Origin of the sequence: Nocardioides sp. GCM10023255, assembly GCF_042653125.1 — a bacterium.
In the GTDB taxonomy this organism is placed as follows: Bacteria; Actinomycetota; Actinomycetes; order Propionibacteriales; family Nocardioidaceae; genus Nocardioides.
Window position 1 is genome coordinate 1 of record NZ_JBHSHU010000004.1, and the last position, 115343, is coordinate 115343.

Annotated in this window: 91 protein-coding genes and 3 tRNA genes (1 of these 94 running past the window's edge); 41 read left to right on the forward strand and 53 right to left on the reverse strand. The window is 72.9% G+C overall.

Going from position 1 to position 115343, the window contains the following annotated elements; genetic code table 11:
• Positions 1-1005: 1005 nt before the first annotated feature.
• The 3 genes from ACFO9I_RS07590 to ACFO9I_RS07600 all read right to left on the reverse strand — a co-directional run bounded on the left by ACFO9I_RS07590 (position 1006) and on the right by ACFO9I_RS07600 (position 5871).
• Positions 1006-2178 carry a TIGR03032 family protein gene (locus ACFO9I_RS07590; RefSeq protein WP_379179412.1) on the reverse strand — a complete coding sequence of 391 codons (1173 nt, stop codon included), beginning with the start codon at positions 2176-2178 and terminating at the stop codon, positions 1006-1008.
• A 145-nt stretch (positions 2179-2323) separates the two neighbouring features.
• Positions 2324-3793, reverse strand: coding sequence for an ELWxxDGT repeat protein (locus ACFO9I_RS07595; RefSeq protein ID WP_379179413.1), 1470 nt, complete (start codon positions 3791-3793; stop codon positions 2324-2326).
• A gap of 548 nt (positions 3794-4341) precedes the next feature.
• On the reverse strand, positions 4342-5871 hold the full coding sequence (locus tag ACFO9I_RS07600) for a hypothetical protein (protein WP_379179415.1): 1530 nt from the start codon (positions 5869-5871) through the stop codon (positions 4342-4344).
• A gap of 282 nt (positions 5872-6153) precedes the next feature.
• On the opposite strand from ACFO9I_RS07600, the gene ACFO9I_RS07605 reads away from it, so the two are divergent.
• From ACFO9I_RS07605 to ACFO9I_RS07645, 9 genes are all read left to right on the forward strand, one after another.
• The gene (locus ACFO9I_RS07605) at positions 6154-7365 is read left to right on the forward strand and encodes an NAD(P)/FAD-dependent oxidoreductase (protein ID WP_379179417.1); all 1212 of its coding nucleotides are present in this window, start codon (positions 6154-6156) and stop codon (positions 7363-7365) included.
• Positions 7366-7378: 13 nt separating this feature from the next.
• Positions 7379-8452, forward strand: a complete 1074-nt coding sequence (locus ACFO9I_RS07610) for a type III polyketide synthase (RefSeq protein ID WP_379179418.1) — start codon at positions 7379-7381, stop codon at positions 8450-8452.
• Positions 8449-8985 carry an isoprenylcysteine carboxyl methyltransferase family protein gene (locus tag ACFO9I_RS07615; protein WP_379179420.1) on the forward strand — a complete coding sequence of 179 codons (537 nt, stop codon included), beginning with the start codon at positions 8449-8451 and terminating at the stop codon, positions 8983-8985. Before ACFO9I_RS07610 ends, ACFO9I_RS07615 begins: the two co-directional genes overlap by 4 nt.
• Positions 8978-10009: an NAD(P)/FAD-dependent oxidoreductase gene (locus tag ACFO9I_RS07620; RefSeq protein ID WP_379179422.1), complete on the forward strand. Its 1032-nt coding sequence runs from the start codon at positions 8978-8980 to the stop codon at positions 10007-10009. Before ACFO9I_RS07615 ends, ACFO9I_RS07620 begins: the two co-directional genes overlap by 8 nt.
• Positions 10006-10596, forward strand: a complete 591-nt coding sequence (gene idi, locus ACFO9I_RS07625) for an isopentenyl-diphosphate Delta-isomerase (RefSeq protein WP_379179424.1) — start codon at positions 10006-10008, stop codon at positions 10594-10596. Before ACFO9I_RS07620 ends, idi begins: the two co-directional genes overlap by 4 nt.
• A complete protein-coding gene (locus tag ACFO9I_RS07630) occupies positions 10593-11381 on the forward strand; it encodes a UbiA family prenyltransferase (protein ID WP_379179426.1) in 789 nt (262 codons plus the stop codon). Before idi ends, ACFO9I_RS07630 begins: the two co-directional genes overlap by 4 nt.
• Positions 11382-11722: 341 nt before the next feature.
• A complete protein-coding gene (locus ACFO9I_RS07635; protein WP_379179428.1) occupies positions 11723-12064 on the forward strand; it encodes a hypothetical protein in 342 nt (113 codons plus the stop codon).
• A 41-nt stretch (positions 12065-12105) separates the two neighbouring features.
• Positions 12106-13122 carry an SHOCT domain-containing protein gene (locus ACFO9I_RS07640; RefSeq protein ID WP_379179430.1) on the forward strand — a complete coding sequence of 339 codons (1017 nt, stop codon included), beginning with the start codon at positions 12106-12108 and terminating at the stop codon, positions 13120-13122.
• 223 nt (positions 13123-13345) lie between these two features.
• Complete coding sequence (locus tag ACFO9I_RS07645) at positions 13346-16063, forward strand: DEAD/DEAH box helicase family protein (protein WP_379179432.1); 2718 nt, start codon at positions 13346-13348, stop codon at positions 16061-16063.
• 75 nt (positions 16064-16138) lie between these two features.
• Here ACFO9I_RS07645 and ACFO9I_RS07650 read toward each other — a convergent pair whose 3' ends face one another.
• From ACFO9I_RS07650 to ACFO9I_RS07660, 3 genes are all read right to left on the reverse strand, one after another.
• On the reverse strand, positions 16139-17239 hold the full coding sequence (locus ACFO9I_RS07650) for a pentapeptide repeat-containing protein (protein ID WP_379179434.1): 1101 nt from the start codon (positions 17237-17239) through the stop codon (positions 16139-16141).
• 134 nt (positions 17240-17373) lie between these two features.
• Positions 17374-19311: a YhgE/Pip family protein gene (locus ACFO9I_RS07655; protein WP_379179436.1), complete on the reverse strand. Its 1938-nt coding sequence runs from the start codon at positions 19309-19311 to the stop codon at positions 17374-17376.
• Positions 19308-19997: a hypothetical protein gene (locus tag ACFO9I_RS07660; RefSeq protein ID WP_379179438.1), complete on the reverse strand. Its 690-nt coding sequence runs from the start codon at positions 19995-19997 to the stop codon at positions 19308-19310. Before ACFO9I_RS07660 ends, ACFO9I_RS07655 begins: the two co-directional genes overlap by 4 nt.
• A gap of 196 nt (positions 19998-20193) precedes the next feature.
• On the opposite strand from ACFO9I_RS07660, the gene ACFO9I_RS07665 reads away from it, so the two are divergent.
• Together ACFO9I_RS07665 and ACFO9I_RS07670 are read left to right on the forward strand one after the other, a co-directional pair.
• Positions 20194-20958: a LamG domain-containing protein gene (locus ACFO9I_RS07665; RefSeq protein WP_379179440.1), complete on the forward strand. Its 765-nt coding sequence runs from the start codon at positions 20194-20196 to the stop codon at positions 20956-20958.
• A gap of 173 nt (positions 20959-21131) precedes the next feature.
• The gene (locus tag ACFO9I_RS07670; protein WP_379179442.1) at positions 21132-22859 is read left to right on the forward strand and encodes an ABC transporter substrate-binding protein; all 1728 of its coding nucleotides are present in this window, start codon (positions 21132-21134) and stop codon (positions 22857-22859) included.
• A gap of 60 nt (positions 22860-22919) precedes the next feature.
• Here ACFO9I_RS07670 and ACFO9I_RS07675 read toward each other — a convergent pair whose 3' ends face one another.
• Both ACFO9I_RS07675 and ACFO9I_RS07680 read right to left on the reverse strand, forming a co-directional pair.
• Positions 22920-23651 (reverse strand): GAF and ANTAR domain-containing protein, encoded by a 732-nt coding sequence (locus tag ACFO9I_RS07675; RefSeq protein WP_379179444.1) that lies wholly within the window; start codon positions 23649-23651, stop codon positions 22920-22922.
• 37 nt (positions 23652-23688) lie between these two features.
• Complete coding sequence (locus ACFO9I_RS07680) at positions 23689-24426, reverse strand: GAF and ANTAR domain-containing protein (protein WP_379179446.1); 738 nt, start codon at positions 24424-24426, stop codon at positions 23689-23691.
• 217 nt (positions 24427-24643) lie between these two features.
• Between ACFO9I_RS07680 and ACFO9I_RS07685 the strand changes: the two genes are divergently transcribed.
• Together ACFO9I_RS07685 and ACFO9I_RS07690 are read left to right on the forward strand one after the other, a co-directional pair.
• The gene (locus ACFO9I_RS07685; RefSeq protein WP_379179448.1) at positions 24644-24931 is read left to right on the forward strand and encodes a DUF4242 domain-containing protein; all 288 of its coding nucleotides are present in this window, start codon (positions 24644-24646) and stop codon (positions 24929-24931) included.
• A gap of 119 nt (positions 24932-25050) precedes the next feature.
• Positions 25051-27621: a helix-turn-helix transcriptional regulator gene (locus tag ACFO9I_RS07690; RefSeq protein ID WP_379179450.1), complete on the forward strand. Its 2571-nt coding sequence runs from the start codon at positions 25051-25053 to the stop codon at positions 27619-27621.
• A gap of 6 nt (positions 27622-27627) precedes the next feature.
• On the opposite strand, the gene ACFO9I_RS07695 is transcribed toward ACFO9I_RS07690, so the two are convergent.
• Entirely contained in the window at positions 27628-28062 is a 435-nt protein-coding gene (locus tag ACFO9I_RS07695) for a MaoC family dehydratase (protein WP_379179452.1), read from the reverse strand.
• Between the two features lie 473 nt (positions 28063-28535).
• On the opposite strand from ACFO9I_RS07695, the gene ACFO9I_RS07700 reads away from it, so the two are divergent.
• From ACFO9I_RS07700 to xdhC, 3 genes are read left to right on the forward strand one after another with little or no spacing between them, the layout of a single operon-like run.
• Positions 28536-29972 (forward strand): xanthine dehydrogenase small subunit, encoded by a 1437-nt coding sequence (locus ACFO9I_RS07700; protein ID WP_379179454.1) that lies wholly within the window; start codon positions 28536-28538, stop codon positions 29970-29972.
• Positions 29969-32308 carry a xanthine dehydrogenase molybdopterin binding subunit gene (locus ACFO9I_RS07705; protein WP_379179455.1) on the forward strand — a complete coding sequence of 780 codons (2340 nt, stop codon included), beginning with the start codon at positions 29969-29971 and terminating at the stop codon, positions 32306-32308. The genes ACFO9I_RS07700 and ACFO9I_RS07705 overlap by 4 nt, the downstream gene beginning before the upstream one ends.
• Position 32309: 1 nt before the next feature.
• Positions 32310-33128, forward strand: coding sequence for a xanthine dehydrogenase accessory protein XdhC (gene xdhC, locus ACFO9I_RS07710; RefSeq protein WP_379179457.1), 819 nt, complete (start codon positions 32310-32312; stop codon positions 33126-33128).
• Between the two features lie 211 nt (positions 33129-33339).
• Here xdhC and alc read toward each other — a convergent pair whose 3' ends face one another.
• The 8 genes from alc to ACFO9I_RS07750 form a co-directional block, all read right to left on the reverse strand.
• The gene (alc, locus tag ACFO9I_RS07715) at positions 33340-34476 is read right to left on the reverse strand and encodes an allantoicase (protein ID WP_379179459.1); all 1137 of its coding nucleotides are present in this window, start codon (positions 34474-34476) and stop codon (positions 33340-33342) included.
• Positions 34466-35824, reverse strand: a complete 1359-nt coding sequence (gene allB, locus ACFO9I_RS07720) for an allantoinase AllB (protein WP_379179461.1) — start codon at positions 35822-35824, stop codon at positions 34466-34468. The genes alc and allB overlap by 11 nt, the downstream gene beginning before the upstream one ends.
• On the reverse strand, positions 35824-36717 hold the full coding sequence (gene pucL, locus ACFO9I_RS07725) for a factor-independent urate hydroxylase (RefSeq protein ID WP_379179463.1): 894 nt from the start codon (positions 36715-36717) through the stop codon (positions 35824-35826). The genes allB and pucL overlap by 1 nt, the downstream gene beginning before the upstream one ends.
• Positions 36717-37028: a hydroxyisourate hydrolase gene (gene uraH / locus ACFO9I_RS07730; protein ID WP_379179465.1), complete on the reverse strand. Its 312-nt coding sequence runs from the start codon at positions 37026-37028 to the stop codon at positions 36717-36719. The genes pucL and uraH overlap by 1 nt, the downstream gene beginning before the upstream one ends.
• Positions 37025-37519, reverse strand: a complete 495-nt coding sequence (uraD, locus tag ACFO9I_RS07735) for a 2-oxo-4-hydroxy-4-carboxy-5-ureidoimidazoline decarboxylase (protein ID WP_379179467.1) — start codon at positions 37517-37519, stop codon at positions 37025-37027. Before uraD ends, uraH begins: the two co-directional genes overlap by 4 nt.
• A 47-nt stretch (positions 37520-37566) precedes the next feature.
• On the reverse strand, positions 37567-38790 hold the full coding sequence (locus tag ACFO9I_RS07740) for a DUF6986 family protein (RefSeq protein WP_379179469.1): 1224 nt from the start codon (positions 38788-38790) through the stop codon (positions 37567-37569).
• Entirely contained in the window at positions 38787-39329 is a 543-nt protein-coding gene (locus ACFO9I_RS07745; RefSeq protein ID WP_379179471.1) for a GNAT family N-acetyltransferase, read from the reverse strand. Before ACFO9I_RS07745 ends, ACFO9I_RS07740 begins: the two co-directional genes overlap by 4 nt.
• An 87-nt stretch (positions 39330-39416) precedes the next feature.
• Complete coding sequence (locus tag ACFO9I_RS07750; protein WP_379179473.1) at positions 39417-40907, reverse strand: NAD(P)/FAD-dependent oxidoreductase; 1491 nt, start codon at positions 40905-40907, stop codon at positions 39417-39419.
• Positions 40908-41226: 319 nt separating this feature from the next.
• Between ACFO9I_RS07750 and ACFO9I_RS07755 the strand changes: the two genes are divergently transcribed.
• From ACFO9I_RS07755 to ACFO9I_RS07765, 3 genes are read left to right on the forward strand one after another with little or no spacing between them, the layout of a single operon-like run.
• On the forward strand, positions 41227-42108 hold the full coding sequence (locus ACFO9I_RS07755) for an ATP-binding protein (RefSeq protein WP_379179475.1): 882 nt from the start codon (positions 41227-41229) through the stop codon (positions 42106-42108).
• Positions 42105-42521, forward strand: a complete 417-nt coding sequence (locus ACFO9I_RS07760) for a fluoride efflux transporter FluC (RefSeq protein ID WP_379179477.1) — start codon at positions 42105-42107, stop codon at positions 42519-42521. The genes ACFO9I_RS07755 and ACFO9I_RS07760 overlap by 4 nt, the downstream gene beginning before the upstream one ends.
• Entirely contained in the window at positions 42518-42841 is a 324-nt protein-coding gene (locus tag ACFO9I_RS07765) for a fluoride efflux transporter FluC (protein ID WP_379179479.1), read from the forward strand. Before ACFO9I_RS07760 ends, ACFO9I_RS07765 begins: the two co-directional genes overlap by 4 nt.
• Positions 42842-42855: 14 nt before the next feature.
• On the opposite strand, the gene ACFO9I_RS07770 is transcribed toward ACFO9I_RS07765, so the two are convergent.
• From ACFO9I_RS07770 to ACFO9I_RS07790, 5 genes are all read right to left on the reverse strand, one after another.
• On the reverse strand, positions 42856-43200 hold the full coding sequence (locus ACFO9I_RS07770; protein ID WP_379179985.1) for a metallopeptidase family protein: 345 nt from the start codon (positions 43198-43200) through the stop codon (positions 42856-42858).
• Positions 43201-43280: 80 nt separating this feature from the next.
• Positions 43281-43354 (reverse strand) — tRNA-Asp (locus ACFO9I_RS07775).
• Between the two features lie 82 nt (positions 43355-43436).
• Positions 43437-43512, reverse strand: a tRNA-Glu gene (locus ACFO9I_RS07780).
• 62 nt (positions 43513-43574) lie between these two features.
• Positions 43575-44441: an alpha/beta hydrolase gene (locus ACFO9I_RS07785; RefSeq protein WP_379179481.1), complete on the reverse strand. Its 867-nt coding sequence runs from the start codon at positions 44439-44441 to the stop codon at positions 43575-43577.
• Entirely contained in the window at positions 44438-44596 is a 159-nt protein-coding gene (locus ACFO9I_RS07790; protein WP_379179483.1) for a hypothetical protein, read from the reverse strand. The genes ACFO9I_RS07785 and ACFO9I_RS07790 overlap by 4 nt, the downstream gene beginning before the upstream one ends.
• A gap of 118 nt (positions 44597-44714) precedes the next feature.
• On the opposite strand from ACFO9I_RS07790, the gene ACFO9I_RS07795 reads away from it, so the two are divergent.
• The gene (locus tag ACFO9I_RS07795; protein WP_379179485.1) at positions 44715-45197 is read left to right on the forward strand and encodes a MarR family winged helix-turn-helix transcriptional regulator; all 483 of its coding nucleotides are present in this window, start codon (positions 44715-44717) and stop codon (positions 45195-45197) included.
• A 53-nt stretch (positions 45198-45250) separates the two neighbouring features.
• Positions 45251-45324: transfer RNA gene (locus ACFO9I_RS07800), tRNA-Phe, on the forward strand.
• Positions 45325-45599: 275 nt separating this feature from the next.
• Here ACFO9I_RS07800 and ACFO9I_RS07805 read toward each other — a convergent pair.
• Entirely contained in the window at positions 45600-45842 is a 243-nt protein-coding gene (locus ACFO9I_RS07805; RefSeq protein WP_379179487.1) for a hypothetical protein, read from the reverse strand.
• Between the two features lie 222 nt (positions 45843-46064).
• Between ACFO9I_RS07805 and ACFO9I_RS07810 the strand changes: the two genes are divergently transcribed.
• Positions 46065-46679 carry a hypothetical protein gene (locus tag ACFO9I_RS07810; protein WP_379179489.1) on the forward strand — a complete coding sequence of 205 codons (615 nt, stop codon included), beginning with the start codon at positions 46065-46067 and terminating at the stop codon, positions 46677-46679.
• Between the two features lie 66 nt (positions 46680-46745).
• Here ACFO9I_RS07810 and ACFO9I_RS07815 read toward each other — a convergent pair whose 3' ends face one another.
• From ACFO9I_RS07815 to ACFO9I_RS07845, 7 genes are all read right to left on the reverse strand, one after another.
• Complete coding sequence (locus ACFO9I_RS07815) at positions 46746-48404, reverse strand: alpha/beta hydrolase (RefSeq protein WP_379179491.1); 1659 nt, start codon at positions 48402-48404, stop codon at positions 46746-46748.
• 144 nt (positions 48405-48548) lie between these two features.
• Positions 48549-50090, reverse strand: a complete 1542-nt coding sequence (locus tag ACFO9I_RS07820; RefSeq protein ID WP_379179492.1) for a xylulokinase — start codon at positions 50088-50090, stop codon at positions 48549-48551.
• On the reverse strand, positions 50090-51490 hold the full coding sequence (locus ACFO9I_RS07825) for a pyridoxal phosphate-dependent decarboxylase family protein (protein WP_379179494.1): 1401 nt from the start codon (positions 51488-51490) through the stop codon (positions 50090-50092). The genes ACFO9I_RS07820 and ACFO9I_RS07825 overlap by 1 nt, the downstream gene beginning before the upstream one ends.
• A 110-nt stretch (positions 51491-51600) precedes the next feature.
• Positions 51601-52215: a hypothetical protein gene (locus tag ACFO9I_RS07830; RefSeq protein ID WP_379179496.1), complete on the reverse strand. Its 615-nt coding sequence runs from the start codon at positions 52213-52215 to the stop codon at positions 51601-51603.
• Positions 52212-53324 (reverse strand): hypothetical protein, encoded by a 1113-nt coding sequence (locus tag ACFO9I_RS07835; protein WP_379179498.1) that lies wholly within the window; start codon positions 53322-53324, stop codon positions 52212-52214. The genes ACFO9I_RS07830 and ACFO9I_RS07835 overlap by 4 nt, the downstream gene beginning before the upstream one ends.
• 18 nt (positions 53325-53342) lie before the next feature.
• Positions 53343-53861: a hypothetical protein gene (locus ACFO9I_RS07840; RefSeq protein WP_379179500.1), complete on the reverse strand. Its 519-nt coding sequence runs from the start codon at positions 53859-53861 to the stop codon at positions 53343-53345.
• Between the two features lie 79 nt (positions 53862-53940).
• Positions 53941-54942, reverse strand: coding sequence for a hypothetical protein (locus ACFO9I_RS07845; RefSeq protein ID WP_379179502.1), 1002 nt, complete (start codon positions 54940-54942; stop codon positions 53941-53943).
• Positions 54943-55127: 185 nt separating this feature from the next.
• Between ACFO9I_RS07845 and ACFO9I_RS07850 the strand changes: the two genes are divergently transcribed.
• A complete protein-coding gene (locus ACFO9I_RS07850) occupies positions 55128-56486 on the forward strand; it encodes a diacylglycerol/lipid kinase family protein (RefSeq protein WP_379179504.1) in 1359 nt (452 codons plus the stop codon).
• Here the strand turns inward: ACFO9I_RS07850 and ACFO9I_RS07855 are convergent.
• Both ACFO9I_RS07855 and ACFO9I_RS07860 read right to left on the reverse strand, forming a co-directional pair.
• Complete coding sequence (locus ACFO9I_RS07855; RefSeq protein WP_379179506.1) at positions 56465-57085, reverse strand: phosphatase PAP2 family protein; 621 nt, start codon at positions 57083-57085, stop codon at positions 56465-56467. The two genes, ACFO9I_RS07850 and ACFO9I_RS07855, sit on opposite strands and share 22 nt — an antisense overlap.
• Positions 57082-58848 carry a SulP family inorganic anion transporter gene (locus tag ACFO9I_RS07860; RefSeq protein WP_379179508.1) on the reverse strand — a complete coding sequence of 589 codons (1767 nt, stop codon included), beginning with the start codon at positions 58846-58848 and terminating at the stop codon, positions 57082-57084. Before ACFO9I_RS07860 ends, ACFO9I_RS07855 begins: the two co-directional genes overlap by 4 nt.
• A gap of 196 nt (positions 58849-59044) precedes the next feature.
• Here ACFO9I_RS07860 and ACFO9I_RS07865 point away from each other — a divergent pair, with 196 nt between their 5' ends.
• A complete protein-coding gene (locus tag ACFO9I_RS07865) occupies positions 59045-62773 on the forward strand; it encodes a SpoIIE family protein phosphatase (protein ID WP_379179510.1) in 3729 nt (1242 codons plus the stop codon).
• 125 nt (positions 62774-62898) lie between these two features.
• On the forward strand, positions 62899-63645 hold the full coding sequence (locus ACFO9I_RS07870) for a laminin G domain-containing protein (protein WP_379179512.1): 747 nt from the start codon (positions 62899-62901) through the stop codon (positions 63643-63645).
• Between the two features lie 20 nt (positions 63646-63665).
• Here the strand turns inward: ACFO9I_RS07870 and ACFO9I_RS07875 are convergent, their stop codons facing one another.
• Entirely contained in the window at positions 63666-64445 is a 780-nt protein-coding gene (locus tag ACFO9I_RS07875) for a hypothetical protein (RefSeq protein WP_379179514.1), read from the reverse strand.
• 203 nt (positions 64446-64648) lie between these two features.
• Here ACFO9I_RS07875 and ACFO9I_RS07880 point away from each other — a divergent pair, with 203 nt between their 5' ends.
• Both ACFO9I_RS07880 and ACFO9I_RS07885 read left to right on the forward strand, forming a co-directional pair.
• Complete coding sequence (locus ACFO9I_RS07880; protein WP_379179516.1) at positions 64649-65476, forward strand: DUF4397 domain-containing protein; 828 nt, start codon at positions 64649-64651, stop codon at positions 65474-65476.
• 7 nt (positions 65477-65483) lie between these two features.
• Entirely contained in the window at positions 65484-66128 is a 645-nt protein-coding gene (locus ACFO9I_RS07885; protein ID WP_379179518.1) for a class F sortase, read from the forward strand.
• 67 nt (positions 66129-66195) lie between these two features.
• Here the strand turns inward: ACFO9I_RS07885 and ACFO9I_RS07890 are convergent, their stop codons facing one another.
• Positions 66196-66420, reverse strand: coding sequence for a hypothetical protein (locus ACFO9I_RS07890; protein ID WP_379179520.1), 225 nt, complete (start codon positions 66418-66420; stop codon positions 66196-66198).
• Between the two features lie 138 nt (positions 66421-66558).
• Between ACFO9I_RS07890 and ACFO9I_RS07895 the strand changes: the two genes are divergently transcribed.
• A complete protein-coding gene (locus tag ACFO9I_RS07895; protein WP_379179522.1) occupies positions 66559-67002 on the forward strand; it encodes an ester cyclase in 444 nt (147 codons plus the stop codon).
• Positions 67003-67073: 71 nt separating this feature from the next.
• On the opposite strand, the gene ACFO9I_RS07900 is transcribed toward ACFO9I_RS07895, so the two are convergent.
• On the reverse strand, positions 67074-69452 hold the full coding sequence (locus ACFO9I_RS07900; RefSeq protein WP_379179524.1) for a malectin domain-containing carbohydrate-binding protein: 2379 nt from the start codon (positions 69450-69452) through the stop codon (positions 67074-67076).
• A 450-nt stretch (positions 69453-69902) separates the two neighbouring features.
• Here ACFO9I_RS07900 and ACFO9I_RS07905 point away from each other — a divergent pair, with 450 nt between their 5' ends.
• Positions 69903-71303, forward strand: coding sequence for an HNH endonuclease signature motif containing protein (locus tag ACFO9I_RS07905; RefSeq protein WP_379179526.1), 1401 nt, complete (start codon positions 69903-69905; stop codon positions 71301-71303).
• 105 nt (positions 71304-71408) lie between these two features.
• Here the strand turns inward: ACFO9I_RS07905 and ACFO9I_RS07910 are convergent, their stop codons facing one another.
• Positions 71409-71894 (reverse strand): GNAT family N-acetyltransferase, encoded by a 486-nt coding sequence (locus ACFO9I_RS07910; RefSeq protein ID WP_379179528.1) that lies wholly within the window; start codon positions 71892-71894, stop codon positions 71409-71411.
• Between the two features lie 244 nt (positions 71895-72138).
• Here ACFO9I_RS07910 and ACFO9I_RS07915 point away from each other — a divergent pair, with 244 nt between their 5' ends.
• On the forward strand, positions 72139-73077 hold the full coding sequence (locus ACFO9I_RS07915) for a PAS domain S-box protein (RefSeq protein WP_379179530.1): 939 nt from the start codon (positions 72139-72141) through the stop codon (positions 73075-73077).
• A gap of 173 nt (positions 73078-73250) precedes the next feature.
• On the forward strand, positions 73251-73982 hold the full coding sequence (locus tag ACFO9I_RS07920) for a GAF and ANTAR domain-containing protein (protein ID WP_379179532.1): 732 nt from the start codon (positions 73251-73253) through the stop codon (positions 73980-73982).
• Here the strand turns inward: ACFO9I_RS07920 and ACFO9I_RS07925 are convergent.
• Together ACFO9I_RS07925 and ACFO9I_RS07930 are read right to left on the reverse strand one after the other, a co-directional pair.
• The gene (locus tag ACFO9I_RS07925) at positions 73974-74921 is read right to left on the reverse strand and encodes a DUF1648 domain-containing protein (protein ID WP_379179534.1); all 948 of its coding nucleotides are present in this window, start codon (positions 74919-74921) and stop codon (positions 73974-73976) included. The genes ACFO9I_RS07920 and ACFO9I_RS07925 overlap by 9 nt on opposite strands.
• Entirely contained in the window at positions 74918-75274 is a 357-nt protein-coding gene (locus ACFO9I_RS07930; RefSeq protein ID WP_379179536.1) for a GntR family transcriptional regulator, read from the reverse strand. Before ACFO9I_RS07930 ends, ACFO9I_RS07925 begins: the two co-directional genes overlap by 4 nt.
• Before the next feature lie 150 nt (positions 75275-75424).
• Here ACFO9I_RS07930 and ACFO9I_RS07935 point away from each other — a divergent pair, with 150 nt between their 5' ends.
• From ACFO9I_RS07935 to ACFO9I_RS07945, 3 genes are all read left to right on the forward strand, one after another.
• Complete coding sequence (locus ACFO9I_RS07935) at positions 75425-78595, forward strand: response regulator (RefSeq protein ID WP_379179538.1); 3171 nt, start codon at positions 75425-75427, stop codon at positions 78593-78595.
• Positions 78596-78641: 46 nt separating this feature from the next.
• Positions 78642-80021, forward strand: coding sequence for a hypothetical protein (locus ACFO9I_RS07940; RefSeq protein WP_379179540.1), 1380 nt, complete (start codon positions 78642-78644; stop codon positions 80019-80021).
• 134 nt (positions 80022-80155) lie between these two features.
• Entirely contained in the window at positions 80156-81241 is a 1086-nt protein-coding gene (locus tag ACFO9I_RS07945) for a Glu/Leu/Phe/Val family dehydrogenase (protein ID WP_379179542.1), read from the forward strand.
• Between the two features lie 152 nt (positions 81242-81393).
• Here ACFO9I_RS07945 and ACFO9I_RS07950 read toward each other — a convergent pair whose 3' ends face one another.
• From ACFO9I_RS07950 to purF, 3 genes are all read right to left on the reverse strand, one after another.
• Entirely contained in the window at positions 81394-81585 is a 192-nt protein-coding gene (locus ACFO9I_RS07950) for a DUF3073 domain-containing protein (protein ID WP_379179544.1), read from the reverse strand.
• A gap of 146 nt (positions 81586-81731) precedes the next feature.
• On the reverse strand, positions 81732-82820 hold the full coding sequence (gene purM, locus ACFO9I_RS07955) for a phosphoribosylformylglycinamidine cyclo-ligase (protein ID WP_379179546.1): 1089 nt from the start codon (positions 82818-82820) through the stop codon (positions 81732-81734).
• Positions 82821-82846: 26 nt separating this feature from the next.
• Positions 82847-84391: an amidophosphoribosyltransferase gene (purF, locus tag ACFO9I_RS07960; RefSeq protein ID WP_379179548.1), complete on the reverse strand. Its 1545-nt coding sequence runs from the start codon at positions 84389-84391 to the stop codon at positions 82847-82849.
• A 122-nt stretch (positions 84392-84513) separates the two neighbouring features.
• On the opposite strand from purF, the gene ACFO9I_RS07965 reads away from it, so the two are divergent.
• Positions 84514-86304, forward strand: coding sequence for an ATP-binding protein (locus ACFO9I_RS07965; RefSeq protein ID WP_379179550.1), 1791 nt, complete (start codon positions 84514-84516; stop codon positions 86302-86304).
• A gap of 12 nt (positions 86305-86316) precedes the next feature.
• Here ACFO9I_RS07965 and ACFO9I_RS07970 read toward each other — a convergent pair whose 3' ends face one another.
• The 6 genes from ACFO9I_RS07970 to ACFO9I_RS07995 all read right to left on the reverse strand — a co-directional run bounded on the left by ACFO9I_RS07970 (position 86317) and on the right by ACFO9I_RS07995 (position 92937).
• Positions 86317-86793, reverse strand: a complete 477-nt coding sequence (locus ACFO9I_RS07970; protein WP_379179552.1) for a (2Fe-2S)-binding protein — start codon at positions 86791-86793, stop codon at positions 86317-86319.
• Between the two features lie 10 nt (positions 86794-86803).
• On the reverse strand, positions 86804-89125 hold the full coding sequence (locus tag ACFO9I_RS07975; RefSeq protein ID WP_379179554.1) for a molybdopterin cofactor-binding domain-containing protein: 2322 nt from the start codon (positions 89123-89125) through the stop codon (positions 86804-86806).
• 144 nt (positions 89126-89269) lie between these two features.
• Positions 89270-90460: a PucR family transcriptional regulator gene (locus ACFO9I_RS07980; protein WP_379179556.1), complete on the reverse strand. Its 1191-nt coding sequence runs from the start codon at positions 90458-90460 to the stop codon at positions 89270-89272.
• A 12-nt stretch (positions 90461-90472) separates the two neighbouring features.
• Positions 90473-91825: a dipeptidase gene (locus ACFO9I_RS07985; protein ID WP_379179558.1), complete on the reverse strand. Its 1353-nt coding sequence runs from the start codon at positions 91823-91825 to the stop codon at positions 90473-90475.
• A gap of 125 nt (positions 91826-91950) precedes the next feature.
• Positions 91951-92310, reverse strand: coding sequence for a sterol carrier family protein (locus ACFO9I_RS07990; RefSeq protein WP_379179560.1), 360 nt, complete (start codon positions 92308-92310; stop codon positions 91951-91953).
• 9 nt (positions 92311-92319) lie between these two features.
• Positions 92320-92937: an ArsR/SmtB family transcription factor gene (locus ACFO9I_RS07995; RefSeq protein ID WP_379179562.1), complete on the reverse strand. Its 618-nt coding sequence runs from the start codon at positions 92935-92937 to the stop codon at positions 92320-92322.
• Between the two features lie 82 nt (positions 92938-93019).
• On the opposite strand from ACFO9I_RS07995, the gene ACFO9I_RS08000 reads away from it, so the two are divergent.
• Positions 93020-94306, forward strand: coding sequence for an MFS transporter (locus ACFO9I_RS08000; protein WP_379179564.1), 1287 nt, complete (start codon positions 93020-93022; stop codon positions 94304-94306).
• A gap of 37 nt (positions 94307-94343) precedes the next feature.
• Entirely contained in the window at positions 94344-95537 is a 1194-nt protein-coding gene (locus ACFO9I_RS08005; protein WP_379179566.1) for an acetate/propionate family kinase, read from the forward strand.
• A gap of 79 nt (positions 95538-95616) precedes the next feature.
• Here the strand turns inward: ACFO9I_RS08005 and ACFO9I_RS08010 are convergent, their stop codons facing one another.
• Entirely contained in the window at positions 95617-98085 is a 2469-nt protein-coding gene (locus ACFO9I_RS08010; protein ID WP_379179568.1) for a phosphoketolase, read from the reverse strand.
• Positions 98086-98190: 105 nt separating this feature from the next.
• Here ACFO9I_RS08010 and lhgO point away from each other — a divergent pair, with 105 nt between their 5' ends.
• Entirely contained in the window at positions 98191-99378 is a 1188-nt protein-coding gene (gene lhgO / locus ACFO9I_RS08015; RefSeq protein ID WP_379179570.1) for an L-2-hydroxyglutarate oxidase, read from the forward strand.
• A gap of 51 nt (positions 99379-99429) precedes the next feature.
• Here lhgO and ACFO9I_RS08020 read toward each other — a convergent pair whose 3' ends face one another.
• Positions 99430-100176 (reverse strand): alpha/beta hydrolase family protein, encoded by a 747-nt coding sequence (locus tag ACFO9I_RS08020; RefSeq protein ID WP_379179572.1) that lies wholly within the window; start codon positions 100174-100176, stop codon positions 99430-99432.
• An 80-nt stretch (positions 100177-100256) separates the two neighbouring features.
• Positions 100257-102527 carry a phosphoribosylformylglycinamidine synthase subunit PurL gene (gene purL / locus ACFO9I_RS08025; RefSeq protein ID WP_379179574.1) on the reverse strand — a complete coding sequence of 757 codons (2271 nt, stop codon included), beginning with the start codon at positions 102525-102527 and terminating at the stop codon, positions 100257-100259.
• Positions 102528-102732: 205 nt separating this feature from the next.
• Here purL and ACFO9I_RS08030 point away from each other — a divergent pair, with 205 nt between their 5' ends.
• A complete protein-coding gene (locus ACFO9I_RS08030) occupies positions 102733-109335 on the forward strand; it encodes a N,N-dimethylformamidase beta subunit family domain-containing protein (protein WP_379179576.1) in 6603 nt (2200 codons plus the stop codon).
• A 9-nt stretch (positions 109336-109344) separates the two neighbouring features.
• Here the strand turns inward: ACFO9I_RS08030 and ACFO9I_RS08035 are convergent, their stop codons facing one another.
• Positions 109345-109893: a TetR/AcrR family transcriptional regulator gene (locus ACFO9I_RS08035; RefSeq protein ID WP_379179578.1), complete on the reverse strand. Its 549-nt coding sequence runs from the start codon at positions 109891-109893 to the stop codon at positions 109345-109347.
• Between the two features lie 111 nt (positions 109894-110004).
• Between ACFO9I_RS08035 and ACFO9I_RS08040 the strand changes: the two genes are divergently transcribed.
• Positions 110005-111525 (forward strand): MFS transporter, encoded by a 1521-nt coding sequence (locus ACFO9I_RS08040; RefSeq protein WP_379179580.1) that lies wholly within the window; start codon positions 110005-110007, stop codon positions 111523-111525.
• Positions 111526-111632: 107 nt separating this feature from the next.
• On the opposite strand, the gene ACFO9I_RS08045 is transcribed toward ACFO9I_RS08040, so the two are convergent.
• The gene (locus ACFO9I_RS08045; RefSeq protein WP_379179582.1) at positions 111633-113927 is read right to left on the reverse strand and encodes an ABC transporter permease; all 2295 of its coding nucleotides are present in this window, start codon (positions 113925-113927) and stop codon (positions 111633-111635) included.
• The gene (locus tag ACFO9I_RS08050) at positions 113924-114691 is read right to left on the reverse strand and encodes an ABC transporter ATP-binding protein (protein ID WP_379179584.1); all 768 of its coding nucleotides are present in this window, start codon (positions 114689-114691) and stop codon (positions 113924-113926) included. Before ACFO9I_RS08050 ends, ACFO9I_RS08045 begins: the two co-directional genes overlap by 4 nt.
• A 229-nt stretch (positions 114692-114920) precedes the next feature.
• Here ACFO9I_RS08050 and ACFO9I_RS08055 point away from each other — a divergent pair, with 229 nt between their 5' ends.
• Positions 114921-115343, forward strand: partial view of a glycoside hydrolase domain-containing protein gene (locus tag ACFO9I_RS08055; RefSeq protein ID WP_379179586.1) — the 5' end (the start) only. It continues 930 nt past the right edge of the window; the window shows 423 of its 1353 coding nt (coding positions 1-423); the start codon lies at positions 114921-114923; its stop codon lies off the right edge, out of view.

A 115343-nucleotide genomic window follows, 5' to 3' on the forward strand; every position in this document is an offset into this window, starting at 1 on the left:
TCCTGGCCCGGGGTCACCGTCTTCGGCCCGACCGCGAACGAGACCAGCGCAGGCGTCGCTGAGTCACCGGATGCTCCCAAGGCAGGGGCGCCGACGCCCAGCGCTAGAACCGCCGAGAGCGTTGCGAAGAAGCAGCGAAGAAAGGCCACAAGATCCCCCGAGACTGGCGGCCCGGACAACCGCTCCGTCCCCGCCCACCGAATTCAGATTGCCGAGGTTGAGACGATCGGCCGGGCGATGCTATCCGAAGCCTTGGGCAGACGTCCCATCTTCTGTGCCGATCGCACCCAGGCGGACAGAGCGTTGCCTGAGTAGGCTCCAGGCGCGTGGTGTCGGGGCCCCACCTTCCTCCCAGACCTGAGAGCGCACCTGACGAGCGCAAGACCAGGTCCCGACACCACCCGTCGGCCCCGACCCGCCGCGACGGACGGATTGGGCCACAGAGCGACGTCGTCGCGACACGTGATGGTGATCCAGTCGGACGACACGAGTGGCGCTCGGACGTTCCGATACTCAGATCGGCGCATTCCGCGGGCAAGACCGCCGGCGGCCGAGAACGCCCCAAACCCACAGGTCACAACTGATCTCCTGACCCCCCAGGGGCCCGGGGGTCAGGAGATCAGTCGGGAGAACGTTCACCAGAACACTCGTGCGGTTCAGTTCACCCAGCCTGAGCCACGAGAACCTTAGCCCGCTGCGCCGGCCCCCGCCGCTGGGGACCCGTCTGTCGCCACTCGAACAGTCCCGGGTCGGGCGGGCCGACGTCAGCCACTCTGGCCGAGCCCGCCACAATGGAAACAATCTGCCGCTGCCGAGGCCGCCGGACCGATGTGTCGTTAGCGCACGGCTCGCAGATCGCGATTACCAAAAACGACGTCGCTGGGGTTCGGGCCTTCCGTGATGAGCTGTTCGCAATGCTTGCACCGCGGGGATGACCTTGCGGTCATAACCGCTGCGGACAGACCAGTCCCGGCGTGCGCACGTTCGCCGCTGCCGGCCACACCCTCAAGCTCGACCCATCGAGTCCGGCTGGTCTGGGAGGAGCCAGATCTCGTCGCGGGTGCCGGGTGAGCCCCCGAACGTCGGGCAACGCACCCCGGGCACGGTCTGCACGTCGAAGATCTCTTCCACGCCGTTGGCGAACTGCAGCGTCGCGACGGTGTTGCCCGTGCTGAGCTCGATGACCCCCACGCCGCACTTGAGCTGCTCGTGGTAAGCCGCGATCGGCGCGCCCCCGAAGGTTGCTGTCTCCCGAATCCTCGACAGTCCGACGAACGCGAGGTCGCCATGGAAGGCCAGTCCCCGGGCATACCCGGGGAAAACTGCGACTGGCTCGCGTTGCCCGGTGGCGACATCGACGCGCTCGAGCCGGCCCAGCCCGGAGTTGAGCACGAACAGGTTGCCGTCATGCCAGCGCGGCGAGTGCGGCATGGCCAGACCAGCGGTCACGACCTCCCCGGTGCCCACGTCCAGGATGGCACCACTGTCGTTGCGCACCGTGCGCCACCCACCCGGATCATCGGTGGTCGCCATCACGGTCACGTAGGCGGGTTGTCCGTCCCGCATGCCCAGACCGTTGAGGTGGCATCGGTCCTGCGGAGCCAGCTGGGAAACGAACCGCGGGCGCCAGCGCGGCACGAAGCTGAAACGAGGATCAAGACCGGCCAGACAGGAGAACAGCGTGTTGACGATCCACAGGTCAGGCTCCCCGCTCGTTCCGGCGCCCCAGGCGATCTCGTGGCACTGGATGGCGCCGGTGACGCTCGAGGACTGTGGCAGCCAGCACCTGTCGTACCGGCCGGCGGGTGAGATGCCGTGGGCGAGCTCGGCGTGCCCACCCAGCGACCAGATCTGCCCTTTGCCCGCCACCGCGATGCGGTCTGCTCCGACGGCGATGCCCATGGCTTGGTCGAACCCGCGGAGGGAGAGACACAACTCCCCCTCAGCCACGCCGGCGGCGACGAGCTGACCGGCTTGGTAGGTCGACACCAGCAGCGCACAGCCGGTTCCCTCGAGCACGTCGGGAAGATGGTCGCTGTAGTGATACCGGACCTCCGTCGCCCGAACACCGTCCGGGGAGACCGGTGGCAGCGGTGCCGTGGATGTCACATCGGCCTGGCTGGCAGTTGACCCGCGCCGCGCACCGACTGGCGTGCTCACGGCCACCTCGGTGAGCACGGGCAGAGCTGACGCTGCTGGAGCCGACTCACCATGCGATGCCCGACCGCGGTCGAGCGCACCAGGCGCCCCGCTGCCAACGGGAAAGCCGCCGCGGGTGTGCCGGTCGTCGACCCGAGGACGATGCCGCCCGCCACGGCCGCTCTCAAGGGGTCGCTCCGGCCATGTCCGTGTTGATGTCCTTGACCATGACGGTCCCCGCCCGCGTGCCATCGGACTTCCACAACTCCCCGCCGTGAGTGCCGTCGTCTGCGGTGAAGAACAACCGGCTCCCCACTCCGGTCAGGGACTCGGGGTCATGTGCGTAACCACCCGTGACACAGGACCGGATGTCCTTGAGCATCACCGTTCCGGCCCTGCTGCCATCCGACTTCCACAGCTCCCGGCCGTGGATGCCGTCATCGGCGGTGAAGAACAGCCTCTCGCCGGCACCGGCCAGGTATTCGGGCCCCGCGTACCGGTCCGCGCCGGGTGCGGTGTCGCGGACCAGGGCTGTGCCCGCCCTGGTGCCGTCGGACTTCCACAACTCTCGGCCGTGCGTGCCGTCGTCTGCGGTGAAGAACAGCCTTCCGCCCGCCACAGTCATCTCGGAGGGCAGTCCACTGCGCGGATAGCCGTGGTCGATGAGCGGGTCGATGTCCTTCACCAGGACCGTGCCAGCCGCGGTACCGTCCGACTTCCACAACTCCCTGCCGTGGAGGCCGTCATCGGCGCCGGCGAACCACGTTCTCCCCCAACCGATCCCCGGATCCGGGGAGCTGCCCGGGTAGCCCTGGGTATTGATGTCCTTGACCTGGACGGTGCCCGCTCGGGTTCCGTCGGTCTTCCAGAGCTCGCGGTCGTGGACGCCGTCGTCGGCAGAGAAGAACAAGGTCCTGCCGACACTCACCAAGGCCGTCGGACCGTAGTAGTTGGAACCCGGGTAGATGTCCCTGACCAGGACCGTGCCCGCCCGGGTGCCGTCCGACTTCCAGAGCTCTCGTCCGTGAACCGTGTCGTCGGCGGTGAAGAACAACGTGCCCCCGACGGCGGTCAGGGAGAACGGCGAGGGGTTGTAGTGGTAGTAAGGTGGCGCGTTCCCGGGGTTGATGTCCTTGACCAGCACCGTGCCTGCCCGCGTGCCGTCCGACTTCCACAGCTCCAGGCCGTGAGTGCCGTCGTCGACAGTGAAGAACAACTGTCCGGCAGCGGCGGTCAGGTTACGAGGGCCGTACGGACTGCTGTCGGTCCGGATGTCCCTGACCAGCACCGTGCCCGCCCGCGTGCCGTCCGATTTCCACAACTCCCCGCCGTGCGTGCCGTCCTCTGCGGTGAAGAACAACGTCCCATTCACGGCCGTCTCGTAGGAGGGGTTGCTGGTGCCGGCGCCGGGATTGATGTCCTTGACCAGCACCGTGCCCGCCCGGGTGCCATCGGTCTTCCACAGCTCGCCGCCATGCGCGCTGTCGTTGGCATCGAAGAACACCGTTCCTCGCACGGCGGTGATGCCGCTGGGATCGGCCGATGCGGTGCGGGGTCCGGGGCACTGATCGAGCGAGACCCCGAGGCGCATGCCTGCCTCCGCGGCCGCCTCAGCCCCCTCGCCTGGCGTCGCGAAGGCCAGGGACGCGCCCATGCCGGCCAACGTGGTCACGGCGGCCGCGGCGGCCCGCGTGGTCCCTGACCTTCGAGCGCGACGCAGCACCTTCGCCCGCGCAACCCGGGTCCTGCTGGCCTTCTTCTTCGCAGATCGCTGTCGACGGCTCATGGCCCGACCCCCGTTGCGCTCAGGACTTGGCGGCTCCCGACTGCTTCAGGACTGCTGTCCTTTGATCCCCTTCAAGGGTGGCTCGACAACGTCACCGGGTCACTAGTTCAGCAGGACCATTTCGGAGAGCTGGTTGATGATCTCCAGACGTTCCCGTCTCCGCGGCCGCCGACCGCATGACCGCACAGCACGGGGGCTGACCCGGCGGGTGCTGACGTCGGACGGCAGCTTTCGACCCGCTGCTGGTCCGTCCCGCGCCAGGAACGGACGCACCACGATAGATGGCCTGCACGCGGCGAGATGGAAACGATCCTCCCTCCGCGACGGGCTCGGGCACAGGAGGTCGACCGGCGGCGACACCCCAACGGTCCGTCGGGACCGGGCACGGGCCCCGGGTCCCGACGGACCGGCGGGCGTCAGAACCGCGAGCGGATCAGGTAGTTGTCCTGCTGCGGGACGGGAACACCTTCTCCGAGCAGCTTGATCGAGCGGTAGTTCGCGTTGAACGCGACCAGCACCCTGTCGGCCCGCGCGGACACCTCGAAGTAGTCACCGATGAAGGCACCCCCGACCACGGGGTCGGCCTCGCTCTCGTTCGAGACGTTCGTCAGCCGCTGGCGATCTGCGACGGTGCCGTCGGGACGCACCGCGGCCAGCTCCACGTCCTGGCGGTTGTGGAACACGGGGTCGAACCGGTTCGTGTACCAGGCGACCGCGAGGTGGCGACCGCCACGGTTGGCCGAGATCGTCGGGAAGTAGTTGTCGCCTCCGGCCGACAGGGCCTTCGTCCGGCTCCAGGTCGCCCCCTTGTCGTCGGAGAAGCGCAGCTTGACCGCCGGCTCCTCGCAGGTGCTGTCGCCCAGCGGCCTGGCTCGGCAGCCCTCCCACACGACGTAGACCCGCGGCTTGCCGTGGACCATCCTGACGTCACTCTTCGGGTACGTCGCGATGCGGAAGTCGTTGGCGTGCAGCGGTGCGAGGCCGGCGTTCCTCGGCTCCTGCGCGACCAGCCGCGGGGGCCCGAACGTCGTGCTCCCCGGCGGAGCCACCCGCAACCAGAACTTCATCCGCTCCGGCGGCTGGAAGTCGGTGGCGAGGTCGTTGTCCTGCTCCCAGGTGACGTAGGTGCTGCCGTCCGGCGCGATCGTCACGTCCCCGAACTGGATGCTGGGCTGGTCGCCGCTGATCAGGATCGGGCTCGAGCAGCTGAACGACAGGTCGCACCGGACCGCCTTGATGCTGTTGGAGGTGTAGTCGCCCGTGCAGCCGACGTCGGGGCAGACGAACTCCGTGTACACCACCCACACCTGGTGGTTGTCGGCGTGGATCCAGGGCTTGTCCAGGAACACGTGCGGGTCGTCGGACTTCACGACGACCTTGCGGTCCGGCCAGCACGACGGGTCCGTGCCGCCACCGCAGGAGGCCAGCGTCGCCGGCGTGCTCTTGTAGAGCCCGATGCCGTTGGGGAAGAACGTCGACGGGTCGTAGTTGAGGTCCCCCGCGAGCAGCGTGCAGTTCGGAGTGGCCACGTCGATCGGGTCGCCCCCGGACGGGACCATGACCCCGCCCCCGAAGTCGATCGCGGGCAGCAGGCCCTCGTTGCGCACGGTGTCCCCGCCGTCGGACGAGAAGTGCCACCCGGTGAAGTTCTCCTGCGGGTCCAGCAGGCCGCGGTAGTCGTTGGTGCCGCTGAGGACGTACCGGGGCTGCTTGGGACAGCTCGTCACCGACTCCTCGTTCTGCGGCAGCCCGGTGACGTCGAGGTTGAAGACCGCGCCCTTCATCGGGCCGGAGCCGCCGAGAGAGGCGCCGGGAGCCGCGGCCGCCTTGCGAGCGCCGAGCAGGTCGTGCAGGTGCTCGAACCCCGGCCGTACCTCCTCGGGCGCCTCCTCGGGATGCGCGATGAGGTAGCGGGTCAGCGGTCCCGACGACAGCTTGCTCGCCATGGTCCCCAGGGAGTCCGCCGACGATGCCGGCGAAGGGGCCGGAGACGCTCCGGCCAGAGGTGCGGCGAGCAGGGCGAGCGCCCCGACCGCGACCACGTTCCTGATCATGCGAACAGATCTCGTGTGTCCCATGAGAACCCCCGTTCCCTCGATGAACAATGGTCCGACGAGCCACGCTAGGTCGGGAGCGCCCGGAACTTCATGGCCTCGATAGGGGAACTCTCGGCCACAACCGCCCGCCGGCCCCGCAGCGAGGTTGACGACGGCCGCTACGTTGACGACATGGCGCGGGCGCTGCCCTCCGACGGGGCGTGGGACCTGGTGGTCGTGGGCGCGGGCCCGGCGGGCGCCGCGGCTGCGCTGGGCGCCCTCGCCGTCGACCCGGACCTGCGGGTGCTGCTGCTGGACCGGTCCGACTTCCCCCGTGACAAGTCCTGCGGCGACGGGATCGCGCCGCACGTGGTCGACGTGCTGGCAGGCGTCGGCGCGGCGGACGTCGTGGACGGCTGGACGCCGATCCGTCGGCTCGAGCTGTCCCGCGGCCCCCACGAGGTCGCCGGACTGATGGCCCGGGCCGTGTGGGTCGTCCCCCGCGCCGTGCTCGACGCCCGGCTGGTCGACCGGGCGGTCGGGGCGGGCGCCGTCCTGCACCGGCACCGCGTCGGAGGCCTCGCGCGGCACCGCGACCGGGTCGTCATCGACGGGACGGTGACGGCGCGGGTGGTGGTCGGCGCCGACGGCGCCCACTCGGCGGTCCGCTCCGGCCTCGGCGCGGACCGCGTCGGCGCTCGGGCGCTGGCCATCCGCGGCTACGCCCCGACGCCGGCCGCCCGGTCCGCCCGGTCCGCCCGCCAGGTGATCCGGTACGGCGAGCGCCGCCAGCCGTCGTACGCGTGGTCCTTCGACCGCGGCGACGGCCTGTCCAACGTCGGGTACGGCGAGCTCATCGGCGGCGAGGACGCGCCACCGACCCGTGCCCTGCTGCTCGAGCAGCTCGAGCTGCTGCTGCCCGGCAGCGTCGCGGAGGGGCGGCAGTGGCGTGGCCACCACCTGCCGCTGTCGGGGTGGCGGTGGCACCAGCCGGACGGCCCGGTGCTCCTCGCCGGCGACGCCGCCGGACTGGTGAACCCCATGACCGGCGAGGGCATCTTCTACGCCGTCGCCACCGGGGTGCTGGCCGGTCGGGCCGCCGCGCACGCCGTCCGGTCCGGCTCGCCCGGCGGCGCCGGCGCGGCGTACCGCACCCACGTCAGGCGGCGGCTCGCCGGGCACCTCAGGCACACCTGGTCGGCAGCACGGCTCTCCCGCCACCGGGCGGTGGTCGTGGCCGGCATCCGGGCGGCCCGCCGGGACCGCGAGGTCTTCGACGACCTCGTCGAGCTCGGCCTCGGCGACGGCCGGATCACACCCCGGCTGGCCTCCGGGCTGGCCTCTGACCTGACCTCCGGACTCGTCTCCCGACTGGTCGCCCCCCTCAGGCATTCCCAGCGGTGAAGGAGTACCCGTCATGCACATCGACTCGGTCCGCGGAGTCCTGCCGCCGCACCAGTACCCGCAGGAGGAGATCACCGACGCGTTCGTCGGGGTGATCGCCGACGGGTCCCTCGACGAGCGCGTGCTGCGGCGCTTCCACCGCAATGCCGGCGTCCGGCAGCGCAACCTCGTGCTGCCGCTGGAACGCTACGGCCGGCTGGACGGGTTCACCGAGGCCAACGACCTGTTCATCGAGCACGCCGTGAGCCTGGGCGCCCGTGCGGTGACCGACGCGCTCAAGGACGCTGGCCTCACCCCGTCCGACGTCGACCTGGTCATGTGCGCCACGGTCACCGGCCTGGCCGTGCCGACGCTCGAGGCCCGCATCGCCTCCCTCATCGGCATGCGTCCCGACGTCAAGCGGGTGCCGCTCGTCGGCCTGGGCTGCGTCGCCGGCGCGGCGGGGCTGGCCCGCCTGCACGACTACCTGGCGGGGCACCCCGACGACGTGGCGGTCCTGGTCACGGTCGAGATCTGCTCGCTCACGGTGCAGCGCGACGACCTGTCGGTCCCCAACCTGGTCGCCAGCGGGCTCTTCGGGGACGGGGCGGCCGCGGTCGTGGCCCGCGGCAGCGGCGTCGGGCGCGCCGGCGTGGAGGTGCTCGACACGAGGAGCAGGCTCTACCCCGACTCCGAGCGGACCATGGGCTTCGACGTGACCAGCGGCGGGCTGCGCATCGTGCTGGACGCGCAGGTCCCGACGGTCGTCAACCACTACATCCGCGACGACGTCGACGCCTTCCTCGACGGCCACGGCCTGACGCGCGCCGACGTCGAGTGGTGGGTGTGCCACCCCGGCGGCCCGAAGGTCATCGAGGCGCTGGAGTCGGCCCTGGAGATCCCCCGCTCCGCCGTGCAGCTGACCTGGGACTCCCTGGCCCGGATCGGCAACCTGTCCTCCGCGTCCGTGCTGCACGTCCTCGAGGACACCCTGCGCGAGCGGCCGCCGCGGCCGGGCTCGTACGGCATCGTGATGGCCATGGGACCTGGCTTCTGCTCGGAGCTGGTGCTGGCCCGCGCCCACGACCCGATGGAGGCGCGCTCGTGACCAGCCTCGTCGCGTTCACCGTCCTGGTCGCGCTGGTCGGGCTGGAGCGGCTCGCCGAGCTCGTCGTGTCCAAGCGCAACGCCGCGTGGAGCTTCCAGCGGGGCGGGCGGGAGAGCGGAGCCGGTCACTACCCGGTGATGGTCGTCCTGCACACCGGCTTCCTCGCGGCGATGCTGGTCGAGGCGTGGGTACGCCGGCCCGACGTGCCACCGGCCCTGGCCTGGTCGATGCTGCTGCTGGTGCTGGCGTCCCAGGCCCTGCGCTGGTGGTGCATCGCGACCCTCGGCCACCGCTGGAACACCCGGGTGATCATCGTCCCGGGGCTGCCGCCGGTGACCGGCGGGCCCTACCGGTTCCTCCGGCACCCCAACTACATCGCGGTCGTGGTCGAGGGAGTCGCCCTCCCGATGGTGCACGCGGCGTGGATCACCGCGGTCGCCTTCACCCTCGCCAACGCGGTGCTGCTCCGCGTACGCATCCGCGTCGAGGACGACGCCCTCGCCACCCTCCCGCGGAGCACCGCCGATGCGTGACCTGCTCGTCGCCGGCGGCGGCCCGATCGGCCTGGCCACCGCCCTCCACGCCACCCGCGCCGGCCTCGACGTCGCCGTGCTCGAGCCCCGGGAAGGCGTGATCGACAAGGCGTGCGGCGAGGGACTGATGCCCGGTGCGGTCGCGGCGCTCGCCGGGCTGGCGGTCCGGCCGGCGGGACACCCCATCACGGGGATCCGGTACGTCGAGGCACGGCTGGACGGCCGGTCGGCCGAGGCGCCGTTCCGGCACGGCACCGGGCTCGGCGTACGCCGCACCGAGCTCCACGCGACCCTGACCGCGGCCGTCGAGCACGCCGGCGTGCCGGTCCGGCACCGGGCCGTGCAGTCGGTGGAGGACCGGGGGGACTACCTCGTCGTCGACGGCGAGCCCACCCGCTTCCTCGTGGCCGCCGACGGGCTCCACTCCCCCCTGCGCCGGATGCTCGGCGTGGACCGCCCCGCGCGGACCCGCCGCCGCTACGGCCAGCGCTGCCACGTCGCGGTCGCGCCCTGGACGTCGTACGTCGAGGTGCACTGGGCGCCCGTGGGCGAGGCCTACGTGACCCCGGTCGGGCCGGACCAGGTCGGCGTCGCGGTGCTCACCGACCAGCGACGACCGTGGGAGGACCTGGTGGCGGACTTCCCCGCCCTCGCCGAGCGGCTGACGGGCCTGGGGGTGTCGCGGGTCCGGGGCGCCGGCCCGCTGCGCCAGCGGGCCCGACGCCGCGCGGTCGGTCGGGTGCTGCTGGTGGGGGATGCGGCGGGGTACGTCGACGCGCTGACCGGCGAGGGCATCGCGCTGGGCCTCGCGCAGTCGCGCGCAGCCGTCACCGCGATCGCCACCGGGCGCCCGCAGGCCTACGAGCTGGCCGCCCGCCGGCTCGGCTGGCGGCACGAGCTGCTGACCCGCGTGCTGCTGACCTCCACGAGACCTCCCGCCCTGCGCGAGCGGATCGTGCCGGCGGCAGCCCGGCTCCCACGGGTGTTCGGCACCGCCGTCGACCAGCTGGCGAGGCCGGCGTGAGGCCCGGCACGACCGGGGAGCTCGTCGTGCTCCTCGACGAGAGTGGTCGGGCGGTCGGGACTGCGCCGAAGGCGACCGTGCACCACGCCGACACCCCGTTGCACCTCGCCTTCTCCTGCTACCTGTTCGACGGCGGCGGCCGACTGCTGCTCACCCGGCGCGCGCTGGACAAGCCCACCTGGCCCGGGGCCTGGACCAACAGCGTCTGTGGCCACCCCGCTCCCGGTGAGGACGTCCGCGACGCCGTGCGCCGTCGGGTGCGCGCCGAGGTCGGGGTGCGGGCCGAAGCGGTACGGCTGATGCTCCCGACCTACCGCTACCGCGCCGTCATGCCGAACGGCACCGTCGAGCACGAGATGTGTCCCGTCCTGGTGGCGACCACGTCCGACCAGCCGGATCCCGACCCCCGGGAGGTCCACGACACCGCGTGGGTCGACTGGGCCGACTTCCGGAGCGAGGTCCTCAGCGGCGCCCGCGAGGTCAGCCCCTGGTGCGCCGAGCAGGTGACGCTGCTGCCCGAGCGACCGCTGACGGCCCCGACGCAGCCGGACGACGCCCTCCCACCCGCGCTCCTGGAACGTTCGTGACCGCACTGCTGCGGGCCGCTCATCTCGGCCCCGCCCTCGCCGTCGTGGTCCTGTCCGCGTTGCTGGGCGCGGCCGCCGGGCTGGGTCCCGCGCGCGTGGCCCTCGTCAGCCTGGCCGTGCTGGCGGGCCAGCTCTCGGTCGGCTGGTCCAACGACCTGGTCGACGAGGCCCGCGACCGCGCCGTGGCCCGCGCGGACAAGCCCCTCGCGGCCGGCGAGGTGGACCGGCGTGTCGTCCGGCTCGCCTGCGGAGCGGCGGTGGTCGCCACGGTGGTGCTGTCGCTGGCGTGCGGCCTCGCCGCCGGTCTGGTGCACCTGCTCTGCGTGGCCTCGGCCTGGGCCTACAACCTGGGCCTGAAGTCGACGCCGTGGTCGTGGGCTCCCTATGCGTTCTCGTTCGGGGGCCTAGTGGTGTTCGTGCCGCTCGCGGGCGACCCGCCGGACCTCCCGCCGTGGTGGGTCCCGGTCGCGGGTGCCCTGCTGGGGGTGGGCGCCCACCTGCTCAACGTGCTGCCGGACCTCTCGGACGACGAGGCCACCGGCGTCCGGGGGCTCCCGCACCGCATCGGCGCCCGTCGCCTCCCGGCGGTCGCCGTCGCCGTCCTCTCCCTGGGCAGCCTCGTGGTGGTCCTCGGGGCAGGCGTCTCCCCCGCCGCCTCGGTCCTCGCCCTCGGGGTGGTCGCCTGCCTCGGCGCCGTCGCGCTCACCCGTCGCGGCCGGCTCCCGTTCGTCGCAGCGGTCGGGATCGCGCTGACGGATGTCCTGCTGCTGCTGGCCGTCGGCTGACGTCGGCCCGACGGCCCGAAAACGGCGGCCGGGGACCGCCGACGGGGTAGCATGCGCGTCCGGTAGCTCGAGTTCCCCCGGAGATCAGAGTGGGACCCGACAGGCATCTCTCACGTGACGGGTCACCCATGAGTCTCACTGACCGCATCGCCGAGCTGCATCGACTGCACTCGTCCGGCTCCCTCACCGATGACGAGTTCGCCGCTGCCAAGCGTGTGGTGCTCGCGGAGTCATCCCAGAGCCGGAGCTCGGCTCGACCCGCTGACGCCGTACCGTCCACGGGAGCAGATGCGACAGGCTCGCGCGCCCGGCGACCGTGGCTGTTCGTCGCGGTGGGCGTCATGGTGCTCTTCGTCGCGCTGGCGAGTGCATGGGTCCTCGGCACGAGTGGTGGCGATGAGACGCTGACGGCTGATCCGAGCGACCGCGATGTCACGCCGAGCGCGGCTCCCACCCCGGCGCCGTCTGGAACGCCCAGCCCCACGCTGGGCGAGGAGCCGCCACCAGCTCCGGCCGCGCCGTCCGAGACCACGCGGACGGACGCGGAGTGCAAGCAGCTGATGGACGACCTGGTGCTCGACCAGGGTCTCCCGTCGGCCGTTGCATACCCCACGCTGCGCCAAGAGGGCTGCGGCGTCTGGCTCGACGAGCAGCTCGCGGCCGCGCAAACAGCCCAACCCTGATCACTCGACAGCGCACCACCTCAACCGAAGGGAAGCCGTCCTTGGACGTCGTCGCCGAACTCGCCCGTCTCGCAGAGCTGCACGAGGCGGGCGCCCTCTCGGACGAGGAGTTCGCCCAGGCCAAGGCTCGCGTGCTGCAATCCACCGGCGCCGTGCCGGGGACCGACGAGTCGCTCCGTGACGTCTCGACGAGTCAGCCGGCCGGGCCAGTCGCTGGGCGCACCCGACCAAGGACCGCGATGGTCCTCGTCGGTGCCGCCGCGGCCGTCGCCCTGCTGACCGGGCTCGGCGGCCTCGCGCTGGCGCTCACTGGCGGCTCGGACGAGAACAGCACGGCTCGCGACAAGGCCGCCGGGCAGGTCTACGACGCCAGTGATGCTGACAACTTCGCCGCCGTCTCACACAGCTGCGACGAGCTCGAGTCCTGGTACGAGCACCTCCCGCGCGACAACAACAAGCGCGTCGCTGAGCAGTACTGGGACGAGTGCGACAAGGTTCCGCCCCCGGTCCGCTCCTTCGACCTCGCCCCGTGGGACAACGACGCCATGTTCGCCTCGCTCCTCGCCGAGATGTACCCGAAGAGCGACGCTTCTCTGGCGGACGACCTGGTCTCCAACGGTCGACTCCTCTGTGAGAGCGCGCAGCTTGGCATGAAGCGGTGGGAGGTCGACAAGCTGGTGACCGACAACGGGGTGTCCGCCGAGGATGCCGCGACCCTTCTCACCGTCTCGGTCACCACCATGTGCCCGGAGTACGAAGCTCTCCTCAACGCCTCGACGGAGGCGCCGGACGTTCCGACGCGCGCAGAGCTCGCAGCCCAGCTCGACCAGGCGTTCGCCGACAGGTACGGGGACAAGTGGAACCGCCCCACCGACCGCGAGGTCATGCAGACTGCCAAGTCCATCTGCTACGCCGTGGAGAACGGCGACCCCACCGCCGGCGTGCTGTGGTCGACCTACATCGACCTGGGCTACGACAACCTGAACGTGTACGGCGAGGCGGCCGGTATCAGCATGTCGATTGTGTGTCCCGACAGCGTCAGCGACGTCGCCGACTGAGACAGGGCCCCTCTGACGCCAGGCCCTCGGCCCGCGAGGCGGGCGCCACGCGAGACGATCGGGTAACGCTCGCGCGCGTTCCCCGATCCGCGCCCGCGGGGTTCGACGAAGATGAAGGTGCGAAGTCGCCGTACAGGGGGTCCAGATTGCGCAGTCTCGAGTGGTTCGGTTGGTCGTCCAGCGGCCCGAGCCTCGGCCTCGTCCACGCCGCTGGAGCCACCGCGTGACCTCGACGACCACGATCGCCCGGGCGTTCACCGGCACCACGTGTCGGGACCGCCTTCGCCAGGTCCTCGCTGCGATCGACGACCTGGGTGGCGTCGGTCCCGAAGTCCTGCCGCGTCTGGTCGAGGACTCGGCGTGCACTGCCGGGCACGACCTGCACTACGCCAGCCTGACCAGTGGCCTGATCCGCGAGGATGCCGCCGGGATGCTGCGGTTGAGCCGCTCGGGTGATGACTGGCTGCTGGACAACGGCAGGCCCAGTCCGAGCTGGAGGCGGTCGATCGCCGGCGGCGCACCGCCGCTGCGCGACTGGCAGGACGAGGCGCTGAGAGCCTGGTGCGCGCACGCTCGGCACGGCGTGATCGAGGCGGTCACCGGCACGGGGAAGTCGCGGGTGGGCGTGGAGGCCACCCGCGAGGCACTGGCCGACGACTACACCGTGGTCGTCGTCGTGCCCACCGTGGACCTGGTCGCCCAGTGGGTCCAGACACTCAGGCAGAACAACGTGCCAGGCGTCGGTGCGGTGGGTGACGGCAGCAAGGCGTCGTTCCGTACGCACCGTGTTCTCGTCGGCACGGTGCAGTCGCTGTACCCGGCTCCGCCGACGCGGCCCGACGGCAAGGTGCTGGTCGTTGCCGACGAGTGCCATCGCTACGGCGCAGGGCAGTGGCGACGCGTGCTGCATCCGTCGTACCGCCGTCGCCTGGGGCTCACGGCGACCTTCGAGCGCAACGACGACGGCATCAAGGATCTGCTGTCCTACTTCGGCGGCGGGCCGGTCTTCACCATCGGGTTCCAGCGAGCCATCGCCGACGGAGTGGTCGCCCCCTACGACGTGAAGCTTCTCGGCGTCCAGCTCACCCATCAGGAGCGAGCCGAGTACGACGAGGCCGACAGGACCCTGCGTGACACCCGTCTCCAGCTCCTGGCCGCGGACTTCCCGCCCGACCCGTTCGGAGCGTTCCTGCACGAGGTCCAGAGGGCGGCCGAGGACGACGCCGACCCCACCATCACCGAGGTCGCACGTCGCTACCTCAAGGCCTTCTCCCGCCGCATCGACGTCACGACCAACGCTGCGGCGAAGCTCGACGTCGCCCGACGCCTTGCACCTGTCGTGAAACGGTCCGCGGGCTGCATCGTCTTCACCCGACGGGTCGACATGGCCGAGGAGATCGCTGCGGCGCTCGTCGAGTCAGATGTCCGGGCCGAGCCCATCCACAGCGAACTCACCCGGACGCAGCGAGACGAGCGACTCGCCGCTCTCAGGGGCGGCCGGATCAAGGCGCTGGTGGCCCCGACCATCCTGGACGAGGGAATCGACGTCCCCGACATCGACCTCGCCGTGGTGATGGGTGGATCTCGCTCCCGGCGCCAGATGATCCAACGCATGGGCCGCGTCCTGCGTCTCAAAGCCGATCGTCGCAAAGCCACGTTCATCGTCGTGTACGCCGAGAACACGGCGGAAGACCTCACCCTGACCGACGGTGCCGAGGGTTGTCTCGACCTGATCGTGGAAAGCGCGGGCAGCGTCGTGCGGATGGACGGGAGAGACGACCTGCGCGTCTCGGCGCTCGACCCGCCCGAACGTGACGCATCCGGCGCCCCCGCGCTCCATGTTGCGAGTTCCCCAGCGCACGTGAGCACCCACGCCGAGAGCACCAAGAAGCCGGCAACAGTCGAGGATGGACAGCGAGCAATCCTCGACATCGATCCCATGACGCTGCCTATGACGCGCAGGACCCTCCGCGGGTTCACTCATGCGCACGGCTCAGAGGACCACGAGGCCGAGATCGCGCTGCGCCGGATGCTCGCCGATTTCCTGGAGTTCGCCACGATGACCGCGTGGCCGCACCAACTTGGCGCATTCGCCTTGTGCCACCAAGGTCTGGAAGTGGTGGTGACGCCCCACCACTTCGTCCAGTACCTCTCGCGGAGAAACGACGCCTCGACCTGGGACGACCTCAGGGACACGGCACTCCCCCGCCCGGTGGCCCATCCCGGGTCCGAGGACAGGACCAAGACCGCCGACACGCGGGTCACGCAGCGTTCTCATCGCAGCGAGCTGCCCACCCGGCGTACCCGACCGCAGGACGGGCAGAGGTCCCGCCCGACGACATCACCAATGGGGTCCGCGGAGATGCTTCGCCAGCACCCCACAATGCTGCTCGATCTGCTGGACGCCAGGTCGATCGCCGTCGACCTGCCCGTGGTGACGCGTGCATGCGCAGCGTTCGGCCTCGGCGACCCGTTCACCGAGGAGGCGCTCGAGCGAACTCGCGAGGTCCTCGCCGAGGACCTGAGCAGCCATCCCGACGTCACCTCCGTCTTCGGTCGCTTCACCGTCCATGGGCGACGCGCGACCTGGACGATCCGAGGAGACGCGCAAACTGTCCTCAAGATGGAGCCCAGGCGCGGCGGACCAGCACGATCATGCGAGGGCGCACCCCCGGTTCTCCGCACTGAGGAGACATGCCAGCCCGACGAGCGACCCGCCGACGTGGAGGGTGCAGTCGACTGGGTTCAGCACGATGCTGAAGTCCGCGCGTCAGTCTCGCTCGGAGTGCCACCTGACCATGCGGCTGACCCTGGTCTCGCTCGGGATCGGGCACCGGCCGAGGACCTCGTCGAGAGGATCGAGCGCTTGGCGGCGCTCAGGGAGCGCGGTTTGCTGACGGATGACGAGTTCACCGCGGCGAAGGCGAAAATCCTGTTCTGACTGTTGACCCTCGATGCTGGGACGGAGTCACGAAGGTGGCCCCGATGGGCTCCGGGTGACGGTCGTGTGGACGGATCAGCTGCGGTGACGATGGTCTTCACGGTGCTGCCTCAGTCGGCAGACGCGGTCCAGGGCGGCGTGTTCCGGCGGCGACAGGCGGACCGGCCACCTGGAGGGCGCGGCCGCCGGACAGGGAAGTCGACTGCTGAACCCGGCTCCGGGCACCAGGTTCGTCATGCGGTCCATCAGGAAGCGGCATGCCGGAGACGCGACGAAGTGCTCACCCCGGGTCCTGACCCCCCAGGCCGGGCCAGGGGGTGGGTCGACCTGCGGTGGCAGTCGCGTCTCCGGACCGGTCAGGACACCGGCCAGCTGATTCGAGGTCAGGTGCTGGACCATCGAGAGGTCAGCGCCCCGCAGGTTCGCCCCGGTGAAGTCGGTGCCGCTCACGTCAGCGGTCCCCAGGTTCGACGTCTGCAGGTCCGCACACGTGAACATCGCGTTGCGCAGGTCCGGTGCCTGCGGTGCGTGCGTGAGGTCCCATCCGGCGACTGCCGCACCGCGGAAGTCGGCCGCGACGGCGCGGAAGCTCCCCTCGGGTCTGAAGTCGCTGATCGCGACACCGTGGAAGTTGCCGCGGCTCACATCCACCGCGATGGCGGGCACCTCGACGTCTCCGTCCTGCTGGCGCCCGGTGAGCTCCATCAGCTGTGTCATCGCCCGGGACACGACCACGGGTTGCGGGTCACGGAAGCTCGTCAGCCCATCGTGTCCCGGGACCGTGCTCTCGTCCTCGATGAAGGCGGTGAGCGTCTGGGCAGCGTTGACCTCCGCCTCCTGCTGCATCCCGGCGCTGTCGAAGTTCTCGGGCTCGTCGACGTAGTGCACGAGCCGACGGATCGAGTTGACCTGCACCCCCACGGAGGTGCTGGCGAGACCATCGACGATGTCGGAGTACTGCTGCTGCCGAACCGTCTGCTCGAACTGGTCCGACGAGCTGCTCACCTGGCGTTGCGCCCCCCACACCGTCGCGCAGACAGCGAGCGCGCCGACGACAACGGTGGCGGGGGTCGCCCACCGCTCCCATGCACCCTTGGGCTTGGCGCGCTCCTCCACGTCCCTCTCGAGCGCAGCCACCAGGCGCTCCAGCAGCGCGCGCTGTTCCTCCCAGCTCATGGACGCATCCCCAAGACCGGCCTAGCGGAACCGATGGGTCATCGGTTCCGGACACCTCGATCGACATCGCTGGTGTCCATCGTGTGCTCGCCCCGGCCCCGGGCCACATCCCCCGCATGAGGGAATCGACCGCCTCAGAGGGCCGCCTCGGGGCGGATCCGCTTGGGCACCCACACCCGCTGCCGCCGCGCGACAATCGAGGTGAGCACCAGGGCGCCGACGAGGTAGGCGAGCAGCACGACGACGTCGTCGGCCACCCGGGCGCTGAGCCCGCCGTACAGCAGCTGGCGGAGCCCGTCGACGCCACGGCTCATCGGCAGCACGTGGTGCAGCCAGGCGATCGGCGGCGGCAGCGTCTGCCACGGGAACGTGCCACCGGCCGTGACCAGCTGCAGGACCATCAGCACCAGCCCCAGGAACTGCCCGGTCGAGCCCAGGGCGGCGTTGAGCAGGTGCAGGATCGCCACGAAGGTGACCGAGAGGAGCAGCAGGAACGCCAGCGTCCCGGGGAAGTCCGCCGGCCGGATGTCGACGCCGAACGCGACGATGCTCAGCACCACCACCATCTGGGTCACCCCGATGAGGGCCGGGGTGAGCCAGCCGCCGACCGCGATCCGCAGCGGCGACTGGTTGGCGGCGAGTGCGCGTCGGGACAGCGGCCGGACCAGCATGAACAGCACGTACCCGCCGATCCAGGCCCCCAGCGAGAGGAAGTACGGCGCGAGGCCGGCGCCGTAGCTGTCCGCCTGCGCCTGCGAGGCGGACCGGAGGTCGACGGGGTCGGCGATGGTGTCGGCGATCCGCTTGCGGGTCCCGGCATCCGCCCGGGGCACCTGGCGGGCGCCGTCCCGGAGCCCGTCGCGCAGCTTCTCGGCCCCGTCCCGGGCCGTGGCGGCGCCGTCGGCGAGGTCGCCGAGGCCGTCGGCAAGGCCCCTGGCACCGGTCGCGAGCCGGTCGGCTCCTCCGGCCAGGCCCTGCGCCCCCGTGCGCGCCCGGTCGATCCCGGACACCAGGGCAGGCACGTTCGCGGCGAGGGCCTCGTTGCCGTCGGCGACCCGGTCGGCGCCGGCCGCGAGCCGGTCCAGCGCGCGGGAGGCGGCCCGCACCTTGTCGTTGCCGTCGACGACGGCGGGCCGGAGGCCGTCGTACACCGCGAGCACCGCCTGGCGCTGCTCGGCGTCCAGCCCCTGCCGGCGCAGCTCGTCGACGAGGTCGCGGCGGGTGCTCGCGTAGCCCTGCACGAGGGTGGACGCCGCGGAGGCTGCGGTGCCGCCGATGTCGGCGATCCGCTGGTCGGCGTCCGCGACCCGGCGCGCGCCGTCGGCGAGCCGGCGGGTCTGGGCCGGGAGGTCGGCCGTGGACGTCGCAAGGGTGCCCAGCCCGGTGGCGAGCTCGTCGCTGCCGTCGCGCAGCCGGCCGGCGCCGGTGGCGAGCCGGTTCGCCCCGGCGCGGGCGGTGCGGGCACCGTCGACGAGCCGGTCGAGCCCGTCGGCGAGGCGGTCCGCGCCCTTCGCGCCGCGCAGCAGCCCGGCGCGCAGGTCGGAGATGCCGAGCAGGAACTGGTCGGCCGCGGTCTCGGAGACCTGCTGGGACAACGAGGTCCGGACCTTGGCCACCACCGTGTTCGCGATGCTCGTCGACAGGTAGGAGTTGGCATCGTTCGTGACCAGCTGCAGGCGCGCACGCTCGGGCTCGTAGCGGCCGCTGCTGGTCAGCGCCGCCGAGAAGTCCTCGGGGACGACCAGCGCGAACTGGTAGTCGCCCTCCCGCACGCCGCGCCGGGCATCGGCGGCGTCGACCTCGTGCCAGTCGAAGGAGCCGTCCTCCACCAGCTGGTCGGCCACCCGGCGGCCGGCGTCGACCCGCTTGCCGTCGGTGTCGGTGGCCCCGGTGTCCTCGACGACGATCGCGGCGGGGACGTACATCAGGTTCCCGTAGGGGTCGTGGTTGGCGTACAGGTAGACGCCGGCGTACAGCGCGGGCACCAGCACCAGCGCGACCACGACGATGCGCGCGGTGCGGGTCGCGGTGATCCGGCGGATCTCGGTCCAGGCCATGCGTAGCGAGGTCACTGCGGGTCCTGCTCTCCGGTCTCGTCGTCGGCGTCGGACGGCGCCGCCTCGGTCGTGCCGATCCGGGCCGTCTCCCCCGCGGCGGCCGCCCGGCTGCCGGTCACCACCACGCCGAGGCCGCGGTCGGCGAACCGTTGCGCCAGGGCGAGGGCCTGGTCCGCGGACAGGCCGTGCCGCTCCGGCCGCACCCACACCAGGAACGCCGTGCCCGGTCGCAGGGCGGCGGTGCTCAGCAGCGCCTCGCCGCGGTCGGCCCCGGGGACGTCCTCGGTGATCACGTCGAGGAGGTGGTCCTCGCCGCGCTGGCCGAGCCAGGCCGCGACCGCGGACCTGCTGCTCCGCTGCCCGGCCATGGCCAGCTCCTCCGACAGCACGACGTGCCACGGCACCAGGTCGTCGAGGTCGTTGACGCCGGGCACGTCGACCAGCGCGACCGCGGCCTGCAGGCGGGCGGCCGAGGGGTCACCGCCGAGCGTGACCGTGCCGGCGTCCAGGGCGAGCCGCCCGGCCAGGGCCAGGGCGAGGGCGGCGTGGGCGGGGCCCGGCGGTCCCACCACCTCGACGACCTGCCCCGGCGCGACGGTGAGATCGGTGGCCGGCAGCAGGGTGCGCCTGCCCTGGCGGACGCAGATGCCGCGCGCGACCAGCGGCGGCGGTGCGGGACGGTCCGGCTCCGGTGCTTCCAACGACTGCCTCCTCCGCCGGTCCATCAGGTCGTGCCAGACGATCGTCCCAGTGCCGGCTCGCGCGCGCTCGCCCCGGCCACCGGTCGGGCGGCCGGTTCGTGACCCAGGTCCCTTCGCGCGGCACCCCACTTCGTCGATTGAGGGGACGACGCATCCCGGGCGCGGACGTACGGTCGAGGTGGAGATCGGAGTCGCCATGCGCACATCCCTCGCGGTCTCGGTGGTCGCTGCGCTCGTGGCCGCCCTCGCGCCGGCCTGCACGTCGTACGCCGCACCGGCCGACGTCGCCGCCGCGCCCACCACGACCGGCCTGGTGCTCAACTACGGCTTCGACGCCGACACCGGCACCGTGGCCCGCGACTCCTCGCCGAACGCGGTCAACGGCACCTACGTCAACACGACCGCGGAGGCCGCGCGGTCCACCGGCGTGCCGGGCCGGTCCTGGGCGATCACGCTCGTCGGGGCGGAGCACCAGTACGTCGCGGTGCCGGAGCGGAACGTGCTCGACGTCAGCCGGTTCACGGTGGCCGCGCTCGTGAACTACACCGGCGTGCAGAACGACCGCACCAACGAGCGGTGGGAGGTCGTCGAGAAGGCCGGCGCGTACTGGATCAACGTCCGCACCGACGGCCACGTCCGTGTCGGAGGGTTCTTCGGCGGTTGCAGCTCCGCCGCGTGGAAGTACCTCGACAGCACCGTGGTCGTCCCCACCGACACCTGGACCCACGTGGCCAGCACCTACAACGGCAGCCGGCTCACCGTCTGGATCAACGGCACGCGGGCGGGCAGCCGGGCGGTGACCGGCACGACCTGCCACAACAACCGGCCGCTGGCCGTCGGCGCCAAGAACTACCCGGCCGCCGGCCCGCCCGAGGCCTTCTGGGACGGCCGGCTCGACGACGTCCGCATCTACGGCCGGGCCCTGTCCGCGACCGAGATCCGGGGCCTGCTCCCGGGGTGAGACCGGCTGACCCCCGACTCGTGACCCGCACCCGCGTGTCGACACCCGATCGTTACGGCATCGGAGCCGCGCTGATGCGGCGGCGTTCCAAGGTGGGAGGGAGGGGACTCGACCTTCGTGACCGACCGTGGCGCCGCTTCCAGCGCGTCACCCAGCACGCAAGGGAGAAGCGCATGTTGAAGCATCCAAGGCGGGGGATCGCCGTCGCGGCCGCGGTCGCGCTGGCGGCAGGTCTCGCCGCCTGTGGTGGTGGCTCGTCCGACAACAGCAGCTCGTCCGGGCCGACCAAGGCCGGCGGCACGCTCTACTACTACATCTTCGCGCCCTACGACTACGTCGACCCGCAGCGGGCCTACACCGGCGTCGAGATGACCAACTGGAGCCGGACGGTCTTCCGGCAGCTGGTCACGTTCCCGACCTCCACGGACCCGAAGAAGGGCTTCACGCCCGTTCCCGACCTGGCGACCGACACCGGCACGTCATCCCAGGGCGGCAAGGTCTGGGAGTTCACGATCAAGGACGGGGTGAAGTGGGAGGACGGGAAGCCGATCACCTGCGAGGACTTCAAGTACGGCGCCTCCCGCTCGTTCGCCACCGACGTCATCACCGGTGGCCCGACCTACCTCCTGAGCTACCTCGACATCCCGACCGACTCCAAGACCGGCCTGCCGGCGTACGACGGTCCCTACAAGGGTGACGGCCAGCAGTACTTCGACAAGGCGATCACCTGCGACGGCAACACGATCACCTACCGCTTCAAGCAGCCGTGGCCGGACTTCCCGCTGGCGATCGCGTCCCTTCACATGATGGATCCCTTCCGCAAGGACAAGGACGAGGGCGCGAAGTCCAACTACATGATCTTCTCCAACGGCCCGTACCGGGTCGAGGGCAACATGTGGGACAAGCAGACGGGTGCCACGTTCATCCGCAACGAGAACTACGACCCGAAGACCGACTCGCCCGAGAACCGCAGGGCGTTGCCGGACAAGATCGTCTTCGACGTGGGGCAGACGGCCGAGACGATCTACGACCGCCTGATCGCCGACAACGGCAACGACCAGTACGCCGTGACCTCCTCGCGCGTACCGCCGTCGTACTACACCCAGATCACCGGGGCGGTCGCGGACCGTTCCGACCTGGTGAAGTCGCCGTACGTCGACTACCTGCAGCCGGTCATCCCCAACATGCCCGACGTCAAGGTCCGTCAGGCCCTCGCAGCCTCGACGAACGCTCAGGCGTGGATCGACGCAGGTGGCGGCGAGAAGGCCTACAGCCCCGCCGAGTCGATCGTGAACCCGAACCTGCCGGGCTACCAGCCGAACCCGGCGTTCGCCGGCCCGAACACCGGCGACGTCGATGCCGCCAAGAAGCTGCTGGCGGAGGCCGGTGTGAAGACCCCGGTGCCGGTCACGTTCACCTACCAGAGCAGCGAGACCTACGACAAGCAGGCAGCAGCGCTGAAGGACACCTGGGACCAGGCCGGGTTCGACGTGACCCTGGACGGGCTGGGTGACACCTACTACGACGTCATCATGAAGCCGAACAAGGAGAGCGACGTGGTGTGGGCCGGCTGGGGCGCCGACTGGCCGTCGGCCATCACGGTGTCCCCGCAGCTGTTCGACAGCCGGATCATGAGCAAGACCTCGACGAACGCGGACTACGGCTCCTACGACAGCTCCGAGTTCAACGGCCTGGTCGACCAGGCCAGGGCCGCCCCGACCCTCGAGGAGCAGACCACGGCGCTGCAGAAGGCCGACGTCGTGCTGGGCAAGGACGTGGCCTACATCCCGCTGGAGATCACCAACTTCTACTGGCTCCACGGGTCCAAGGTCCAGGACTTCACCACCACGCCGTCGTCGAACGGCAACCCGGACCTCGGCACGATCGGGGTGGAGAACTGACCGACCAGCCGGACCGATCCCGGTCGGCCCGGCCGCGTGGAGCGGCCGGGCCGACCGGTGTCACCCGTCCGAGGCGGTCAGCAGCTCCGCGACCCGATCCGGGTCCCTGGTCACGTCACGGGCCACCTCGGTCAGGGGCCGGCCGGTCCGTCGGGTGTAGAGCTTCAGGAGGTCGAAGGCGTCGTCGATGCTGCAGCCGTGGACCTGGGCGAGCGCACCCTTTGCCTGCTCGATCGCGATCCTGCTGTTCAGGGCGCCCTGCAGCTGCTCGGTGAGAACCTCGCCACGGCGGATCGCCCGCTCCTGCAGCAAGGCGATGGTCGCGACGTCCGCGAGCGCCTGCACCACCCGGGCGTCCGCCGGGTCGATCGCCCCCGCCGCGGAGCTGAACAGGTTCAGCGCCCCGATCACGTGCTGGCGCAACCGCAACGGGAAGGCGTGCACGGCGTGGAAACCCAGCTGCACCGCGCGCGGCGCGAACTGCGGCCAGCGGTCCGTCGACAGCCTGAGGTCCGCTCCGACGACGGCACGGCCCTCGCGGAAGCACTCCAGGCACGGTCCCTCACGGGACTGCAGCTGGAAGAGCTCGAGCATCTGGGTGCGCTCGTCGGAGGCCGCCATCAGCTGCAGCCGGCCACTCGGGTCGGCGAACAGCACCCCCGCCGCGTCGACACGAAGCAGGTCGGAGCTGCGCGCGGTGAGCATCTGCAGGAACTCGATCAGGTCGAAGTCGTCGGTGAGGCTGTCGGCCACCTCGACGAAGAGCTGCCCGAGCCTGTCGGCTGCAATCACGGTTGACGACCCTACTCGACGTTCATGAACCGACGGCTCAGCTGTCCGGCTCGAGCTTGAGTCTACGAGCAGCCACGTCGGCGGCCACGTCGCTCAGCGTGCGTCCCGTGGCGTAGGCGTGCGCACGCAGCCGCGCCAGCGCCTCCTCGAGGCTGACCCCCAGCTGCACCTGCACCATCCCCTGTGCCTGGAACACCACGAAACGACCGTCGAGTGCCGTACCGAACGCGGGGACGTCCGGTCCGGTCTGCTCCTGGGCGTCGAGGAGGGTCACCATGGCGGCCTCGGCGAAGGCGACCGCGAGCCGGATCTCCGTCGGGGTCAGGGAGCCGGCACGGTCCCGGTAGACGTCCATCGCCCCGAGCTGGGCGGCGCCCAGCTGCAGGGGGAACGCGAACACCGCGTTGACGCTGTGCTCCTGGACGGCTGGTGCGTAGCCGGGCCAGCGGGTCCGGGCCGCGTCCACCAGGTCGGGCGTGAGCACGGGACGGCCCAGGGTCAGCGAGTCCAGGCACGGGCCCTCGCCCAGGGTGAACTGGAGCTGCTCGAGCGTGTCGACCTCGACGCCGGACGTGGCCAGGACCGCGGGATCGCCCTGGGGCGTCATCACGCTCACCCCCACGCCGGCCGCACCGAGCTCCCGAGCCGCGGCCCGGCACATCCGCGGCATCCAGCCACCCATGTGCCGCGTGTCGTCGTCGAGAGCGCGTTCGTCGCGGACCAGCGCCCACACGTCAGGGTCACCGGACCCCGCAGCGCTCAGGTCGACTTCCACCGCCGCACACACTCTCCAGGAGATCTGCCAGAACGGGCGGTCGAGTCCACTCGTAGGAAGCTCCAGCCTACTCGCCGGCTCCCGGCAGGAAGACGGATCCGGTGCCGGCGCCGCGGCCACAGATGGGGAGCCGCTCCCGATGTCGCCGCCCGTGCGAAGGCCGAGTGTGGGAACACCGCCGGCACCGTGCCGGCGGACGACCACAAGGAGCAGAACCATGCAGCGTTTCCTGATCGAGCGTGAGATCGACGGCGCCGGCGACCTGACGCAGGCCGACCTCGCCCAGATCGCAGCCACCTCCAACGCGGCCGTCGAGTCCCTCGGCGTCCCGTACACCTGGGTCACCAGCTACGTCGCCGGGGACAAGATCTACTGCGTGCACGAGACCGACGAGGTCGAGACGATCCTCGAGCACGCCCGGCGCGGCGGCTTCCCGGCCGACCTGGTGACCGTGGTGGCGAACGAGTTCGGGCCGCACACGGCCGAGCAGGTCGCCGCCGGGTGAGCGGTCGGCCCACCGGCTCCGGGGCGGTGACCGCACCGGTCGGCGCCCGGCCCGCCCCCACAGCCGGGCGCCGGGTCACGCCCTTCCTGGCGCGCGGGGAGCGTCCTAGGGTGGCTCCCGTGAGCCTGTTCGAGCGGGACGCAGAGCTCGCCGCGCTCCACCAGGCTCTCGGGCAGACAGCGGCGGGTCGGGGCTCCGGGGTCGCCGTCAGCGGGGACGCCGGGGCCGGCAAGTCCGCGCTCGTCGCGGCGGCGCTGGCCGACGTACCGGATGTGCGGGTGCTGCGCGGCGCCTGCGACCCCCTGGCCACGCCCCGCCCGCTCGGTCCGTTCCGCGACATAGCCGGGCCGGCCGGCATCACCCCGCTGCTGACCGGCGCGGAGCTGGCCCGGACCGCCGTGTGCGAGGCGGTGTACGCCGCCCTCGGCGCCGAGCGCACCGTCCTGGTCGTCGAGGACCTGCACTGGATCGACGCGGCGTCGGCCGAGGTGCTCCGGTTCCTCGTCCGCCGCATCGACGCCGTGCCCCTCGCGCTCGTGGTGACCTACCGCGACGACGAGGTGGGGCCGCGGCACTCGGCGCGCGCCCTGCTCGGCGACTTCGCGTCGCTGGAGAGCCTCACCACGGTGCAGCTCGGGCCGCTCAGCGAGAGCGGCGTGGCGCGGCTGCTCGACGGCACCGGCCTCGAGCCGGCCCGGGTGCACGCGCTCACCGGCGGCAACCCGTTCTTCGCGGTCGAGGTGGCCAAGGACCCGGAGCGCCCGCTCCCCCGGTCGGTGCGGGACGCCGTCCTCGCCCGCACCGTCGACGTCGGACCCGAGGACTTCGAGGTGCTCCAGCTCGCGGCGGCCGCGACGGACCGGCTCGACGACCGGCTGCTCCCCGGGCTCGGGGTCGACCTGCCCACCCTGCGGCGGCTGCACGCCACCGGCCTGCTGCTGCGCGACGGGCGCGGCCTGGTGTTCTGCCACGAGCTCGCCCGGCTGGCGATCGAGAGCACCATCCCGGCCGGCGGCGGTCCCCGGCTGCACGCCCGGCTCCTCGAGCTCCTCGAGCAGACCGGGCCGCACGACGTGGCCCTCCTCGCCCACCATGCGGTGGCGGCCCACGACGGCGCCCGCGCCGCCCGCTACGCCGAGGCCGCAGCCGTCGAGGCGATGCGCGCCGGCTCGCACACCGAGGCCGTGGCCTTCCTCGAGACCGCCCTGGCCCACCTCGACGACGACCCGGCCCGCCGGGCGACGTTGACGACGCAGCTGGCGAACGAGCAGTACATGACCAACCAGCTCGGCACGGCGCTCGGCACCATCAACGCGTCGCTCCCCTTGTGGAGTCTCGCCGGGGACGCGGCGGGACTGTCCGCGGCGTACGAGTCCTACGCCAAGTTCGAGTACTACAGCGTCCACCGGCGCCAGGCCGAGTCGCACGCGGACCGGGCGGCCGACATCGCCAGGGACGCGGCGGTGATGCAGTACGGCGCGGCCCGCGTCATCCGCAGCTACCTCGCCCTGCAGCGCAGCGACTTCGACCTGGTCCAGCAGTGCCAGGCGGACGCCACCCGGGTCGCCCGCGAGCAGGGCAGCGAGGCGCTGGCCGTGCGCGCCGGGCTGTTCACTGCCGCGAGCGACCTGGCCCGCGGTGACCTCGACGGGCGGGTCGGGCTCGTCGAGATGATCGAGGCGGCCCGGAGGCTGGGCCTCGACGAGCTCGCGTCGACCGGCTACTCCAACCTCGCGAACCTCGACGTGGAGCAGCGCCGGCTGCGGGCCGCGGAGCACGTCCTCGAGGAGTCGTTGCAGTTCGCGCGGGACCGGGACATCCCGATCTGCATGTACTGGCAGACCGGGGTGCGGTCCCGGCTGCACCTGGCGCAGGGCCGGTGGAGCGCCGCGCTGGAGGACTCGACCTGGGTCCTGGAGGGCTCGGACATGCCGCTCGCCGGGCTGTGGCCGCACATCGTCCGTGGCCTGCTCGAGCTGCGTCGCGGCGGCACGGTGGGTGAGCACCTCGACGACGCCTGGCGGCTGGCCGACCAGCTGGACGAGCCGCTGCGCCGGCTGCCGGTGCTCTCGGCCCTGGCCGAGCAGGTGTGGCTGACGGGCACCCACGACACCCGGGTCACGGACGACGCGGTGGCCGCCGTGCGCGACCTGGCCGGCACCCCCGGGTCGATGTGGGGTGTCGGCGACCTGGCGGTCTGGCTGACCAGGCTGGGCCTGCTGCCCGAGCCCCCTCTCCACGCCGTGGCCGAGCCGTTCCGGCTCGCGCTCTCGGGACGGTACGACGACGCCGCGGCCTGGTGGCACCGGGCCGGGGCGGTGTTCGACGAGGCGATGGCGTGGGCGGACTCGCTCGACCCCGGGCACCGCGTCCGGGCGATCGAGCGGCTCGACCTGCTCGACGCCGTCGCCGTGGCCGACCGGCACCGGCTGGCCCTGCGCCGGGAGGGTGTGACGCAGGTGCCGCAGCGGCCGCGGGTCAGCACCCGCGCGAACCCGGCGGGCCTGACCAACCGCCAGCTCGACGTGGCCAAGCTGGTGGCCCGCGGCTTCACCAACGCCGAGATCGCCGGCCGGCTCTACATCTCTCCCAAGACGGCCGACCACCACGTCTCCGCGGTGCTGGCCAAGCTGGGGCTGCCGCACCGGCGGGCCGTGGTGGTGCAGGCCGACGAGCTGGGGCTGTCCTGACGCCCGTCAGTCGAGGGCCATGGTCCAGCAGACCGCGGTGCCCTCGATAGCGACGACCCCGTCACCGCGCACCACGCTGGTGGCCAGCGTCGTGATCGGCTTGTCCTCGCGCACCGCCGTCACCTCGACCTCGCCGGTGATCTCGTCGCCGGGCCGGGTCGGGGCGAGGAACTTCCAGTGCGTCTCGAGGAAGACGGTGCCCGGCCCCGGCAGCTTCTCGGCGACGACCGCGTTGAGGATCGCGGTGGTCACGCCGCCCTGCACGACGATGCCGCCGAGGCGGGTGCGCGCCGCGAGCTCGGCGTCGTAGTGGAGCGGGTTGCGGTCGCCGCTCATCGCGGTGAAGCGCTCGATGTCGGCCGCCTCGACGACGCGGCTCATCGACGCACGGTCGCCGACGGCGGGCGCGCCGTGCGGCCAGGCGGGCAGGATGTCGGTCATCGGGGTCTCCGTTCCGGCCGGGCGACGGTTCGCTCCCGACCCAACCCGACGCGCGCGGGGCTGGCAACCCCGGACAGATCGTGGAGTCCTCGACGCACCTGGCACGTCAGGCCATCCACGATGACCGACGTTCGCGGAAACCTTGCCGCGCGAAACCACGGCGACGTACCGTCGAACTCACCCTTCGACCACCGGGGTCGGACGAGGGCGCTCACGGGAGGCGACGATGGTGCTGCACCCGCACCCCGCTGACGTGCGCCGCCGCGTCCACCAGGACGCCTGGACCCGGGGCAGGGTGGCCCACGGCTGGGAACGCATCTCCTGACCGGGCGGCCGCCACGCGACGACCGCCCGCCGTCGCGACCGCCGGTCGCGACCTGACGTCGCCGTCGGACCGTCGCCCCCGGACCGTCGCCCCCGGACCGTCGCCCCCGAATCGCCCCCCCGGATCGTCGCAGCAGGAAGTGCACCCCATGGAGCCACCCGTCATCACCGTCAACGGCGCGCCCCTGCCCCTGGCAGGCACGCCGCCCCACACCACGGCGCTCACCTGGCTGCGGGCGCGCGGCCTCACCGGCGCCAAGGAGGGCTGCAACGAGGGCGAGTGCGGCGCCTGCTCGATCCTCGTCGCCCGGCCCGGCACCGAGACGCCGACCGAGTGGACCGCGCTCAACGCCTGCCTGCTGCCGGCCGCAGCCCTGGCCGGCCAGGAGGTCGTCACGGTGGAGGGGCTGGGCGACCCGGCCGACCTGCACCCGGTCCAGCGTGAGCTCGCCGAGCGGGGCGGGTCGCAGTGCGGCTACTGCACGCCGGGCTTCGTGTGCAGCATGGCGGCGGAGTACTACCGCCCCGGTCGCGAGCCGCGGGAGGCCGGACCCGAGCACGGGGCCAACGGCTTCGACCTGCACGCGCTGAGCGGCAACCTGTGCCGGTGCACCGGCTACCGGCCGATCCGGGACGCGGCGTACGCGCTCGGGGCGGTCGCGCAGGACGACGCCCTGGCCGCCCGCCGGGACCGGCCGGCGCCTGCGAGTGCTGCCGTCCACCTCGGTGTCGAGGGCGCCGCGTTCGTGCGCCCGGCCGGGCTCGACGAGGCCCTCCGCCTGCTCGCCGAGCATCCCGACGCCACGGTCGTGGCCGGCTCGACCGACTGGGGCGTGGAGGTCAACCTGCGCGGTGCGCGCACCCCGCTGACGCTGGCCGTCGACCGGCTGCCCGAGCTGCGCGAGCTCCGCTTCGAGGAGGGGTACGTCGAGGTCGGTGCCGCGCTCTCGCTGACGGAGGTGGAGCGCCGGCTGGCCGGACGGGTCCCGATCCTCGCCGACCTGTTCCCGCAGTTCGCCTCCCGGCTGATCCGCAACGGCGCCACCCTGGGCGGCAACCTCGCCACCGCCTCCCCCATCGGCGACGCGCCCCCGGCCCTGCTGGCGCTGGACGCGAGCGTCGTCCTCACCTCGCCGGACGGTGACCGGGAGGTGCCGATGGCGGAGCTGTTCACCGGCTACCGCGAGACCGTGCGCCATCATGAGGAGCTGATCCGCTCGGTCCGGATCCCGCTCCCACTGGCCGGCATCCAGGCGTTCCACAAGGTCGCGAAGCGCCGCTTCGACGACATCTCCAGCGTCGCGGTCGGCTTCGCCCTCGACGTCTCCGACGGCGTCGTGCAGCGGGCGCGGATCGGGCTCGGCGGGGTCGCGGCCACGCCGGTGCGGGCGCTGCGCACCGAGCAGGCGCTCACCGGGGCGCCGTGGACCGAGGAGACGGTCCGCGCCGCGGCCGACGTGCTCGGCACCGAGGGCACCCCGATGGACGACCACCGCGCCAGCGCGGCGTACCGCTCCGCGATGCTGCGCCAGTCGCTGCTCAAGCTCTGGGCCACCCGCGCCGACCAGGCCGAGGTGGTCGCATGAGCACCGTCGTCGGGCAGGCGCTCCCCCACGAGAGCGCGACCCTGCACGTCACCGGCGAGGCGCTGTACACCGAGGACCTCGCGCTGCGCGCCCGCGACGTGCTGCACGCCCACCCGGTGCAGGCGCCGCACGCGCACGCGCGGGTCACCGGGCTGCGTCCCGAGGCGGCGTACGACGTCGCCGGCGTCGTACGCGTGCTCACCGCGGCCGACGTCCCCGGCGTCAACGACGCGGGGGTCAAGCACGACGAGCCGCTCTTCCCCGACGAGGTGATGTTCCACGGGCACGCGGTGTGCTGGGTGCTCGCCGAGACCCCCGAGGCCGCACGGCTCGGCGCGGCGGCCGTGCAGGCCGACTACGAGCCGCTGCCCTCGATCCTGACCGTGCGCGAGGCGATCGAGGCGGGCAGCTTCCAGGGCGGCCGGCCGACCCTCGAGCGGGGTGACGTGGCCACCGGCTTCGCGGGGTCGACCCACGTGTACAGCGGTGAGCTCGACCTCGCCGGGCAGGAGCACTTCTACCTCGAGACCCACAGCTCGCTGGCCGTCGTCGACGAGGCCGGGCTGGTGTTCGTCCAGTGCAGCACCCAGCACCCCACCGAGACCCAGGAGATCGTCGCGCACGTGCTGGGCCGCAGCAGCCACGACGTGGTCGTGCAGTGCCTGCGGATGGGGGGCGGCTTCGGCGGCAAGGAGATGCAGCCGCACGGCTTCGCCGCGGTCGCCGCGCTCGGCGCCGTCCTGACCGGGCGGCCGGTGCAGCTGCGGCTCTCCCGCACCCAGGACCTGACCATGACCGGGAAGCGGCACGGCTTCCACGCCCGCTGGCGTGCCGGCTTCGACGACGACGGCCGGCTGCAGGCGCTCGAGGCGACACTGACCTCCGACGGCGGCTGGAGCCTCGACCTCTCCGAGCCGGTGCTGGCCCGGGCGCTGTGCCACGTCGAGAACGCCTACTGGATCCCGCACGTGCTGGTGCACGGCCGGATCGCGCGCACCCACAAGACCTCCCAGACCGCGTTCCGCGGCTTCGGCGGGCCGCAGGGGATGCTGGTGGTCGAGGACGTGCTGGGCCGGTGCGCGCCGCTGCTCGGCCTCGACCCCGCCGAGCTGCGGCACCGCAACCTCTACCGCCCCGGCCAGGCCACGCCGTACGGCCAGCCGGTCCGGCACGCCGAGCGGCTCGACGTCGCGTGGCGGCAGCTGCTCTCGTCGAGCCGGTTCGCCGAGCGCAGCGCCGAGGTGGCGGCGTACAACGCGACCCACCCGCACAGCCGCCGCGGGCTGGCGGTCACGCCGGTGAAGTTCGGGATCTCCTTCAACTTCACCGCGTTCAACCAGGCCGGTGCGCTCGTGCACGTCTACAAGGACGGGTCGGTGCTGATCAACCACGGCGGCACCGAGATGGGCCAGGGGCTGCACACCAAGATGCTGCAGGTCGCGGCCACCGCGCTCGGCGTACCCCTCTCCCGGGTGCGGCTGGCGCCGACGCGCACCGACAAGGTGCCGAACACCTCCGCCACCGCCGCGAGCTCAGGCGCCGACCTCAACGGCGCCGCGGTCAAGGACGCCTGCGAGCAGGTCCTGGCGCGGCTGCGCGAGTTCGCCGGTGACCGCGAGCTGGGCTGGGAGGAGCTGGTGCGCGAGGCCTACCTGGCCCGGGTCCAGCTGTGGGCGGCGGGCTTCTACCGGACCGAGGGTCTGGTGTGGGACTCCGCGGCGATGCGCGGGCAGCCGTTCAAGTACTTCGCGTACGGCGTGGCCGCGACCGAGGTCGAGGTCGACGGCTTCACGGGCGCGTACGCCGTGCACCGGGTCGACATCGTGCACGACGTCGGCGACAGCCTCTCGCCGCTGGTCGACGTGGGCCAGATCGAGGGCGGGTTCGTGCAGGGCGCGGGCTGGCTGACCCTGGAGGACCTGCGCTGGGACGAGTCGTCCGGGCCGGGCCGGGGGCGGCTGCTGACCCAGGCGGCGAGCACCTACAAGCTGCCCAGCTTCTCCGAGATGCCGCCGGACTTCCACGTGTCGCTGCTGGAGGAGGCGACGGAGTCGGGCGTGGTGCACGGGTCGAAGGCGGTCGGGGAGCCGCCGCTGATGCTGGCGTTCTCGGTGCGCGAGGCGCTGCGCCAGGCGGTCGCGTCGTTCGGCCCGCCCGGCACCAGCGTGCACCTGCCCTCACCCGCGATCCCCGAGGCGGTCTACTGGGCGCTGGAGGCGGCCCGGTGCGGCGGCGGACCGCTCCCCGCGGCCGACCCCGGCTCCGTGCTGCCCGAGCTGCCGGACGGTCCGCCGCTGCGCCCCGCGTCGGAGCAGCGCGTCCTGGGAGGTGCCTGAGATGGACTGGGTGCGGGCGGTCGCGCACCTGCGCGAGACCCGGGAGGCCGGCGTCCTGGTGACGGTGGCGACGGTGCGCGGGCACGCGCCCCGCGAGGCCGGGGCCAAGATGCTCGTGTCCGCCGCGTCGACGTGGGGATCGGTGGGCGGCGGCAACCTGGAGGCGGTCGCGATCGAGCGGGCGCGGGCCCTGCTGTCCGCGCCGGCCTCCGCTCCCGAGCTGGTCGAGGTCGCCCTGTCCGACCGCGCGGCGTACCAGCACGGCGTCCAGTGCTGCGGCGGCGAGGTGACCCTGCTGCTCGAGCCGCTGGAGGTGGTGCCCGCGGTGGCGGTCTTCGGGATGGGCCACGTCGGGCTGGAGCTGGCCCGGATCCTGGCCCGCCACGACCTCGACCTGCACCTGGTCGACTCACGGGCCGACCAACTGTCCCCCGAACGGCTGTCGGTGCTCGCCGACGCGCGGGCGCACGTGCACGTCCACCAGGTGCCGGTGCTGCCCGAGCTCGTCATCGCCGACCTCCCGCCCGGCACGCAGGTCCTGGTGATGACCCACGACCACGCCGAGGACGTCGCCCTGTGCGACGCGGCGCTGCGGGCTCCCCACCTCGGGCCGATCGGGCTGATCGGGTCGTCGGCGAAGTGGGCGCGCTTCCGCGGCCGGCTGCTCGAGTCGGGCCTCCCGGCGTCGGTGGTGGACCGGATCCGCACCCCGATCGGGCTGCCCGACCTCGGCGGCAAGGACCCGGCGACGATCGCGGTCAGCGTGGCCGCCGACCTGCTGGGCGAGTTCGAGCGGTCGCGGCGCCCGACCCGGCGGTGACCCAGCCACCGTTCCGGCCGACCGACGTCGTCGACCTCGGGGAGCTCGCGCCGGGCCGTCCGGGTGAGTGGCGGGCTGGAGATCCACAGGTTCCTGTGCTGACCGCCAGCAGACCACCCCTTCCGGTTTGAACGAACGTTCGTTCAAACCGGAAGGGGTATCGCTTGGAACGCGGAACCCACGACTCCTGCACCCAGGGCTGCGTGGCCGTTCACCGCCCGGGCGACTCGGCGTCCCACAGCACCGCGGCCAGGATTGCCGGCGACGGCGGCTCACCGGCCAGCACACGCTCCACGTCCTCGACGGGGACCTCGGCCTCGGCCAGCACCTCCCGGGTGGAGGCCTCGGGCATCAGGGACAGCCACCGCGACACCATGCCGGCCAGTGCTACCGGCGCCACCTCCCCGTGCACCCGCAGCCGGGCCACCCCGCCGTCGGGGTAGACGTTCAGCATCACGCCCGAGACCGGCGCGGGCGCGGCGACCCGGAAGAAGTGCCGGGTGTCGGGCTGCAGCCGGACCCGCGGGACCAGCGGCGCCCACGACTCGTCCCGCAGCAGGCCGGCGACGGCGCACTCCCCCGGTGCGTTGCCCACGAAGTACGACGTGTCCACCTCGATCCGGCGCACGAGACCGGGCGCGGCGAGGGCGACGGTGACGTGGTCGTTGCCGCCGTCGCGGCGTCGCGCGTTCTCCCAGCCCTCCCCCATCTCCCGGGCCCGGTCGGGCAGCAGCAGCTGGCGCGGCGAGGAGTAGAACATGTTGGAGCAGTCGACGACGTCGCCCCCGAGCTCCAGCGCCGCCAGGTCGACGGTCCCGGTCATCAGCCGCGGATCGGGCACCGGCGTGCCGTGCACCCGGAAGCGCGCCACCCCGCCGTCGGGGTGGATCGTCAGCCGCACGTGCGTCCAGCGCACCCCCGAGGCGACCTCGAAGTGGTTCTCCGCATCACCGCGCAGCCGCGACTTCACCACCAGCGTGGTCCACGTGGCCGACTCCAGCTCGGCCGGGGAGGGGTGCCCCAGCAGGGAGGTCGCCTCCACGGAGGCGTACGGCGGGAAGTTGCCGGTGAACCACGACGTGTCGACCACGACCCCCGCCACCACACCCGGCACGCCCAGCCGCACGATCGCCCAGTCCTCGCCGGGCTCGCGGCGGCGGCGGGTCTCCCAGCCGTCGTACACCTTCCCCTTCGGCCCGAACTCCGTCGGGTCGAAGACGGCCGGCCCCGGCTTGACGAGGTTCTCGCGCTCGGCGAACAGCTCGTCGTTGGCGTGCACGACGCTGCCCGCGAGCGACCGGGAGGCCAGGTCCGGCAGGCGGGTGAAGTCGGGGGCGTCATCGGCCACGGGGTGCTCCTGTCAGCAGCCGCCCGCGCGGGGCGGCATCGAGGTGGATCGGTTCGCCGCGCAGCCAGGTGGCGCGGACGGCGCCGGTCAGCGTGCGGCCGTCGTACGGCGTCACGGGGTTGCGGTGGTGCAGCCGGGCCGCCTCGACCCGCCACTCCTCGTCCGGGGCGAAGACGCAGAGGTCGGCGGCCCGGCCCACCTCGATCGCGCCCTTGCCCGGCAGGCCGGCCAGCGCGGCCGGCGCGGCGGACATCCAGCGGGCCACGTCGCCGACCCCGAAGCCGCGGTCCCGGGCCTCGGTCCACACAGCCGCCAGCCCCACCTGCAGCGAGGCGATGCCGCCCCAGGCCGCCCCGAAGTCCCCGGTGTCCAGGCGCTTGAGGTCGGGCGTGGACGGCGAGTGGTCCGAGACCACGAGGTCGATCACGCCGTCGCGCAGCGCCGCCCAGAGCGCCTCGCGGTTGGCACCCTCCCGGATCGGCGGGCAGCACTTGAACTCCGTGCCGCCCTCGCGGATCCGCTCGGCCTCGAACGACAGGTAGTGCGGGCAGGTCTCCGCCGTGATCGGCAGGCCCTCGGCCCGCGCGGCGGCCAGGAGGGGTACGGCGTCGGCGCTGGAGAGGTGCAGGACGTGCACCCGGCAGCCGGTCTCGCGGACCAGCCCGACCAGCGCACCGATCGCGCGGTCCTCCGCGGCACGCGGCCGCGACCCGAGGAAGTCGGCGTACCGGCGGCCGCTGGCCTCCCCCACCAGCTCGGCGTCCTCGGCGTGCACGACCAGCAGCGCGTCGTACGCCGCCAGCTCGCGCATCACCCGCTCCACCTCCACCAGCGGCAGCGGCGGGAACTCGGGCACCCCCGAGTCGACGAGGAAGCACTTGAAGCCGAGCACCCCCGCCTCGTGCAGTGCCCGCAACGACGCGAGGTTGCCGGGCACGGCGCCGCCCCAGAACGCCACGTCCACGTGGCACTTCCCGAGCGCCGCGGCCCGCTTCACCTCCAGGGCGGGGACGTCGACCGTCGGCGGGATCGAGTTCAGCGGCATGTCGACGATCGTGGTGACCCCACCGGCCGCAGCCGCCCGGGTGGCGCTGGCGAACCCCTCCCACTCGGTGCGGCCGGGCTCGTTGACGTGCACGTGGCTGTCGACCAGGCCGGGCAGCAGCACCTCGTCGTCGGCGAGCTCGACGACCCGGTCGCAGGCCAGCTCCCGAGCGACCGCGACGACCACGCCGTCCCGGATCCCCACGTCGGCGCCGACCACGCCGGCCGGCGTCACCACCCGCCGGGCGCGGACGACGAGGTCGAGCGCCAGGTCGGGCTCCTGGTCGGGCTCCCGGTCGGGCATCAGCAGAACCCCGGGATCGCGTGCCACGCCGAGCCCGGGTCGGAGGCGTCGTCGCGCACGACGCTCGCCTCGATCAGCCCGTAGGGCCGGTCGGCGGCGATGAACACCTCCCCGGGGTTCTCCAGCCCGAACGGCGCCAGGTCGACCAGGAAGTGGTGCTTGTTGGGCGCGGAGAACCGGATCTCGGCGACCTCGGGGTGCTGCTCGAGCACGGCCTCCCCCATGCCGTAGAGGGTCTGCTGCAGCGCGTGGCTGTGGATCTCGGCGAAGCGTCGCAGCAGCAGCGCCTTGATCGAGGCGAAGGAGGCGTCCCAGTCGACCTCGGCGGCGTCGTACCGCCACCGGGCGACCAGCGAGGTGGCCAGGATCCGGTCGTCGGCGTCCTGGAGCGTGGTGTAGCGGTCGCGCAGGAAGCCGCGGAACTCCGACCCGGTGGTCTTCATGACCACCAGGTCCGAGATGCCGGAGACGACGTGCGCGCGCCGCTCGGTCCCGCGACCGTCGACGTTGACGACGGTTGAGCGGGTGCCGGTGCCGGCTCTCACGAACGCGTGGTCATGGTCGTCGATCCGCTCCCACGTCTGCTCGGTGACCTCGACCCGGGCGCCGTCGGCCGCCGGCGCGGCGACGAGGAAGTGGTCGGCCAGCGTCAACGCGAAGTCCTCGATCGCGCCGATCCCCTTCTCCTTGGCGAACGCGAAGGCGGTGTTCTTCTGGGTGTCGGTGGGCAGCACGTCCTTCTGGTCGCCGGTCACGTGGGCGTCCTCGAAGCGGCCGCGCAGCGCCGACGACACGGTCAGGTCGCGGACCTGGTGGCGCGGGGTGTCGCGCACCACGCGGACGACCCGGCTCTCGGCCTTGCCGTACTGGTTGGGCCCGAGGCGGATGGCCATCAGCTCCCCCGATAGGTCGAGTAGGCGAACGGGCTCAGCAGCAGCGGCACGTGGTGGTGCCGCTCGTCGGCGACGGTGAAGGCGATCGTCACCTGGGGGAAGAACGCCTCCGCGCCGGCGTACGCCGCGACGTCGAAGACGAGCTCGTAGGTGCCGTGCTCGAGCGCGTCGGGCCCGAGCTCGCCGACCCGGCCGTCGTCGTCGGTGACCGCCTCGGCGAGGACGGTGCCGTCCCGGCGGAGGCTGACGGGTACGCCGGCGGCGGGCCGCCCGCGACCGGTGTCGAGCACGTGCGTGGTCACCAGGCTCATTCGGCGAGCACCTTCCCGAGTCGGAGCAGGGCGATCCTGCGCAGCTCGTCGGCGACCACCGCGGCCTCGGTCGCGTCGTCGTTGCCGAGCCGCTGCCGGGCGGCGGCGAGGATCTCCTCGGCCGACAACCCGGTGGCGCAGATGAGGAACACGTGACCGAACCGCTCCTCATAGTCCCGGTTCGCCCCGACCAGCTCGGCGCGGGTGCGGTCGTCGCGGGAGACGCCGGACTGCTCCTGCCGCGACCAGGCCGCGCCGGTGTCGCTCCCCTCGGCGTGCTCGCCGATCCGCGGGTGCGCGGCCAGCGCCCGGTCGACCTCGTCCGGGGTCAGCGACCGGGCCGCCTTGTCGGCGGTCTCGAGCAGTGCGTCGACGTCGGCGTACGGCCGAGCCTCGACCACCGCCCGCGCCCAGGACGGCACGTCGCAGCAGGCGAGCAGGGTCGCCTGCAGCTGCTCGGCCGGTGCGGCGTTGAGCTCCTCGAGGTTCACGGGTCCCCCTGGTTCATCCGGTCTTCCGGTTCATCGGTCTCGCTCGTTCATCGGTCACCCGCGGGTCGTCGGGCCAGCACCGCGAGCCGGGTGGTGTCGACGTCCGCGAGCTCGGCCACCTCGGTCTCGTCGACGGCCCCGCACTCGAGCCCCCGCAGGACGAACCCCGCCAGCGCGGCCGCGGTGGCCGGCTCGTCGAGGTAGCCCGCGTCACCGCCTCCGACGTACGCGCGGAGCCGGCGGGCGGCGAGCGGCAGACCCTCGCGGAAGAAGGAGTACGTCGCGGCGTACCTGCTCGGCAGCTGGTGCGGGTGCAGGTCCCACCCCTGGTAGAAGCCGCGCTCCAGCGATCGGCGCACCAGCCGGGCGTGCAGCCGCCACGCGTCGGGCGCGCCGTCCCCGACCGGCAGCACGTTGGTGGAGCCGTCGCTGAGGTGGACGCCGGTGCCGGCAGCCGCCACCTGCATGACCGCCTTCGCGTGGTCGGCGGCGGGGTGCTCCATGCTCTGGTGGGCCGCGGCGATGCCGCAGGACGCGGAGTAGTCGTAGGTGCCGTAGTGCAGGCCGGTGCAGCGGCCACCGGCGGCGTGGATCATCGGGGCCACGAGGGCGGTGCCGTCCGGCCCGCACACCGCCTGCGGGGTCTCGACCTGGATCTCGAACCGGAGCCGTCCCGTCGGCAGCCCGTGCGCGGCCTCGAGCTGCTCGCAGAGAAGCACCATCGCCCCCACCTGGTCGACCGAGGTGACCTTGGGGAGCGTGACCACGAAGCCGTCGCCCAGCGCCCCGGCGGCGACCAGCGCGCCGACCACGAGGTCGAGGCTGCGCACGCCCCGTGCCCGGGTCGGGCGCTCGAGGCTCTTGAACCGCACCCCGTGGAACGGTGGGGCGTCGCCGTCGAGCACCGACCGCGCCAGCGCCCGGGCCGCGGCCCGGGCGTCGGCGTCCTCCTGCTCGTCGGGCCGGGTGCCGTAGCCGTCCTCGAGGTCGACGCGCAGGTCCTCGACGGGCTCGCTGGCCAGCTTCCCGCGCACCCGCTCCAGCACTGCCTCGTCGACCGGGCCGAGCGCGGCCGCGCAGTCCGGGAGGACCCGGCTCGCCTGCTCGCCCCACGCGGCGACGGTGCGGGCGTCGTACCGGTCCGCGGGGACGTACGCCGTGTGCACCGGCTGCCGCACGCCCCGCTCACCCGGGTAGCCGGACGCCAGCGCGTCGTCGGCGCGACGGAGCCGCGCGTCGAGCTCCCCGAGCAGCCCTGTGAGGTGGGTCACCCGGCGATCATGCCACCGACACTGTCACGGGCCGTGGAGATCCAGTAGCGCCGTTTGCCGGCGCGCACGTCCTCCAGCTCACCGCCGCCGTTCTCGATGGTGCGCCGCGAGCCGAGGTTGTCGTCGTCGCAGGTGACGAGCACCCGGTCCAGGCCCAGCTCGGCCGCGCGGGACACCGCCAGCGCCAGCGCCCGCGACGCGTGCCCCTCGCGCCGTCGGGCGGGCCGCACGGAGTAGCCGATGTGGCCGCCCTGCTCAAGCAGGTAGTCGTTGAGCCGGTGCCGCAGCGCGAGGAAGCCGATCATCTCGCCGGCGTCGACGATCCAGAAGTAGTCGCAGCTCACCCAGCCGTTGGGCAGCTCGGCGGTCGGGTCGGCGAACAGCAGCTTGTCGGCCACGAACTCCTCGAAGGCCGACCGGTCCAGCGGCTGGCCGTCCGGCGCGCAGCCGGAGCCGTGCGGGTACTCCGCGCCGAAGTCGGTCAGCGTCGCCACCCAGTCGTCGTACCAGCGCAGGTCGGGGGTCACCAGCTCGGTCATGGCGTCATTCCACCAACCCGGCCACACGCAGCGCCACCGGGATTCCCGCCGACACGTCGAGCTGCGCCGGCTCGACCAGGGGGTCGGTCAGCGGCGCTCGGCCAGGTGGACGCCGCGCTCGCCGGCGTCGGTGAGGCGAGCCTCCTCGGCGGCCTGGGCCTCGAGCTCCGCGCGGCGCGTGGTCTCGAGCAGCGCCCGGGCGGCGTCGTACGCGCCCGGCTCGGAGACCAGGTCGGTCGCCCCGCGCTTGAGCCGCGCCAGCGCGCTGCGCGCGAAGATCTGCTGCTCGGTGGTGGTGCGCTCGGAGCGGCCGCGGCCCAGGAACGAGACGAACCAGTGCAGCACCGCGGTGACCCGGTTCTTGAAGCCGGTGATGTAGACGAGGTGCACCGCCAGCCACATCAGCCACGCGATCACGCCGGTGAGCCGGAGCTTGCCGACCATGGCGACCGCGCGGAAGCGGCTGATGATCGCCATCGAGCCCTTGTCGAAGTACTTGAACGGGCCCTGCGACGGCTTGCCCTTGATCCGGTGGTCGATCTCCTTGGCGGCATACTTCGCGCCCTGGATCGCGACCTGCGCGACGCCGGGGAGGTTGTCGAGCGAGATCATGTCGCCGACCACGAACACCTCGGGGTGGCCGGGCAGCGTGAGGTCGGGGTTGACGCTGATGCGGCCGGCGCGGTCCAGCGGCGCGCCGGTCTGCTCCGAGAGCGTCTTGCCGAGCGGGTTGGCCTGGACGCCGGCCGCCCAGATCTTGGTGACCGTGTCGATGCGCTCCACCCGGCCGTCCTTGAACTTCATCTCGATGCCGCGCTCGTCGACGTCGGTCACCATCGCACCGAGGATGACCTCGACGCCGAGCTTCTCCAGCTCGGCCTTGGCCTTGTCACCGAGCTTCTGGCCGAACGGCGGGAGCACCTGAGGCGCGGCGTCGACGAGGACGACGCGGGCGCTGCGGGTGTTGATCGCCCGGAAGTCGCGCTTGAGCGTGCGGTGGGCCAGCTCGGCGATCTGGCCGGCCATCTCCACGCCGGTCGGGCCGGCACCGACGACCACGAAGGTCAGCAGGTGGTCGACACTGTCGCCGCGCACCGCGCCGAGCTCGGCCATCTCGAAGGCGCCGAAGATCCGGCCGCGCAGCTCGAGGGCGTCGTCGATGTTCTTCATGCCGGGGGCGAACTCGGCGAAGTGGTCGTTGCCGAAGTAGGACTGGCCGGCACCGGCGGCGACGATCAGGGAGTCGTACGACGACACCGTCTCGCGCCCGAGCACCTGCGAGGTGACGGTGCGGGCCTCGAGGTCGATGCCGGTGACCTCGCCGAGCAGCACCTGCGCGTTGTTCTGCCCGCTGAGGACCTCGCGCGTCGGCGGCGCGATCTCACCCTCGGAGAGGATGCCGGTCGCCACCTGGTAGAGCAGCGGCTGGAAGAGGTGGTGCGTGGTCTTGGCGACCATCGTCACGTCGACGTCGGCCCGGCGCAGCGCCTTGGTCCCGAACAGCCCACCGAACCCGGACCCGATCACCACCACCTGGTGGCGCTTGCCCGTCCCCTGCTCCGTCTGCGTGCCTGCCATGCCGAACCTTTCCCGCGGCGATGGGCCTCGCCGTGACCGACGGGCCCGCGTGCTCCCCCATTGTCCCGCTGCACGCCACCCCTTGACCAATCGGCCCGGGGGTGAGGCGGGGCACTCCGGACGGCGCCGGTCACCCGGGGGCCTCGCCCCCGTTCTGTGACCGGCCCGACGGTGCCGAAACTTTCAACGACTCACGTTTCGCTGCCGGCCGAGCCGGGTAGACAGACGGACAATGAACTGATCGACCCCCCGTCCCTCCGGAGTGATATCCGTGCCGCTGAACCGGCCAGCCCTCTCACTGGGTTCTGGTCCCCGCGGCGTGCAGAACGCACGTCGCTGGGTGGTCGACACCTGCACGGACATCGATCGTCCAGACCTCATCGAGTGCGCCGAGCTCGGCGTCTCCGAGCTCGTCACGAACGCCCTGCTGCACGCCGACCCGCCCATTCAGGTCCGCGTCCGGGGGACCCGCGAGCACCCGCGCGTCGAGGTGCGGGACGGCTCGCTCGAGCCGCCGCGGCTGCCGGAGACCCACCCCACCGACGAGGACGAGCTGCTGCTGACCTTCGGCCGCGGCCTGGGCATCGTGGCCCGCTGCGCCGACGCGTGGGGCGCCGAGATCGAGGACGACGGCAAGGTCGTGTGGTTCGCCCCGAGCTCTCAGGTCCGCGACGAGCTCGCCGAGGGGATCATCACCGGGGTGGTCGACCCCGCGCCGCGCGAGCCGCGTCCCGACGACGTGGCGGTCAAGGTGGTCGGCGTCCCGCTGCGCACCTACCTGCGCTTCCAGCACCACTACCGCGAGCTGCGTCGCGAGGTGCGGCTGCTCGCGCTCACCCACGAGGCCGACTACCCGCTCGCCAAGGACCTCTCCGACGTCTTCGGATCCCTCGAGCGGCAGCTGCGCGACGGCATGGGCGCCGACCAGATCGACGCCGCGATCCGCGAGGGCCGCGAGCTGACCGACCTCCACGTCACCATGCCCGCCGAGGACGCCGGCAAGATCGGCCACTTCATCGAGCTGCTCGACCTCGCCGACGCCTTCTGCCGCGAGGAGCGGCTCCTCTCCCTGGCCCGCACCCCCGAGCAGCAGCAGTTCCAGCGCTGGTTCCTCGGGGAGTTCGTCCGACAGAGCATCGGGGAGTCCCCGGTGGCGTGGCACGATTCCGGCGTGCCGAGCCCCCGCAGCAGCGTCTCGTGAGACCGCCTCCCCCACCGCGGCTGGTCGCCGCGGTCGCGGTCGGCGGCGCCCTGGGCGCCCTGCTCCGGTGGGGCCTGGGCGAGCTGTTCCCCGACGACCACGGCTTCCCGTGGACGACCTTCGCGATCAACGTGAGCGGATCGTTCCTGCTCGCCACCCTCCCGGCCTTCTACGCCGTACGCCGCAGCCCGGTGCTCGCCGCCGGGCTCGGCACCGGGGTGCTCGGCGGCTACACCACGCTGTCGACCTGCTCCGAGCAGACCCGCCACCTGCTCGACGCCGGTGACACCGGGACCGCCCTCACCTACCTGCTCGGCACCCTGTTCGCGTGCGTGGCCGTCGTGGCCCTGGCGCACCGGCTCTCGAGCCCGCTGGCCCAGCGGGCGTTCGAGGACGAGGAGGGCAACGAGTGACCCCGGTCCTGGTCGCCCTCGGTGCCGCGGTCGGGGCGCCGCTGCGCCTCCTCGCGGGGCACTGGCTCGACCACCGGTTCCCCTGGGGGACGCTGACGGTCAACGTCGTGGGGTCGTTCCTACTGGGCCTGCTGACCGCGGCCGCGCCCGGCGAGCACGCCCTGGCCCTGCTCGGCACCGGCTTCTGCGGCGGGTTCACGACGTACTCCGCGTTCGCGGTGAAGGCGCACGAGCGCGGCCCGGCCGGCGGTACGGCGTACGCCGTCGTCACCCTGGCGCTCGCGCTGCCGGCGTGCGCGCTGGGCTACCTCCTCGGCTGAGCCGCGCGGCCGGGTCAGGCGTAGCCGAGCTCGTGGAGCCGGTCGTCGTCGATCCCGAAGTGGTGCGCGATCTCGTGCACCACGGTGATCCGGACCTCCTCGACGAGTTCCTCCTCGCTCTCGCACATGTCGAGCAGCGGCCCCCGGAAGACGAAGATCCGGTCCGGCAGCTCCACCGGAGGCGTGCCCCACCGCTCGGTCAGCGCAACCCCCTCGTAGAGGCCCAGCAGGTCGTCGGGCTCGTCCTCGGGCGGCTCGTCCTCGACGAGCACCACGACGTTGTGGACCAGGGCCGCGATCTCGTCGGGGATCTCGTCGAGCGCCTGGTCGACGAGGGCGTCGAACCGGTCGGGGTCCATCTGGAGGGGCACGGGTCCATTCTGGGGGTGCCGGCAAATGCAAGAACGCTCCGGATCTGGTGATCCGGAGCGTTCATCTGCGACCCCGACGGGACTCGAACCCGCGGCCTCCGCCGTGACAGGGCGGCGCGCTAACCAACTGCGCTACGGGGCCTTGGTGCCTCACTGGTGAAGCGGGTGGAACTCTAACCCATGGTTGCCGGTGACTCCCAATCGGGACTCTCGCGAGCCTGAGCTGGCACCCCCAACGGGATTCGAACCCGTGCTACCGCCGTGAAAGGGCGACGTCCTAGGCCGCTAGACGATGGGGGCCTGACTGCCCCGACAGCATAGGGGCGGCGCGCGTCGGGCTCCAACCCGACGTGACGCGTGGACTACCGGCCGCGGACCCACGCCAGGACCCGGCCCGAGAGGCCGGTCGGACGTCCGTCGGGCTCCTCGAGCAGCTCGTACCCGTGCCCGGCCTCCTCGAGCGCGAGCTCGCTGCCCCGGGGAGCGCTCGCCGCCGCCTTCCGCATCGCGGCGACCTCGTCCTCGCCCTCGTCCCTGGCGACGGCGAACAGCGTGGGCGCCTCGAGCCCACGGGCCGCGACGTGCACCGCCGGCGCGGCCCACTCGTCGGGGCCGGACAGGTCGACCACGGCGTCCACCCGGTGGTCGCGGGCCGCGGTGAGCACGGCCAGGCTGCCGCCCATCGAGGCGCCGACCAGCACCACCCGCTCGGCGTGCAGCGTCTCGAGGGCGTGGTCCACGGCGAGCCGGACCTGGTCGGTCTGCCGCTCGACGTACCCACCCTCGCAGCGCGCCTCGCCGTAGGTGCACAGGTCGAGCGCGAGGGCCCTCACGCCGGGCACGCCCGCCAGGTGCTGGGCGAAGCTGAGCCAGCCGCACAGGCCGTTGCCGTCGGTCTGGTGGACCAGGATCGCCACCGTCCTGCCGTGCCCGGCCGTCACGGCGGGAAGGACCGCTCCCGCGGGACCGCGCAGCGAGACCAGCTGGTACCGCTGGTCCGCGACCCGCTGGGGCAGCGGACCGCACCGGCCGAGCGGTCCGTCGACGGCCCGCCAGGGCAACGGGTCGTACGCCGGCGAGGGGGTCGACGTCGGGCTGACGGCGCTCCGCTCCGGCGAGGCCGAGGCCCCCTCCTGCCCGTCGGCGGAGCACCCGCCCGTCACGGACCCCAGCCCGAGCAGCAGCGACACGAGCGGACCGAGCGCGCGGCCGGCCGGCACGACGTTCACCGGGTGTGCCGGTAGTCGAGGGTGCGAGCGGTGCTGTCCCAGCGCGCCGTCCGGATCCGGGCACCCGCACCCGCCGGCCGACGCCGCCCCGACCGCAGCCGGCGCCACGCCAGCAGCGCACCGCCACCACCACCCAGCAGCAGAGCCACCAGCACGCCACCCACCCCCGTCTCGATCGGGACCCCTCGTGGCCCCGCACCTCAAACTAGTACGAGTTCGTAATTGTTTCCAGAGGTTCACGCACGGAGGTCGAGGCACCACCACAATGGCCCCATGAGCGAGGAGCACCAGCCCGGGCGCCAGATCGGGGCGGCGGACGGCAACCTCGTCCTCGACCTCTTCGTGCTCCACCAGCGGATCGGCGAGCTGATGGAGGCGACGCTCGGCGGCACCGGCGTGCGCCCGTCCGAGTACGCCGTCCTCAGCCAGCTGGGCATCTCGCCGCTGACCCCGCGCGAGCTGACCGACCGGCTCGGGGTCACCGCCTCGACGCTCACCGGGCACCTGGCCGCGCTGCGCAGGCGCGGGCACACGCGCACCACCGCCAACCCCGCCGACGGCCGCTCGCACCGGGTCGAGCTCACCGAGTCCGGGGCGGGGATCCTGCGGGAGTGCCGGGACCGGTTCCGCCGGATGCTGGCCGACCTCGACCAAGCCCTCGGCCCCGACGGGGGCCGCGCACGCGAGCTGCTGGTCCGGATCGACGACGCCGCCACCGAGGTCACCGAGCTCGTGCACCGGCGCGAGTCATCCTGACCCGGGCCCGTTTTCGCCGGGCGCCCGCCCCTCCGGTATGGTGACGCCTGCTTGGGCAGGTAGCTCAGTTGGTACGAGCGTCCGCCTGAAAAGTGGAAGGTCGGCGGTTCGACCCCGCCCCTGCCCACAAGCACCGAGAGCCGCAGGTCATCGACCTGCGGCTCTCGTCGTCTTCCAGCCGGCTCACACGAGGATTCCCGCGGACCGGTCCCTCAGGTCCCCGCCACGTGCCAGGGGTCGTTGCACCCACACGCGTCACGCAGGTTGTCGGCGGTCCCCACGGGCTCGGGACAGTAGGGCCTCAGCCCCCACAGCCGGTCGACGAACGACCGGCGTTCGGCTTTGGCCGCGTGTCCGCACACGGGGCACCTGTCCACACCACGAGCGTAGTTCGCCGCCGCCTCATCGTGCGGCAGCGTCGAAGGCGATGCGTCCCACGGACCTGATGACCAGGTCGTGGATGACGGGCCCCTGGATCGAGGCGGGCCAGCACGCGTGCTCCAGCGCGGGCCCGGAGGCCTCGGCGAAGCGGCCCGTGCCCCCGGCGAACGTCGCTGCGGTGTCCACGCACAGCCGGTCACCCTCGAGCGTGATGTCACCGGCACTCACGTAGTCCTCGCGCAGGACGTCGCCGTCTGACGCCACAAACTGCAGGCGGCCGCTCGACACGGCCACGTCCGGCGGGTCCAGTGACGTGACCAGGCTGCAGTGGCTCGACGCCCACGTGAAGGAGCCCAGGTGCGTGCCCCGCCCGGCGCCGACGACAGGGGCCAAAGGCCCGCGGCGACCGGTTTGGGTCGGCCCCCCGCAGGGAAGGTGCGGTGGGCGCGTCAACGGGGGCGCGCTCCACCACTCTCGGAGGTCTTCATGCCCCAAGCCCGCACCCGCCGCCTGCTCGCAGCCGGCGCCCTCACGGCCACCGGTCTCACGCCGCTCACCGTCACCGCCTCGCCGGCCGAGGCGACACCTGCTCGCATGTGCGTGCACGACCACGCCTTCGTCAAGAGCACCGAGCGCGGCGCTGCAGTGTGGATGCCGACCAGCAACCACTTCAGCTCGCCCAGCAACCCGAGCGGGTGGCAGCAGGGCGGCCAGCAGGGCTACTCGGAGTCCGACGGAGACCAGACGTCGCGGACGAAGGGCTCGGCCGACACCGCCGAGGCCGGGGGCGGCCTGAACTTCGGCATCGGCAACGTGAGCACGAAGTACAACCACCAGTGGAACCGGAGCACCACGACCGGCAACACCCAGACCAAGACCTGGTCGCAGTTGGTCTCGCTCCCCTCCGGGAAGACCTCCCGGATGCGGATCTACCAAGCAGGGTGGCGGTTCAAGTTCACCTACGTGATCGTCAACGACGGCGGCCCGACCTGCAAGAACCAGACCTACACGCGGACGGCGATCCTGCCGACCGAGAAGAAGGTCACCGCCATGCTCGTCGAGCTCTACAAGAATCGCGGCAAGGCCCGCCCGCGCGGCTGACACGACGACGCACGAGGGCCGCAGCCGGATCACCGGCTGCGGCCCTCGTCGTTTGCCTGCCTGACGTCAGCGCTTGGTGATCGCGTCCGTGATCAGGTCACGCAGGGTGCCGGTGTTCTCGTCCTGCACCGGCGCGCGGAGGCTGCGCGCGGAGGGGGTCGCCGGCGTCGGGTCCGGCGGCGGCACCGGGGCGCACTTCACGTCGGACCGGTTGTCACCGGCCCTCCGCTTCGGCAGCTGACCGGTGAGCAGGTAGTTCGCGATCCGGTTGTCCACGCAGGAGACCCCGGAGAGCGACCCGGCGTGCGTCGTACCGCCCACGCCCTCGATCAGGACCGACTTCGGGAACCGCTGGCGCACCTCGATCGCGCCCGCCCACGGCGTCGCCGCGTCGTTGGTCTCCTCGATCAGCAGGATCGGCTTGACGTGCTGGCCCTTGACGTTGACCGGCTTGCCCGACGGCGCTGCCCAGGTGCGGCAGGGCAGGTTGTACCACGCGTTGTTCCAGGTGAGGAACGGAGCCGTGGCGTACAGCCGCTGGTTGTCGCGCTTCCAGGTGCTCCACCTCGCCGGCCAGGGCGCGTCCGCGCACTGCACCGCGAGGTAGTTGGCGTAGGTGTTGTCGGCACCGGGACCGGTCGGGTCGCCGTAGTACTCCTTGGCCGGGCCGAGGTCGCCCTGGGCGGCGGCCACGAGGATGTGCGCGGTGTCGTCCCACCCATAGACGTAGTAGGCCGCGCCCACGAAGACGTCGTTCCAGTCGGCGGCACCGAAGTCCGGCTCCGGGTTCTTGGTCAGCTTGTCGAGCACGTCGTAGTAGATGGCGCGCACGGCGTCACCGTCGGTGCCGAGCCCGTAGACGTCGTCGTGGCTGGCCACCCAGTCGAAGAAGATGTCGATGTTCTTGTCGAACTGCTTGTCCTGCTCGAGGTTGGCGTCGTACCAGACGTCCTCGGGGTTCACCACGCCGTCGAAGACGAACCGCCGCACCCGGTCGGGGTGCATCGTGGCGTAGACCTGGCCGAGGTAGGTGCCGTAGGAGAACCCGTAGTAGTTGATCTTCTTCGCGTGCAGCGCCTTGCGGATGCTCTCCATGTCCTTGACCCAGGTGCGGGTGTCGGTGTTCTTGAGCAGCCGGAGATTCGTGTCCTTGCAGGCGACGGAGTACCCCACCGCCTTGTCCTGCCAGTAGTCCGTGATCTTCGGGGTGACCGGCACGTAGGTGGGCCGACCGGCGGCGAAGTAGTCGCCGTCGCAGCTCAGGGAGGGCTTGCTGCTGCCGACGCCGCGCGGGTCGAAGCCGATCCAGTCGTACGGGTCACCGCCACCGTTGGGGACGTAGGCGCCGAGCCGGGCCAGGCCGAGCCCGGAGCCGCCGGGGCCGCCGGGGTTGACCAGCATGACGCCCTGGGCGTCCGCCTTGGACGTCTTGTGCTTGATGCGCGAGACCGCCAGCTGGATCTTGCGACCCTGCGGGCGGTCGTAGTTGAGCGGCACCTTGACCATGCCGCACTTCGCGCCCGCGTCCTGCAGGCTCTGGGACGCGCACTCGCCCCACGTGATCGGCGGCGGCTGGTAGCCACGTGCCGCGACGTGCTTGAGCGAGTGTTGGACGGCGCTGCTGGCGACCGGCGCCTGGTGTGCGTTCGCGGCGCCGGTGCCCATGGTGGCGACACCCGCGCCCACCAGGGCCGCAACCGCGGCCGCGCTGACGAGCTTCCTCATCGAGGTTCCTCCCGTTGGTTCTCCTGGGGCCGGGGGTGTGGCCCCCGGACAACCAACCACGGCAGGGCGGGTTCGCGGAAGACCCGCGCCCTGACGACTCGTGCCCGGGAACGCGCCATGACGGGCCCTGCACACGACCCGTGGTCAGGCGCCGAAGATCCGCCGCTGCGCGCGATAGAGGTGGACGAACGCCGCGAACGAGCGGTCGTAGGTCTCCCTGGTGCCGGGGTCGGGGTGGAGCACGGCGTCCACGGGCACCAGGTCCCGCACCTCGGCCCAGCCGATCTCCCCCAGCGCCAGGCCGCTGAGCAGCCCCACGCCCCGGAGCCCGGTCAGCAGCGGCTGCGCGACGCGTTCGACGCGACGGCCGGAGACATCGGCGACGACCTGGCACCACAGCAACGACCGGGCCCCGCCTCCCACCAGGCGCAGCGGCTCGAGCCGTCGGCCGGCCACGTGGTCGGCCGCCTCGAGCAGCCAGCGTGCGTTGAGCGCGACCCCCTCCAGCACCGCGCGGACCAGGTCGGCGCGCGTGCTGGACAGCGACACGTGGTGGAAGCCGCCCCGCGCGGCCCGGTCGTCCACCGGGGAGCGCTCCCCCGCCAGCCAGGGCGTGAAGACGATGCCCCCGGCCCCGGGCGGCGAGGTCGCCGCCAGCGCGAGCAGGTCGTCGTACGCCGGCGGCCCACCGCCGTCGGCCAGCACCCTGGCGAGCCACTCCAGGCAGCGGCCGGCGGTCTCCTGGTTGTTGCCGAGCAGGTAGCGGTCGGGCCGCAGCCCCGGCACGGTCGCCATCTGCCGCAGCAGGTCCGTCTTCTTGTCGGGCAGCGGGCAGCTGACCCAGGCCGTGGTGCCGATCGAGAGGTGCGCCTCGTGGTCGCGCACGCAGCCGGACCCGAGCGCCGCGCCGTGCAGGTCGGGCACGCCGGCCACCACCACGGCCTCCGGCGAGATCCCGAGCTCCGCGGCGACGTCGGCGCGCACCGGAGCCACGACGCTGCCCGTCGCGACCAGCGGGGGCAGCCGACCGGGGTCGACACCGGCCCGGCGGACCAGCACCGGGTCGTAGGCGAGCCGCCCGGGATGCCGGTTGTCGGTGAGCCACGCGGCGGTCATCGAGGCGGGCGTGGCCGCCGCCACCCCGGTGAACCGCATCGCGAGGGCGTCGACCGGCTCGAGGTACCAGCGGGCGGCCGCGGCGACCTCGGGCTCGTCGTGCCCGAGGTGCAGCATGTGCCCGACCGGGTCGGCGCCGGACGTGGAGGGGACGCCGGCGGTACGTCGTACCCACGTCGCGAGGGCGGTCGCCCGGTAGCCCTGGACGTGGCCACCGACGACCGCACGGGACCACGCCGCCCCCTCGGTGTCGCTCCACATCAGGCACGGGCCCACGGGAGACCCTGCGGCGTCGACGGGCACCGTGCTGGCCCACTGCCCGGTGACGCACACGGCGGCGACCCGGCTTCCGTCGACGGCCGCCTCGGCCAGGCAGTGGCGTGCCGACGCCGTGACCACCCGCCACCACTCCGCGGCGTCCTGGGTCACCCGTCCTCCGGGGCCCAGGTCGGTGCACAGCGGCTCGGAGGTCCACGCGACGACCTCGCCGCGCAGCGTCACCAGCCCGACCTTGACGTTGCTCGACCCGAGGTCGACCGCGAGCACCAGGCGACCCCCGGGCGTGGGCATCAGGACCCCGGCGGCACCGAGAGCTCGGTGTCGAGCATGTCGTCCATGACCGCGACGATGAACTCCTCCGCCTCCAGGCTCATGCCGCCGGGCACCCCGCCGTAGATCGCGCCGGAGAAGGCCTGCTGGCCCGCGGCCTCGGCGCGCCGGGCGTACGCCACCCCCTGGTCGAGGTCCTCGGCGAACGTGTCCACCAGGCCGGGCTGGGTCTGCGGCCCGGTCACGGCCATGTGGATCGCGTTGGGGTACTGCTGGCCGTTGAACCGCCAGCCGCGCCCGCGCATGAAGTCGGCGACGTGGTAGATGTCGAAGTCGTCGGAGGTGAAGCTGAAGCAGAACGTCGGGCTCCCCATGATGCGCAGCTCGGGGTGCGAGCGGACCACGTCCTTCATCCGGTCCGCGGTGCGGAAGATCGCGCGCGCGTGCTCGAGGTACCCCTCGCGGCCGAGCTGGACCATGGCCGCCCAGGTCTCGGCCAGCAGCCCGCCCGAGCGGGACCCCTCGATGCCGGGCGACATGTACTTGCCGCCGCTCCAGCCGGGCAGGTGGAAGTACTGCGCGTCGCGCAGCGCCTTGTCCCGGAAGAGGACGGTCGAGGTCCCCTTGAACGCGTAGCCGTACTTGTGGGTGTCGGCCGAGATGCTGGTGACGCCCGGGACCCGGAAGTCGAAGACCGGGATGTCGTAGCCGAGCTCCTGGCCGAACGGGAGGATGAACCCGCCGAGGCAGCCGTCGACGTGCATGCCGACGCCCCGGCTCGCCGCGAGCTCGGCGAGCTCGGCGATCGGGTCGATGGTGCCGTAGCCGTAGTTGCAGGCAGACCCCATGATCGCGACGGTCCGGTCGTCGATCTCCGCGGCCATCCGGTCGGGGTCGACCACGGTCGTCACCGGGTCGACCGGCACCGTCCGCAGCTCGATGCCGAGCAGCCGGCAGGCCTTGTCGAAGGCGGGGTGCCCGGTCTCGGGCTTGACGAAGCGCGGCTCCGTGACACCGCGGGCCGCGGCGTGCTCCCGGTAGGCGAGCACCGCGTGCAGGATGCTGCCGCTCCCGCCGGTGGTCACCAGCCCACCGGGGGTGCCGTCGGTGACGGCCTCGGCGTGCAGCAGGTCGAGCGCCATCGCGATGATCTCGCCCTCGAGCTTCGTCGCGCTCGGGCACATGTCGCGCTGCAGGACGTTGACGTGGGCGAACATGCCGAACGCCTCGGTCAGGAAGCGGTAGTGCTCGTGGTCGCCGGAGTACATCGTCCCGGAGCACTTCCCCGTCTCCCAGAACGCGTCCTCCTCGATGGCCATCGCCCGCAGCTCGGCCAGCACGTCCTCGCGAGGAGTCCCCCGTTCGGGCAGCACCCGATGCACCGGGAACCTGTCGGCGTAGGGGAAGTCGCTCTCCGCCATCGCTCACCTCCGCGGGGTTCGGGATGCCTCCACCCTCCGCGGGCCCTGCGCGCACGGGACAGGGCCAGTGGTCCCGCGCGCCGACCGCCTGACGGCCCTGCGGTGCGACCTCAGGTCTGCGGCACGACGTCCGGGACGGCGTCGAGGATCGCGTCCGCGAGGTCGCGGTCGGCCTCGACGTCGGCGGAGGCCCCACCGGCGCGCTTGTCCGAGACGCGCACGGCGACCACGAGATTGCGGTCGCGGACGGTGAGCCCCACGCTCGCCGAGGCGGGCGCGGTGTCGGAGGTGGTCGCGACGACGCTCACCCCCTCCTGCCACCAGCCCTCCACCGGACTGGGGTCGACCTCGTGGATGGTGCCGTCGAGGCCGACCTGCCCGCCGTCCCGCAGGTCGTACAGCGAGTTCTTCCCGCCGTCGGACCGCGAGGAGAGCTCCACCTGCACCACCAGTCGTCCGCCGTCGGGGGTGTCCGCCCTGGCGAGGCACACCGCACCCCTGCTGCCACCGTCCGAGGTCTCGTCGGCGCTGGCCTCGGCCGCCGGCAGGGACGGGTAGGCGTCGCCGACCAGACCGGTCAGGTCCAGCTCCCCGCAGGTGTCCGTGTCGACGGCCCCCCAGGAGGGGGACTCCTCGCCGCAGCCGCCGAGCAGGCCCGCCAGAGCCACCACCGAGGCCAGCCCGGCCGCCACCCGCACCGTCCGCGGCCCTCCCCTCGGCGTCACTGGTACTGGTTGCTGGAGTTGTGGTGGAACCCGCCGGGACCACCCGGGCCCTGGGCCAGGTCCGGGCTCCTGAGCCACAGCAGCGAGAGCTCCTCCAGTGCGTCGATGTTCTTGTCCACCTTGACCAGGTAGTCGACGTCGAGCTGGTCCCAGGCCTTCGTCAGGTTGTCCCCGATGCTGTCGATCGCCGTGTGGAAGTCGGCCACCACGCCCTCCGGTCGCTGGGAAGCGGCGGTCTGCGGCACCGCCGACTTCTCGGGGATGCTGTCCTCCGCGTAGCCGATCAGCGTCGAGGCCGTGGACCGGGCGTCCCCCGTGACCTCGTCGAACTTCTCGACGTACTGTTGCATCGAGTCGGGGACGGCGATCGGGATGATGTCGATCAGGTCCAGGATCGTGCTGGTGATCGTCAGGAACTCCGTCGGCGAGATGCTGTGCGCGTCCTGCCGGGCACGCAGCGCCTCGTCGGCGCGGGAGACCATGGCGGCCACGGTGTTCATGGCGCTGTTGCGTCCCATGTCGATCACGCTCTTGGCGGCCCCGCAGGCGTTCTGCAGCATCTCCGCCACCCAGGCCTGGTTGTCCACGCACTGCGGCATGAGGTTGTAGAAGTTGTTGAAGAAGTTCGTGGCCGTGAGGCCCTCCCAGTGGCTCTCCGAGTAGTCGAGCTGCGCGAAGTCGTCGGGGACCTGGGTGCCCAGGACGATCCGGATGTCCTCGAACTCCGAGGCGGCGCTCTCGAGGTGGCCCGGCCACGGATCGATGATCGTGTCGAAGCGGGGCTTCAGCTCGGCGACCTTCCCCCGGGCCCAGCCGTCCGCGTACGACGCCCAGCCGCTGCGCTCCTTCTCCCAGTGCGCCCGAGCGGCGTCCTCGCTGCCCGCCTCGAAGTCGTAGAGGGTGAAGGTGAGCGAGAAGGGGTACTTCTCGCCCACCATCACCGACGTGCGGTACTCGACGCCCATCGTCGACTCGTGGTGCCAGTCCTGGTTGGCCTGGTAGGCGTCGAGCGCGAGGGTGATGGTGCCGAAGTCGACCAGCAACGTCTCGAACTCGTCGAACTTGCTCGAGAACTCGCTGTCGCTGAAGGGGACCTGGGGCTCGCTCATGTCGTCACGTCCTCGGGATCAGATCAGGACCTGGCGGCCGCCGGGCTTCGGGATGGTCTCCCTCGGCGGTTCGTAGGGCTCGTCCGGCCGCGGCGGGTCGGGCACCCTCACCGGCGGGTCCGCGTACAGGTTCTGCTCCGAGACCTGGCCGAACATCGCCCGGAAGGCGGTCCGGGCGTCCTCGTCGGTCGCGGCGTAGTCGTCGGCGACCTTGACCAGCACCGGCCCGAGGTCGCGCAGGGCGAGAGTGGTCTTGTAGATCGCGAGGTGCAGTCGCTCGCGCAGCTCCAGGATCTTCGACAGGGCCGCCGGGTTGCCGGCGGCCGCCTGCACCGACGAGACCCCGTGGCCGGCGTACTGGGCGTCGGAGGCCAGGCCGGAGAACCGCTCTGCCTGGGCCGGGAAGTGGAGACGTCCCGCCTTGTAGAGGCTGTACAGGTCAAGGCCGAACTGGTTGCCGTGACCGACGTCGCCCAGGTTGCCCCGCGAGCTCGTCCCGTCGGGACGGTAGCCCGGTTCGTACGGATCGGATCCCATGCGTTTCCCCCTCGGCGATGGTGCGACGAGGGTGTCCTGCCCGACCGGCGCCCCGTCCAAACCCGGCGCCTGTCGGACCTCAGTCGCTGGTCACGATCTCCCGCCACGCGCGCTTCGAGGTGTCGTCGTGGAGTCGGTAGTCGAATCCGACGAAGGAGTCGAAGTACGTCGCGAACACGCCGCCGTTGTCGCGCACGAAGTCGGCCATGCCGCGCAGCCACTCCGCGCGGCCCTGCTCGCCCCCGTCCGTGTCGACCACGGTGGTGCCGAACTCCGCGATCCCCCACGGCTTGCCGTGCTGCTCGGCGACGGCGCGCACGGGCGAGAGGATGCTCGCCGGGTCCCGGTAGACGCCCTTGCGACGGCCGTTGTTGTAGCAGTCGAAGCCCAGCACGTCGATGCTCCCGCCGCCCGGGTAGTAGTCGGCGAAGTCCCGACCGGACTTCGGGCTCAGCGTCCAGCACATCAGGATCAGCGTCGAGCGCAGGTCGGGGTTGGCGGCCTCGTCGGCCAGGTCGTCGAGGTGCTGCCAGGCCAGGCGGTAGGTCGCGAGGTCGACGTCGTCGTTCTCGGGCTCGTGCCAGTACGTCCAGTGCGTGACCCGACCCCGGGGCGCCTCGCCGAACCACTGCCGGAACCGGTCGTCGTACCGGCCCGCGACCACCGCGGCCGGGTCGGCCTTGAAGGAGACCACCACCGGAGTGCCGTGCACCTTCTGGTCGATGCTCGCCCAGGTCGCCGGGAGGCCGGGGAAGAACATCCGGATCGCGTCGAGGCCGCCGTAAGCCGCCTGCACCCGCTGGTAGGCGTGCTCGTAGGTCTCCCCGCCGGCCCGGAAGACGGTGCCGCCCCAGAGCGGTCGGCCCTCCGCCGGGGTCGGGGTGGCGATCGGTTCCGGGCACAGGTGCCGCCGGCACCAGCCCCGGTCGTGCCCGCCGCCGCGCGTCGCCGCGGCCGACTCAGGGACGGTGACGAGCCCGGCCAGCCCCAGGGAGAGCACCAGGGCCAGCACCAGGGCCAGCACCAGGGCCGGCGCCGGGGCGACAGGGCCGGTCCGCGACCGGTGACGTGAGATGCGCATGCGCCTGCGACCCTCCATGAGCTCCGCCCCCGCCCGCTGGTCCGTGTCGCTGTCAGGATGCCGGGATCCGGCCGATCCGTCCCCGAAATGGGGTAATCCGTCGGGTCGGGATGCGGACCGTCGGCGCCCGCGCGGGGGGACCATCGTCTCTGGCCGCCGGCCGCGGCACCGGAGACGCTCACCGCATGGGTACGACGACGACGGCTCCCGCGGTGACGTCCGGCCAGCGATGGCTGGCGAGGCTGGCGTTCGTCGCGGCGGCCGGGGCGGTCCTCGCCCTGCTCGCCGGCGGCCGCAGCAGCATCACCGTGCTGGTCGTGGGCGTGCTGGGGACGGGACTCGCACTGGCCGGCCTCTGGTGGTTCCTCAGCAACCGTGGCGTGCGCCGCTGGGTCGGCGCCGCGGTCGCGGTCGCGGGCCCCCTGGGGGTCGTGGGCTTCTACGTCGCCCGCGGCCACCTGCTCGAGATCGTCGTCGTGCTGCTGCTCGCCGCTGCCGCCCTCGCGGCGGCGCGCGCTGCGACGGAGCGCTCGCGGCCGGTCGAAGGGATGCCCGAGACGCCGGTGCCTCCCCCGTCGCGGCCGTTCCTGATCATGAACCCGCGCTCGGGTGGCGGGAAGGTCGGCCGGTTCGGCCTCGACACGCTGGCCTCGGGCCTCGGCGCCGAGGTGGCGCTGCTCGAGGGCCCGGAGCACGTGGACATCGCCGAGCTCGCCCGCACCGCCGCGGCCCACGGGGCGGACCTCCTCGGTGTGGCCGGCGGCGACGGGACCCAGGCACTGGTCGCCGGGATCGCCGCCGAGCTCGACCTCCCGTTCCTCGTCGTCAGTGCAGGCACCCGCAACCACTTCGCCCTCGACCTCGGGCTGGACCGGGAGCACCCCGACGCCTGCCTGGACGCGCTGAGCGACGCCGTCGAGCTCCGTGTCGACCTGGGCCTGATCGGGGACCGGACGTTCGTCAACAACGTCTCGTTCGGCGCGTACGCCGACATCGTGCAGAGCCCGGCGTACCGCGACGACAAGCGCGGCACCACGCTGCAGCTGCTGCCCGACATCCTGGCCGGGCACCGCGGGCCGCGGCTGGTCGCGCACGTGGACGGCCAGCTGACCGTCGAGGCGCCCCAGGCGCTGCTGGTCAGCAACAACCCCTACGGTCTCGGGGACCTCGCCGGGCTGGGCCGGCGGGCCCGGCTCGACACCGGACGGCTCGGCGTCGTGGCGATCACCGTCGACTCCGCGGCGAGGGCGGCCGGCCTGCTCAACGGCCGGCACGCGCGGGGGCTGAGCACCGCCCTGGCCCACGAGGTCGTCGTGGAGGCGGACGTGCCCGAGATCCCGGTCGGCATCGACGGCGAGGCCGTGCTGATGCCGACGCCCGTGCGCTGCACCATCCTGCCGCTGGCGCTACGGGTGCGCGTCCCGCGGAGCCGGCCGGGCGTGCCCGCGCACCGGCCGCCGCTCGACCTGCGGCTGCTGCGCCACCAGGCGCTCACGCTGCGCCGCCTCGCCGTGCCCGACGATCAGCCGCGCGAGGCTGCGTAGCGGCCGGCCGCCCGGCCGGTCAGCCTCGTCGTCAGCTGGGCGATCACGGTGCCGAGCAGAGACCCCACCAGCACGTCACCGGGGAAGTGCACGCCGGTGTGGACCCGCGAGTACGCGACGACCCCGGCCAGCCCGTGCAGGGGCACGGTGACCACGGGCAACCGGGTGCCGGCCCCGGTGGCGAACGCGAACGCCGATGCGGAGTGCCCCGACGGGAACGACAGCGAGGTCGGCATCGTCACGTGCCGGTCCAGCGGCACCTGCGCACCCTCGCGGTCGGGCCGGGCCCGGCCGCCGAGGCGCTTGACGCCCAGGTTGACGACGGCACTGCTCACCGCGACGCACACCAGGCCCTCTGCGGCCGCGCGCCGGCCGCTGCGGCCGCCCACGACGGCGAGGACCCCCGCGGTGGCCAGCCACAGGCCGGACCGGTCGGCGGCCCGGGACAGGCGGCTCATGCTCCGGTCGAGCGCGGGCGTGGGCGTCCGGGCGACCGCGGTGTAGACGGCCTGGTCGACCCGGCGGGCGTCGGCCAGCCAGCGGTGCGTCGTGCCGGCCCGTCGGCCCGGCCCCGCGGCCTCGTCCTCGGGACGGCTCATCGCTGGTCCTCTCCGTCGGGCTCCGGGTCGGGCTGCGGGTCGAGCGCGGCCTCGGCGGTCACCGCGTCCTCACCGGCGATCGCCTCCAGGGCCGCGTCCATCGAAGGATAGAAGTGGTCCTTGTCCAGGGTCTCCATCAGCCCGTAGCGCAGCAGCAGGACCCGCAGCCGGTCGCGCAGCTCGACGAACGCGAGGTGCACGCCCTGCTCGTTGAGCTGCCGGTCGAGCTGCTCCAGCTTCTCCGCGGCCGTGACGTCGACGTCGGTCACCGCCTCGCACTGCAGCACCACCCAGCGCACCTGCTTCTCGCGGACCAGCGAGCGGAGGTTCTGCCGGAACATGCCCGCGTTGGCGAAGAACAGCGGCGCCTCCCAGCGGTAGACCGCGATGCCGGGCAGCTCCTCGAGGTCGCTGCGCCCGTCGAGCTTGTGCCAGCCCCCGGTCGCGTCCCGGCCGAGCACCACACCGTGCGGCCACCAGCTGCGCCGGAAGAAGAGCAGGATCGACAGCGCGACCGCGACCAGGATGCCCTCCAGCACCCCGAAGAAGACCACCCCGGCGGTGGCCACGAGCGACAGCGTGAAGGCCGTACGCCGTACCCGCCACAGCCGGCGCACCTCCGGCAGGTTCGTGAGTGACAGGGCCGCGGCGATGACGACGGCGGCCAGGGCGGTCTTGGGCAGGTCGGCCAGCAGCGAGTTGAGGAAGAGCAGCATCAGCGCCACCGCGCCCGCGCCGACCAGCCCCGCGACCTGGCTCTTCGCGCCGGACTGCTCCGCCACCGCGGTGCGCGACCCGCTGGTCGAGACCGCGAAGCCCTGGAAGAGCCCGGCGGCGATGTTCGCGCCGCCGAGGCCGATCATCTCCTGGTTGGGCCGGACCTCGTCGCCGCGGCGGGCGGCGAAGCTGGTCGACGTCGCGATCGTGTCGGTCAGCGAGACCAGCGTGATGCCCAGGGCCGCGACCAGCAGCGGCGCCACGTCGCTGAACCCGGTCCACGGCACGCTCGGCCTGGGCAGGCCCTGGGGCAGGGACCCGACCGTCGCGACACCCTCGGCGGACAGGTCGAGCACCGCCGAGACCACCGTGGCACCGACGATGGCCACCAGGATGGCCGGCACCCTCTTGCTCACGCGGGGCAGCACGAGCAGCAGGGCCAGCACGGACAGGCCGACCGCGAGCGTCGTCCCGTCCGTCTGGTCCAGGCCGGCGCCGAAGGCCTGGAGCTCGTCGACGAACCCGTCCGCGTCGGTCGAGAAGCCGAAGAGCTTGGGCAGCTGGCCCACGACGATCGTGATCGCCAGGCCGTTCATGTAGCCGACCTGGACCTCCACCGAGAGCAGGTCGGCGACGAAGCCGAGCTTGGCCACGCCCAGCCCGATCTCGACCGCGCCGACCAGCAGCGCCATCATCCCGGCCAGCACGATCGCGGACCCCGGATCGCCCGAGGCGGCCACGAGGGGGACGATGGCGGCGAAGATGAGCGGGCTGACCGAGGAGTCGGGCCCGAGGACCAGGATGCGCGAGGGCCCCAGGGCCGCGTAGGCCACGAGGCAGGCGACGGTGGTGTAGAGCCCGGTGACCGCGGGCAGGCCCGCGAGCTCGGCGTACGCCATGCCCTGCGGCACCAGGATGGCCGCGAGGACGAGGCCCGCCACGAGGTCGGCGCGGACCCAGCCGCGCTGGTAGCCGCGCACGACGTCCAGGCCGGGCACGTACCTCCGCACGCCGGAGGACCGACCGGTGAGCTCCCCTGCAGTCATCCGCGTGGCACCTCCTCGCGCCGATGATCCCGTGGCGCGAGGGGCGCGGGCATCATCCCTTCCGCATGAGGAGCACCCGCCGCCTCAGGCTGCCCGTTTCGGGTCGGCGAACGGCCACCGGTCCGGGGCCGGGTCGGCCTAGACTCCCAGCTACCGGTGCGCAGCAGCGCGACCGCACCCCCGAGAGGAGACCCGGGTGCGCGATACGTTCCTCGGCGGCGGTGAGGTGGGTCGGGACATGCTCGCGGTCGACTGGGCCGCGACCCCGCTCGGTCCCCCGGAGACGTGGCCGAGCAGCCTGCAGACCGCCGTGCGGATCGTGCTCTCCTCCCGGTTCCCCATGTGGATGGCGTGGGGACCCGAGCTCACGTTCTTCTGCAACGACGCCTACCGGCGCGACACCCTCGGCGCGAAGTACCCCTGGGCGCTCGGCAAGCCCGCGTCGACCGTCTGGTCGGAGGTCTGGCAGGACGTGTCGGGCCGCATCGAGGACGTCATCAGCACCGGGGTGGCCACCTGGGACGAGCGGCTGCTGCTCTTCCTCGAGCGCAGCGGCTACACCGAGGAGACCTACCACACGTTCTCCTACAGCCCGCTGTCCTCCGACGACGGCACCGTGGCCGGGATGCTGTGCGTGGTCAGCGAGGACACCGAGGAGGTGGTCGCCCAGCGACGTATGCAGACCCTGCGCGACCTCGGGCTGCGCACCGCCGGCAGCACCTCGGTCGAGGAGACGGTGGCCCGCGCGTGCGCCGAGCTCGAGCACAGCAGCCTCGACCTGCCGTTCACGCTCGTCTACGTGTACGACGACGAGCAGACCGGGCGCCTGCTCGGGTCGACCGGCTTCGCCACCGACCACCCGGCCGCGCCCCCCGTCCACGACCCCGCCCACCCGGTCTGGGACGTCCCGACCACGCCCACGGTGGCCGCGGTCGACCTCGCGGAGGTGTCCCCACCACTCCCGTCGGGCGGCTGGCAGCGGCCCCCGGCCCGGGCCGCGGTGGTCCCGATCGCTCAGGGCAGCAACCCGGCGTACGGCTTCCTGGTCGCGGGCCTGAACCCGTTCCGTCCGCTCGACGACGGGTACGCCGACTTCCTCGGGCTGGTCGCCGGGCAGCTCGCGTCCGCGGTGACCGACGCGCGGGCCTTCGAGCTCGAGCAGCGCCGCGCCGAGAGCCTGGCGGCGCTCGACCAGGCCAAGACCGACTTCTTCACCAACGTCAGCCACGAGTTCCGCACCCCCCTCACCCTGCTGCTGGGCCCGGCCGAGGACGCGCTGGCCGACACCGAGGCGCCGCTGCCCGCCACCCAGCGCCAGCGGGTGGAGGTCATCCACCGCAACGGGCAGCGGCTGCTCACCATGGTCAACACGCTGCTGGACTTCTCCCGGCTCGACTCCGGCCGGGTCGAGGCGTCGTTCGAGCCGGTCGACCTGGCCCGCTACACCCGCGAGCTGGCCAGCATGTTCGAGACCGCCGCCACCCGCCTGGGCCTGTCGTTCACGGTCGACTGCCCCGAGCTGCCGGAGCCGGTGTACGTCGACCGCGACCTGTGGGGCAAGGTCGTGCTCAACCTGCTCTCGAACGCCCTGAAGTTCACCTACGCGGGCGGCATCACCGTGGCGCTGCACGTCGACGGCGAGATGGTCGTGCTGTCGGTCGCCGACACCGGTGCCGGCATCCCTCTCGACGACCAGGCCCATCTCTTCGAACGGTTCGCGCGGGTCAGGGGCGCCAGGTCGCGCACCCACGAGGGCTCGGGCATCGGCCTGGCGCTGGTGGCGGAGGTCGCGCAGCTCCACGGTGGAGACGTCGACGTCACCAGCCGGCCCGGCGAGGGGAGCACCTTCCGGTTCCGGGTGCCCCTGGGCAGTGCGCACCTGTCACCCGAGCGGATCACCGCGCCGACGTCGACGACGGTCACCCAGCAGGTGATCGACGGCTTCCTCGTCGAGACCAGCCAGATCCTCGGGCCCGTGGTCACGGGTCCCGCGCCCCTGCCCGCCACGCCCCTCGACGCCCGGCCGCGGGTGCTGGTCGTCGACGACAACGCCGATATCCGCACCTACGTCTCGAGCCTGCTCGCCCAGGAGTACGACGTCGGCATTGCCGTCGACGGCCAGGACGGGCTGGAGCAGGCGCTCGCCGACCCTCCCGACCTGGTGCTCACCGACGTGATGATGCCGCGCCTCGACGGGTTCGGCCTGCTCACCGCGTTGCGCGCCGACCCGGCGACCGTCGACATCCCGGTGGTGATGCTGTCCGCCCGGGCCGGGGAGGAGGGCACGCTCGAGGGACTCGAGGCCGGCGCCGACGACTACCTGGTCAAGCCGTTCACCGCCCGGGAGCTGATGGCGCGCGTCCATGCCAACCTCGAGCTCGACCGGGCCCGCCGGAGCCGGGAGCAGCTGGAGCGCAGCCGCGCGCTCCTCGACCAGACCCAGCGCCTCGCCCGGGTCGGCAGCTGGGAGCTCGACCTGCAGAAGGGCAGCCTCCGCACCTCGGAGGAGTACCGCCGGCTGGTCGGGCTCAGCGCCGCCGAGATCACCGAGCTCGGCTTCCGCGGGGTCGTCGAGGCCGTGGTGCACCCGGACGACCTCGCGCGGGTGGTCGGCACCCTCGTCTCCGCCACGCCCGGCGAGGACATCCGGTACGAGACCCGGATCGTCCGCCCGGACGGCGAGGAGGTGCTCGTCGCCGTGCACGCGGAGGTCGTGGACAGCGACGAGTCCGGGCAGGCGACGCTCCTGCGCGGGTCGCTGCAGGACATCACCGAGCGCCGCGCGGCCGAGGAGGCGCTGGCCCGAGCCGCGGCGGACGCCGAGGCGGCTGCGCGGGAGCACGCCATCGCCGACGCGCTCCAGCGCAGCCTGCTGCCCCAGCAGTCCTTCGACCTCGAGCACCTCGAGGTCGCCACCTACTACCGGGCCGGTGTCGAGGGCACCCAGGTCGGCGGTGACTGGTACGACGTGATCGAGCTCGGCGGGGGGCGCACCGCCCTCGTGGTCGGCGACGTCATGGGGCGCGGTGTGCAGGCGGCCGCGGTCATGGGGCAGCTGCGGTCCGCGGTCCGCGCCTACGCGCGGCTCGACCTGCCGCCGGCAGACCTGCTGGAGTTCCTCGACGGCATCGTCCGCGACCTCGGTGCCGACCAGATCGTCACCTGCCTGTACGCCGTCTTCGACCCCGTGGACCGGAGCCTGCGCTTCGCCAACGCCGGTCACCTGCCGCCGATCGTCGTCGACCCGGTCGAGGGCGCGACGGTCCTCCCGTCGACCGACGACCCACCCCTGGGCGTGGGCCTCTACAACCTCCACCAGAGTGACGTCACGCTCGCGCCGGGCGCCACGGTGGTGCTCTACACCGACGGGCTGGTCGAGCGCCGGGGCGACGACCTCGAGTCGGGCATCGAGTCGCTGCGCAGCCTGACGACGGGGCTGGCCGGCCCGCTGTCGGACGCCCCCGAGGCACTGGTGCGCGAGCGGCTGCCCGAGGGGCCCGACGACGACGTCGCCGTGCTGGTCGCCCGCGTCGACACGGCGGCGACCCGGCCGGGGCTCCGGCTGTCGTTCCGCGATCGCGCGATCGACATCTCGCACGCCCGGCGCGCCGTCGCCCGACAGCTGCGCCGCGCCGGGGTTCCCGAGCACGTCGTCGACGACGCGATGCTGGTGACCAGCGAGCTGCTGACCAACGCCGCCCTGCACGCCGTGCCACCGGTCGAGCTGCGGGTCAGCGGCGACGACGCCGAGATCCGCATCGAGGTCCACGACCGCGCCAGCTACGAGCCGCGCAAGCAGCGACCCGGCGTCCAGGACGAGCACGGTCGTGGCCTGCAGATCGTGGCCGCTCTCGCCGACCGCTGGGGCTCCCGGCCCACCGAGGTCGGGAAGACGGTGTGGTGCGTGCTCTCGCTGCTGTCCTGAGGGCGCCGGCGGCCCGGCGCGCCGACCCGGCGTACCCCACACGGGGTACGTCGGGCGCCTCTCGTTGCGCGGGACCCCGCGAGGGAGCAGGTTCTAGCCATCGTCCGCGACATCTGGGGGTTCTCATGCGCGCTCGCCCACCCGGGGTGCTTCTCGCCGTCCTGCTGCTGCTCGCAGGGGGCACGGCCACGGCCAGCTCGCTCGGCTCGGCCCCGACCGCTGCGCAGCCACGGGCCCGCGCCGTCCTGAAGCTCACCTTCAACCACGACACGCTGCGGCCCGGGAGCCGGGTCCACAACGCGGCCGGCCGGTACGACGGGGTCGTCCGCACCGCGGACGGTGGACGCCTGACGCGGGTCCGGGGGGTCAAGAAGGCCGCTGCCCAGTACCCCGGTTCCTGTGCAGGCTGCGGCGCCGCGATCATCGAGGTCGCCGACCGGCGCAGGCTCGACCCGCGGCAGCGCAACATCCGGTTCGGTGCGGACATCCGGATGTCGGCCTCGCAGGAGGCCCACCACTCCAACCTGATCCAGAAGGGCTACTACCGCACCGCCGGAGGGCAGATCAAGCTGCAGGTGGACCTGGGCCGTCCGAGCTGCGTGGTGAGCGGCTTCGACGGTCGCGCGATCGCGCTGTGGGACCACCGCATCACCGACCGGCAGTGGCACCGGGTCGTCTGCAAGCGGAAGGCCACGGGAGTCGTCCTCCGGGTCGACGGGAAGGTCCGGGCCCGGACCCAGGGCGCCACCGGCAGGGTGTCCAACGACCTGCCGGTGCGGATCGGCGGCAAGAAGCTCGGCCCCGGGCGGGTGGACCAGTACCACGGCCGCATGGACAACGTGTTCATCCGGTACGCCCGGCGCCCCGCCTGACCCTGCACCGCTGACCGGGGTCAGGGCACCGCGAGGTTGACCTGCGCGAAGACGTCGGAGGGCTCGCCCCCCTCGCCGCCGCTGGTCTCGACCGTCCACCCTCCCCGGGTGCGGGTGCCGCAGCCGGACAGCTCACCGCGGTGCAGGCAGCCGACGTTGAGCACCTTCACCGACCGCACGTGCACCGTCGACGGCAGCCCGCCCGCCTCGAGCACGACCAGCGGGGTGACGAGGGCCAGGGCCCGTTCCGGGTTGGAGGCGTCACCGGACCGGGCCACGACGCCGCTGGCGTCGTACTCGACGACGACGCGCGTGGCCGGCGCGTCGAGCCGGAGCGTGGTCTGGTCGCCGACGTCGAGCGGCCCGACGTCGCGGAGCGGGCCCGGTGCGCGGAGCACGACCGAGCCGAGCACCGGCCGGAGCTGCTCCCCCACGCCACCCCGGCGCGGCACGGCGAGGTCGAGCCGCGTGCGGGCGCTGGGGAAGGTGAGCGTCTCGACCACGTGCACGGCGCCCGCGTCGTCGATGCTGACCTGGCTGGTCACCCCCACCTGCCCGGCGGTCCCGTCGGCCACGGCGGTGTCGGCCGCGGACGGTGCCGACGGGCCGCCGGGCAGCAGCCGGAGCAGCTGCCACGAAGCCACCGCGAGCACGACCACGACGACGGCCGCGAGCGGGGCCGCCCAGGGCGGTCGCCGGCGCGCCGCGTGGACTCCGACCCGGGCGGCGCGCGAGGAGTGGGAAGGCGCCCGTCGGAGTGTGTCCTGGGAGAGCGGCTCGGGCGCTCCGGCCGTCCTCATCACGCCACCTCCTCGTGCCGGCGCCACCTGGTCCAGCACCCGGTGACAAGGCTCCGGGCGACTCCTACAGTGGTCCCGGGCGAGCGGCCCGCGGGGGGACCGCCGCGGCCAGCCACGCCACGAGCACGGGCCTCGAGGCTCGGGACCCGATCCGTCTCCCCTTCCCGATCCGTCTCGGGCCTTCCCCGGAGCTGTGATCCCGCATGTCCGCATCCACCTCTCACCGGACCTCCCTGCTGATCGGCCTCGCGGCCCTGACGACCGTGGTGGTCGCCGGCACTCCGGCCGGCGCCACCTCCCCCACCTCCGCAGCTGCTGCACCGGCCGCCGGCACCTACGTCGTCCAGGGCGTCCCCGGCGCCTCGGTCGACGTGCTCGTCGACGGCGACGAGATCCGGTCCGGGGTCGCTGCCAAGCAGGTCGTGGGGTCGCTCGACCTCTCGCCCGGCAGCCACCGCTTCACCTTCCGCACCGACGACTGGGAGGTCTCCTCCGCGGTCGACACCTCGGGCAGCCAGGACGTGGTCCTGCACTGGCCCGCCGACGCGGCCGACCGGCCGGTGGTCACGGTCTTCGCCAACGACGTCTCCGCGGTCGGGCCCGGCAAGGGCCGGCTGACGGTCGCGCACACGGCAGTCGTACCTCCCGCCGACATCGTCGCGGACGGCCAGACGCTGTTCACCAACATCGCCAACGGCGAGTTCGTGAGCGCCGTGGTGCCGACGAGCACCTACGAGGTCGCCGTGGTGCCCACCGGCGGCGGGGACCCCCTGCTCGGTCCGCTCGACCTCCCCGTCGCGGCGGGCCAGCTGACCCGCGTGTTCGCGATCGGTGCGCCCCGGGACGGCACCATGGACGCCGTCGTCCAGACCCTGCCGGTGCCCACCACCGGCGAACGACCGGCCGCTGTGGACACCGGCGCGGCCGGGCTGGTCCGGCTGGACGGCTCCGTCGACGGGACCCGCCTGGCGCTGTGGTGGTCGCTGGTCGCGCTGCGCGGAGGGCTGCCCGGCTGGTGGCCGGCCCGCTAGGGGTCCCGTGCCGAACCCGGTCCTTTTCACGATCCTGAGCCTCTCCGTGCTGCTGGGCGGCTGCTCCGCCACGTCGTCGTCCTCGGTGCCGAGCGCCTCTCCGGCCACCGGACCGGCACCTGCCCTCCCGTCGCCCCCCGGGACCGCGGGGACGCCCGGACCTGCTGTCGTCGCGTCCGCCGCGGCCAGCCAGGTCCGGCCCGAGCCGCCGGTCCGGGTCACCCTCCCCAGCGGCCGGGTGCTGCCCGTCGACCCCGCCGGGACCCGGCCCGACGGAGCGCTGGCGGTCCCCGACGACATCCGCAGGGCGGGCTGGTGGACGGGTGGCTCACGTCTCGGGGACCCGTTCGGCAGCATCGTGCTGGCCTCTCACGTCGACTCGTTCACCCAGGGCGTGGGGCCCGCCGCCGAGCTGCTGTCCGCCCGGCCGGGCGACGAGGTCCGCCTGGTCGGGGCCCACCTGGTGCAGCGCTACCGGGTCGCCTCGGTGCGGCTGGTCCCTCGCGCCGACCTGACCCGCCGGTCGGTGGTGTTCTCCGCCGGAGGAGAGGGTCGGCTGGTGCTCATCACCTGCGGCGGCGAGTACGACGCCTCCCGCGGCGGCTACCAGGACAACGTGGTCGTGGTGGCCCGACCCGTCGGTGGGCGCTGAGCCGGCACCCGTGGGCCGGCCTCGACGCCCGGCTCGGCGCCCGGCTCGACGACGCCCGGCTCGTCGGTCAGCTGGCGGTGCGCACCCGGCGGGCCGCGAGCCAGGACTCGAACTGGCCCTCGGCGGTGGTGAGGAAGCGCTGGAACCCGGTCTCGAGGTGCGCGACCTCGTCCCGGAGCAGCTGCATCTGGAACTCGGCCCGCTGCTCGGGGGAGCACGCGTGCTCCCCCGACCTCGAGAGGTCGACCGAGGCGCCGCACTCCGGACAGGGCATGAACCGCGACTTGAACATGGAAGCTCCCATCTCACTTCCCCGCGACAGGGAGGCTTCCCCCTCCCAACAGGGCCCAAACGGCCCATTGCCGCCCAAATCCGGCCGGTCTAGCGTCGATGGAGGGCGGGCAGGCAGGTGTCAGAGCGGAGCCATGAGATGACAGACAACACGAGCCTCGCACGCGAGATCCACGAGGCATGGAACGAGCGGAACTTCGACGAGATCGCGGACGCCACGGCGCCCGGGGGCACGATCACCATCGTCGGCTCGGGCGACACGTTCGAGGGCCCGGAGGGGTCGCGCACGTACAACTCGATGTGGGCGGAGGCCTTCCCCGACGGCCTGGTGACGGTGAACCGGGTGATCGGTGAGGGCGAGCACGTCGTCGTCGAGTTCACCGGCCGCGGCACCCACACCGGGACCCTGCGGACCAGCATGGGCGACTTCCCGGCCACCGGGCGCTCGATGACCCTCGAGCTCTGCGACGTGATGGAGTTCGAGGACGGCAAGATCCGGAGCATGCGGAGCTACTTCGACACCGGATCGATGATGGCGCAGCTCGGGCTCAGCCCCGAGATGAAGGCCATCACCCAGAAGTAATCCCGACAGCAACCGGCACCTGCCCCGGCCGCCCCCACGCTCACCGGTCGTCCGGGCTCAGCCGTTCTTGCTCAGCCGTTCTTGAGGAAGAGCCCCCGGAACTTCCAGGTGCCGTCCGAGCTGAGCACCGTGGGCGTACCGGTCACGCGGCCGCCCGAGAACGGCACCGAGCGGAGCGCACCGTCGCTCGAGCCGTACAGGATCCTGCCGCTCGCCAGCGTCATGCCCGCGACCGCGCTGAAGCTGACGCCGCCCGCGTCCGCGGTGAAGGTCTGCGCACCCACGACCTCGCTCTCCGGGGTGAAGTACCGGTAGAAGAGCCGGGTGTCGCCGGACACCGTGTAGTAGATCCGGTGCAGCGCCGGGTCGTAGAACATGCCCGTCATCGTCGAGATCGCGAACGGGATCCTGGCGCCGTTGTCCGGGTCGTCGTAGAGGTTCACGGCGCTCTGCGAACCGAACGTGCCGGTGGCGGCGTCGAAGCTCCGCTTGTAGAGCGCAGCGTCCGACAGGCCGTAGTAGAGGGTGCCGTTGAGCAGGAACGCACCGCGCACCTTCGACCAGTCCACCGTGGAGTCGACCGTCGTGGCCGCCCCGGTGGGGGCTCCCGACGCGTCGACGCTACGGCGCTGGAGGGTGCCCGGCGAACCGCCCGCGGCGTTGTTGTTGAGGATCTCGACGCCGTTGACCAGGGCGTTGTCGGTGACGTTGCGCAGGTCGATGTCGACGTTGCCGTCGCTGACGATCGAGAACTCCCGCATGGTGCCCGTCTTGTCACCGGCGGCCGCCACGATGTCGAAGTTGGACAGCCGGGCCACGTTGTCGATGAGCACGTTGAAGACCCGCTGGCCCGGCTGCGACGTGCCGGCGTACTGGTTGGCGAAGTAGAGCCGGACCGTGATCGGGGTGCCCGCGGTGACCGGGAGGTTCCAGTCCTGCTGCCCGTAGCGCTCGCTGAGGAAGATCTGCGGCGGGGTCGAGGCCGGGACCGTGCTGTCCAGGGTCACCGGCGTCGTGTACGTCGCGTTGCTGCCGCCGCTGAGCCGGTTGCCGGGAGGGTTGACCCAGCTGGGGCCGCCGTCGGTCGCCGCGACCGTGGAGCCACCGGCGTTGTAGCGGTAGAGGACGTTGGCCGGCGCAGTGCCCTGGCCCATCCCGAACAGGTCGTTCGGCAGGGTGGCCTGGGGCGTGTCGGGGATCGTGCTCCCACCGGCCAGCGGGACGAAGGCGATCCGCCCGCGCCGCTGGTTGTGGAACAGCGTGGTGTCGCTGCCGACCCACAGGCCCTGACCGGTGGCGAAGAGCGCCTGCGCGCCCACACCGCGGTCGCGCCCGGGGTTCCAGGAGAGCGGCAGGCCGTTGACCGGGTCCAGCGCCGCGATGCCCTCGCGCGGGACCGCGCCGGGGCCGGCCTGGTCACCCTGGAAGGGGTTGTTCTCCCAGCGCATGTGGCCACCGACGTACACCGCTGCCCCGGTGACCGCGAGGCCGAACGTCGTGTCGCCGCCGGTGTAGTCGATCCAGGTCGGGTCGTTGCCGGTCTGGTCGGTCTCCCAGCGGGAGCTGGTGTCGCACATCGTGCTCGAGCCCGCACCACCCGCGAACGCGCCGGTCGTGGTCACGACGTAGTAGCTGCCGTCCGGGGAGAAGTCGACGTCACGGGTGAAGGTGTCGAAGACACCGGCGCAGACGCTGTGGCTGCGGTCGAACCGGTTGGTCGACCACGGCATCACCGAGGCCGTGGCACCGCTGGTGTCGAGCATGACGATCTGGTTGTGCGCCGCGCCGTTGACCGTGGCGAAGTTGCCGATCGCGATCAGCCGCGACCCGTCGGCCGTCACGTCGAAGTGCCGGACGTTCGTGGTCCCGGGGTTGCTGGCCGAGGGGTTGTAGACGCCGGCGAAGGTGGCGCTCACGACGTTCGTGGGTGTGCCCCGCTCGGGGTCGAGCGCGGCGAGGTGGGCCACCGGGTAGGTGACCGTGCGCGACTTGATCGAGGTGAAGCCGCCGCCGACGTAGACCCGGCCCCCGCGGACCACGACCTCGTTGGTCGTGGCGCTCGGCACGGCCTTGAAGTTGGTCACCGGCGTACCGGTCAGGTCGAGCTTGACCAGGCGCTTGAAGCCGGTCTTGCCGCCCACGGACTTGAACGACCCCGCCGCGTAGATGGACGTGCCGTCGGTGTCGACCGAGCGGACCTCGCCCCCGATGTTGGGGTTGAAGGCCATGTCGATGGCGCCGGTGGTCGCGTCGAAGGCGAACATCCCGTTGCGGGTGATGTCGTCGCTGGTGTCGGTGTAGGTGTCCGCCGGGCTGACCTTCGTGAAGGTGCCGGCGGCGATGACCCTGTTCCCGACCTGGGTGATGGCCAGCACCGCGCCGTCCATCACGTGCGGGGTGCCCCGCACCGGGTCGACCGAGACGATCCTGTTGCCGTGATCAGCGTTCACGGCCCCGGCAGGACCGGCCTCGAAGCCGAGAACTGCCAGGGCCGATACGGCGAGAAGCGCGGTCGCGCGGCGCAGCAAGCTTGAGTGCATTCGAATCCCCTCACGCGCCCCGTCCTCCAGTGCGGAGATCCCATCGAGGCGCCCACCGTCACCGAAGGTACGGACGCCGGAGACCCCGGGCATCACTGCCTTTGGGTAAGTGCCCCCCATGCGGTCGATCGCGAGCGGGCCGCCCGTGCAGTGGCTTGCGGGTCGCTCCTGGTTGCGGTTCTTGGCAGCTACGGGGAGGGGTACGCCCTGGGCTGCGGTCGCCTCCCGGCTTGCGGGCTGCGGTGGGCGGCTCCCGGCGGGTTTCCGCACCCGAAAGTTTTACCTTCGGATTTCCCCAGCACCCCCGGATCGGGCCCTACTCGGGGGGTGAGTGTCGGTGGTCGATGAGACCATGGACACATGTTCGAAACAGGCGCCAACTGGGACCCGGTCGAGGTCGACGACCTCGACGCGGACGGCGTGCTCGAGCTCCTCGAGATCCGCCGGCAGGGCGCCCGTGCCGAGGAGCGCGGCAAGCTCCGGCTGGCCCTGCAGTGGGCGGTGCTGCACCCCGCCACCGCGGACACGGGGGTCGCGACCTGGGGCGGTCCCAGTGTCCTGCTCACCGACGAGTCCCTGGGCGGGGAGGGGACCCCGACGGTGGCGGCGTTCGCGCCCGAGCCGGTCGCCGCGACCCTGGGGATCTCCACCCAAGCAGGTATGGCGCTGATCGCCGACGCGCTGGACCTGCAGTTCCGGCTGCCCCGGATCTGGCGACTCGTCGAGCAGCTGGCGGTGGAGCCGTACCGGGCCCGGCAGGTCGCCCAGGCCACCCACCGGCTCTCCAAGGCCGGAGCCGCGTACGTCGACGAGCAGCTCGCCCCGCGGTTGTCCTCGTGCGGGTGGAAGGCGGTCGAGACCACCGCGGCGCACGCGATCGCCACGTTCGACCCCGACCTGATCGCCCAGCAGGAGAAGAAAGGCCGCAACGGGTGGCACGTCACCCTGCGCCACGACCACCCCGGCCGGTTCGACGGCACCTCCTACCTCGACGTCGCCGGCGACACCCTCGACCTCACCGCCTTCCACGACCTGGTCTGCGACCAGGCCGCCCAGCTCAAGGCCCTGGGCGACCAGGACGACCTCGAGATCCGCAAGGCCAAAGCCCTCGGCGTCATCGCCGCCCAGCAGGCCACCCTCGACCTCCTCTCCCTCACCGGACCCGACACCGGACAGCACCCCGACCAGGACACGGACCGTGCGGGCGCATCGGTGGCCGCGAGGCCGCGGCCGCCCAAGACCCGGCTCTACCTCCACCTCTCCCTGGCCGACCTCGCCACCAGCTGCACCACCACCGAGCCCGGCACCAGCGGGACGGTGACCGGCACCGTCGAGCGGCTCGGCGCCGCGACCATCGACCTGATCAAGGACTGGGTCGGCCGTTCGAGGGTGACCGTCCTGCCGGTCATCGACCTCGCCTCGACGGTGGCGGTGGCGGTGGACCAGCACGACCCGCCCCCGTGGATGGCCGAGCTGGTCATCCTCCGCGACGGCCACTGCGTCTTCCCCTGGTGCCAGATCGACGCCAGACGGTCCGACCTCGACCACATCGACCCTTATATCCCGATGGACGAGGGCGGATCACCGGGCCAGACCACACCCGACCGACTCGCCCCACTCTGCCGGCGACATCACCGCTGCAAGACCAGTGGCCGCTGGCGCTACCGACGCCGACCCGACGGCAACTACGAATGGCACGGCCCCCACGGCCGCACCTACCTCGTCACCCCCCACGGCACCATCCGCCTCGACACCAACTGACCCACACCGGACAGCACCCGCAGTCCCGACCACCCGGCACCCACCGGGCGATCGGGCCTGCCGTGCTGCCCTACCGGGCCTTCGAGAGAAAGCCCCGCGTCGAGGTCAGCCCGAGCGGGGGCTGCCCAGGTGGCACTCGTAACGGACACCCGGCCTGCGGCCGAGCTCGACCGGCTCGGCCTCGGTCACCTCGACGAACCCGACCTTCAGCAGGACCCGTCGTGAAGCGACGTTGTCGCGGGCTGCTGCCGCTCGCAGCCTGTGAAGCCCGTGCCGGGAGACCGCCAGGCCGCACAGCTCCCGGACGGCCCTGGTCGCCACGCCGCGGCCGGCGACGTGCTGCGCCACCCGGTAGCCGAGGTCGGCACCTCCGTCCTGGACGTCGTACAGGTTGAACCGGCCCAGGACGGAGCCGTCCTCGCCGACGAGCACGTAGAAGGCGCCTTGGCCGGCTGCTTGCTCGGCCAACAAGGCGCCGAGCCGGTCGGCGAACTCGTCGAAGTACTCGTCCCCACGGTCGGAGATCGAGGCGGAGAAGTAGGCCCTGTTCGCCAGCTCGAAGGCAAGCACCGCCGGCACGGCCGGGCTCACGAATCCTGGGGCAGGGCATCCCCAATTCTGGGTATCAAGGGAACAACGGCCCTGAGATTCGAACTCGCCGCGGCCCTACCTTCGACCGGCACCCCACCGGGCTGTCCACGCCCCGACCGTAGGGAAGAAGAAGGTTGACCACGACGATCGCGCGCCGTCAGTGAGCGGGGCGACCATGTACGTCCCCCAGCATCAGAGCCCTTCGGCACTCACCGGAGCCGATTCCGGACCCGAGGATCGGGTCATGAGTGGCGAACCCACCATCGATCCCGCCGACCAGCTCGCTGCGCTGGGCCAGGCCGTGATCACGACCCGGCTCGACGGCACCATCCTCGCCTGGAACCCCGCCGCCGAGCGGCTGTACGGCTGGACCACGGAGGAGGCCGTCGGCGAGAACATCGCGTCGCTCTGCGTGCCCGACCTGGCCCTGGAGGTCGCCGAGGAGATCATGGACGCCCTGCGCGCCGGGGTGCCGTGGTCCGGGGGCTTCCCGGTGCGCCGCAAGGACGGCACCCTGTTCACCGCACTCGTGACCGACTCGGGCGTCTACCGGTCCGGGGAGCTGGTCGCCATCATCGGTGTCTCGACCAACCTCGGCACCGCCCTGCAGCCGCTGCTCGAGCGATCGACCGACGCCGCACTGGTCCTGCGGTCCGACGCCGTCATCACCTACGCCAGCCCCGCCGTGAAGCAGCTGTTCGGCTGGGAGGAGAACGAGGTGGTCGGCTCCTCGCTGGTCCCGCTGCTGCACCCCGACGACCGGGCAGCGCTGGCGGTCTACCTCTCCGACGCGGTCCGCCAGCCGGGGGCCCGGCCCGCGCACGAGGTGCGGGTACGCCGCGGCGACGGCTGGGCGTGGGCCGAGGCGGCCCTCACCAACTTCCTCGACGACCCCTACGTCCGGGGCGTCGTGTGCAACCTGCGCCGCAGCCTCGCCCACACAGAGGACGAGTCCGCGGAGGAGCGGGTGGCCCGGATGGAGACCGCGCTGCAGTCGCGGCTGGTCGTGGAGCGGGCCACCGGCTTCCTCGCCGGTCGGCACGGGATCACCCAGGACGCGGCGTACCAGCGGCTGGTCCAGCACGGTCGCCGGCACCACCAGTCCCTGCAGGACGTGTCCCGGCGGGTGCTGGCCGACGAGCTGGACCCGGCCGATCCCGGCGAGAGTGAAGGGCCGTCATGAGTCGACCACGACGCGCCGGTGACAGCTGTGACCACCGCGCCTGAGTCCTGGGATACGATCCGCACCCGGGGTTGGAAGAACAGCCCGCGCAACGGGCCCCGCCCCTGGATCTCCCAGGCTCGACACGCCCGTCCTCTCGCGCATGGCACACCCCTCACGCGGAGACGACCAACGTGGGCACGCGCCCGGACCTCGCCACCCTCCTCGCCCGTGCGGCACGCGACATCAACGCCCCGGGTGACCTCGACTCGACGCTCGCCGCCGTCGTCGACTTCCTGACCTCCTGCCTGCCTGCGGGCCACCACGTCGGCGTCACTCTCCTGCGCCGCGACGCCGCCGAGACGAGGGCCGCGTCCGACGACCTCGTCGCCGAGCTCGACCACGCCCAGCACGAGCTGGGCGAGGGGCCCGGGATCGACGCGCTCGCCGCCGACCCGGTGGTCTGCGTCGACCGGATCGCCCGCGACCAGCGCTGGCCGGCGTACGTCCCCGTCGCGGTCGGGCACGGCGTCCTCGCCCAGGTGGCGGTGCGCCTCTGCGTCGAGGAGCGGACCTGGGGCGCGATCAACCTCTACCTGACCGAGGCCGACACGGTCGACCCCGATCTGGTGCTCATGCTCACCCTGCTCGCCAGCCACGCGGCGGTCGCCGTCGAGCGGTCCACCCGCGAGGACAACCTCAAGGCGGCCCTGCGGACCCGCAAGCTGATCGGGCAGGCGGTCGGCGTGGCGATGGAGCGGTTCGAGCTGGACGAGGAGATGGCGTTCCGGTATCTCGTCCGGCTCTCGTCGAGCCGCAACGTCAAGCTGCGCGACATCGCCCGCGAGCTCGTCAGCGAGGCGAACGCCCGCCCCCGGGGAGCCGGCCGACCCGGGAACGGCCCGGCCGACGGGCCATCAGCGTGAGCAGCGCGCGTCCCGCTCGACGAGGGCGTTGACGAGGTCGGCCGCCTCCGCCGCCCCGTCGACGGTGACGGCGAACGCCGACCCGTCCCGCAGCTCCAGGACGACGCCCGGCCCGCGCCGGGTGACCACCGCCCGGCCGCGGCTGCTGAACCGGTAGCCCCAGCCGCCCCAGCGGCGCGGCTCGATCTCCTCGGCCCGCGCGCCCTCGAGCTGCTCGAGCGGCACCCGCACCCGCGGCCAGCGGGCCGGCCCCCACGACGTGGTCACCCCGCTGTCGTCCACCCGGACGGTGACGACGTGGGTCCAGAACACCGCCAGGGCCACCAGGGCCACGACGTTCGCCACCGGCCACGCGGTGAAGACCAGGAACACCGACACGACCACCAGCACGGCTGCCACCCCCATCAGCACGCTCGAGGAGGACCGCCCCACCCACGTGGCCCGCTCGCCGTCCCGGAGGGTCAGCGGCGTGGCCGGCGCCGCCCCGGCCCGACGCGGGCGCAGGGTGACCGGCTGCAGCCGCCACACCAGCGCGGCGACGAGGGTCGGAGCCAGCACCAACGCGGCCAGCCACACCGGCTCGACGCGTACGTCGGCCGCGCGCGCCTCGCCGTACGCCGTCGCGACCGGCACCACGAACACCATCGCGGCGAGCCAGGCCGCCCAGGCGCCCGCGGCGACGAGCGTCCGGTCGGTCCGGTCCTCGCGGGACCGGAAGGCCAGGACGGTCGTGGCCAGCCAGAGCCCGGTGGCGACCAGCAGACAGGTCGTGAAGAGGACGGCCAGCCCCACTGAGTCGTCGGCCCGCCCGTGCAGGTCCCAGTGGGTCGGCACCGGGTCGGGCAGGTTCCCCGCCGTCGCGGACCGCGCCACCACCACCGCGATCGGTGCGAGGCCGACGAGCCCCCCGGTGACGACCTTTCGTGCTGCCCTGCTCATGCCGTTGCCCTCCTGATTCGTTCGACGAGCTCGTCGGCGTCGAGCCCCATCCGGTTCGCTGTCTCCACCAGGTCTCGGACCTGCTGCTCCAGCCGCGCCGCCCACGGGGTCTCCGGCGCGGCCACCACGTGCGCCCCCCGCCCACGGCGGAGGTCGATCAGACCCTCGTCGCGCAGGTCGGCATAGGCGCGCAGCACGGTGTGCATGTTGATGTCGAGGCCCGACGCCAGCTCGCGCGCGGCCGGCAGCTTCTCGCCCGGCCGCAACGACCCGTCGGCGACGGCGCTGCGGACCTGGGCGGCGATCTGGCCGGCCAGCCCGAGCGGGCTGTCGGGATCCACACGGAACAACATAGTTCATATCGTACTAGAACAATCTAAACTACTGCACATCTTTTCGCCCTTACCCTCAGCAGGCTCGCCGCCAGTCGTGGGCAAAGTCGACCGAGACCCTCCGGGACGTGGATGATGACCCCAGAGCCGATCTCGGGAGGAGGTGCAGCCGTGGAGCAGGAGCCCGCGCTCTACGAGGCGCTGGTCCGCGCCAGCACCGACGGCCTGTGGGTCCTCGACGAGACCGGCACCACCCTGTGGGGCAACGCCAAGATGGCCGAGCTGCTCGGCATCTCCCCCGACGACCTGCCCGGCCACCGGGTCGAGGACTCCCTCGACGCCGACGGACGCAAGCAGCTCGTCGAGTACCTCGCCCAGCTGCCGACCTCCGCCAGCCAGGAGAACGTCGAGACCAAGCTGGTCCGGCCGGACGGCAGCGAGATCTGGGTCCTGGTCAGCGCCGGCCCGATGTGCGACGCGCACGGCCGGCACCTCGGGTGGCTGCACCGCGTCACCGAGTACACCGACCGCAAGGCCCTCGTCGAGACCCTCCGCGACCGCGAGCAGCAGCTCGCCACCGCCCAGACGATCGCGCACGTCGGCAGCTGGTCGTGGGACGTGCCCAGCGACACCGTCACCTGGTCCGACGAGCTCTACCGGATCTACGGGTTCGACCCCAGCGAGCACGACGCGACGTACGAAGGCTTCCTCAACCGGATCCACCCCGAGGACCGGGACCGGGTGCGCGAGGTCGTCGAGGCGACCTTCGCCGGCAGGGACGAGTTCGCCTTCGACGCGCGCATCGTCCGCAAGGACGGAGAGGTGCGCTGGATCCGGGGGCTGGGCCGGGTCGAGCGCCGCCCCGACGGCAGTCCCCTGGTGATGGGCGGCACCACCCAGGACATCACCGAGCTCAAGCGGGCCGACGAGCAGGCCGCCGAGGCGACCCGCAGGCTCGAGCTGCTCCAGGAGATGGCGATGGCGGCCAACCAGGCCAGCAACCTCGTCGACGCCATCGGGGAGGCCGCGCGCGGGCTGCCGCACTTCACGACCTGGGCGGCGGTCGGCGTCTACACGGTCAACGAGGGCGGCGGACTCACCCGCACCGAGCTCCAGCCGTCCGGCCGCGACTGGGCCCCTTCCCCGGCGCCGTTGCTGGCCGAGCGGGCGCGGCTCTCCCGGCGGGTCGAGGTCGGGCCGCCCAGCGCGCACGCGGACACGCACAGCATGGTCGCGATCCCGGTCCTGCTCGCCGGGCGGGTGACCGCCGTCATCGAGGTCCTCGCCGACGAGGTGCCGCCGGACGAGAACTCCCTGTTCCTCATCAGCCAGATCGCGGGGCAGCTGAGCCTGGTGGCCGAGCGCGAGCGCAGCGCCCAGCAGCTCGCCGAGGCGCGCGACGAGGCCATGGAGGCCTCCCGGCTGAAGTCGGAGTTCCTCGCCACCATGAGCCACGAGATCCGCACGCCCATGAACGGCGTGATCGGCCTCAACGAGCTGCTCCTGCGCACCGAGCTCGACGAGCACCAGCGTCGGCTCGCCGAGGGCCTCCAGCGCGCCGGCCTCACCCTGCTCGGGATCATCAACGACATCCTCGACCTCTCCAAGATCGAGTCCGGCAAGCTCGAGCTCGAGGCGGCGGACTTCGACGTGCGCAGCGTCTTCGAGCAGACCGCCGGCGTCCTCAGCACCCCGGCGCACAGCAAGGGGCTCGAGCTCGTGGTGGCCTGTCACCCCGACGTCCCCCTGTTCCTGCGCGGCGACTCCGTGCGCTTCGGCCAGGTGCTGACCAACCTCGGCTCCAACGCGGTCAAGTTCACCGACAGCGGCGAGGTGGTCATCTCCGCACGCGTGGAGCGCCAGACGCCGCAGTCCGTGGTGCTGCGCGTCGACGTCGTCGACAGCGGCGTGGGGATCGCCCCGGCGGCCCGCGCCCGGCTCTTCGACGCCTTCACCCAGGCCGACCCCTCCACCACCCGCCAGCACGGCGGCACCGGCCTCGGTCTCGCCATCTCCCGCCAGCTGGTCGAGGCGCTCGGCGGCCACATCGACGTCTACAGCGAGGTGGGCGAGGGCAGCACGTTCTCGTTCACGGCCGCTTTCGAACGTGCCCGCAGCTCCCCCACGCGGCGGGCCGCCGTGCCTGCTCGCCTCCAGGGCCGCCGGGTCCTGGTCGTCGACGACAACGAGACCAACCGGTTCATCCTCACCGAGCAGCTCCTGGCCTGGGAGATGCAGGTCGTCGCCGTCGAGTCGGGCGCCGACGCGCTCACCGCGATGCGCACGGCCGCGGCCGAGGGCCGCCCCTTCGAGATCGCCCTGCTCGACATGATGATGCCCGGCATGGACGGTCTCGAGCTGGCCCGCCGGATCGACGCGGACCCGACCCTGCGCCGCCCCACCATGATGCTGCTCTCCTCCGACCAGAGCGTCGGCGGCGAGGCGGCCCGGGCCGCCGGCTTCCAGGCTTCGCTGGACAAGCCGGTCCGCCACTCCGAGCTCTACGACGCCCTGGTCGGCATCGCCGGCGCGGGCGAACCGGCTCCCGCCCGCCGCCGCCGGGGCCCGTCGCTCGGGCTGCGCGTGCTGGTCGTCGAGGACAACCAGGTCAACCAGCTCGTCGCCACCGGCCTGCTGGAGAACCTCGGCTGCGAGGTGGAGGTGGCCTCCGACGGCGCCGAGGCCGTGGACCGGCTCGCCGCCGACCACGACTTCGCGGCGGTGCTCATGGACTGCCGGATGCCGCGGCTCGACGGCTTCGACGCCACCCGGGCGGTGCGCGCCCGCGAGACCGACGGCCGGCACGTCCCGATCATCGCGATGACCGCCTCCGCGCTGGAGGGCGAGCGCGAGCGGTGCCTGGCCGCCGGCATGGACGACTTCCTGACCAAGCCGGTCAACGCCACCGACCTCGAGCGCGTCGTGCGGCGCTGGACGGGCAGCCGGCTCAACGAGCGGCGCACAGCCGCCACCCCGAGCGGCCCCACCCCCTCCCCCGCCGCGGTGCTCGACCGGGAGCGGATCCGGCTGCTCAGCGAGCTGCGCAAGGACGGCGTCAGCTTCTTCGAGCGCACCGCCGCGTCCTTCATGGCCCGGGTCGGCGACCAGGTCGTGGCGATCCGGGACGCCGTGGCCGCGCGCGACGCCGTACGCCTCCAGACCTCGGCGCACCAGCTCAAGGGCAGCGCCCTCAACCTCGGCCTGCCGCTGGTGGGGGCCACCGCCGCGCGGCTCGAGGCCCTCGGCGACGCGGGCCGGACCACCGGCGCGGAGCCGCTGCTCGACGAGCTCGTGCGCGAGGTCGACCGGGCCGTCTCCGCACTGCAGGAGGCGACCGCCTGACCGGTCGCGGTGCGAGCCGCCCGACTCGGCCTGCGAGACTGGCCCGGTGCTGCCCCGCTTCGAGGTCGTCGCCCGCCGTCGGCCCGTGGACCTGGTGGCCCCCGGGTCGGTGCAGCTCGACGAGCCCCTCACCGCGGAGCTGTCCGCCGACACGCCCCAGCCGGCGCCGTACGTCGCCGTCAGCGCCGTCCTCGCCGCCCCGACCGGGCCGGCGGCGCCCGGGGGCGGCCGTCTGGTGCTGGAGCTCACCAGCGGCCCGGTCCGGCTGGTCGGTCGCTGGGACGTCGCCAGCGGCACCGTCTGCCTGGAGGTCCACACCGGGGACCGGGTCAGCGAGCACCGCAGCCGACGCCACGGACGCCTTCCCGCCCCGGTCGAGGCCCTGGGCCTGGCGCTGACCGGGACCCACCTCGCCGTGCTGACCCGCGGCGCCGACGGCTGGGCCGCCCGGGGGCGCGTCGACCTGCGCGACCGGGTGGACACCCGGGGCGAGGCGTTCCTCGCGGCGCTGCGGTCGGGTCAGCGCTGGGACGGGCCGGGGCGGCCGCCCGAGGGGCGCCTGCTCGCGGGCGGGTTCGGGCAGCTCGGCCTGCGCGACGTGCGGCTGGTCAGCGAGCCGGACGGCACGCCGTACCGCCGCGAGGGGCGGCTGCTGCTGACCGCGACCAGCGCCGGCCCGGGGTTCTTCGACACCGCCCACACCTCCGTCTGGAGCCTCGACCCGGGCACGCTCGAGCTCGGGCACGACGCCGACCTCTTCTTCCGCAGGCCCGGACGGCCCGGCGTGTTCGGCGACCACGCGACCCACCTGGTGCGCGCGGGCGACGAGTGGCTGGTCGCGACCAGCACGTGGGGCGACTTCGACCCGTCGCGGACCGGCGCGACGGTCGGGGCGACGCTGGCCCGCACGCGTGCCGACCTGACCTCGGGCCGGCACGTCCTCGACACCCGCCGGCTGGCGCTGCCCACCGACGGGCTCCGCTCGGTGGGCGTCTGGGACCCGTACCTCGTCCACGCCGACGGCCGGTGGCTGGTCGGCTTCGTCAGCGCCCGGAAGTTCTTCCGCTTCCACCCCGCCCTGGCCGAGGGGCCCGACCTCGACCGGCTCACGCTGCGTGCGGCCGCGCGCGACCGGACCGCGACCGAGGGGACCACGCTGGCCCGCCTCGACGGGGACTGGCGGGTGCTCGCCAGCGACGGGCGCGACGGCCGGCGCGGTCAGCGGCGCGGGTTCCCGGTCTTCGACATCGACCTCCAGCAGGTCGGCGCGCTCGACGCGCCGTACCCCACCAACATCCCGTGGCCCAGCGTCGTGCGCCTCGACGACGACCGCTGGCTGATGGTGACCTTCGACGGGACCTCGCACGGCGGCCCGCTGTCGGGCTACGGCACCCACGGGGACCTGGTCGTGCTGCGCACGTCCTGACCGACGCCGACGTCGACTCGAACGACCCGGGACGCCCGTCCTACGATGTGATCACGGACACGCGCCACCCCTGCGGTCCGCGACAGCAGCGCCACACGACCCCGTGGCCGACACACAGAAAGTGGGCACCACCCATGTCTGCACCCCTGGACGCCGACGTCTTCGAGCTCGGCGCCGAGCACGAGCAGGTCGTCTTCGCCAACGACCCCGCCACCGGCCTCAAGGCGATCATCGCCATCCACTCCACGGCCCTCGGCCCGGCCCTCGGCGGCACCCGGTTCTACCCCTACGCCTCCACCGCCGACGCGGTGCGCGACGTCCTGAACCTCTCGCGCGGCATGTCCTACAAGGCCGCGCTCGCCGGGCTCGACCTCGGCGGCGGCAAGGCGGTCATCATCGGCGACCCGGCCACGCTCAAGGGCGAGCCGCTGCTGCGCGCCTACGGCCGCTTCGTGCAGTCGCTGAACGGCCGCTACTACACCGCCTGCGACGTCGGCACCTTCTCGGAGGACATGGACCACATCGCCCGCGAGTGCTCCTACGTGACCGGTCGCACGGTCGCCCACGGCGGCGCGGGTGACAGCTCCGTGCTCACGGCGTACGGCGTCTTCCAGGGCATGCGCGCGGCCGCCGAGGTCGTGTGGGGCACCGACTCGCTCGCCGGGCGCACCGTCGGCGTCGCCGGCGTCGGCAAGGTCGGCCGGCACCTGGTGCGGCACCTGATCGAGGACGGCGCCTCCGTGGTGGTGACCGACGTGCACCAGCCGTCGGTGGACCGGATCCGCGACGAGTTCCCGCAGGTCGCCGCGGTCGACTCCACCGAGGCCCTGGTCGCCTCGCAGCTCGACGTCTACGCCCCCTGCGCCCTCGGCGGCGCGCTCACCGACGAGGTCGTCGACGTGCTGTCGGCCAAGGTCGTCTGCGGCGCCGCCAACAACCAGCTCGCCCACCCGGGCATCGAGAAGGCGCTCGAGGACCGCGGGACCCTCTACGCCCCCGACTACTGCGTGAACTCCGGCGGGCTGATCCAGGTCGCCGACGAGCTCGAGGGCTTTTCCTTCGAGCGGGCCCAGCAGCGGGCCACCGGCATCTTCGACACCACCCGTCGCGTGTTCGAGCTCGCCGCATCCGACGGGGTCGCCCCCGCCATCGCCGCCGACCGGCTCGCCGAGCGCCGGATGCGCGACGTGGGTCGCCTGCGCGGGATCTGGCTGGGCTAGGCCCGCGCCAGTCTCACCGGCTGGCCGGGGAGACTGGCACCTGTCAGGTGGTGCCCCCGCCGACAGGTGCCGGTTTCACCGGCTGACCGGTGAATCCGCCCGGCACGAGACCGTCCCCCGCGCAGCGGGGGACGTCCGCGTCGCGAACCCGCTCAGTCGCGCCCGGGGTCGGCGTAGTCCGACCAGTCGTCGTACTCGTCGGTGGACGAGTCGGCCTGGTCGTTGTTGCTGCTCTCGCCGCCATGCAGCTCCTGCGCCAACTTCCCGAAGTCCGTCTCGTGAGTGCGGTACTTCAGGTCGCGGGCGACCTTCGTCTGCTTGGCTTTCGCTCGGCCGCGCCCCATAGGGTCAGCCCCCTCGCACGCTCGGCCGGGGCACTGTGGCTCCCGGGCTGTCCTCAGAGTTCTCTCGTGGGCCCAACGCTACCGGTTGACCGGCTGTTCCCGCACACCGAGGCTTCTTTTCACCTCGCCGGTGGCCGCGGGAACGGTCACCAACCGGGGTGCTGACCGCTCAGCAGCACCCGGCCGCCGTTGCTCTCGTCACGTCGGACCTCGCCCGCGGCCCAGGCGCGGATGCCGTGGCCGGCGAGGATCTCGACGGCGGAGTCCACGTCGTCCGGCGCGATCAGGGCGACCATGCCGACCCCGCAGTTGAGCGTGGCCTCGAGGTCGGCCTGCGCGACGTCGCCCACGCGGCGTACGACGTCGAACACCGGCTGCGGCCGCCACGTGCCGCGGTCGATGGTCGCGCTCAGCTCCTCCGGCATCACCCGCTCGAGGTTGGCCGCGAGGCCACCCCCGGTGATGTGCGACATGGCGTGGGTCGCGGTCCGGCCGGCGAGGTCGAGGCAGGCCTTGGCGTAGATCCGGGTCGGCTCGAGGAGCTCCTCGCCGAGGGTGCGACCGAGCTCCGGCACGTCGCGGTCGAGCTCCCACTTCGCGGTGTTCAGGAGCACGTGGCGGACCAGCGAGTAGCCGTTGGAGTGCAGCCCGCTCGCCTCCATGGCGAGCACCACGTCGCCCGGGCGCACGCGCGCCGGGCCGAGCAGGTCGTCGGCCTCGACCACGCCGGTCGTTGCGCCGGCGACGTCGTACTCGTCCGGCCCGAGCAGGCCGGGGTGCTCGGCGGTCTCACCGCCCACCAGCGCACAGCCCGCGACGACGCAGGCCTCGGCGATGCCCTTGACGATCGCGGCGATCCGCTCGGGGACGACCCGGCCGGTGGCGATGTAGTCGGTCATGAACAGCGGCTCGGCGCCGCAGACGACCAGGTCGTCGACGACCATGCCGACCAGGTCGAAGCCGATGGTGTCATGGACGTCCATCGCCTGGGCGATCGCGACCTTGGTGCCGACGCCGTCGGTCGACGTGGCCAGCAGCGGCCGGCGGTAGCGGGTGAGCGCGGTGGCGTCGAAGAGCCCGGCGAAGCCGCCCAGGCCGCCGATCACCTCCGGCCGGCGGGCCTTGTCGACCCACCCCTTCATCAGCTCGATGGCCTTGTCGGCCGCCTCGATCGAGACCCCGGCCTCGGCGTAGGCCCCGGCGGTCTGGGCATGGTCGGCGGGAGGCTGGGTCACAAGGTCTCCTGGCTCGGGGGTGTCTGTCAGGGATTGTTGAGGACGGGCAGCGCCTTGCCCGCCGTCGGCGAGGTCAGCGACGTCTCCAGCAGGTGCTTGCCCAGGAGGCTCTCGTCGGGGAGCTCGATGGGGTACTCCCCGGTGAAGCAGGCCTTGCAGAGCCGCTCCGCGGGCACCTTGGTCGCCTCGATCATCCCCTCCAGGGAGATGTAGCCGAGGCTGTCCGCGCCCACGCTGGCCGCGATCTCGTCGACGTCGAGGCCGTTGGCGATGAGCTCGGCCCGGGTCGCGAAGTCGATGCCGTAGAAGCACGGCCACTTCACCGGCGGGCTGGAGATCCGCACGTGCACCTCCAGGGCGCCGGCCTCGCGGAGCATCCGCACCTGGGCGCGCTGGGTGTTGCCGCGCACGATCGAGTCGTCGACCACCACGATCCGCTTGCCGCGGATCATGTGCTCCAGCGCGTTGAGCTTGAGCCGGATGCCGAGCTGGCGCAGGGTCTGGCTCGGCTGGATGAAGGTGCGGCCGACGTAGGCGTTCTTCACGAAGCCCTGGCCGAACGGGATCCCGCTCTCCTCGGCGTACCCTGCCGCCGCCGGCGTCCCGGACTCCGGGACCGGCATGACCAGGTCGGCCTCGACGGGGAACTGGCGGGCCAGCTCGCGGCCCATCTCGACCCGCGCCTCGTGGACGCTGCGGCCGCTGATCGTCGCGTCGGGCCGGGCGAGGTAGACGTACTCGAACACGCAGCCCTTGGGGGCGGCCTCGGCGAAGCGGTGCGAGCGCAGGCCGTTCTCGTCGATGACCAGCATCTCGCCGGGCTCGACCTCGCGCACCACGCTGGCGCCGATGGTCGCCAGGGCGGCGTCCTCGCTGGCCACGACCCAGCCGCGCTCCAGCCGGCCCAGCACCAGCGGGCGGATGCCCTGCGGGTCGCGGGCGGCGTACAGCGTGTCCTCGTCCATCCACACGAAGCAGAAGGCGCCGCGCAGCTGCGGGAGGATCTCCAGGGCCCGCTGCTCGAGCGAGGTGTCCGGGTGGTGCGCCAGCAGCGCGGTCACCAGCCCGGTGTCGTTGGTGGACGACTCGAGGTTCTTGGCGTGCAGCTCGAGCTCGTCGCTGGGACCGGGGAGGTCGCTGACCATCTGGGCGAGGTCGTGGGTGTTGATCAGGTTGCCGTTGTGGCCGAGCGCGATCGAGCCGTCCCCCGTGGGCCGGAACGTCGGCTGGGCGTTCTCCCAGGTGCTGGCACCGGTCGTGGAGTAGCGCGAGTGGCCGATCGCGAGGTGCCCCTTGAGGGACTCCAGCGTGGACTCGTCGAAGACCTGGCTGACCAGGCCCATGTCCTTGTAGACCAGGATCTGGCGCCCGTTGCTGACCGCGATCCCGGCCGACTCCTGCCCGCGGTGCTGCAGGGCGTAGAGGCCGAAGTAGGTCAGCTTGGCGACGTCCTCGCCGGGGGCCCAGACACCGAACACCCCACAGGCGTCCTGGGGTCCCTGCTCGTGCGGGTCCAGCGCCGCCGTCAGTCGGCCGTCGCCACCCTTGCGCGTGCTGCTCTGGTAGGGCACGGCTCCGAGTCTAGGGCCGTGACTGGTCCAGTCCCATTCGTCGATCACTCAGAAGGCGTTTCGGGTGCCCGAAAGGGTGAATGACCGTAAGGTGGGTCACACCAGGGGGACAGCGAGACCAGATGACCGGGCATCACACCGACTTAGAGCCACGCCCCGCGCAGCAGGGCGAGTGGTACGACGCCTCGCGCGAGGCGCTGCAGACCATCGCCGAGGGCGTGACCCAGCTGGCGGGGTTCGGGGTCGCCGCGATCAGCGTCGTCCGCGACGACGGACGCCTCGAGGTGATGGCGGTCGCCGGCAGCGACGAGGCACGCGAGCAGCTGCTGGGCACCCGCACGCCCGTCGACCGGCTCGAGCGCGAGATCGTGAAGGCCGACGAGTGGGGCCTGCTGCGCTTCGTCCCGCACGAGCGGCTCGACGCCGAGGTCGGGGAGTCGTGGTGGGTCCCCGACATCACGCCGTCGTCCGACCCGGACGCCTGGCATCCGCTCGACCTGCTGATCGCCCCGCTGTACGACGAGCTCGGCGCCCTGCGCGGCACCCTCGCCATCGACCTGCCCGACGACGGGCGACGTCCCGGCACGGCCCGCCGCCAGCTGCTCCAGCGGTACGCCGAGCAGGCCGGTCGGGCCGTCATCACCGCGCTCGAGCGGGAGGCGCTCGCCCACAAGGTCCGGCTCGCGGAGGCGGCGCGCGAGGTCGTCCGGCACGCGAGTGCCCAGCTGCGCCTCGACCGCATCCTCAGCGACATCCGCGGGGCGCTGATGGAGGGGTTCCAGGCGCGCGGCCTGTGGATCCAGACCATCGACGAGGACGGTCACGGGACGGGCGCGGTCTACTCCGCGCTCGGCATCGAGATCGAGCTGACCGGCGACCTGGTGCGGATCGCCGAGGCCGCCGCCCGACGGGCCTGGGACGGCCAGCGGGTGGAGATCGTGCAGCGAGGCCGTCCGTTCGGCCCCTCGATCAACGCGGAGGAGGGCGACCAGATCCTCCACTTCCTCGAGACGATCGGCATCGGCTCGCTGCTGTTCGCCCCGCTCGGCGCCGGGCCGGAGTGCCTGGGCAACCTCGTGCTCACCCGCGCCGACGGCGACGCCGACTGGACCAGCGTCGAGAGCGACGCCGCGCGGGACATCGGCCACGACCTGGGCCGGGCGATCCTCAACGCCCGCAACTTCGAGCGCGAGCACCAGCTGGTCGAGGAGCTGCAGGCCCTCGACACCTACAAGAGCCAGCTGATCGCGACGGTCTCCCACGAGCTGAAGAACCCGCTCACCGCGATCCTGGGGCATCTCGAGATGCTCGACTCCTCACCCGACCTGACCGGCACCACGCGCGCCTCGCTGGCTGCGATGGACCGCGGGGCGCAGCGGATGGTCCGCGTCGTGGAGGACCTGCTGCTGCTGTCCAAGGTGGGCGACCCCGACAACCCGGTCATCCCGGCGCCGGTGGACCTGCGGAGCATCGTCGACGAGGTCGTGGACCTGAACTCCGTGGCGGCCGAGCGCAAGGACATCCGCCTCGACGTCGAGGCACCCCGGGAGCCGGTGCTGGCCTGCGGCGACCACGACGAGCTGGACCGGGTCTGCGCCAACCTGGTCAGCAACGCCGTGAAGTACACCCCCGAGGGGGGTCACGTGACCATCGAGCTCGCCGCCTGCGGCGACGAGATCCTGCTGCAGTGCAGCGACGACGGCCTCGGGATCTCCCCCGAGGACCAGCACCAGCTGTTCGCGGAGTTCTTCCGCAGCTCCAACCCCGCGGCCCTGGCACAGCCGGGGACCGGCCTCGGCCTGGCGATCGTGAGCCGCATCGTGCAGCGGCACAAGGGCCGTATCGAGCTCGAGTCCGAGCTCGGCAAGGGCAGCACCTTCCGGGTCCTGCTGCCGGCCGCCCCGCCCTGCTGACGCCGACCCCGCTCACATGTGGCGCTCGCCCTGCCTGATCGCCTCCCGGATGCGGGTGTAGGTGCCGCAGCGGCAGATGTTCCGGATGCCGTCGAGGTCGGCCTCGGTGATCGACCGGCCCTCGCGGCGTACCTTCCTGACCAGCGCGACCGCGGCCATGATCTGGCCGGGCTGGCAGTAGCCGCACTGGGCGACGTCGCGGTCCAGCCAGGCCTGCTGCATCGGGTGCAGGTCCGCGCCGACCGTGTCGGGCAGGCCCTCGATCGTGGTCACCTCGTCGCCGGGGCGGAGGTCACCGACGCGCACCGAGCAGGGGTTGAAGGCGCGGCCGTTGATGTGCGACGTGCACGCCTTGCAGACGTTGATGCCGCAGCCGTACTTGGGGCCGGTGACCCCGAGCAGGTCGCGCAGCACCCACAGGATCCGGACGTCGTCGTGGACGTCGACGGTGATGCTCTTGCCGTTGAGGACGAAGGTCTGCTTGGGCATCGGGTGCTCCTCAGTAGGTGAGCTTGAGCCCGTTGGTGGGCGACTGCGGGATCGGGGGGACGACAGGCTTGGGCCGGAACTCCAGCGGGTCGCGGTGGTTGATCGGGAAGTACGACGGCACGTGGCCGGTGGCCCGGGCGTAGGCGCAGGCGACCGCGGCGAACGTGGCCGCCACCCCTGCCTCGCCGGCGCCGCCGGGCTGCCCGCTGTCGGAGGGCATCAGGTGGACCTCCACCTCGGGCGGGGTGTTCCACTGGCGCGTGTAGAAGTAGTTGTCCCAGCTGGCCTCGAGGAAGTGCCCGTCACGCAGGTGCAGGCTGGAGGTCAGCGCGAGCGCGATGCCGTCGTTGATGCCGCCCTGCATCTGCGCCTCCAGGCCCCGTGGGTTCACCACCAGGCCCACGTCGATGGCGAAGACGACCTTGGTGACCCGGGGGCCGCCGACGCCGTGGTGGATGTCGCGGCCGACGGTCGCGGGCCGGCAGTCGATCTCCACCAGGCAGGCGCTGGCGCCCTTGTACTCCTTGTGGACGGCGATGCCCTGGGCCGTGCCAGCGCGCATCGTGCGCCCCCAGCGACCCGCGTCGGCGACCTTGTCGAGCACCGCCCGGACCCGGTCGTTGCGCAGGTTGGCCTTCCGGAACTCGTAGGGGTCCTGCTTCAACGCCGCGGCCAGCTGGTCGACCATCAGCTCTCCCGCGGTGCGTACGTCGGGCGAGTAGATGTTGCGCATCGAGCCGGTGTTGAAGCGGTCGTCGGTCTCGGTCAGCGTCTGGGAGACCACGCCGAAGTCGTAGGGGACCTCCTGGGTGAGCGCGAAGATCGTCTCCGCGAAGCCGAGGTTGCCCAGACCTGCGGGCAGGTCGGCGGCCATCGCGCTGACGATCTCGCCGAGGCCGTGCCGGAAGTCGGTCTGCACGCTGGTGTGGGCCTGCTGGAAGGCCAGCACCTGACCGCCGGCGTGGGTGACGCGGACCCGGCTGGTGGCCATCGGGTGGCCGCGGCCGACCCGGGCGTCGTCGGCCCGGTGCCACATCAGCTTGACCGGCTTGCCCATCGCCTGGGAGATCGTGGCGGCCTCGAGGGCGCCGTCGAAGAAGAGCCGGCGACCGAACGACCCGCCGCCCTGGACGACGTTCACCGTCACCTGCGCCGGTGTCATGCCGAGCCTCTCCGCGATCCGCTCCTGGGCGGTGACCGGTGACTTCAGGCCGGCCCAGATCGTCGCCCGGTCCGCACGCACGTCGGCGATCGCCGCGTTGGTGTCCATCGCGGAGTTGCTGCGGAAGTAGAACAGGAAGTCGTGCTCGATCGTCTCGGCCAGCGGGTTGTCCGGCAGCGCGGGCAGGGAGACCTCGGCGGCCCGCAGCTCCTTGACGATGTCGGCGTCGGACCGACCGGCGACCGGTCCGTCCTCCCAGTCCACCTTCATCGCCCGGATCGCGTCGATGCACTGCCCGAACGTCTTGGCCCGGACCGCGACCCCGGTGTCGACCACCGCCACGTCCTTGACTCCGGGCATCGCGAGGATCGCCTTCCGGTTCCGCAGCCGCTTCGGGGTGCCGTTCAGCGTGGGGGCGCGGCAGACCATGGTCGGCAGCGCTCCCTTCACCTGCAGGTCGGTCGTGAACTCCTTGCGGCCGGTCACCGCCGCGAGCGCGTCGACCCGGCCGTGGCCGACGCCGACCACGCGGAACTGCCCGGGGTCCTTGAGGCGCACGTCGACCGCGCGCGTCTCCGAGGCGGCGGCCCTCGTCGCGAGCTCGCCGTAGGTCACGCTGGACCCGTCGGGCGCCTGGACCACGCCGCCACGGGCCGTCAGGTTCGCGACCGTGTCACCGAGCACGACCGCAGCGGCGTCGAGGAGGGCGGCCTTCGCCACCGCGGCGGCCACCCGGATCGGGGTGTACGTCGAGATCGTGGTGTTCGACCCGCCGGTGAGCTGGTTGAAGACCAGCTCGGGCCGGGCGGGGGCCAGGGTGACGTGGACCTTCTCGACCGGGAGCTCGAGCTCCTCGGCGATGAGCATCGCCGTCGAGGTGGTGATGCCCTGGCCGACCTCCATGCGGGGCAGCGCGAAGGAGGCGGTGCCGTTCTCGTGGACGGTGACCGTGATCAGGTTCGCGGTCGGCCGGCACGAGTCGGTCAGCATGTCGTTGAGGTCGTAGAGCTCCGCGGGCTGCGGCGGGGTCGGGACGGCGGCCGCGGCGTCGACGAGCCCGAGGTCGGCGGCGGCGACGAGGGTGGCACCGCCGAGGACGTAGCCGACGAAGCTGCGGCGCCGCAGGGACACCGGGTCGGACGGGGCGTGCGGGGTCACGTGCGGGGTCATCGACCAGCCTCCAGAGCGTCGTTCCCGGCGTGCCGGGCTCGTGCTCCCTCCCGGGACCAGCGTGACAGCCGTCACGCCGGTGCGCCATGCCCGGCGTGCCCACGATCGGCGCCCCGCCGTTGTGCAGCTCGCACAACGACTGGGTCAGCGGTGCAGCCCCGCCCCGAGGGCGCGGAGCGCGAGGGCGAGCTCCAGGGGTGGCACTGCGTCGTCCCGGCCCGGGTCGAGCCGGTCCTGGCCGATGAGCGTGGCGATCCGGCGCAGCCGGTTGATGACGGTGTTGCGGTGGCAGTGCACGCGCGCCGCCGTGTGGCTGGTCGAGCCCGCCGTGGCCACCCAGGCGTGGAGCGTGTCCAGCAGCGGCCCCTGCTCGGCGGCCGGCAGGGCCAGCAGCGGGCCCAGCCACACCGCGACCAGCCGCCCGGCGACCTCGGGCGAGGTGAGCAGCAGCGCCTCCGGCAGGCGGTCGTCGAAGGCGACCACGCCCGCCCCGCCGTCGACCGTGCGCAGCGCGAGCGTCGCCTGCCGCATCCCGGCGTCGACGCCGGCCAGGCCGGCCACCACCGCGGAGACGCCGGCCGGCCCCTCGGCCCGCTCTGCGAGCGTCGCGTAGACGGGCGCGGCCGGTCGGCCGGCGAGCGCCACCAGCCCGACGACGCCCCCGCTGCGGCGTACCCACACCGAGGGGCACGGCCCGAGCAGCCGCTCGAGCCGGGCGCTGTCGAGGCGGGGACCGACCACCACCACGTAGCCGCCGACGACCGGGACGTCGAGGATGCGGGCGGCCTCGTGGGCGAAGCCGGGGTCGCCGGCCCGACCACTGAGCAGGCCCTCCCACAGCTCCGCGCGCAGCTGCTCGTCGGCGCGCACCGCCGCGCGCTCGGCCACGTGGTAGGCGGCCGCCACCTGCGCGGAGGTCTCGTCGACCACCTCCCACAGGCGGGTGCCGACCTCGCGCAGCTCGGCGGCGTCCAGCGTGGCGTGGGCCTGCTCGACCAGGTCGTCCCAGATCAGCCGGCCGCCCATCCGGAAGGAGCGCAGCACGTCGTCGAGGGGCAGGCCCTGCTCGGCCCGGCGGCGGCCGGTGGCCCGCGCCGCGTCGTACGCCGGATCACCCTCGGGCGGGGCCGCACGCCCCTCGACGGCCGTCGCCAGCAGCTCGAGCACCCGCCCGATGTTGTCGTGGCAGGAGTCCCAGAGGTCCGCGCGCGGCACCAGGCGGGTGGCCCGGTAGCCCGGGTTGCTGGCCTCGATGGTCGCGACCAGCCGGTCGGTGAGCGACCCGACCCGGGCGCGCCGGTGCCCGGCGAGGAAGGCCAGGGTCGCGGCGCGCACGGGGCGGTCGGGCTACAGGTTGCCGAGGTTGTGCAGCAGCAGCGCCTCGGCGAGGACGACCCGCTCGAACTCCGCGAGGTGGAGGCCCTCGTTGGCGCCGTGGGCGCGGGTGTCGGGGTCCTCGACGCCGGTCACCAGCACGCTCGCGCGGGGGAACGCCTCGAGGAACTCGGCGATGAACGGGATGGACCCGCCGACGCCCATGTCGACCGGCTCGGTGCCGTCCCACGCCTCGGTGAACGCGCTGCGCGCGGCGTCGTACGCCGGGCCGGTCGCGTCGATCTGGGTGGCCTCGCCGGTGTCGACGACGGTGACCTTCAGCTCGGCACCCCACGGGACGTGGGACTCCAGGTGGGCCCGGAGGCAGGCCAGGGCGTTCTCGGTGGTGTCGCCGGGGGCGATGCGCATCGAGATCTTCGCCCGGGCGGCGGGCACCAGCGTGTTGCTGGCGCCGTCGACCTTGGGGGCGTCGAGGCCGGTGATGCTGATCGACGGCTTGGTCCACAGCCGCTCGACGCTCGAGCCCTCGCCGATCCACTCGATGGTCGAGATCGCGCCCGACTCGGCGCGCAGCCGCTCCTCGGGGTACTCCACGTCGGCGGCGGGGCCGCTGTGCAGGCCCTGCACCGCCACGTTGCCGCGATCGTCGTGCAGGCTCGCGACGACCCGGGAGAGGGTCATCAGCGCGTCGGGCACCAGCCCGCCCCACATGCCGGAGTGCACGGCGTGGGTCAGGGTGCGGACCTCGACGTCGACGCGGACCAGGCCGCGCAGGCTGGTGGTGAGGGCCGGGACGCCGATGTCCCAGTTGCCGGAGTCGGCGATCACGATGACGTCGGCCGCGAGCTTGTCCTGGTGCTCCTTCAGCAGCGCCGGGAGGGTCTCGGAGCCGACCTCCTCCTCGCCCTCGATGAACATGGTGACGCCCACGGGCAGGTCGTCGCCGTACACCCGCAGGGCGCCGAGGTGGGCCGCGATGCCGGCCTTGTCGTCGGCCGCGCCACGGGCGTAGAGGCGGCCGTCGCGCTCGGTCGGCTCGAAGGGCGGGGAGTCCCAGTCGGCGTGGTCGTTCTCGGGCTGGACGTCGTGGTGGGCGTAGAGCAGCACGGTCGGGGAGCCCGCGGGGCCCGGCTTGTGCGCGATGACCGCCGGGGCGCCGCCGTCGACGCTCACGATCTCGACCGACTCGAAGCTCTCGGCCCGGAACAGCTCGGCCACGGCCTCGGCGCTGCGCTGCACCTCGGCCGCCCGCGCGGGATCGGCGCTGACCGACTCGATGCGCACCAGGTCCTCGAGATCCTGACGGATGCCTGGCAGGACCCCGGCCACCTTGTCCCTGATGCCGTCCACGTCGTACTCACTCATGCGGGTCAACCTATCCGGGCGGGTCGGAGGGGTTCTGCGAGGGATGGTCCCGCACGTGTCCCGACGTCCGGCAGACCATGGACGCGGAACTTCCGACCCGGGGCGACGAAACGTGCCGGACTATCTCAGGGGAACGGGAGGTACGGCGTGAGGTCGGCGCGCTCGCCGGAGGCGCGGACCCGGGCGGAGCCGGCGGCGGTGGGCCAGTCGAGGGCGCCGGTGGCGAGGGCGATCCAGGTCTCGGCGTCCATCTCCACGACGGCGGGCGGGGTGCCACGGGTGTGCCGGACGCCCTCGACGACCTGCACGGCGGCGTACGGCGGGACGCGCACCTCGACCGACCTGCCCGGCGCCCGGGACTCCAGCAGCGCGAGGTAGTGCTTGGTCAGCAGCCGCAGGTCGGCCGGCGCGGCGTCACCCGCGTCGAGGCGGGCGCGGGCCTCGGCCACGGCGGCGGGGTCGGCGGGGCGGAGTCGGGCGGGCACGCGGCGATCCTAGGTAACCGGGTCGCCGTCACCGTCGGCCCGGCCGGCGTCGCCCGGCTCGTCGACGCCGTCCGGCTCCGGCCCGGGGTAGGGCTGGATCAGCTGGTAGACGGAGTAGGTCAGCCGCCCCTCCCCCGCGCCCTGGGTCTTGCGGCGCCAGCGCTCGACGACCTCGGACATCTCCTGCAGCAGCTCGTCGGACTCCTCGGGGGTGAGCCGCAGGGCCCACTCCGAGACGCTCTTGTGGGGCTGCTTCCCCGGGTCGTGGGCCAGGGCCACGTCGACCAGGTGGTGCCCCCAGGCGACGGCGTTGCGCTGGAACACGGCGTACGCCGCCCGGCCGCCGGGCTGCTCGAGCATGTCCCGGGTGCGGAAGCTGATCCCGTCGGCGTCGGCGAGCCGCCAGACCCGGTCCCGCTGGTCGCGGGCCTCGTCGGGGGCCTCCTCGATCAGGCCGTACTTCGCGAGCTGGCGCAGGTGGAAGCTGGCCTGGTTCGCGGGGATGCCCAGCTCGCGGGCGATGTCGGCCGCGCGCAGCGACCCGGACGCGAACAGCTCGGACAGGATCCGGTTGCGGGTGGGGTGGGCGACCGCGCGCAGGATCCGCGGGTCGTCGTACGTCGCCATGCCCCCAGTCTACCCAGATCCGCACCAACAATTGCGCAATAACTCTTGCGCAACTTCTGATGCGCACCATATCGTGCGGAACATGACCAGCTACCGCGCCCTCGCCCGCAACCGCGACTTCACCGTGCTCTGGGTCGGGCAGACCGTCTCCGAGCTCGGGAGCCGGGTGAGCATGTTCGTGTTCCCGCTGCTCGCCTACCAGCTCACCGGGTCGGCCACCATCGCCGCCGCGAGCGAGGCGCTCTTCCTGCTGGGCATGGCCGGCACGCTGCTGCCGGCCGGGGTCTGGGCCGACCGGGTCGACCGGCGCCTGCTGATGCGGGCCTCCAGCGCCTCCGGCGTCCTCCTGTACGGGTCGCTGGTCGTCGCCGGCGTGCGCGACGCCCTCACCGTGCCGCACCTGCTCGTGGTGGCGCTGCTGACCGGGATCGGCGCCGGCCTGTTCAGCCCCGCGGAGATCGCCGCGGTCCGCTCGGTCGTCCCCCGCGAGGACCTGCCCACCGCGCTGAGCCAGAACCAGGCCCGCCAGCACGTCGCGGCGCTGGTCGGCGGCCCGCTCGGAGGACTGCTGTACGGCGTGACGCGCTGGCTGCCGTTCGCCGCCGACGCGGTCAGCTTCGCGGTCTCCTGGTTCCTCCTCGGCCGGATCCGCACCGACCTGGCCGCGCCCGCGCGGACCGGCCCCCGGCGCAAGCCGCGTGCCGACATCGCCGAGGGGATGCGGTTCATCTGGGGCCGGCCGTTCTTCCGGGTCCTGCTGACCTGGGCCGCGCTGGTCAACCTCGCCGTCAACGCGCTCTTCTTCGTCGCGATCCTGCGGCTCATCGAGGGCGGCTTCGACCCGGTCCACATCGGGCTGGTCGAGACGGTCGCCGGCGTCGCGGGGATCCTGGGCGCGATCGCGGCGCCGTGGATCATCGACCGGTTCGCCACCGGGTGGCTGACCATCCTGTGCGGGTGGGCGTTCGTGCCGCTCGTGGTCCCGATGGTGTTGTGGAACCAGCCCGCCGTGGTCGCCGCGGCGCTCGGCCTGGGCATGCTGCTCAACCCCGCCGGCAACGCGGGCATCGGTGCCTACCGGGTCGCGGTGACGCCGGACGCCCTGCAGGGCCGGGTGCAGTCGACGATGCAGTTCGTGTCGATGTCGACCATGCCGCTGGCTCCCGTGCTCGCCGGCGTGCTCCTCTCCGGCCTCGGCGGGTCGGCCGCGGTGGCCGTGCTCGGCGGGCTGACCGCGCTCGTGGCGCTGATCCCGACGCTGAGCGGCAGCGTCCGCCGGGTGCCGCGGCCCAGCCAGTGGAGCACCGGGGCGCCGGAGCAGGCCGAGGACGAGGCGGTCGCCGAGTCGGTCGCACCGGTCCCCGCCTGAGCCCTAGCGTGGGAGCCCACCGACGAGGGAGGCCGCGATGGCGCAGCAGGTGCTGGTCCTCAACGCCGGCTCGTCGTCGCTGAAGTACCAGGTCGTCGACCCGGGCACCGGCGCCGCGGCGGTCCACGGGATCGTGGAGCGGATCGGCAGCGGCGACGCCCGGCTGACCCACACCGACACCGACGGCACGCAGCGGCGGGAGCTCGCCGCCGACGACCACCGGGCCGCGCTCACCGCCGTCCACGACGCCCTCGACTCCTCCGGCGTCACCGAGGCGCAGCTCGCGGCCGTCGGGCACCGGGTCGTGCACGGCGGGCCGCGGCTCACCCGCACGCTCGTGGTCGACGACGACGTGCTCGCCGAGATCGAGCGGCTGGCCAGGCTCGCCCCGCTGCACAACCCGCCTGCGGTCGACGGGATCCGCAGCGCCAGGGCGGCGTACCCCTCCCTGCCGCAGGTCGCCGCCTTCGACACGGCCTTCTTCGCCGACCTGCCGGCGCCGGCGGCGACGTACGCCCTCGAGCGCGGGCTGGCCGAGCGGGAGGAGATCAGGAGGTACGGCGCGCACGGGATCAGCCACGCGTACGTCGCCGCCGAGGCCGCTGGGCTCCTCGGCCGGGACCCCGACGGGCTGGCCCTGGTCACGCTCCACCTCGGCAACGGCGCCTCCGCGGCGGCGATCCGCGGAGGACGTCCGGTCGACACGTCGATGGGGCTGACACCGCTCGAAGGGCTCGTGATGGGGACCCGCGCCGGCGACCTCGACCCCGGCATCCTGCTGCACCTGGTGCGGCACGCCGGCTTCGGCCTCGACGACCTCGAGGACCTGCTGCACCACCGCTCGGGCCTCGAGGGGCTGGCGGGCTGCCACGACTTCCGCGACCTGCTGGCGGCCGTCGACGCGGGCGAGGCGGCCGCGCGGACGGCGTACGACGTCTACTGCCACCGGCTGCGGAAGTACGTCGGGGCCTACCTGGCCGTGCTCGGGGGCGCCGATGCCGTGGTGCTCACTGCCGGGGTCGGCGAGCACGTGCCGCGGCTGCGTGCGGACGCCCTGGCGGGGCTCACGCGGCTCGGGGTCGCGGTCGACCCGGCCCGCAACGCGGCGCCCGCCGCCGGCCCGCGGGTCATCTCCCCCGACTCCTCCCCCGTGACCGTGCTCGTGGTGCCGACCAACGAGGAGCTCGCGATCGCGCGGCAGGTGGTGGCGGTGCTGGCCGGCCGCTTGTAACGCGGTGTCCACGTCACTGGTGCGGGGTTGCGGCACCGCACCAGTGCCGTGGACACCGCGTTACAAGGGGGGGGCGGCCTCATCCGCGGTCCGGCCCCAGGGCGGTCGCGGTCGTCGACGGCGAGCGCCCGTGCCCCGGGGACGAGAGCTCGCTCCAGCTCCACTCCCGCACCTCGGGCAGGTCGTCGCCGTGCTCGCGGGTCCACTGGCGGGCCCGCCGCCGGGTGTCGCCCATCTGCTGGCGCAGCACGGCCGCGCGGGACCCGAGCCCGGGGACCCGGTCGATGACGTCCATGACCAGGTGGTAGCGGTCGATCTCGTTCATCATCACCATGTCGAAGGGCGTCGTGGTGGTGCCCTCCTCCTTGTAGCCGCGCACGTGCAGGTTGTGGTGGTTGGTGCGGCGGTAGGTCAGCCGGTGGATCAGCCACGGGTAGCCGTGGTAGGCGAAGATCACGGGCTTGTCGGTCGTGAACAGCGTGTCGAAGTCGCGGTCGGAGAGGCCGTGCGGGTGCTCCTTCTCGTCCTGCAGCCGCATCAGGTCGACCACGTTGACGAAACGGATCCTCAGCGACGGCAGGTGCTCGCGCAGGATCGACACCGCGGCGAGCGCCTCCAGGGTGGGGACGTCGCCCGCGCAGCCGATCACCACGTCGGGCTCGCCGTCGTCGTTGGAGGCCCACTCCCAGATGCCCAGCCCGCGCGCGCAGTGGAGGTCGGCCGCCTCGGCGTCGAGCCAGTCGAACACCGGCTGCTTGCCGGCCACCACGACGTTCACGTAGTGCTCGCTCGCCAGGCAGTGCTGCATCGTCGAGAGCAGGGTGTTGGTGTCCGGCGGCAGGTAGACGCGGACCACCTCGGCCTTCTTGTTCACGACGTGGTCGATGAACCCGGGGTCCTGGTGGGAGAACCCGTTGTGGTCCTGGCGCCACACGTGCGAGCTCAGCAGGTAGTTGAGGCTGGAGATGCGCGGCCGCCAGGACAGGTCGCGGGTGGTCTTGAGCCACTTCGCGTGCTGGTTGAACATCGAGTCGACGAGGTGGATGAACGCCTCGTAGCAGCTGAACAGCCCGTGCCGGCCGGTGAGCAGGTAGCCCTCCAGCCAGCCCTGGCAGGTGTGCTCGGAGAGGATCTCCATCACCCGGCCCGAGCGGGCGAGGTGCTCGTCGCTGTCACGGATCTCCCCGGCGAAGACCTTGTCGGTGACCTCGTAGACCGCGTCCAGCCGGTTCGACGCGGTCTCGTCCGGCCCGAAGATCCGGAAGCTGGAGTCGTTGTCGCGCACCACGTCCACGAGGTAGCGGCCCAGCACCCGGGTCGGCTCGTGGATCGAGGCGCCGGGCTCGGTGACCTCGACGGCGTGGGTGCGGAAGTCGGGCAGGTGCAGCGGCACCCGCAGCAGCCCCCCGTTGGCGTGCGGGTTCGCGCTCATCCGGCGCGCACCGACCGGCGCCAGCGCCCGCAGGTCCTCGGCCGGCGCACCGGTGGCGTCGAACAGCTCCTCGGGGCGGTAGGAGCGCAGCCACTCCTCCAGGATCGCCCGGTGCTCGGCGTTCTGCCGGGTCTCGGCCAGCGGCACCTGGTGGGACCGCCAGGTCCCCTCGACCTGCAGCCCGTCGACCACCTTCGGGCCGGTCCACCCCTTCGGGGTCACCAGCAGGACCATCGGCCACGGGCGGCGTACGACGTCGCGCCGGCCGGCGGTCTCCCGGGCCTCGCGCTGGATGTCCCGGATCGTGTCGTGCGCCCGGTCCAGGGCCGCTGCCAGCTGCCGGTGCACCTCCCGCGGGTCGTCGCCCTCGACGGTGAGCACCTCGTGGCCGTAGCCGCGCAGCAGGCTCTCGAGCTCCTCGCGCGGGATCCGCGCGGCCACCGTGGGGTTGGCGATCTTGTAGCCGTTGAGGTGCAGGATCGGCAGCACCGCCCCGTCGCGCACCGGGTCGACGAACTTGTTGGCGTGCCACGACGCCGCCAGCGGACCGGTCTCGAACTCGCCGTCGCCGACCACCGCGGCCACCACGAGGTCGGGGTTGTCCATCGCCGCGCCGTACGCGTGGGAGAGGACGTAGCCGAGCTCGCCGCCCTCGTGGATCGAGCCCGGCGTCTCGGGCGCCACGTGGCTGGGGATGCCGCCCGGGAAGGAGAACTGCCGGAAGAGGCCCTGCATGCCCTCCCGGTCGTGGCCGATGTGCGGGTAGACCTCGCTGTAGGTGCCCTCCAGCCAGGCGTTCGCGACGGCGGCGGGCCCACCGTGGCCGGGCCCGGCGAGGAAGATCGCGTCGAGGTCGCGTTGCCGGATGAGCCGGTTCAGGTGCGCCCACACCAGGTTGAGGCCCGGCGTGGTGCCCCAGTGGCCGAGCAGTCGCGGCTTGACGTCCTCGGCCACCAGCGGCCGCTCGAGCAGCGGGTTGTCCAGCAGGTAGATCTGGCCGACCGCGAGGTAGTTGGCGGCCCGGAACCAGCGGTCCAGCGACTCGACCTCGGCGTCGTCGATGATGCGGACCTCGCGGGTGGAGCGCTCGGAGGACTTCCGGGTGAACACGGGCATGCGCGATTCTCCTCGGGTGGACGGGGCCGGTCCACCGTCGCACGGCGACCGGGCTGCCGCCACGGGTCGAAGGTCCGCACGGTGGGGCCGTCGTACCCTCGGCGGGTGAGCGGGGACGAGAGGCGCGTCGGCGTCGTGGGGGCCGGGATCGTCGGGCTGGCGGTCGCCCGGCGGCTGCTGGAGACCCGGCCGGGGGTCGAGGTCACGGTCTTCGACAAGGAGCCCGAGGTGGGCCGGCACCAGACCGGTCACAACAGCGGCGTCGTGCACGCCGGCCTCTACTACCCGGCCGACTCCCTCAAGGCCCGGCTGTGCCGACGCGGCGTCGGCCTGCTCCGGGAGTACTGCCAGGAGCGGGGGATCGAGTACGTCGAGTGCGGCAAGACCGTCGTCGCACTCACCGACGACGAGGTGCCGCGGCTGCGCGCGATCGAGGAGCGGGCGACGCGCAACGGCGTCCCCGGGCTGCGCTGGCTCTCCGCGGCGGGGATCCGCGAGCACGAGCCCCACGTCACCGGGGTCGCCGGCCTGCACTCGCCCTCGACCGCGATCGTCGACTTCGTCGCGGTCACCCGGGCGTACGCCGAGGACGTCGTGGCCGGCGGCGGCCGGCTGCTCCTGGGCACCGAGGTCGAGGAGATCGAGCGGGCGGGTGACGTGGTCCGGGTGACCGCCGGCGGTGAGCGGCACGAGCTGGACCACCTCGTCGTCTGCGCCGGCCTGCAGTCCGACCGGGTGGCCCGGCTGGCCGGGGACGCCGCGGAGCCGGCGATCGTGCCGTTCCGCGGTGAGTACCTCACGATGCGGCCCGACCGCGCGCACCTGGTGCGCGGGCTGGTCTACCCCGTGCCCGACCCGCGTTACCCGTTCCTCGGCGTGCACTTCACCCGTCGCGTCGACGGCACCGTCGACATCGGCCCGAACGCCGTGCTCTCGACCGCCCGCGAGGGCTACCGCCGCTCCGACGTGGTGCTGCGCGACCTGGCCGAGACGCTGGCCTGGCCGGGGTTCCGCCGGATGGCCCGGCAGCACTGGCGGATGGGGCTGACGGAGATGCGTGGGTCGCTGTCCCGGCGGGCGTTCGTGGCCGGCGCCCGGCGCTACCTGCCCGAGCTCACCGTCGCCGACGTCGACGGGCGGCACGCCGGCGTGCGGGCGCAGGCGCTGGACCGCGACGGCAGCCTCGTCGACGACTTCCGGATCAGCCGGCTGGGGCGGGTCACCGCCGTCCGCAACGCCCCGTCACCGGCCGCGACGTCGTCGCTGGCCATCGCGGAGCACCTGGTCCCCTGACGAGTCGCGCGGCTGGGCGCGCGCTCGGGCGCACCCCGACCGGCACGACTCTCAGGCGAGGGCGTCGAGGATCGCGAGGGTGCGCCGCCACGCCTCGGAGCCGGTGTCGATCACCACGAAGTGGTCGCCCTCGACCTCGACCAGCTCGGCGCGCGCCCCGGCGGCGGTGGCCGACTCGACGTACCCCCGCGACTGGCTGATCGGCACGATGTCGTCCGCGCGGCCGTGCACGCACCAGAGGGGTACGTCGAGGGGCACCTGGCGGGCGGGGTCGGCCGGGTCGTCGCCGGGCCCGGGCGGGTGACCGAGGAGGGCCTCGACCGCACCGCCGCCGAGCCCCTCGACGTACGCCGCGCGCAGGTCGAGCACCCCCGCCTGGGAGATCACGGCCGTGACGTCGACGCCGTCCTCCCAGCGCGCGAACCGGCGGCGGGACGCGGCCCAGGCGGCGAGGTGGCCGCCGGCAGAGTGGCCGAGGGCGACCACGGTGCCGAGGTCCAGCTCGAGGTCCGCGAGCCGGTCGATGCCGGCGGCGACGTCGTCGAGCGTGGTCGGCGAGCCGCCGCCCGCCCCCCTCGACCCGGCCGGGCCGACCCGGCGGTACTCGAGGTTCCACGCGGCCCACCCGTGCCCGACCAGGCTCGCCGCGAGCGGGCGCCCGAGGGAGAGGTCGTACTCCGCCTTCCAGAAGCCGCCGTGCACGACCACGACCACCCCGCGGGGGGTGCCGTCGGGCAGCGAGAGCTCGCCGTACTGGCTGGGGTCGTCGCCGTAGCTGATGGTCCGCGCGTCGGTCACGACCTCATCCTCGCAGCGACGGGTCGCGTGCCCGGGAACGCGCCGTGGCGCGGCTGGGGCGCACGACCCGATCGGGAACGTCAGGCGAGCGCGGCCGGCAGCGTGGCGGTCCAGGCCTCGCGCAGCTCGGCGAGCGGGACGTCGAAGAGGCCCTCGACGACCACGGCGTCACCGCCGGTCGTGCCCAGGGCGGTGAGCGGCACGCCGTGACGCGCGGCGAGCTCGGCCAGCCGGTCCTCGTCGCCCGCAGCGACGGTGACCAGCACCCGCGCGGCCGACTCGGCGAAGAGGTCGACGAACGCGTCGCCGGGCAGCGAGACCGTCGCCCCGACGTCGTGGCGCAGCGCCGCCTCGACCAGCGCCTGGCCCAGGCCGCCGTCGGAGAGGTCGTGGGCGCTGGAGAGCAGCCCGACCCCGTCGCGCAGCAGCTCGGCGAGCGCCTTCTCGGCGGCCAGGTCGACCCGCGGCGGGCGACCACCGAGGTGCCCGTGCACCACGTGCGCCCACTCCGAGCCGGAGAGCTCCTCGCGCGTCTCGCCGAGCAGGAACACCCGCTCCCCGGCCGAGGCCCACGCCGACGGCGTCCGCGCGGTGACGTCCTCGATCACGCCGAGCACGGCGACCACCGGGGTGGGCAGGATCGCCGTCTCGCCGGTCTGGTTGTAGAGGCTGACGTTGCCGCCGGTGACCGGGATCCCGAGCTCGAGGCAGGCGTCCTTCAGGCCGCGGCAGGCCTCGGCGAACTGCCACATGACGTCAGGGTCCTCGGGCGAGCCGAAGTTGAGGCAGTCGGAGATGGCCAGCGGCGTGGCACCCCCGGTCGCGACGTTGCGGTAGGACTCGGCGAGGGCGAGCTGGGCGCCGGCGTACGGGTCGAGCTTGGCGAAGCGGCCGTTGCAGTCGGTCGAGACCGCCACGCCGAGGTTGGTCTCCTCGTCGACCCGGACCATCCCGCTGTCGGAGGGCTGGGCGAGCACGGTGTTGCCGCGCACGTAGCGGTCGTACTGGTCGGTGATCCAGGACTTGTCGCAGAGGTTCGGGGAGGCGACCAGGCGCAGCAGGGTGTCGCGCAGCTCGGCGCCGGTCGCGGGCCGGGCCAGCGCCTCGGCGGCGTCGGCCTGCAGGGCGTCCTGCCAGTCCGGGCGGGCGAAGGGGCGCTGGTACGTCGGCCCCTCGTGCGCGACGGTCCGCGGCGGCACGTCCACGACCCGCTCGCCGTGCCAGTCGATGTGCAGCCGGCCGGTGTCGGTCACCTCGCCGACGACGACCGCCTCGACGTCCCACTTGGCGCAGATCGCCATGAACGCGGCCACGTCGTCGGGCTCGACGACGGCCATCATCCGCTCCTGCGACTCGCTCATCAGGATCTCCTCCGGCGCGAGCGTGGAGTCGCGCAGCGGGACCCGGTCGAGCTCGACGTGCATGCCGCCGTCGCCGGCGGAGGCGAGCTCGGAGGTTGCGCAGGACAGGCCCGCGCCGCCGAGGTCCTGGATGCCGGCGACGAGGCCGGCCGCGAAGATCTCGAGCGTGCACTCGATGAGCAGCTTCTCCATGAAGGGATCGCCGACCTGCACGCTGGGCCGCTTGGCGGGACCGTCAGCATCGAAGGTCTCGGACGCCAGCACGGAGACGCCACCGATGCCGTCCCCGCCGGTGCGGGCGCCGTAGAGGATCACCTGGTTGCCGACACCGCTGGCCTTGGCGAGGTGCAGGTCCTCGTGCCTGAGCACGCCGACGCACAGCGCGTTGACCAGCGGGTTGCCGAGGTAGGTCTCGTCGAAGACCGCCTCGCCGCCGATGTTGGGCAGGCCGAGGCAGTTGCCGTAGCCGCCGACGCCGGCGACGATCCCGGGCAGCACCCGGTGGGTGTCGGGGGCGTCGAGCGGGCCGAAGCGCAGCGGGTCCATCACGGCGACCGGCCGGGCACCCATGGCAAGGATGTCGCGGACGATGCCGCCGACGCCGGTCGCGGCGCCCTGGTAGGGCTCGACGTACGACGGGTGGTTGTGGCTCTCCACCTTGAAGGTGACGGCGTAGCCCTGACCGATGTCGATGACGCCGGCGTTCTCGCCGATGCCGGCGAGCATCCTGCCGGCCGGGGTCTGCTGGGGGATCTCGGAGAACTGCTTGAGGTGCACCTTGGAGCTCTTGTAGGAGCAGTGCTCGCTCCACATCACGGAGTACATCGCCAGCTCGGAGCTGGTGGGCCGACGGCCGAGGATCTCGCGGATCCGCTGGTACTCGTCGGCCTTGAGGCCGAGGTCCGCCCAGGGCTGCTCGCGCTGGGGGTCCTCCTTGGCGACGGCGACGGTGTCGAGATGGGTCACGGGGGCGGTGCTGGTCTCGGGCACGGGCGCCAATCTACCGGCGCGACCGCCCCTCCCGGTGCTCGGGCCACGGGCGGTGAGAAACGCCGAGGTGCAGGAACGGGCGCGCGTTCCCCCAGGCTCGGTAAGTGAGGCTGCGGACCGGTCCAGACAGGGCCGGGCGATCCTAGGCTGCCGACATCTCATGAAGCCCTCGGCCGGCCGAGAGCCTGAGGGAACGGGGCGAGCCATGGCGGCTGGGCGCACGAGCAGGCGAGGAACGACCCGGCCGCGTGCCCTGCTGTGGCTCCTCGCCGCCGTCCTGGTCATCACCGGCCTCGGCGTGGTGTCGCCGACGCCGGCCGTCGCCGCACCGTGCGATGCCCCGGTCGTGAGCCCGGTCGCCTGCGAGAACACCAAGCCCGGCAACCCGCAGAGCGAGTGGGGCGTCACCGGGGCCGGCAGCAGCACGATCCAGGGCTTCGCCACGCAGATGAGCGTCAACGTCGGCGACACCGAAGGGTTCAAGATCGACACCCCGGCGACGTCGTACCGCCTCGACATCTACCGGATGGGCTACTACGGCGGCCTCGGCGCGCGCAAGATCACCACCGTCAACCCCACGAACATCGTGCGCAACCAGCCGAGCTGCCTCAACGACGCGAGCACCGGGCTCGTCGACTGCGGGAACTGGGCCCAGAACGCCACCTGGACGGTGCCCGCGGACGCGGTCTCGGGCATCTACTTCGCCCGGCTGGTGCGCACCGACGGCACGACCGGCGCCAGTCACGTCTTCTTCGTGGTGCGCAACGACAGCTCCGCCTCGAAGCTGTTGTTCCAGACCTCGGACACGACCTGGCAGGCCTACAACCAGTACGGCGGCAACAGCCTGTACGTCGGCTCCCCTGCCGGCCGGGCCTACAAGGTGAGCTACAACCGGCCGTTCACCACGCGCGACACCGGCCCGGAGGACTTCGTCTTCAACAGCGAGTACCCGATGGTCCGGTACCTCGAGGCGAACGGCTACGACGTCAGCTACACCTCAGGCGCCGACACCGACCGCCGGGGCGCCGAGCTCCGTGAGCACCAGGTCTTCCTGTCAGTCGGCCATGACGAGTACTGGTCGGGCCAGCAGCGGGCGAACGTCGAGGCGGCCCGCGACGCCGGGGTCAACCTCGCCTTCTTCAGCGGCAACGAGATCTTCTGGAAGACGCGGTGGGAGAACAGCATCGACGGCAGCGGCACGCCGTACCGCACCCTGGTCTCCTACAAGGAGACCCACGACAACGCCAGGACCGACCCCCAGGACCCGCCGACGTGGACCGGGACCTGGCGTGACCCGCGCTTCAGCCCACCGGCCGACGGAGGCCGCCCCGAGAACGCCCTGAGCGGCACGATCTTCACGTCGAACTGCTGCGCCATCAACATGGTCGTCGGCTCGGCCGACGGCAAGATGCGCTTCTGGCGCAACACCAGCGTCGCGAACCTCGGCGCCAACCAGACCGCCACCATCGGCTCCAACGTCATCGGCTACGAGTGGGACCAGGACGCGGACAACGGCTCGCGACCACCGGGCCTGATCCGGCTCTCGCAGACGAACGGCAGCGCCCAGGTGCTGCAGGACCAGGGCAGCACGTACGCCAGCGGGACCGCGACCCACTCGATGACGCTCTACCGCGCCGCCAGCGGCGCCCTGGTGTTCGGCGCGGGCACGATCCAGTGGCCGTGGGCGCTGGACTCCACCCACGACCGGGGCTCGGCCGCGGCGAGCACGCCGGCCCGGCAGGCGACCGTCAACCTGTTCGCCGACATGGGTGTCCAGCCGACGACGCTGCAGACCGGGCTGACCGCAGCCACCACGTCGACGGACCGGACCGCCCCCACCTCGACGATCACGGCGCCCGCGGACGGCGCCAACGTCCCGGCCGGCAGCCAGGTGACGGTGACCGGAACGGCGAGCGACACCGGCGGTCGCGTCGGCGGGATCGAGGTCACCACGGACGGCGGCACCACCTGGCACCGGGCGACCGGCCGGGAGTCGTGGACCTACACGTTCACCCCGGACGCCGGCACGACCCTGAAGATCCGCAGCCGGGCGGCCGACGACAGCGGCAACATCGAGGCCCCGAAGCCCGGGATCACCGTGACCGCCGGCGGCGGGGGCGGGTCCACCACGTGTCCCTGCACCATCTGGCCGTCCTCGGCGGTCCCGCAGGGCACGGACCCGGACACCAGCCCGGTCGAGCTGGGCGTGAAGTTCCGCGCCGCGCAGAACGGCTCCATCACCGGCATCCGCTACTACAAGCCGACCCAGGCCACCGGCACGCACGTGGGCACGCTGTGGACGGGCACCGGCACCAAGCTCGCCACCGCCACCTTCACCAACGAGACCGCGAGCGGGTGGCAGCAGGCGAGCTTCGCCACCCCGGTCCCGGTCACGGCGAACACGACGTACGTCGCGTCGTACTTCGCCCCCTCGCGGTACGCCGTGAGCTCGGCCTACTTCACCTCGGCGGTCACGAACGGACCGCTGACCGCCCTGAGGGACGGCACCGACGGCGGCAACGGCGTCTACCGCTACGGCACCACCGCCGGGTCGTTCCCGACCAGCACCTTCAACAGCGAGAACTACTGGGTCGACGTGGTCTACGACAACGGCCCGGACACCACCAAGCCGACCCTCAGCAACCGCTCGCCCGCCTCCGGGGCGACCAACGTCGCCGTCGGCGTCGCGCCGACGGCGACCTTCAGCGAGCCGGTGACGGCCTCGACCGTCACCTTCACGCTGAAGAATCCCGCCGGCACCACGGTCACCGCGACGACGGCGTACGACGCGGCCACCCGGACCGCGACCCTGACGCCGGGCGCGCCGCTGCAGCCGTCCACGACCTACACCGCCGCCGTCTCCGGCGCCACGGACGCGGCCGGGAACGTGATGGACCCGGACACCTGGACGTTCACGACCGCCGCCGCCGACACGACGAAGCCGACGGTGACCGCGCGGACGCCGGCCGCGGGCGCGACGAACGTCGCCACGAGCGTCGCGCCGTCGGCGACCTTCAGCGAGCCGGTCGCCGCGTCCTCCGTGGCCTTCACGCTCAAGAATCCCGCCGGGACCACGGTCAGTGGCACCACGGCCTACGACTCCGCCACCCGCACCGCGACCCTCACCCCGTCGACCGGGCTCCAGCCGTCCACGACCTACACCGCGTCCGTGTCCGGCGCCTCGGACCCGTCCGGCAACGTCATGGACCCCGTCACCTGGACGTTCACGACCGCCGCCACCACCAGCGCGTGCCCGTGCACGATCTGGCCGAGCACCGCCACGCCGGCGGCCACCGACCCGGACACCAGCGCGGTCGAGCTCGGCGTGAAGTTCCGCGCCAGCCAGGACGGCTACATCACAGGCATCCGCTACTACAAGCCGACCGCGACCTCGGGCACGCACGTCGGGTCGTTGTGGACCTCGACCGGAACCCGGCTCGCCTCGGTGAGCTTCACCAACGAGAGCGCCAGCGGCTGGCAGCAGGCCACGTTCGCCAGCCCGGTCCCCGTCACCGCGAACACGACCTACGTCGCGTCCTACTTCACCCCGTCGCGGTACGTCGTCACGTCGGCGTACTTCGCCACCGCGGCGACCACGCGCGGGCCGCTCACGGCGCTCCAGAACGGCGTCGACGGCGGCAACGGCGTGTACCGCTACACGAGCACCGCCGGAGCGTTCCCGAACAGCTCCTACAACAGTGAGAACTACTGGGTCGACGTGGTGTTCCAGGAGTCGGCCAACGACACCAGCGCCCCCACGCTGCAGGACCGGACACCGGCCGCGAACGCCACCGGCGTGCCGACCAACACGCTCGTCACGGCCACCTACAACGAGGCGTTGAGAGCCGGCAGCGCGAGCGTCGAGGTCCGCAACCCGTCCGGCACCCTCGTCGCGGGCACGACCACCCTCGACACGAGCAACACCCGCGTGGTGTTCCAGCCGGGCGCGGCCCTGCAGTCGTCGACGACCTACACCGTGCAGGTCAGCGGGGCCGCGGACGCCTCGGGCAACACCGCGGCCACGACGACGTGGACGTTCCAGACCGCGGCGCCGGCACCGCCGGCCCCCGACCAGGGGCCGGGCGGGCCGATCGCGGTGGTGACCAGCGCGGCCAACCCGGTCTCGACCTACCTCGCGGAGATCCTCCGGGCCGAGGGGCTCGACGAGTTCACCACGATCGGACCCGCCGGCATCACCGCGACGGCGCTGGCGTCGTACGGCGCGGTCGTGGTCGGGGACGTTGCCGTCACCGACGCGCAGGTCGCCGACCTGACCGACTGGGTGAACGCCGGGGGCGACCTGGTGCTGATGCGGCCCGACAGCCGGTTCCTCCCCCTGGCGGGGCTGACCGCCCAGGCCGGCACCGTCAACGACGGCTACCTCGCCGTCGACGCGACGACGCCTCCCGGCGCGGGGATCACGACCGAGACGATGCAGTTCCACGGCACTGCGAACCGCTACGCGCTGGCCGGCGCCACCAGTATCGCCACGCTGTACTCCTCGGCCACCGCGTCCACGGGCCAGCCGGCCGTTGCCTGGCGGAGCGTCGGGTCGAACGGAGGCCAGGTCGCGACGTTCGCCTACGACCTGGCCAGGTCGGTGGTGCTGACCCACCAGGGGAACCAGGCGTGGGCCGGCCAGGAGCGCGACGGGCAGGCGCCGATCCGCCCGGACGACCTCTTCTTCGGCGGGGCCGGCGCGACGGACTGGGTGAACCTGTCGAAGGTGCACATCCCCCAGGCCGACGAGCAGCAGCGGCTGCTGGCGAACCTCCTGACAGTCATGCGGCGCGACCGGATGCCCCTGCCCCGGTTCTGGTACTTCCCGGGCACCGACAAGGCCGTGGTCGTGGCGACCGGTGACGACCACGGGAACGGCGGGACCGCGGGCCGCTTCGACTCCTACCTGGCCTCGAGCCCGGCGGGCTGCTCCGTGGCCGCCTGGACCTGTCCGCGGTTCACCTCCTACGTCTACACCTCGACGGCTCTCACCAACGCCCAGGCCTCGACCTACGCCGGGCAGGGCTTCGAGGTCGCCCTCCACCACACCACCGACTGCGGCGACTTCACCTCGCTGAGCTCGCTGCAGAGCAGCTACAGCAGCCAGCTGGCCACCTGGCGGGCGAAGTACTCGACCCTCCCCGCGCCGACGACCAACCGCACGCACTGCCTGGTCTTCAGCGACTGGAGCTCGCAGCCACGGGCGGAGCTCGCCAACGGAATCCGTCTCGACACCAACTACTACTACTGGCCCGGCACGTGGGTGCAGGACCGACCGGGGTTCATGAACGGCTCAGGGATCCCGATGCGGTTCACCGGCACCGACGGTTCGCTGATCGACGTCTACCAGACCCAGACCGCGATGACCGACGAGTCGAACCAGAGCTACCCGTTCACGCCCGACACGTTGCTCGACCGCGCCCTGGGTCCCCTCGGCTACTACGGCGCGTTCACCGCGAACGTGCACACGGACGCCGCGACCACCTTCGAGAGCTCCCAGCTGCTCGCCTCGGCGCAGGCGCGGGGGGTCCCCCTGGTGACCGCCCGGCAGATGCTGGCCTGGGTGGACGGGCGCAACGGCTCGTCGTTCGGTGACCTCGCCTGGTCGGGCAACACCCTGTCCTTCTCGATCGCGGTCGGCGCCGGCGCCTCGCGGCTGACCGCGATGGTCCCGACCAGCGGACCGGGCGGCACCACGCTCACCGGTGTCGCACGCGGGGGGACCACCGTCGCCTTCACCCGGATGACGGTCAAGGGCCAGGAGTACGCCATGTTCCCGGCCTCGGCCGGCGCGTGGACCGCTACGTACGCCGCGTCGGGCACACCCGCCCCCTCGGCGATCCGCGTGGCGAGCGATGCCGACGGCACGTCGGTGGCCTGGGCGACCTCCACCCCCTCGTCGACCAGGGTCGTGGTCGGCACCGCCCCCGGAGCGCTAGCCCCGGTCGCCTCGACCGCGAACAGCACCACCCGCCACCGCGTCGACCTGCCGGGCCTCCGACCCGGGACGACGTACCGGTACCGGGTGGTGTCGCGGGCCCCGGACGGCACGACCCGTGCCTGGCCGAGCCGCCGAGAGCCTCCGGCGATGTTCCGAACCCCGCGGGCCGACACGACGAGGCCGAGGGTCGCCCAGGTGCAGGCGCTCCCCCTGCCCGACGGCACCGTGAGGGTCACCTGGCGCACCGATGAGCGGTCCGCGTCCGAGGTCCGGTTCGCCAGGCACGGGGACCTGGTGCTCGAGTCACGCCGCGACGACCGTGAGGTCACGCGGCACGAGGTGGAGCTCACCGGGCTCGACCCCCGGACCCGGTACCGGTTCGTGGTCGGGTCCACCGACGAGGCCGGCAACCACGGCTCGGGCGCGCTCCGGGCCTTCCGGACCCCGGCCGGCGGTGTTGCGATGCAGACGACCGAGGACTTCCGGACCGGGCGGACCGCCGGCGACCTGCGCGTCGGCACCGCCGGCTTCGGCTCGCTCGTGCTGCCGCACGGCGGGCACGGCTCGTTCGTGTCCCCGGTGCTCGACGCCCAGCTGAGGACGACGTGGCACCAAGCGGTCATCCAGCACTCCGCACCTCCGCGCGGGTCTCGGCTGGCGCTCGAGGTGCGCACGGGTGACCGCTCCACACCGAACGGGACCTGGACGTCGTGGCGGCGAGTGCGCCCCAGCCAGCTGCACCTGCCTGGCCGCTACCTCCAGTACCGGTTGCGCGTCACCGCGCCGACTGGGTCGGCGTACTCCGTGACCGCGGTCGGCTTCAGCCACCGGGGCAGGGCACTCCGCGCGCCGGGAGAGGTGTCCTGACGGATCGGCTCAGCGCAGCAGGCCGTCAGCGACGACCTCGAGCAAAGGACGTACGGCGCTGACCGGCTGGTCCGCGTTGTCGGCGACGGTGGCCACGCCCCCGACCAGCTGGCAGACCTGCACGGCGTCCACGTCCCCGCGGAGCGCACCGTCGGCGTCGAGCCGGTCGATGACGCGCTGGCTGGCGGCGGTCAGCACCTGGCACTTGGACATGATCGGGGAGGAGGGGTCGCCCATCGCGGACGTGATCTTGGCCGGCCCGCCCTTGTGCAGGGAGATCAGCGACGCGTAGGTCTCGAACCAGCCGATGAGCAGCTCGCGGTCGGGCCCCTCGAAGGCCAGCGCCTTCTCGGTCGCCTCGTTCACCCGGTCGACCCAGCTCTGCATGATCGCGTCGAGCAGCGCGTCCCGGGTGGGGAAGTGCCGGTAGAGGGTGCCGGCTCCGACGCCGGCGCGCTTGGCGACCTCGTCGAGCGAGGCGTCGTACCCGTGCTCCCGGAACACCTCCCGCGCGACCTCGACGATGCGGTCGCGGTTGCGCCTGGCGTCGGCACGCATGGAAACACCCCTTGCTAACCGGAGAGACTCTCCGCTACTGTTGATCCAGAACCGGAGTCATTCTCCGCTAAGTCTACGTCGGTCGGCAAGACCAGAACAGGACTGACCCTCATGCCTCTCGCCTCCACCGAGAACAACCTCGGCTCCACCTCCCGCCGGGCCACCCGCCGCGAGGCGCTCCCCGACGAGCTGCCGCCGGGCTCCGGCCGCGCCGCCACCGGGATCGCCATCGTCCTGGTCGCCCAGCTCATGCTCGTGCTCGACGCCACCGTCGTGAACGTCGCCCTGCCCCGCATCGACACCGACCTCGGCTTCGGCCCTGCCTCGCTGTCGTGGGTCCTCAACGCCTACACGCTCGCCTTCGGCGGCCTGCTGCTCCTCGGCGGCCGGCTCGGCGACGTGCGGGGCCGGCTGCGCCTCTTCGAGATCGGCCTGGCGCTCTTCACCGTCGCCTCGATGCTGGGCGGGCTCGCCCAGACCCCGGGCCAGCTCGTCGCCGCCCGAGCCGCCCAGGGCGTGGGCGCCGCGCTGGCCGCACCCAGCGTCCTCGCGCTGCTCACGACCAGCGCACCCGACGAGGCCGCCCGCAACCGGGCGTTCGCGCTCTTCGGTGCCGTCTCCTCGGGGGGCGCCTCGATCGGGCTGCTGCTCGGCGGCCTGCTGACCGACGTCGGCTCCTGGCGCTGGACGCTGTTCATCAACGTGCCGCTCGGCATCGCGGTGCTGCTGCTCGCCCGCCGCTTCGTCGACGAGACCGAGCGCCGGTCCGGACGCTTCGACCTGGTCGGCGCGGCGACCGCCACCCTCGGCGCGGTCTCGCTGGTCTGGGCCCTGATCGGCACCCCTGAGCACGGCTGGACCTCCGCGCGCACCCTCGGCGGCTTCGCGCTCGGCCTGGCCCTGCTCGCGGTGCTGGCCCGCACCGAGGTGCGCCACCCGCACCCGATGGTCCAGCCCCACCTGGTCCGCGACCGGCGTCGGGTCGGCGCCCTGGCCGTCATGGCGCTGGTGATCGGCGCCAACCTGTCGATGTTCTTCCTGGTCGTGCAGTACGTCCAGCGGGTCCTCGGCTTCGGTCCGCTGGCGTCCGGCTTCGCGTTCCTGCCGTTCAGCCTGGCCATCTTCGCGATGTCGCGCGTCACGCCGTGGCTGATCGGCAGGCTCGGTCCGCGCACCATGATCATGGTCGGCACCGCAGCGATGGTCGCCGCCTACGCCTGGCTGAGCGGCATCGGCACCGCCGACACCTACCTCGGTGCGGTGTTCGGGCCGATGCTGATCGCGGGCCTGGCGACCGGCTTCGTGTTCATGCCGATCACCGCGACCGTGCTCGGGGGCGTGGAGCCGGAGCACGCCGGCTCGGCCTCCGGCCTGCTGCAGACCACCCAGCAGCTCGGCAGCGCGGTCGGCGTCGCGGCGATCGTCTCGGTCTACGCCGCGGGCGCCGTGCCAGGTGAGTTCGTGCCCGGTGTCCGGGCGGCCTTCCTCACCTCGGCCGCCTTCGCGCTGGCTGCCCTGGTGGTGGCCACGGTGGTGCTGCGTCCCCGGCGTACGCCGGCCCCCGCCGACACCGTGGCCGAGCCCGCGGGCGCGGCGGAGCCCGCGCCGGCGATGGCGGCCGACGCCGCCTGAGGAGTCGCCGAGTCGGCGCTGCTTGACGTGCACTGCGTCAACCAGCGCCGACTCGGCGTTCTGTTCTGTGTACTGCCGGGAGCCGGGCGGGGAGCCCGACTGGGCGGCTACTCGTAGCGGACCAGCTCGGCCACCTCGGCGGTCGCGGCCCGACGGGCCGCCAGCACGGCGAGCCCGACGGTCACGACGACGGCGAGCGGTGCCACGAGCACGACCACGGTCCACGAGGGGTGCTGCGCGATGCCGGGTCCCATCCCGATCTGGGCCCCGACCGCGTCGTTGGCGGCGCCGCTGAGCACCCACCCGAGCGGCAGCCCCACCGCGACCGCGAGCAACGCCAGCACCACGCCGTCGGTGGCCACGACGGCCACCGCCTGCCGCGGCGTGAAGCCCACGGCGCGCAGCACCGCCAGGTCCCGGGCGCGCTGCCGGACCACGAGGGCCAGGGTGGCGGCGAGGTTGGCCAGGGCCACGAGGATCACCAGGCCGCTGATCAGGTCCACGGCCAGCAGGAACGGGTCGACCACGTCGGCGTTCTCCTGCGGGACGGCCTCGACCCGGGCAGCCGGTCCGAGCGCCTGCGTGAGGGAGCCGGCGACCTCGGCGCGGTCGGCCCCCGGCGCGAGGTCCACCCGGTAGGACTCCGGTCGCACCCCGGAGTCCAGGGCGGCGGCATCGGCGAAGGGGTACATCAGCATCTCGCCCGCCTCCTCGGTCTCGGAGTACCACCCGACGATCGTGAGCGTGAGCGGGTGCCCCTCGACGCGGACCGCGATCCGGTCGCCCACCTCGACGCCGAATCGCTGCAGGAACCCGTAGCCGGTGACCGTCTCGCCCCGGTGCCTGATCATCCGGCCCTGTCGGACGACGAACCCGGCGTCCTCGATGTCGCCGCCGACGGCGTTGGCGAGGAACTGTTCCTCCCCGAGCGTCGCCTCGGACCCGGTCTCGGTGAACCAGGACCGGACGCCCGCCTCCCGGTCGAGCGCGCGCGGCACCACGCCGCGCGGGGCGCCCTCCGCCGGGAAGACCCGGACCTCCTCGGGCTCCCCGGTGACGGCGGGGTCGCCGATCACGCTGTCGATGGTGCGGCTGAAGCCCGCGGTCACCACCACGCCCACGACCGCCACCCCCAGCGCCAGCGCCGTCATCGTCGCTCGCGCCGGCTGGGCGAAGGCGTCGCGCAGGCCGGCCACGACCACCGGCCCCAGTCCGAGGCGCTCCCCGAAGGCCGCCAGCCGCGACCGGTGCCCGCGCGTTGGCGGCACCGGTGCGAGCGCGACCGTCGTCGGGATCCGCCCGGCCCGGCGGGCGGGGAGCACCGTCGCCGCCACGACGAGCACCTCCACGACCACGAGCGTGATCAGCAGTGCGACGGGATCGAAGACCGGGCCGGCACTGCCGAGGACCTCGGCCACCCCGAGCTGGAGCTTGCCGGACAGCCATCCACCGAGCAGCCAGCCGAGGAGGACCCCGACTCCCGCCACGAGCACGTGGGCGAGCACGACCGCGGCGGTGACCTGCGCCGGGGTGGCACCGACCGCCTTGAGCAGGCCGATGTCGCGGCGGCGCGCCAGCACCCGGGTCGCCACGGACCCCGCGACCACGATCGCCGCCGCGACCATGACGAAGCCGCCGAGAGCCCGGAGGAAGGTCGCGAAGACGCTGCCCGCGCGCAGCACGTCGGTGCGGGTGTCGCGCCAGTCGCTGGTGCCGACGCTCCCGGAGACGTCGGAGACGAAGGCCTCCGCGGCATCGGGGTCGTGCAGCCGGAGGAACACGGTCCGCTCCCCCGCCCCCGGTGCGAGCGCGTCGAAGCCGGCCGGGTCGAGCCAGACCGTGGCGTCCCCGTCCGGGTAGAACGTGTCTCGCAGGTTGATCGCCTGGCCGACGACCGTCACCGTGACGCTGCGGCCGCCCTGGCGGAGGGTGAGCCGGTCGCCGAGGGAGATGCCCTCGTCCAGCGCGAACGCCCGGTCGACGACGGCCTCGTCCGCGGCCCCCTCGCTCCCCCAGCGTCCGTCGCGGAGCAGCGGGCGCGCGATGTCCGGCCGGGACCGGTCCGACATCCGCAGGACGACCGTCTCGCCGACCACTGCCCGGCCGCGCAGGACCTCCACCCCGAAGGCCACGGCGTACGCCGCGCTCCGGGCCGCGACCCGCCGGTCCGCCGCCACCCGGCGCAGCGCAGCCGGGCCGTCGGAGGTGATGGTGACGTGGGCGCCGTTCGACTGCGCGAACGCGGCGTCCCACCGGCTGCCCGCCTGCTGCTGCGTCGACAGCCCGGCGACGATGGCCGCGGCCGCGAGCGCGACGACGCCCAGCAGCACCAGCATCGCCCGGAGGCGGCGGCCGCGCAGCTCCGGCCGGATGAGTGCGGCCAGGGCGCGCACGGGGATCACGCGTCCCGGGCTGCGGGCCCGCGCAGGAGGGACCGAGCGGCCAGGGCCTCGGTCCCGGGCGCGGCGAAGCGGCCGTCCTCCATCACCAGCAGCCGGTCCGCGGCCGCCGCCACCCGTGGGTCGTGCGTGACCATGATGATGGTCTGCCCGCCCGCGTGCTGCCGGGCCAGCAGCTCCAGGACCTGACGTGCGGCGGCGGTGTCGAGGTTGCCGGTCGGCTCGTCGGCGAGCAGGACGCCCGGCTGGTTGGCCAGGGCCCGGGCCAGCGCCACCCGTTGCTGCTCCCCTCCGGACAGCTGCGAGGGCAGCGCCCGCCCGAGCTCGGCCAGCCCGACGTCCGTGAGCAGGTCCCGACCGCGCCGGCGCGCGTCCTGCCGGCTGCCGCCGGCCAGCAGCACGGGGAGCTCGACGTTCTCCGCGACGGTCATGTCCTGGACCAGGTTGAAGAACTGGAACACGTAGCCGACCCGGGCCCGGCGCAGCACCGCCCGCCGGGCCTCCGAGAGCCGGGCCAGGTCCGCACCGTCGACGCGGACGCTGCCCTCGTCCGCGGCGTCCAGGCCGCCGAGCAGGTGCAGCAAGGTGGACTTGCCGCAGCCGCTGGGGCCCATCACCGCCAGCCACTCACCGGCGTCGACGTCCAGGTCGAGCCCGCGCACCGCCCTGGTCTCCCGCGCGCCGCTGCGGTAGGTCTTCACCACGCCGCGGCACTCGACGACGTGGAGCGCGCGGCCACCGCCGGTCGGGTCGGTCGTCTCGCGCATCGGCGGTGCTCCTGGTCGCCGGACCTCGGGTCCCTCAGGTCTGCTCGTGTGCCCTCGAGGTGTGTCGAGGGCCCCTCGAGGCGAGTCTTCGGCTCCGTGCAGGGTCCCGGTCAGAGCCGAACGGCCCCGCCCGGGAATTACAGATCTGTAGTTCCCTGTAACTCCTGTTACGCCTGTGATTTCTGAGGTTATGGTGAACCGCCGTTCTCACCTGTCCCCTGGAGCCACCATGTCCCGATGGGCCGCCTCGACCGCCCGCGCCGCGGTCCTCAGCCTCGTCGCCGGAGTGTTCGCCACCCTCACCGTGAGCGCCCCCGCCCGCGCCGTTGACACCCCGGTCACGCCCGGGGACTTCACCGGCTACGGGTTCGACCAGTGCCTGGCGCCGGACCAGCAGGCGATGAACGCCTGGCTCAACCACTCGCCGTTCCTCGCCGCCGGCATCTACATCGCCGGGGACTCCCGTGCCTGCCGCAGCCAGCCGAACCTGACGCCGAAGTGGATCAGGACGCAACTGACCAAGGGCTGGCGGCTGCTGCCGATCACCCTCGGGCCGCAGGCCTCCTGCCAGCCGCGCTTCCCGCGCTACGGCGACGACGAGACGATCATCCCCGACCCCGGGAGCCGCGGGAAGTACGTCAAGGCCCGCAAG

Coding starts and splice junctions, on each gene's coding strand:
- ACFO9I_RS07595 (WP_379179413.1), bottom strand. CDS start 3,793: ATGGGCGCGTCCCTGGCCTTCGCGACGCCAGGCGAGGGGGCTGAGGCG.
- ACFO9I_RS07600 (WP_379179415.1), bottom strand. CDS start 5,871: ATGGCGAGCAAGCTGTCGTCGGGACCGCTGACCCGCTACCTCATCGCG.
- ACFO9I_RS07605 (WP_379179417.1), top strand. CDS start 6,154: ATGGCGCGGGCGCTGCCCTCCGACGGGGCGTGGGACCTGGTGGTCGTG.
- ACFO9I_RS07610 (WP_379179418.1), top strand. CDS start 7,379: ATGCACATCGACTCGGTCCGCGGAGTCCTGCCGCCGCACCAGTACCCG.
- ACFO9I_RS07620 (WP_379179422.1), top strand. CDS start 8,978: ATGCGTGACCTGCTCGTCGCCGGCGGCGGCCCGATCGGCCTGGCCACC.
- ACFO9I_RS07635 (WP_379179428.1), top strand. CDS start 11,723: ATGGTGCTCTTCGTCGCGCTGGCGAGTGCATGGGTCCTCGGCACGAGT.
- ACFO9I_RS07650 (WP_379179434.1), bottom strand. CDS start 17,239: ATGAGCTGGGAGGAACAGCGCGCGCTGCTGGAGCGCCTGGTGGCTGCG.
- ACFO9I_RS07665 (WP_379179440.1), top strand. CDS start 20,194: ATGCGCACATCCCTCGCGGTCTCGGTGGTCGCTGCGCTCGTGGCCGCC.
- ACFO9I_RS07670 (WP_379179442.1), top strand. CDS start 21,132: ATGTTGAAGCATCCAAGGCGGGGGATCGCCGTCGCGGCCGCGGTCGCG.
- ACFO9I_RS07685 (WP_379179448.1), top strand. CDS start 24,644: ATGCAGCGTTTCCTGATCGAGCGTGAGATCGACGGCGCCGGCGACCTG.
- ACFO9I_RS07695 (WP_379179452.1), bottom strand. CDS start 28,062: ATGACCGACATCCTGCCCGCCTGGCCGCACGGCGCGCCCGCCGTCGGC.
- ACFO9I_RS07700 (WP_379179454.1), top strand. CDS start 28,536: ATGGAGCCACCCGTCATCACCGTCAACGGCGCGCCCCTGCCCCTGGCA.
- ACFO9I_RS07705 (WP_379179455.1), top strand. CDS start 29,969: ATGAGCACCGTCGTCGGGCAGGCGCTCCCCCACGAGAGCGCGACCCTG.
- xdhC (WP_379179457.1), top strand. CDS start 32,310: ATGGACTGGGTGCGGGCGGTCGCGCACCTGCGCGAGACCCGGGAGGCC.
- allB (WP_379179461.1), bottom strand. CDS start 35,824: ATGCCCGACCGGGAGCCCGACCAGGAGCCCGACCTGGCGCTCGACCTC.
- pucL (WP_379179463.1), bottom strand. CDS start 36,717: ATGGCCATCCGCCTCGGGCCCAACCAGTACGGCAAGGCCGAGAGCCGG.
- uraH (WP_379179465.1), bottom strand. CDS start 37,028: ATGAGCCTGGTGACCACGCACGTGCTCGACACCGGTCGCGGGCGGCCC.
- ACFO9I_RS07745 (WP_379179471.1), bottom strand. CDS start 39,329: ATGACCGAGCTGGTGACCCCCGACCTGCGCTGGTACGACGACTGGGTG.
- ACFO9I_RS07750 (WP_379179473.1), bottom strand. CDS start 40,907: ATGGCAGGCACGCAGACGGAGCAGGGGACGGGCAAGCGCCACCAGGTG.
- ACFO9I_RS07770 (WP_379179985.1), bottom strand. CDS start 43,200: ATGGACCCCGACCGGTTCGACGCCCTCGTCGACCAGGCGCTCGACGAG.
- ACFO9I_RS07795 (WP_379179485.1), top strand. CDS start 44,715: ATGAGCGAGGAGCACCAGCCCGGGCGCCAGATCGGGGCGGCGGACGGC.
- ACFO9I_RS07810 (WP_379179489.1), top strand. CDS start 46,065: ATGCCCCAAGCCCGCACCCGCCGCCTGCTCGCAGCCGGCGCCCTCACG.
- ACFO9I_RS07815 (WP_379179491.1), bottom strand. CDS start 48,404: ATGAGGAAGCTCGTCAGCGCGGCCGCGGTTGCGGCCCTGGTGGGCGCG.
- ACFO9I_RS07820 (WP_379179492.1), bottom strand. CDS start 50,090: ATGCCCACGCCCGGGGGTCGCCTGGTGCTCGCGGTCGACCTCGGGTCG.
- ACFO9I_RS07825 (WP_379179494.1), bottom strand. CDS start 51,490: ATGGCGGAGAGCGACTTCCCCTACGCCGACAGGTTCCCGGTGCATCGG.
- ACFO9I_RS07835 (WP_379179498.1), bottom strand. CDS start 53,324: ATGAGCGAGCCCCAGGTCCCCTTCAGCGACAGCGAGTTCTCGAGCAAG.
- ACFO9I_RS07840 (WP_379179500.1), bottom strand. CDS start 53,861: ATGGGATCCGATCCGTACGAACCGGGCTACCGTCCCGACGGGACGAGC.
- ACFO9I_RS07845 (WP_379179502.1), bottom strand. CDS start 54,942: ATGCGCATCTCACGTCACCGGTCGCGGACCGGCCCTGTCGCCCCGGCG.
- ACFO9I_RS07850 (WP_379179504.1), top strand. CDS start 55,128: ATGGGTACGACGACGACGGCTCCCGCGGTGACGTCCGGCCAGCGATGG.
- ACFO9I_RS07855 (WP_379179506.1), bottom strand. CDS start 57,085: ATGAGCCGTCCCGAGGACGAGGCCGCGGGGCCGGGCCGACGGGCCGGC.
- ACFO9I_RS07860 (WP_379179508.1), bottom strand. CDS start 58,848: ATGACTGCAGGGGAGCTCACCGGTCGGTCCTCCGGCGTGCGGAGGTAC.
- ACFO9I_RS07870 (WP_379179512.1), top strand. CDS start 62,899: ATGCGCGCTCGCCCACCCGGGGTGCTTCTCGCCGTCCTGCTGCTGCTC.
- ACFO9I_RS07875 (WP_379179514.1), bottom strand. CDS start 64,445: ATGAGGACGGCCGGAGCGCCCGAGCCGCTCTCCCAGGACACACTCCGA.
- ACFO9I_RS07880 (WP_379179516.1), top strand. CDS start 64,649: ATGTCCGCATCCACCTCTCACCGGACCTCCCTGCTGATCGGCCTCGCG.
- ACFO9I_RS07890 (WP_379179520.1), bottom strand. CDS start 66,420: ATGTTCAAGTCGCGGTTCATGCCCTGTCCGGAGTGCGGCGCCTCGGTC.
- ACFO9I_RS07895 (WP_379179522.1), top strand. CDS start 66,559: ATGACAGACAACACGAGCCTCGCACGCGAGATCCACGAGGCATGGAAC.
- ACFO9I_RS07905 (WP_379179526.1), top strand. CDS start 69,903: ATGTTCGAAACAGGCGCCAACTGGGACCCGGTCGAGGTCGACGACCTC.
- ACFO9I_RS07915 (WP_379179530.1), top strand. CDS start 72,139: ATGAGTGGCGAACCCACCATCGATCCCGCCGACCAGCTCGCTGCGCTG.
- ACFO9I_RS07925 (WP_379179534.1), bottom strand. CDS start 74,921: ATGAGCAGGGCAGCACGAAAGGTCGTCACCGGGGGGCTCGTCGGCCTC.
- ACFO9I_RS07930 (WP_379179536.1), bottom strand. CDS start 75,274: ATGTTGTTCCGTGTGGATCCCGACAGCCCGCTCGGGCTGGCCGGCCAG.
- ACFO9I_RS07945 (WP_379179542.1), top strand. CDS start 80,156: ATGTCTGCACCCCTGGACGCCGACGTCTTCGAGCTCGGCGCCGAGCAC.
- ACFO9I_RS07950 (WP_379179544.1), bottom strand. CDS start 81,585: ATGGGGCGCGGCCGAGCGAAAGCCAAGCAGACGAAGGTCGCCCGCGAC.
- ACFO9I_RS07965 (WP_379179550.1), top strand. CDS start 84,514: ATGACCGGGCATCACACCGACTTAGAGCCACGCCCCGCGCAGCAGGGC.
- ACFO9I_RS07970 (WP_379179552.1), bottom strand. CDS start 86,793: ATGCCCAAGCAGACCTTCGTCCTCAACGGCAAGAGCATCACCGTCGAC.
- ACFO9I_RS07975 (WP_379179554.1), bottom strand. CDS start 89,125: ATGACCCCGCACGTGACCCCGCACGCCCCGTCCGACCCGGTGTCCCTG.
- ACFO9I_RS07985 (WP_379179558.1), bottom strand. CDS start 91,825: ATGAGTGAGTACGACGTGGACGGCATCAGGGACAAGGTGGCCGGGGTC.
- ACFO9I_RS07995 (WP_379179562.1), bottom strand. CDS start 92,937: ATGGCGACGTACGACGACCCGCGGATCCTGCGCGCGGTCGCCCACCCC.
- ACFO9I_RS08000 (WP_379179564.1), top strand. CDS start 93,020: ATGACCAGCTACCGCGCCCTCGCCCGCAACCGCGACTTCACCGTGCTC.
- ACFO9I_RS08005 (WP_379179566.1), top strand. CDS start 94,344: ATGGCGCAGCAGGTGCTGGTCCTCAACGCCGGCTCGTCGTCGCTGAAG.
- ACFO9I_RS08010 (WP_379179568.1), bottom strand. CDS start 98,085: ATGCCCGTGTTCACCCGGAAGTCCTCCGAGCGCTCCACCCGCGAGGTC.
- ACFO9I_RS08030 (WP_379179576.1), top strand. CDS start 102,733: ATGGCGGCTGGGCGCACGAGCAGGCGAGGAACGACCCGGCCGCGTGCC.
- ACFO9I_RS08035 (WP_379179578.1), bottom strand. CDS start 109,893: ATGCGTGCCGACGCCAGGCGCAACCGCGACCGCATCGTCGAGGTCGCG.
- ACFO9I_RS08040 (WP_379179580.1), top strand. CDS start 110,005: ATGCCTCTCGCCTCCACCGAGAACAACCTCGGCTCCACCTCCCGCCGG.
- ACFO9I_RS08050 (WP_379179584.1), bottom strand. CDS start 114,691: ATGCGCGAGACGACCGACCCGACCGGCGGTGGCCGCGCGCTCCACGTC.